Below are 114,946 nucleotides of genomic sequence, written 5' to 3'. Positions count from 1 at the left end.
CTGTCGGCGCTGGAGGTCTCGGGGTCGGTGGGCGAGGGGACGGGCTGGCATCCCTCGCATCTGGTGGCGCGGGCGGCCGGGCAGGTGGTGGGGGTGGCGCCGGCCTATCTGAAAACCCACAGCCAGGGCGAGTATATCTTTGACCACGGCTGGGCCGAGGCGTGGCACCGCGCCGGCGGGCAGTATTACCCCAAGCTGCAATGCGCCGTGCCCTTTACCCCCGTGACCGGCCCGCGGCTGATCGCCCGCGACAGCCGGGTGCAGGGGGCGCTGCTGGCGGCGATGGCGCAGGTGGCGGGGCAGGCGGGGCTGTCCTCGGTCCATGTGACCTTTTGCACGGAGGGGGAACGGGCTTTCGGCGAATCGCAGGGCTGGCTGGGGCGGACCAGCACGCAATACCACTGGCTGAACGCGGGTTACGCCAGCTACGATGATTTTCTGGCCGCGCTGTCCAGCCGCAAGCGCAAGGCGCTGCGCAAGGAACGCGAACGCGCCAATGCGTTCGGCGGCCGGATCCTGTCCCTGACCGGCGACGACCTGCGCCCGGAACACTGGGACGCGATGTGGGCGTTCTATCAGGACACCGGCGGGCGCAAATGGGGCCGGCCCTATCTGACGCGGGCGTTCTTTGACCTGCTGCACCAGACCATGCGCGACGATTGCCTGCTGGTGCTGGCGGAACGCGACGGCCGCCCGGTCGCCGGCGCGCTGAACCTGATCGGGCAGGACGCGCTGTTCGGCCGCTATTGGGGCTGTATCGAGGATCACCCTTGCCTGCATTTCGAGCTGTGCTATCACCGCGCCATCGACTTTGCGATCGCGCAGGGGCTGTCGCGGGTCGAGGCCGGGGCGCAGGGCGAACACAAACTTGCCCGCGGCTATATGCCGGCTGAAACGCACTCGCTGCACTGGATCGCCGATCCGGGGTTCCGCCGCGCGGTCGAGGATTACCTGCGCCGCGAAATCCGGCTGGTCGGCGACGACATCGCGGAAACCGCGGAATTCGGCCCGTTCCGGCGCGGCTGACCCGTGGGCCGGTAAAATCCAAGGTAAAAACCGGGGCGCGGGTCATCCTCTGTTAATCCGAAAGAGGGCAGTATCGGTCCTGATTTCCGGGGGTGATGGGGCTTATGGTCGGTTTCCAGCATGTGGCAACAATAACGCAGGGCTATGTCGAAAACCTGTCCGACCTGACCTTGGGGCAGGTGGGCACGCAGGTCGTGCTGGTCGGCGTGACCTATGGGGGCGGGGGGCTGTCGATCTGGGGCGTGGACGGGGCAGATGCCGCGCTGCGCTGGCTGGGCGATCATGAATATCACCAGCAGCTGACCCATCTGGCCGATCCGCAGGCGGTGCTGATCGACCGGCCGGGCGGGGTGTCGCTGCTGGCGACGGGGCTGCGGCAGGGGGCGGAACATGCGTATTTCCTGACGGAAACCGGGCGCGGCGGCGCGGATTCGGGGCTTGCCGGTGCGGGACTGCCGGCGAACCTGCTGAATGCCGGCAGCTTTACCACCGCCAGCGGGTTGTCGCTGGTCCATGGCACGACCCACGGGCAGGCGGGCGTGACCTTGTGGCACCAGCAGCCGAACGGGCAGTTGCTGCGCGGCGACAGCACCACAATCCCCGCCGGCCTGCCGCCGGGCGCGCAGATCGATTCGGTGCTGGCCTTGCGGGTCGGCGGGCTGGACTTGCTGATCAGCGCCTCGACGCGGGGGAATTTCATCGCCTCGCACCGGGTCCGGCCCGATGGCTCGCTTGAGCCTGCGGAGTTTTTCAGCGCCGACAACGGCACCGGCTTCAACGGGCCGCGCGACATCGCGGCGGTCGAGGTCGCGGGCCGGCATTTTCTGGTGGTCAGCTCGGCGCAAAGCTCGTCGCTGACCACGGTGCGGGTGATGCCCGACGGCGCGCTGATCCCGGTCGATCACGTCATCGACGAACTGACCACGCGGTTCCAGAACGCCACGGTGATGGAGGCCGTGACCATCGACGGCCGCGCTTATATCGTGGCCGGCGGGACCGACGACGGGCTGAGCCTGTTTACCCTGTCGCCCGACGGGCGGCTGATCCACCTTGATACCATCGCGGACCAGCTGGACACCACGCTGATGGACGTCTCGGCCCTGGCGGTGCGCGAGGTGGGCGGCAAGATCGCGGTGTTCGCGGCCTCGCAGGTGGAACAGGGCGTCAGCCAGTTCATCATCGACCCCGGCGTCATCGGCCGGACCGTGCAGGTCGGCGCGGGGGCGCATGACGGCACCGCCGGCAACGACCTGATTCAGGGCGGCAACGGCACCACGCGCATCAACGGCGGCGACGGCGACGACATCCTGATCGCCGGCAACCGTACCGTCTGGCTGTATGGCGGGAACGGAGCGGATACCTTCGTCCCGCTGCCCATCGCCGGAAAGGTGCAGATCGGCGATTATGAACCCGGCATCGACCGTATCGACCTGTCGATGCTGGGGATGATCCGTTCGGTCCAGCAGCTGCGCTTTCAGCCGCTGCCGGACGGTATCAGTATTCGTTTCGGCGAAACCATCATCGATGTCCACACCCGCGACGGCCAGCCGCTGGACGCCAGCCATTTTGACAACTCGCTGTTCCCGATCACCCATTACCAGCCGCCCGACGTGCGCTCGACCATCCACGGCACGGCGATCGGCGACGTGCTGACCGCCTCGCGCGGGGGATCGACGATCTACGGCTACGGGGGCGACGACACCATCTTTGGCAGCGATCTGGACGATTTCCTGCATGGCGGAGAGGGGGCGGACAGTATCCTCGGGGGCGATGGCGATGACACGATCTGGGGCGCGGGCAGCAACGATCTGCTGTATGGCGGGGCGGGTGACGACCTGATCATGGGCGGGGCGGGCAACGACACGATCTGGGGCGGCGACGGCGACGACCTGATCGCGGGCGAGACCGGCAACGACATGATCTATGGCGGCGAGGGCAACGACCGCATCAACGGCGGCGCCGGCGACGACTATATCGACGGCGGGCCGGGCAACGACCGCCTGTTCGGCATGGCCGGCAACGACACCATGGTAGGGGGGCCGGGCGACGACCTGCTGCTGGACCTGAACGGCGACAACGTCTTTATCGACCTTGAAGGCAACAACATGATGTTCGGGGGCGCGGGCAACGACCGCTTCTACGCGGGCGACGGGCACGACACCATCCGCGGCGGCGCGGGCAACGACTGGATTGAGGCCGGCGGCGGCAACGACAATATCCTGGGCGGCCCCGGCAACGACACGATTTACGGCGGTGCCGGCGACGACCTGATCCTGGGCGGGCCGGGGCGCGACGTGATCTATGGTGGCCCCGGCAACGATCTGATCTTTGGCGGCGAGGATGAGGATCTGCTGTATGGCGACGACGGCGACGATTTCATCTATGGCGAGGGCGGCAACGACACGATTTACGGCGGCGCCGGCAATGACACGCTGCGCGGCAACGGCGGTGACGACCTGATCTATGGCGGCACGGGCAACGACCGGCTGTTCGGGGGGATCGGCAACGACACGCTTTACGGGGATGAAGGCAACGACCTGCTCATGGGCGAGGGCGGCAACGACGTGCTTTATGGCGGCGACGGCGATGATACCCTGGACGGCGGCTGGGACGACGACCTGCTTTACGGGGGTGCCGGCAACGACTGGCTGATCGGCGGCCACGGCAATGACACGCTGCACGGCGGGCCCGGCGCCGACACGCTGACCGGCGGGATCGGGGCGGATGTGTTCATCTTTGACGACGCCGGCGATTCGCGCCCGGGGGCCGAGGACCGCATCACCGATTTCATCCCCGGCCAGGATCGGATGCAGTTCACCGGGCTGGGGCTGCATCTGATCGGCGATCAGTCGTTTTCGGGCGCCGCGGGCGAGCTGCGCTGGTTCTTTCACGGCGGTCGCACCATCGTCGAGGCCGATCTGAACGGCGATGGTATCGCCGACATGGCGATCCTGCTGAACAACGCGCCGATCCTGTCCGAAGGGGATTTCATTCTGTAGCCGCTATTTACCTTGTGGTGCGCATTGCCTAGCGTCGCGGCAGAAACAGGGATTCCTTTCCGCATGAGACCGCAGCGCATGGACCGAGACTTCGTCACCACCGCCCGCACCCTGTCCGAGGCCCTGCCCTATATGCAGCGCTATGCCGGTGCGGTCGTCGTCGTGAAATTCGGCGGAAACGCCATGGGCGACGACGACGCCATGTCCGAATTCGCCCGCGACATCGTGTTGATGAAACAGGTCGGCATCCATCCGGTTGTTGTTCATGGCGGCGGGCCGATGATCAACGAACTGCTTGGCCGGCTGGGCATCGAAAGCCATTTCGTCCGCGGCAAGCGCGTCACCACCAAGGAAACCGTCCAGGTGGTCGAGATGGTGCTGGCCGGGCTGGTGAACAAGCGCATCGTCCAGGCCATCAACGACGCCGGAGGCCGCGCCATCGGGATTTCCGGCAAGGACGACGACCTGATGGTGTGCGAAGCCGACGACCCCGAGCTGGGCTTTGTCGGCCGCCCGGTGGAAATGAACGTCCAGATCATCCGCGATCTCTATACCGCCGGGCTGATCCCGGTGATCGCCCCGGTCGCGACCGGCATGGCGGATAACGAAACCTTCAACGTCAACGGCGATACCGCTGCGGGGGCCATCGCCGGCGCGTTGCAGGCCGACCGGCTGCTGCTTTTGACCGATGTGGCGGGGGTCAAGGACGGCTCGGGGCAGGTGTTGACGCAGATCCACCCGGACCAGGTGCGCGCGATGATCGCGGACGGGACCATCGCCGGCGGGATGATCCCCAAGACCGAAACCGCGCTGGAGGCGCTGGCCCAGGGGGTGCGCGCCGTGGTGATTCTGGATGGGCGGGTGCCCCATGCCGCGCTGCTTGAGCTTTTCACCGAACAGGGGGCCGGCAGCCTGATCCGCTCGACCGAGCCGCGGATCAAGCCGCACGGGCTGCGCCAGGGCGGAAGCGAACTTTGACGCCTGTCTTTCGCAGAGCCGCTTGCGGGCGCGATGATCGGGTGGCAGTCTAATTCATTGCCGCAACTACGCAAAGGGACGGATCAGGATGACACCACCCGGACATTGCCGCCTGATCCTGACCCGCCACGCCAAGTCGGATTGGGACGATCCTTCGGTTTCCGACCATGACCGCCCGCTGAACGCACGCGGCCGGCGTTCGGCGCGGGCGTTGGGCGACTGGCTGGCCGGCCGCGGCTATGACCCCGAAGAGGTGCTGTGCTCGTCCTCTCGCCGCACGGCCGAGACCTGGGACTGCGCGGCCGAGGCGGTGTTCGAGACGCTGCCGGTCCTGCGGATCGAGCCTGCCCTGTATCACGCCGATCCTGAAACGATGCTGCGGGTCTTGCGCACGGCGACGGCGCCCACGGTGATGATGATCGGCCACAACCCCGGCATTGCCGCCTTTGCCGCCATGCTGCCGTCGCGGGTGCCGATGGATCCGCAGTTCCGCAGCTATCCGACGGCGGCGACGCTCGTGCTGGATTTCCAGACTGCCAACTGGGCCGAGGTCGGCCCCGGGCTTGGCAGCGTCAGGGATTTCGTGCGGCTGGACGGATGATGCGGCCTGCGCGCCGGTCGCGCCGCTTGTGACCGTGCGACCGCAATGCAGGGGAAATCGGGGCTGATGACACGGGTTTGAGTTGATCTGCACCGCGTCCGGGCTATCTGCTGACAGCAGATCTTCGAGCAATTGCGCCGCAAGAGCCGGAAGGGCCAAGGCAGAAAGGAAAAATCCATGTCCGCGAACCCCTCGTCCGCCTTCAGCCGGCGCCGCTTTCTTGCAGCATCGGCCGCGCTGGGTGCGGCGGGATTGGCCGGCCCCGTTGCCGCTCAGGGCGTCGATCCCTGGACGGGCCAGATGCTGCGGCGAATCCTGCCGGTCGCGCCGGGGGCCGCGCCGGATGCGGGCGTGGTCCAGGTCGATGCGACACAAGACAACCGCCGCAACGTGTCCAGCTTTCGGATGCACGACTGGCGCCCCTATTTCACCACGCTGAAGAACGGCGCGATCCTGGTCGACCTGACCTCTCGGGCGCTCAGCTTCTGGTCCGAGGACGGCAGCGATTTCCGCCTGTTCCCGACGTCGGTCCCGGTCAGCCCCGACCTGACCCGCACCGGCCGGACCGAGATCATCCGAAAGGTCGAGGGCCCCAGCTGGGCGCCGACCCCCGAGATGAAAAAGCGCAACCCCGAATGGCCCGATTTCGTGCCGCCCGGGCCGGACAATCCCATGGGCACGCACGCCCTGTGGTTGAGCTGGCAGTATTACCGCATCCACGGCACGCATGATACGCGCAAGATCGGCCGGAAATCCTCGAACGGCTGTATCGGGCTGTATAACGAACATATCGTGCAGCTTTATAACTTGACCAAAGTGGGGACGCAGGTGCTGATCATGTAGGCGGTTCGGGCGGCGCGTCGTCCGGGCGGGCGCCTGGATGCGGCAGCACGGCCGCGCCGGGCAGGTGTTCGATCAATACTGCCGAGCGGTCGTCGGCCTTGTCGCCGCTGGCAAAGCTTGACACTGACCAGGACATCGATTCCAGCAGCGCATGGCCCGACAGCGGCGCATTCAGTTGCAAAATCGCCCGCAGCCCCTCGGACCCCAGCATGTCCCCCCTTGGGCCCACCGCCTCGGTGATGCCGTCCGATACGATCAGCATCCGGTCGCCGGGGTCCAGCGCGATCTCAAGCTCGTCATAGCGGGCGTCTGCGACCACCCCCACGGGCAATCCGCCATGGCCGACCTGTTCGACGCGGCCATCCGCACGCTGGATCACCGGGTGGGGATGGCCCGCCTGCACCAGACGCACCTGCCCGCGCGCCAGATCCAGCCGGGCATAGACCATCGTCAGATAGGCGTCCGTCTGCGGGCCATCCAGCATCATGTCGTTCAGCGCCGTCACCAGCCCCGAAACCGAGGCCCGCAGGTCATGGGCCATCGTTTCGATCTGCGCGGACAATCGCGCCGTCAGCAGTGCCGCCGCAACGCCCTGTCCCGACACATCAACCGCGTGAATTCCGACGGTATCGTCTGCAAGCCGATGAAATCCGACGAAATCCCCGCCAATCATCCCGGCCGGGCGCATCAGCAGCGTAATCCTGAACGGACCGAAACGCTGCTGGTGTTCACGCAGCATCGCTTGCTGGAACCGCCGGGCCGCGCGAAGGTCGGCATTCATCTGTTCCTGCGTCTGGCTCAGCCGTTCCAGCGCGGTTTGCAGTTCGTGATTCGCGGCGGCAAGGTTGTCTTGCATATCCAGAACCCGCTCGGCCGCGGCGATTCGCGCCAGAAGCTCTGCCCCCGCGACGGGCCGGACCACCAGCTCATCGGCGCCGGCTTGCAGGGCACCGGCAACGTCCACGCGGCGCCTGTCGGGGCTGAGCAGGATGAAATACCCATAGCCTTGCCGCCGCAATGCCCGGTGCGCCCGGCACAGATCCAGCCCCGACAGCCGTTCGAGCGTGAAATCAGCCAGGATCAGGTCGGGTTCCCGTTCGCGGCAAATTTCCAGCGCGACGGTTCCATCGGCGACCTCAAGCACCAGATACCCTGCCTGCGTCAGCTCGCGCGACAGCGCCCGGCGCCGCTTGTGATCGCCGTCGGCCAGCAGCACCAGCCGCCGGCGCGAATCGCGGCCGGAGTTGCGCAAAGTGACGGAAGTGGCCCGATTCGGCAGTCTCATGCGCCGACATTAGCGTGCGATCCTGAACAGCCGGTTAACGCGGCTGTTTATATTTTATCAACGATTACATGGCTATCCATGGGTAAGGATAGGAGTCGCGCCATGATTCGCATGCATTGCGGGGTTGGTCCACGGGGTGGGATCAGATCAGGAATTCCGACAGAACCGGATCGCCGGTGATGTCGCGCCAGTCGAATCCCGCCGCTGCCAGCCGTTCGGACAGCGCCTCAAGATTGGCAGGGCTGCTGGTCTCGATCCCGATCAGCACCGAACCAAAGTTGCGCGCCGATTTCTTGAGATATTCGAACCGCGCCACGTCGTCCTCGGGGCCCAGCAGGTTCAGGAACTCGCGCAACGCCCCCGGCCGCTGCGGCAGGCGCAGGATGAAGTATTTCTTGAGCCCGGCCCAACGCTGCGCCCGCTCGCGCACCTCGGGCAGCCGCTCAAAGTCGAAATTCCCGCCCGAGCAGATGCACACGACCCGCTTGCCCTCAAGCCCGCCCTCGGCGTCCAGGTCGCGCAGCGCATCGACGGCCAGCGCGCCCGCCGGCTCAAGCACGATGCCTTCGATGTTGAGCAACTCGATCATGGTCGCACAGACCCGGTCCTCGGGGGCGACAATGACGTCGCTGGGCGAAAAACGTGACAATTGTTCGAAAGGGAGATCGCCGATTCGGGCCACTGCGGCGCCGTCCACAAAGTTGTCGACAGCCGGCAGCTTGACGGGATGCCCGGCCCCAAGCGCCTCGCGCAGGCTGGCGCCGCCGCGGGGTTCGACGAACACAAACCGCGTCTCGGGATACGACGCCCGCAGCAGCGAGGTCACCCCGGCCGCCAGCCCGCCGCCGCCCACCGGCAGCACGATGATGTCGGGGATACCCTCGATCTGCTCAAGAATCTCGGCGGCGACCGTCGCCTGGCCCTCGATCACATGAGCATTGTCGAACGGCGACAGAAAGGTTGCGCCATGCGCCGCAGTGAAATCTTGCGCGGCCTTGAGGGTCTGGTCGAAATAATCCCCGGTCAGCACGATCTCGACCGCGCCGCCGCCGAACACCCTCGTCTTGTCGATCTTTTGCCGCGGGGTCGTCACGGGCATGAAAATGGTGCCCTCGGCCCCGAAATGGCGGCAGGCAAAGGCCACGCCCTGCGCGTGATTCCCTGCGCTGGCGCAGACGAAATGCGCCCCCGGGGCCGCCCCCGCCCGGCGCATCGCGTTGAAGGCGCCGCGCAGCTTGTAGCTGCGCACCGGCGTCAGATCCTCGCGTTTCAGAAAGATTTCGGCCCCGTAACGGGCGGAAAGAAAGTCGTTGCGTTGCAGCGGCGTCGGCTCGAACAGCGCGCGCAGCGCTGCACTGGCCTGTTGGACAGGGGTGTTCGGTTCGCTCATGTGGCAGGAATAGGGCCGCCTGTCCCGGATTGCCAGCGCCGCGACACGCTTGGCTTCCCCTTGCCGGACCCTGAAAAACCCCATATCCGCAGGGAAAATCTGGACTGAAAGGGCCCGCTGATGACCGAAGCGCCGAAAAAAGTGGTTCTTGCCTATTCGGGTGGGCTGGATACCTCGATCATCCTGAAGTGGTTGCAGACCGAATACGGCTGCGAGGTGATCACCTTTACCGCCGATCTGGGCCAGGGCGAAGAGCTGGAGCCCGCGCGCGCCAAGGCCGAAATGCTGGGGATCCCGGCCGAGAACATCCATATCGAGGATCTGCGCGAAGAATTCGTGCGCGACTATGTGTTCCCGATGTTCCGCGCCAATGCGCTGTATGAGGGGCAGTATCTGCTGGGCACCTCGATCGCGCGGCCGCTGATTTCCAAGCGGCTGGTGGAGCTGGCGCAGGCGCATGGCGCCGATGCCGTGGCCCACGGCGCGACCGGCAAGGGCAACGACCAGGTCCGGTTCGAGCTGTCGGCCTATGCGCTGGACCCCTCGATCAAGGTGATCGCGCCCTGGCGGGAATGGGATCTGACCTCGCGCACGCGGCTGATCGAATTTGCCGAGCAGAACCAGATTCCGATCGCCAAGGACAAGCGCGGCGAGGCTCCGTTCAGCGTTGACGCGAACCTGCTGCACACCTCGTCCGAGGGCAAGGCGCTGGAAAATCCCGCCGAGGAAGCGCCCGAATACGTCTATCAGCGCACCGTGAATCCCGAGGATGCGCCCGACACCCCCGAACATATCGAGGTCAGCTTTGAGCGCGGCGATGCCGTCGCGATCAACGGCCAGCCGATGTCGCCGGCCACGATCCTGACCGCGCTGAACGAATACGGCCGCAAGCACGGCATCGGGCGGCTGGATTTCGTGGAAAACCGCTTTGTCGGCATGAAGTCGCGCGGCATCTACGAAACCCCCGGCGGCACAATCCTGCTCGAGGCGCATCGCGGCATCGAGCAGATCACCCTCGATTCCGGCTCGGGGCATCTCAAGGACAGCCTGATGCCGCGCTATGCCGAGCTGATCTACAACGGCTTCTGGTTCAGCCCGGAACGCGAGATGTTGCAGGCGCTGATCGACAAGTCGCAGGAATATGTCTCGGGCACGGTGCGGCTCAAGCTCTACAAGGGTTCGGTCAGCTGCGTCGGGCGCTGGTCCGAGATGAGCCTGTATTCCGAGGCGCATGTGACCTTCGAGGACGACGCCGGCGCTTACGACCAGAAGGACGCGGCCGGGTTCATCCGCCTGAATGCGCTGCGGCTGAAGCTGATCGGCAACCGCAACGCCCGCGTAAAGTAAACCAACGCGGCGCGGCCCGACCCTGCGCCGGGCCCGCGCCGATATATTCCGCCCCGGCCCGAGGGTCGGGCCGGGCACGACCCGCCGCGCCCGCTGCCGTCGGCGCCGCCGAAGCTGCGGAACGACTTGCAGGGGGGCGTGGTTTCGCTTATCTGTCCCTGACCTCAAGGCGGCGGGTTGGCGGAGAGGTTACGCAGCGGATTGCAAATCCGTGAAGACCGGTTCGATTCCGGTACCCGCCTCCAAGCCTTTTCAGGCAGTTAGATGAAACTTCCCCTTTGGCTGTTCGCATGATGTAGCCATCTTGTAGCCACGCTGGTTAAAAACTACGCGGCGTCATGAGGGTTGGTTCGGGTCGCCCGAGTGCCTGCTTCCTGTGGCCAAGGCGCGGCAGGGTGCAAGCGCCCTTGAAACTCGGCAAGGTTTTCGTATATACAATAACCTATGATCGTGTGGGATGAACCGAAGCGCCAGAGCAACCTTGCCAAGCACGGCTTGGATTTTGCCGATCTGGATGAAGCGTTCTTTCTGGCCGCGCTTGTCGTCCCCGCGAAGAACGGGCGGCACATGGCGATTGGACGGCTGGCAGATGGAACCGTCGCAGTCGTGTTCGCCCTGCTTGGAACCGAAGGTGTATCGGTCATTTCGATGCGCCCGGCCAGCCAGAAGGAAAGGGGTCTGTTATGAGCAAGAAACACCCGACCGAAGAACAGATTCAACGGATGATCGCCAGCGACCCGGACGCGCCCGAAGCCACCGACGAACAACTTGCGCAGGCACGTCCCTTCACCGAAGCATTCCCCGCCCTCGCAGACGCGATGCGGCGGAATATGGGCGGGCGTCCCCGTGCGAAGAATCCGAAGGTGGCCGTCTCGCTGCGGCTCGATCCTGACGTTCTGGAACGCTTTAAGGCGACCGGGCCGGGCTGGCAGTCGCGCATGAACGCGGCGCTGCGAGAAGCGAAGATTTAAGCCGCAGCGCGCTTCGAGGGACTGCCCGACCGCCTGCCGCTGCGGGCATAGGGGTCCAGAACCTCCAGCTTCCCGGCCCGGTGGCGTTCGCGGATAAGATGCCCGTCCAGGCCAGCCAGCGCCGCGACCATCAGCATATCCGGGCCACGGTCAAACCAAGCCGCTGCGGCCCGCTGCGCAGGTCCGGGCTTTCCCTGTAGATCGAGGAGCATGGTGGACAACACGGCCAGCCAAAGGTCACGGCAAGCGCGGGCGTCTATATGATCGAGACGGGGCGGCGCGCTCAATGAATCCTTCCATGCCCGATCCGGTGACGGGCTGCGGCTGCGCGAATACCGTCCCAGCGCGCCGGGTCTGCGGCATAGGCGCGCTTGGCGAAGGCGGTGATTGCCGGGTCGATGCGCAGGCCGCAGGCGGTTGCAATCATGGTTCTCAAGGCTGAATCAGGATTGCCGTAAAACGGTTTCATCACGGTCATGCAGGACGGCAGCTTGCCATCGCGCATTAGGTAAACTTCCGCAATCGCAGCCGTGACCGTGTAAAGGTCGCGCGGCCCGACATGCAGGACGAACGCCACGCCACGCTTCCGGGGATGCTGTTCGCGAGTGATAAACGCAGGGCCGACCTGCCATTCATCGGCTGCGATGAAATCCACCCTCGGAATGCCGTGCCACTCATCATCAAGAATCGCACGACCTGTGGCAATGGAATTGCACGTCTCAACAGTTCGCGCTTCTAGGTCGATCAAGGCTTTTAGTGGCATAAACACAAACCGGCTGACAATCATTTCGCAACCCCTTCCCGTAGCCTCTCGAATAACTGGCGAAGTTCCATCTGCTTTCTGCCGGATTCAATTTCGACGCGATAGGCGTCCTGCATGACCGTTAACAGGTCATTCTTGGAATCTATTTTCAAGGGTTCCCGAGGCAAACCCGGTAGCGGATAGCAATCGTTCACCAGGTCATGGTATTTCCGCTCGGGCGATGCGGTTCTAATATAATTCTCACAGAGGGCGCGCACCTTCGGTGACAGGCCAGCAAGTCTGTCCCCATTCTTCGGCATAATTTCTCTGACGCGCTGTGTAATTTTCGAAACATACCGAATCTTGCGCGCCAGTGTCAAAGCGACGTTCCCTTGAGCAGCCGGGTCAATTCGTCCAGCCGCTCTTCGAGTTGTGCTATCCGTTCGATTCCGGCCAACCGAGAAACAGCCAAGGCCACGTCCTTCGCCTCATCCACGGTTAGGGCACCATCCTGCAAATCCTGTCCGATTGCCTCGGGCGTGACGCCCGATAATTCAACAAATCGGGCGCTTTTTCCTACGATCCGTTCCAGCACCCAACGGGCTGCATCGCCATCCCCGGCAGCGATTCGATTTCTTAGAACCGCAACCGCATCATCCTTCATTGAAACGATTTCTTGCAATGTGGCTTGTGAAAATTTTGTTCTTGCGCCGCGAGGTTTCCCGGGATTTCCCGGCTGAAATCGGCCCGTCTTCGGGTTATTGTAAGCCACCGAATCTGTTAGGTTATTTTCGGCTTTATCGTTCATCTTCATACTACCTCCACGGTCCACCCGTGGCGCCTTGCCCATGCAACCACGCTTGCAGTGTCATAGAGACGGGCTTTCGGTTTTGGAAATCCTTTCTCATTGGACAACCACACGCGATATTGCGGGCTATAACCAAACGCAGCACGGATTTCCTTCATCGTGAGATATGGTTTCGCAGACAGCACGGCGCGCATCGGTGTTTACCTTTCATCACGGTTAGGACGGGGCTGCAAAACCCCGTCCAGATTTTCGATCACACCGGCAGCCCGGCAATCTCCGTTGCGCTCTTGTTACTGACCAGCATCAAGGCTCGAACCAACGCCTGAAAATAATCTTCGGCCAGGTCCAGAAGATCGGATTCGACCTCCCATGCCCGGACTGCCTGTTCGGCGGTCTTGAATGCTGCGGCGTGGTCGGTGCCCGCGCCGGTCAAGTATTCTGTGGTCGAAGGAATGACATGCGAAGAATCGAGACCGGCAATTTTCACATGATTCAGGATCATGAATCGCGTCTCGACCTGATTCCACAGTTCATTCGACAATCCGCTGAAATCCTGTCCTGATTCAATCAGTGCCGAAAGCAGCAGCCAGTCGCCGTCGATAGCCAGTTTCAGCCGTTGCGGGGAATCATGACCGGCCCAGAACCGCCGCAGGTCGCTGCGCAGCGATGCGTTGACCTCTCGGTTGAAATCCAACGTCCGGGCTTTCCGCAGTTGGTGGTTGCTGCGGATTTCACGAACGCCTGCGATTGCAGCCAGCAGCGCGGGCCGGATTCGGGCCAGTTCCGTAGAAACCTCGCGTTCAAGAGCCGGGCCGGTATAGCCGTCCAGATTGCGCGCTGCCAAGCGTTCGAGCGAGGCCGCAACGATTCCGTCAAGCGGTTTGATGATCGGCCCGAATTTCGGATGCTGCGAAAGCGCCGTGCCTGCGAGAAACGATGCGCTGCGCGAACCAACGTTCACGGTGGCAACCGTCCCCCTGTCGATACTGGACAGGCGGAAATGAATTCGATCATCGGGGGCGGGCTGAATGTCTTCTGGCATGGGGCTTTCCTTTATCCGGGGGTTCAACTGCCTTTACGATACTCGCGCCCGACGCCGCCCTGCTAGGCGCTCCATACCGAAGAAAAGGGGTCAAAATCCGACCACATGGCTACGCCTTGGCTACAGGGGCCGCGCGGGAAGCCTCTCGCCCGAATCTATTCCATGTTTTTCACGCATATCTGAAAATTGGCGCAACGGATCATCTGTCCGCTGCGCGCTAAATCACGACAACGAACCGACTGAAAACCTCGCAAAAGCGATGGGGGTCCGTGTGGGGTGCGCGACCAGCAAGCCGCCCGTCTTCACATCCCTGCGCGCCCTGTGCGGGCCGCTGGCGGCATCTCGGCTGTTCGGGTGCCTCGGGTGTCGGATGGCGCGGGTTGCCCGTCCCGCGCGCTGTGCGGGCCGTGTGGCGGCGCTGACCGGCTGGTGCTGATCGTCGGGACGGTGCCGGGATGCTTCGGACTGCCGGGCGGGACGTGTGCAGCCTTGGCGGGGTTCTCTGGTGGCGTCCGGGCGGATCGGGCTGCATCGGGTCGTGTTCGGCGCGGGTTGCCGTCCTTCCGCCTCGGGCAGTTCGTGGGGACGCTGGCCGGCTGGCGCCTCGGTTCTGGTCGTGCCGATCATCAGGACGGTGGAAATTTTCTAGAATTTTTCAACACGGATCGGTTCTGGTTTTCTGGATTTTTTCACTACAATCAACGACTTAACAAACCAGAAAAATCCAGAAAACCAGAACCTAGTTTTGAAAATAAAAAACGGGCCAGCGTGGCCCGTCCTTTCGTCGAAATTTTCAAGATTCTAGCCCATGTAACCCTGATCGGCTGCATAGTGCTGCATCGACCGCCGCTCACCGATGCGGAACAGTTCAGGCGCAATGCTGCCTTCTTGGAAGATTTTTGTCGGGTGCCGACCGACATAATGCGCCCCTAGTTCCTCGGTGATGATCTTGCGAAGCTGCTGCGAGGTTGTTTCCCGTTTCAGCTTGTCGCGAGCAAGGTTTCGGTTGATCCATCCACCCCGGAAGCCCGGTTCCTCGGCCTCTATCGCGTCCATGATCCGAGAGGCAATCGGCCCCAGGCTCACGCTCACAGCCTCGGCTTGGCTGGTCGTGTGGCGGCGCTGACCGGCTGGTGCTGATCGTCGGGACGGTGCCGGGATACTTCGGACTGCTCGGTTCCCGACATGGGGATGCTGGCCGGCTGGTCGGGCTGGTGCGGATCGTCGGGACTGATACCGGGGTGCCCCGGGGTGCCGGGCGGAACGTGTGCAGCCTTGGCGGGGTTCGTGCGTCCTGTGCGCGCTGTATGGGGACGCTGGCCGGCTGGTGCCTCGGTGCTGGTCGTGCCGATCATGGGGACGGTGGTAAATCTTGGAGTTTTGGACTGTGAAAATTTCCTGTCCTGCTTGTCCCGCTAGCCCCCCTTTCAGTGGGACAAGATAAATTACATAAATTCAGTGTGTTGCCCTAGTGTCCCACTATGTCCTACTAGAATCCATAAGAGTATAGAAACGCTATTGGCTAATAATATGTAATAAGAGGTAATAGCTTTTGCGTGGCTTCATAGGAGTCTACCAGACAGGGGTGGACAAGTAGGACAAATGGCGTCCAAACCATGAAAAATCCCGCCGAAGCGGGAAATTTTCTATTTTTTTCGATAAATCCACGGGCGTCCCAGTCCCGATGATCGCGCCTTGCGATAATTTTCCTTGCGCAAAATATCCACGATCCGTCTTGTGGTTCGGCTGTCCGACATGCTCGGGCTGGTTATCTGCAAGCCCTGTTCCATGATCGCTTGCATGGTCACTTCACCCCCGAACATTTCCAGCCGCGCCACGCAGTTCATGACGGCATCGTGCCACACGTCGCGCTCCTGTCGGTCATCCGTCTCGCCTTGAGCCAGGGCGATTTCGGCGTTGCCCTCAAGCCACCAGCGTTCCCCCGCCCGGTAGCGGGCGACCGCCTCCGCGAATAGCTGTTCGCGGTCCCGGCGCAGCCCGTCCAGGTCAATCTGCCCGCAGGCAATCGGCCAGAACCGCCGCGCCCCGGTCGGGTCTTTAAGGTAGGTGTCACTGTTCGTCGTGCCCGCGAACACCACCGTTCGCGGCTGTTCGACCACGTTGCGACCGTAGGCAGGTCGGTATTTATCTATTTTGGCAGCAATGAATCGCTTTACGTCCTCGACTTCGCTTTTACGAAGCGCCGCCAATTCCCCGACCTCGACCAACCACATTCCTTGCAGGTGTTGCATCGCGTCTTTGCCGTGAACATCGGGCATGGTATCAGAAAAGTATTCGTCACCAGCAAGGATATTCAGCGCCGTTGATTTTTTTGCGCCTTGCTCACCTTCGAGAATGGGCATTTCATCGCGCTTGCATCCGGGACCAATTGCACGGGCAACCATGCCGATCAGAAATTTTGCACCGACTATTCGCGCGAATTCTGCGTTCTCCGCCTTGAAGTAATGCGTAAACAGTTCGTCAAGCCGCAAGAAGCCATCCCATTGCAGGCTGTTTAGATATTCGACAACAGGGTTGAATCGATTCCGGTCGGCATACATTCTCAAACCGCTTAGAACATGGTTCATCGCAATCGTCGCCATGCCTGGGCCTTGCTGCATATATGCTTGCAAGAAATCGTCATCTGCATCCGTCCAATTGCGCGGATACTTCCTTGCCGGTTCGATTTTCCACGGCAGCGGCGCGCGGGCAGCAATCTTACCTTTGAAATCATTCCATCCGATAGGCAGGTTGGAATATCGCATTACGCGATAAACTTCTGACGATATTTTCTTGCCGTGTGTGTTTCCCGCAGAGTGGTCCAGAAAGTCCGGGGCCGTCTCTATTTGCGGCACGCCAGCGCCCACCGGGATCGCGACAGCCGACATGCCGCTGAACGCTGCATAAGGGTCGAACCGCCGCAGTTCGGCTTCCAGATACGCGCGCGCATCAGTCGGGACCGCGCGCAAGATCGTCGGAATGCCCGTGCTGGTCCCTTGCTTCTCGGCATTGATCCACACGCCCCGGTTATCGTCCGGGTCGTTTCCGCGCTTGCTGGGGTTTTCGGTCCATTGGCGATTGAATCGGGCGCACCATGCGGCCAGCATCTGCCAGATTTCTTCGCGATAGCAGACCGACCAGCCAGCTTGCATGACCGCCCAATAAACCCGCGTCCATTCGTCCCGCCCCAGGTCGTTCGGGTCGATGGCATCCAGCGCCGCTTGCAGCCATTCCCGCGACGGCGCTTGCATTAGCGTCCCGAGGGGATGCCGGGTGCCGGGTGCCGCCTCCTGTAGCACCTGAACGCCCTGCAAGGCCGCTGCCAGCGCCTCGGGCGTGGTATCCTGCCCGCCCGTGACGGGTTCCCAGCGCACAAGGAACGGCGCGCCCTTCTGGTGCAGGAAGCCCGGCAGGCGCATGATGCGCGCGGGGTTGCTCACCGATGCGTCACCGCCATACTGAATCGCCAGCTTCTGCTGATGAACGCGAAAATGCGCCGGGTCCGCATGATGCGGAAAGCGGAAATAAAGATGATGCTTCCCCGGACTCGACCCCACCCATACCGCCGGGCGCATTTCTGAAATCATACGGCTTGCGGAATCGGTTGCGGTGTCAGGGTTGTCCAGGTCAGCGAAGTTGGCGCGAATGCGAATGACGTTGGAATCGGACGTGCCGCCGGTTCCGTCCAGTTCGTTCACGAAGAAAAAGACAGCATAGCCTTCGCAGTTGTGAAGCGAGATATTCCACCAATCCGCGTCGGTCGGGTTATGAAAGGTGAGAACGGTTTGCCAACCGTCAGGCACAGGGGTTTCGCCCTTCTGCCAGATCAAGCGAATCGAAACCGATGCGTCAGGGCCAAGCAACGCGGCAAGAAACTGCTTCGCGGTCGCAATATCAGGCGTGACGATTTGGCCGGTGGAAACCGGCAAGACATGCGTATTCATTTGGGGAATCCCCTGTTTCATCTGTTAGCGGGAAAGAGGCGTGAACCTCTTATTGATGCGGGGCGTTTGTGCCATCCGGTCACGTCGCGCAATCCTGCCATCGTCCGACTCGCAGGGAATACCTGTTGCAGTGGCGGGGTGGTGGGCAGCAGACCCCGAAGGGAAAGTCACGCCTGCCTCACCGATTCCGCTAACTGACGCACAGGTCCGGGACATAGTGCCCAATTCGGCACGGGCCGTCAATCGCCCGTAACGAGGCTTTCGTTCACATAGGCAATCAGGTCGGTTGCTCGATAGCGCACATGCCGCCCCATCTTCACATAAGGAATCTTCTTCTCGCACCAGCGGTCACGCTCAAGTTTCTGCGGGCTGCACCCGAGATATTCGGCGGCTTGCTCCGGCTTCAAAAGCGCGGGCAGGGGAATCATCTGTTGCATGGTTTCGTTTCCTTTCCGGTCGGGTATGGTTGATACATGCAACATAGGGCTTGTGCGGGATTGGCGGCTAGCCGCTCTGTGCCGAAGAAAAGGGGTCAAAATCCGGCCGCATGGCTACGCTGTGACTACATGGCAAAGCCCGAACCGCCGTAAAGTTATCCGGGCTGTTGATTTTTCTGTAATTTCTTAGAAATTATCGACGGATTATATATCCGTTGCGGCTTCTGCGCGCTGAATCGCGGCCTCGCGTTCCCGCACGACTTTCCGCTTGTGCCGACATGCTATCTTGCGCTTTCTCTTACGTCTGCACTCTCGCTCCTTCCATTCTTCATGCGCTTGCCGGATCGCCGCTTCACGCCCCGCCATCATCGAAAGGTAGTTTTCAACTGTGCGAGACGTGATACCAAATTTTGCTGCGATCATCGTTACGATTCCCACATATCCGGCCCATCTTTCGGCCCGTGCGCGATATTCAGCCGGATTGAACGCACTTGTATGCTTCGGTTTCCGCGCGTTCGGGCGACCTAGGCGGGATTTCAGATATTCAACAGTTTTGGCTATGTCGGGTTGCCGCCGTGCCGCTTTATGTTTGCGCACATGATAATACTGCACCACCGCAACAACCTGTGGATGTCCTGCCCCTATCGGTGGCCTTGCCGTTCCGCGCCGCAATTCGCCCGTGACCAGATCGGCCAGCAACACCCGTTCACCCGGCCCGACCTGCGAAGGCGCGCCGTGCCGGATGCGCTCGACTTCGGCGCGCAGCACGTCCGCTAGCGGTCCCCCCGTGGTCGCAGGGTCCGCACCCTTCCCCGCTCGCCACGCCGCCCCTGCGCGCCGCACCGCATGGGCCAGGATCGATTCCCCGGCGGGCTGGCGCACCTTGCGCAGTTTCCCGGCCACAAGCTGCGCCAGCAATTCCAGCCCATCCGCATCAAGCGCCCTGTCGCTGTGCAGGATCAAGGCAAGGGGCGCGGCCTCTGTCTCGGGGTCAACTTTCGACACTGTGCGCAAGCCGGTTGCCGCCTGCCGAACCGCGTGAGCGAATGCAGTGTCGTAAGGCGCGCTCATGCTGCCCGTCCCCCCGCGCCTTCGGCTGCTTCGCGCAGCATGTAATCTTCGATCCTTTGCATGGGTTCGCGCAGGTCTTTAACCTCAACGGAAACGTAACCGGCTGTTGTATCAGCGATCTCGACGCTTTCGTTTTCCGCAGCCTCACCGTCCACGACGCGAATATGATTTAGCAAGCCTTTCAGCTTTATTTCTGAAATGTCCAAGCGCGCCACGACAGTTGCGAACGTCCGCCGCAGGTCGTGCGGGGTGGCATGAATGCCTGTCAAATCCCTGATGCGGTCATAACCGCCCCGCAGGTTCACAGGAACGCGCCCAGCTTCATCGCTGAAAACCACGTCCGAAACGGAAGCCGCTTTGCGATTTTGCATCATCGCGACCAGCCATTCGCCCATCGGCAACATATGGTCGCTGCGGTTCTTCGTGTCGCGGAAGGTGACCTTCCGGCTTTCAAAGTCCACATCGGCCCATGTCAACGGCGCATAGCCATCTATGGCGCTGCCCATGACCTCGGACACCCGCGCCCCGGTCAGCAGCAGGAACAGCAACGCATCCCGATAGACGCTGCCAAACTCGCGCCCGTCAAGGCCGGTTTTGACTGCTTCCACCCATTCAGGGATTCGCCCGTCCGATATGTTGCGGGTTTTTCGCCGTGGCGTGGTCGGGACAAGGTTGCCAACATGCCCGATGACCTTAGGTCGAATGATAGGCGTGTCGTCATCACTGGATTTATTCACATGGTTCATGGCTGCGCGCAGATACCGCATTGCCAGTTCCGCCTGCGCACTATGGCCGGTCGCCGCCTTGCCTGCCTTGACGCGCGCAGCATCGGCACCGGCCACAATCTCCCTATACCGTTGCCGCACCATGTCCCCGGTGATTTCCGTAACGGGCTTGTCCAGCCAATCCTTGAACCGTTCCGAAGCGGCATGAATATCGCGGATCGTGCGGGGCTTCTTGGGTCGCCCCTTGCCTGCACCCTTCTGCTTGTCTGCGTCGGCGTATCGCTTGAAAGCATCCCGCAGGGTGATCATGGCTTCGGCCTGCCGCGCCGCTTCGGCGGCTGCTTTGCGCGCCTCTGCAACGGGATCGATTCCATTAGTGAAATCACTATCAAGATCGCTGGCCTTCCTCATCGCAACCTTGAGAAACCGGGCGTCAATCTCGCTTGGTAGCTTGCAGACCGTGACCCGGCGCTTCGTCCCGGCAACCCGCTTTTCAAAGATGAAGGATCGGGCGCTTGGCGTCATCCTGATACCGAAGCCACTCCTTTCCTTGAACCAGTAAATTTTCTGCCCGCTCTCCGGGTGCGGCAGATCGTCAATAGCCCCCTTGGTGTATGGCACCTTCATCGCATCCCCCAACTTGTAGCCACCTTGTAGCCGCGCTGGTTAAAACATGTGGCCAGTCACTACGGATTGTTAGGGGTTCAATGCCATGAATACAAGATATTTTATTGGCTACAGTGTTTAGATAGGAGTTCTGATGGATCGTCAACAGCGGATTGCAAATCCGCGAAGACCGGTTCGATTCCGGTACCCGCCTCCATATTCCGGCTGAAAAACCGCCGGATCCGGCAGCCCGTTTCGTATCAGCTTTCCTTTTGCGAGGGCCTCGGTTCGATTGCGATCCGGTCCGCGCCGTCATTGTCGGCTTTGCCGGTGCGGTCGGGGCGGCGGTGCGTGTCAGGGGTCTCGCGCGCCGTCGTTGTGGTCGGTGGCGTGGCCAGTCAGCCGGGGTGCGGTCGGCCCGTCGCAGAGCAGGGTCGTAAAGTTCCGCCGGCATGGTTTTTTGACGCCTGTGCATGTCCGGTCCCTGTGTCGCGCGAACGAAAAGACCCCGGGTGGTATCCGCCCGGGGTTCTGGTGTTGTCGGCAAAGGGTTCAGCGGCCGCGCAGCTGGCCCAGCAGGATCGAGGTGGCGTAGCCGTCGGGCGGCGTGCCGATCGAGCGTTGAAAGGCCGAGATCGCCTCCATCGTGCCGGTGCCGATCTTGCCGTCGATCTCGTCGCGGTAAAAGCCGCGGGCGGCCAGCAGGCGCTGGATCTCGACGCGCTCGGCCTGGGTCAGCGGCCGGTCGGAACGCGGCCAGCCGGCCTTGACGCCGGGGCGTCCTGCGATGGCTTCGGCCAGATAGCTGACCCCCAGCGCATAGCTGTCGGCGTTGTTGTAGCGCAGGATCGCGCGGAAGTTGTCGAGGATCAGGAACGACGGGCCGTTCGCCCCGGCCGGCCGGATGATCGAGCCGGTGCCCGCCGGCAGCGAGCCGCCGTTGATCGGGCGCACGCCCATTGCCGCCAGCTTTGCGGTGCTGGTCCGCGTGCCCTTGCCCACGGCGGTAAAGCCGGCGGGCAGCACGACCTCGGTCCCCCAGGGCTGGCCGCGCACCCAGCCGTTGCGGGCCAGATAGGCGGCGGTCGAGGCCAGCGAATCGGTGGGGTCGTCCGACCAGATGTCACGCCGCCCGTCGCCGGTGAAATCCACCGCATAGGACAGATACGAGGTCGGCATGAACTGCGTGTGGCCCATCGCCCCGGCCCAGGAACCCAGCATGTGCTGCGGGTCGGTGTCGCCGGCCTGAATGATCTTCATCGCCGCGATCAGCTGGTTCTGGAACATCTCGGACCGGCGGCCGTCATAGGCCAGCGTGGCCAGCGACGGGATGATCTGCATCCGCCCGCGGTTGGCGCCAAAGTTGGATTCCATTCCCCAGACCGCCAGCACGACTTCGCTGGGCACGCCATAGCGGGCCTCGATCGCGGCCAGGGTGCGGCCGTGGCGCGCGGCCATCTGCCGCCCGGTGCTGATGCGCTCGGGCGATACGGCGCTGTCGAGATACAGCCAGATCGGGCGCGAGAATTCCGATTGCTTCCGGTCGAGGCGGATCACCTCGGGGTTGTAGCGGGCAATCCGCATCGAGCGGTCGTAGGTCGCGGCCGAAACTCCGGCCGAGATCGCGCGCGGGCGGAAATCCTGCACCCAGCGCTGGAAACTGGCCGCGGTTCCCGCGTCGGCGGCCGGGATGGGCGCGGGGGTGACGGACGATCCGCCGCCGCTGCCGATGCCGATGGCCGGCCCCATGCCGATCCCCATCCCGCAAGAGCCCAGGATGGTGACCGCGGCTGCGGACAGGGCGAGCCTGCCGATGGAAGATCTCATGTCACTGCCTCGTTCTTTGTCGTTTTCGTTGGGTGGAGTCTATCCGTGGGCGCCCGAAACTGGCAACCCGTTCGCAGGGCAGGCCGGCCGATCCTTGCGCAGCGTGCGAGGGGAAGGGGCGCTGAAAAGAGGGGGCGCTGCCCCCGTCCCTTGCGGGACTCCCCCGGGATATTTATGCACAGAAGAAAGGGCGGCGCGGGTCAGCTGTCGGGGAACAGCGGTTCGATCTGCGCGACGATGACGCTGTTTTCGGTCAGGGCGCGGTCCATCAGGGCGCGTTCCTCGGGTGGGATCTCGCCCTCTTGCGCCAGCCGGTCGGCGAGCGTGCCGTAGCCCTGCACTTCGAGCGGGGCGAGTTCGGCCTGTTTGAGGATTGCGACGGTTTCGCGGACGGCCTCGTCCTGGTCCACGCCGGCGGCGTAGCAGACCAGTGCCGCGCCGGTCGCGCCGTCGGGCAGGCCGTCATCCGGTTTGCGGCCGACCTCGACCAGCAGCGTATAGACCTGTTGTGCCATCGCCGTCCCCCCTGTCACGTTTCGCCGCCGGGATGGGGCAAAGCCCGCGGCTTGGCAAGGCTTGGCGGCAAAGGCCGCGGGGCATCATCCGCCGGGCGGGGGGCAGGTGGTTGCTGTCCAGCCCTGATCCCGGTGGCAGTCCGGGCAGGGCAGGTCCGGGCGCGCGGACCGGCCCGCCCGTCGTGCGCCGCAGTTCGTGCAGCATATTTCGGCTTTGGCGCCGGGCTGCGGCGCGGCCGGTGTTTCCACCTCAAGCGGGGGCACGATCGCAAGGCCCGGGATCGCTTGCGCACGCCGGAATACCGACAGGCCGCCGCTTGCTTCCAGATAGGCGGATTCGATCTCGCCCAGATTCGAGATGCCCCGCATCCGCAGCATCGACTTGATTTCCAGCGGGCTGAGGTCGCGCTGGGCCAGTGCCTCGCACAGGATGCGGCTGTCCGAGACCACCGTGATGGTGCGCCCGTCGATCAGTCGCTTGGCGACGTCCGAACGCTCGATCAGCGTGTCGAGCAGCTTGTTCAGCCCCACGATCAGCGTGATGACCAGCATCGCGTGAAACAGCGGCACCTCGGGGTAAAACGTCGCATCGCCCACCGCGGAACCCAGCGCGATGACCAGCAGCAGGTCCACCATCGACAGCTGCGCCACCGAGCGCCCGCCGATCCAGCGGATCAGCGTCAGCGTGTAGCCGTAGACCAGCGCCGTGCGAAAGATGATCTCGGCGTAAAACAGCGCGGGATGATCGCCCAGGAACATCCGTTGCAGGTCAAAGGCGACGATCGGGTCGGCCATGGCGTCATCTCGGACAAATACGGGCAGATGTCCGGGCGACATTGGGGCAGGGCGCGGGCGCCGGCAAGCAGGGTTGCGTGGGCGGGGGGCTAGCTGTCGGCCAGATGCCCTCGGAATGCGGCGAAGATCGCGTCATAGACCTCGCGCTTGAAGGGGACGATGCGGTCGCGGATCTCGGCCGCGGTCATCCACGCCCATGCGTCGAATTCAGGGTGGTCGGTGGTGATGTCGATCTGCGCGTCCGAGCCGTTGAAGCGGACCAGGAACCATTTCTGCACCTGACCGCCGTAGCGCCCGCCCCAGATCCGGCCCAGCAGTTCCGGCGGCAGGTCATAGCGCAGCCAGCCGGGCGCCTCGGCCACGATCTCGCACAGCTCGGGGGGGATGCCGGTTTCCTCGTGCAGTTCGCGCAGGGCGGCGGCGCGGGGATCTTCGCCCGCGTCCAGGCCGCCTTGCGGCATCTGCCAGGCGTCCGAGGGGTTGTCGATGCGGTGGCCGGCAAAGACCCTGCCCTCGGCGTTGATCAGCACCACCCCGGCGCAGGGGCGATAGGGCAGGCCGCCGGGGCCGGGGGGCAGGTCGTGGGGCGAGGCGCTGTTCATCGGCGGCTTATTCCTTGGCGGGGGTGTCGTCGCCGGGGCGGTCCACCGGGCGGTTGCCGTTGTCGGTCGTGCCTTCGCGCGCATCGTTTGTCGTGCCGTCGCGGGCGTCCTCGCTGGTCGCGTCCTTGCCGGTGGCGGCGGGGGTTGCGGCTGCGGCCAGGTCGCGGCTGGAGAAATCCACCGCCGCCAGCCCCTTGAGGATGTCGACCGCATAGGCCAACTGGTAATCCTCTTGCCGCAGCTCGGCGGTCTGTTCGGCCTGCCGCGCCTCTTCCTCGATCTGGCGGCGTTCCTCGTCGCTGATGGAATCGTTGTTCAGCGCGCCCCGCAGGTCGCTTTCCGAGGTCGAGAATCTGGACGCGCTGCGGGGGGATTTCTGTTCGTCGTCCTCGGCCGGGCGGGCGGGCGGCTGCTGCACGATGATGTCGGGGTTGATCCCCAGCGACTGGATCGAGCGCCCCGAGGGCGTGTAATACCGCGCCGTGGTCAGCCGGATGGCGCTGTCCGAGGTCACCGGCATCACCGTCTGGACCGAGCCCTTGCCAAAGGATTTGGTGCCCACCACGATTGCGCGGCGGTGGTCCTGCAAGGCGCCGGTCACGATTTCCGAGGCGCTGGCCGAGCCGCCGTTGATCAGCACCACCATCGGCTTGCCCTGCGCCAGATCGCCCGGCTCGGCGTTCCAGCGCCCGCTTTCCTCGGGCTTGCGGCCGCGGGTGGACACGATCTCGCCCTTGTCGAGGAAAGCGTCGCTGACCCGGACCGCCTGATCCAGCAGCCCGCCGGGGTTGTTGCGCAGGTCCAGCACGAAACCGGTCACCGCGTCGATGCCGCCGGCTTCTTCGACCGCCTTGTCCAGTTCGGATTTCAGCGTGTCATAGGTTTCGTCGTTGAAGGTGGCGACGCGCAGCACCACGGCGTGGCCCTCGATCCTTGTGCGCACCACGGTCAGCTTGATGGTTTCGCGGGTCATCTTGACGTCGAAAGGCTCGGTCTCGCCCTCGCGCAGGATGGTGACGGTGACTTCGGACCCGACCGGGCCGCGCATCTTGTCCACCGCCTCGTCCAGCGACAGCCCCATCACCGATTCGCCGTTCACATGCGAGATGAAGTCGCCCGGCTGGATCCCGGCCGCGTCCGCGGGGGTGCCGTCCATGGGCGAGATCACCTTGACCAGCCCGTCTTCCTGCCCGACCTCGATCCCCAGCCCGCCAAAGCTGCCGCGGGTCTGGGTCTGCATGTCCTGATAGTCATTGGCCGACAGGAACGAGGAATGCGGGTCGAGCGAGGTCAGCATCCCGTTGATCGCGGCCTCGATCAGGGTCTTGGCGTCCACGTCCTCGACGTAATCCTGCCGCACCCGCTCGAACACGTTGCCGAACAGGTCGAGCTGTTCGTAGATCGAGGCGTTCCGTTCGGATTCCTGCGCGATCAGCGGCGCGGCCAGCTGGGTCGTCACCAGAATGCCGGCCAGCGCCCCGCCGATCCCGGCCATCAGATATTGCTTCATTCCGTCGTCCTGACCTGCTCTGCCTGTGCCCCGCCGTCCGGCGTATCCCCGCCGTGGCTCATGACCGGATTCATCACGAACCAGTCGGCGGGGTCCAGTGTTTCCTTGCCCTTGCGCAGCTCGATATACAGTTTCTGCGCGTTTTCCGGGCTGTTTCCGCCGGCTGCGGCCTCGACAAAGGCGGCGCCGAATTCGGCCGCGGGGCCTTCCTGACCGCCCATCAGCCCCATGGGTTCCCCGGCGATCAGCACATCGCCGGTCTCTCCGAACAGCTCGGCCAGACCGGCGGCGACCAGCAGATAGCCCCGCGACGGCTCGACGATCATCACATTGCCGTAATCAAGCAGCGGGCCGCGGTAGCGGATGGTCGCGGGCCAGGGCGTCGTGACCAGCGCGCCCGGCTGGGTGGCGATGGTCAGCCCCGGGCGGCGGATGCCGTTTTCGCCCTCGTCGTTATAGCCGTGCAGCACGCGGCCCAGTGCCGGCAGCGGCAGGCTGCCCTGTGCGGCCTCGAAATCGGCCATGGGCGCGCCGATGTCCTTTTCCATCGCCACGATCCCGTCGGCGAACCCGTCCAGCGTATCGGCCGAGGCCAGCAGCGCGGTCAGTTCCTTGGGATCTTCGCCAAAGCGCACCGGCATGGACGAGCGGTCGGTGACGGCCGAGGCCAGCAGCTGCCGCGCCTCTTGCACGTCGGCCAGCCCCCGCGCCAGCGAATCGGCGGCGGCCTGTTCGATGCGGCGCACGGTGGCGATTTCATCAAGCGAGGCGCCCAGCCGGTCGGCCTCGGCCTGTAGCGCCGGGGCGACGGCGGACAGGATCATCCCCGATTGCGCGGTGCTGGTGGCGCCGGCCGGGTGCAGCAGCAGCAGGGTTTCGGGCGATTGCTGCATCGCCACCATCACGCCGACGATGCGGGCAAGGTCTTCGCGCTGCGCTTCGAAATCCTCGCGCAGCTGCGATTCGCGCAGGGCGGCGCGGCGCAGGCTGTCGCGCAGCGCGGCCTGCCCCTGCTCATAGGCGCGGATGACCTCGGTCAGGGCGATCACCTGGTCGTCGGCGGTCAGCGCCTGGTCCAGCTGGCCGATCGCCTCGCGCAGCGATTGCGCGGCGGCGGCGGCGGCGCGGCCGGCGGCCTCGGCGGGGGTTTCTGCCTCGGCAATGTCGGGTTCGTCGCCGGTGATGGTGGTGACGGCGCCCAGCCCGTTTTCCGACACCAGCGTCTGCGCCAGTCCCGCGCCGGGCGGCGCAAGCCAGCCGGCAGCAAAAGCCGTCAGCGCGACGGCGGCAAGAGGGGACGGCGGGCGGATCACGGGACCAGCAGGCTGCGGCCGGTCATCTGGGGCGGCTGGTCCAGCCCCATCAGCGCCAGCACCGTCGGCGCCACATCGGCCAGCCGCCCGCCGGCGCGCAGGGACGCCCCCGCGGGCCCACCCCGGACGATCACCGGCACCGGGTTGGTAGTGTGGGCGGTGTGCGGCCCGCCGGTGGCGGGATCCACCATGGTTTCGCAGTTGCCGTGATCGGCGATGATCACCGCCGCGCCGCCCGCGCGATCCAGCGCCGCCAGCATCGCGCCAAGGCCGCGGTCCACCGCCTCGCAGGCGCGCACCGCGGCGGGCAGGCTGCCGGTGTGGCCCACCATGTCGGGGTTGGCATAATTCACCACAATCAGGTCGTAGCCCTCGCCGATGGCCTGCACCAGCCGGTCGGTCACCTCGGCCGCCGCCATTTCCGGCGCCAGATCATAGGTCGCGACCTTGGGGCTTGAGGGCATGAAACGGTCCTCGCCCACCTCGGGGGCCTCTTTCCCGCCGTTGAGGAAGAAGGTGACATGAGGGTATTTCTCGGTCTCGGCCAGCCGGAACTGCCGCAGCCCCTTGGCGGCGACCCAGGCGCCCAGCGTGTTCGGCACCTGCCGCTTGGGATAGGCGGCGGTCATGTATTCGTCGTGCCGGGCGGAATAATCCACCATCCCCAGCACCGCCGCCCATTCCGGCCGCAGGCCCACGTCGAATGCGTCGAAACCCGGCTGTGCCACGGCGGCCATGATCTCGCGCGCGCGGTCGGCGCGGAAATTGAGGCAGAAGAACCCGTCCCCGTCCGCCGCGCCCCCATAGCCCGGCAACACGGTGGGCTGGATGAACTCGTCGGTCTCGCCCCGCGCATAGGCGGCGGTGACGGCATGGGGGGCATCCTCGGCCGCCAGCCCGTGCCCGCGCACGATGGCGTCATAGGCGCGCTGCACCCTTTCCCAGCGGTTGTCGCGATCCATGGCGAAATAGCGCCCGCAGACGCTGCCGATGGTCACGCCCTCGGGCAGGTTGCCGGCCAGTTCCGTCACGAACCCCAGCGCCGATTGCGGCGGCACGTCGCGGCCGTCGGTGATGGCGTGCAAAACCACCTTTACCCCCTGCTGCGCCACCGCCCGGCAGGCGGCAACCACATGGGCGATGTGGCCGTGAACCCCGCCGTCCGACACCACGCCCATCAGATGCGCCGTGCCCCCGGATGCCCGCAGCCGCGCGATCAGATCGCCGATGCCGGGGTTCTGGAAAAAACTGCCGTCCTCGATCGCCAGATCGATCTGGCCAAGGTCCATCGCCACCACCCGGCCCGCGCCGATATTGGTGTGCCCGACCTCGGAATTGCCCATCTGCCCCGAGGGCAGCCCCACATCCGGCCCATAGGTGATCAGCGTCGCGTGCGGGCATTCCGCCAGCAGCCGGTCCATGTTCGGCGTCTGCGCCTGAGCGGGGGCGCTGAACTCGGGGCGGTCGGAAATCCCCCAGCCATCAAGGATGCAAAGGACAACGGGACGGGGAAAGCGCATGGATGGCCTCTCGCAGCGGATCGGTGCCGGGTTTCTACGGGGCCGGCCCCGCCTCGGCAAGGCGCGACCGCGTGAGCATGGCGCCACCCCGCGCCCGCTCTGTCTTTGGTGTGGAAATATCCCGGGGGGCGCCCGGCACGGGCGTGGGGGCAGCGCCCCCGGCTGCGGCCCTGCCGGTGCGTGACCTTGGCCCGACGATAGCGTAGAGCGGCGGTGACACCACGAACTGCGGGCTATCCCAATGCCGTCACCTTCTTTAACTGTGGAAATCAAGCTGATCGACCCCCGGCTGCGCGACTGGGGCCTGCCGGCCTATCAGACCCCGATGGCGGCGGCGCTGGACCTGTTCGCCTGTATCGACGCCGATCTGGTGCTGGACCCCGGCGCGCCGGCGCAGCTGATCCCCTCGGGGTTTGCGCTGCACATGGCGGATGCGCATCTGGCGGCGCTGGTGCTGCCGCGGTCGGGGCTGGGGCACCGCAAGGGGCTGGTGCTGGGCAATGCCGTCGGGTTGATCGACGCCGATTTTACCGACCAGCTGCTGATCAGCGCCTGGAACCGCAACCCTCCCGGCGGCCCCTCGATCACCATCCAGCCCGGAGAGCGTATCGCCCAGCTGATGTTCGTCCCCGTCCTGCGCCCGCAACTGACCGAGGTCACCGCGTTTTCCCGCCCCAGCGAGCGGCAGGGCGGCTTCGGCTCGACCGGGGGCTAGGGCGGTGGCGTGGGCGCTGGTGCTGGTCGGGGTGGCGCTGGTCGTGGGCTGGCGCTTTGGCGCGGGCGTGCTGGCCACGGTGCTGGCGGGGGTCTGGATCGCCGGCGTGGCCGGGCTGTGGCAACGCCATGCGGACGGGCGGGCGCTGCTGGCGTCGGACCTGTGGGTGCCCGCGGTGGGGGCCGCGGCGCTGGTGCTGGGCTATATGGCGCTGCTGCGCCGGTTGCGGCGGCGTTCCGCCCCCGTGGCGGGCGAGGGGCAGGGGCTGGTCGCCCCGCGCCCCGCGTCGGCGACCACTGCCCCGGACGGGTGGAAAGATGGCCGCTGCACGTTGCTGACCCAGCCCGAGTCCGAGGCCGCGCCCGCCACGGTCGCTGCCCCTGCAACCACTACCCCCGCCGACCCCCATTCCCCGCTGTCGGATGACGAGCTCGACCGCTACGCCCGCCACATCGTCCTGCGCGAACTTGGCGGGCGCGGGCAGCGGCGGCTGCGGCACTCGCGGGTGCTGGTCGTGGGCGCGGGGGCGCTTGGGTCGCCGGTGCTGCTGTATCTGGCCGCGGCCGGGGTGGGGCGGATTACCGTCGCGGACGATGACACCGTGGGGCTGTCCAACCTGCAACGGCAGGTGATCTTTGCCACCGCCGATCTTGGCCGCCCCAAGGTTCACGCCGCGGCCGAGGCGCTGGCCCGGCTAAACCCGCATGTCGGCGTGACGCCGCAGCCCCGCCGCATCCGCGACGACGACGCGGCGCTGGTCGGCGCGCATGATCTGGTGATCGACGGCACCGACAGCTTTGAATCGCGCCGCGCGATAAATGCGGCCTGCGTGGCGGCGGGGGTGCCGCTGCTGTCCGGTTCCATCGCGCAATGGGAAGGACAGGTCGCGCTGTATGATCCCGCCCGCGGCGGCCCCTGCCTGAACTGTCTGTTCCCGCAGCCGCCCGCGCCCGGGCTTGCGCTGTCCTGCGCCGAGGCCGGGGTGGTCGGGGCGCTGCCCGGCGTGATCGGCAGCACGCTCGCGCTAGAGGCGATCAAACAGCTTGCAGGCATCCCCGACAGCGGGCTGGGCGCGGGGATGCGCGGGCAGATGCTGATTCTCGACGGGCTGTGGGGAGAGACGCGCCGCATCGCCACCTCTGCCCGCCCCGGCTGCGAGATCTGCGGCGGCAAGGGCGCCTGAGCGCCCGCTAACCCTCGCAGCTGCCAGCGAAATTCCCTGATTTTCCCGATAGTGCAAATTTAATTGCTTTTACCCCCAATTTGCGCAAATCTTTTTGCATGGCAGGGTGGTGCGCCGCCCGCCGACAGGGAGGAAGTCATATGAAAAAGCTGTTCGCGCTGGCGGCTGCCGCTGGCCTTGCCATGGGCATCGGGGCTGTTCAGGCCAAGGATCTGGTCGTCGCCACCGACACCGCATTCGTGCCCTTCGAGTTCAAAGAGGGCGACAAATACGTCGGCTTCGACATCGACCTGTGGGACATCATCGCGCAGGACATCGGGGCGTCCTATGAGCTGCGCCCGATGGATTTCGCCGGCATCATCCCGGCGTTGCAGACCGGTCAGGTCGATGTGGCGCTGGCCGGCATCACCATCAACGACGAACGCCGCAAGGCCATCGACTTTTCCGACGGCTATTATGACAGCGGCCTGCTGCTGATGGTGCCCTCTGACAGCGACATCACCGGCATGGGTGATCTGGCGGGCAAGAAACTGTCGGTCAAGACCGGCACCTCGTCCTCGGACTATGCCGAGGAAAACTTCAAGGACACGGAACTGCGCAAGTTCCCCAACATCGACAACGCCTATCTTGAGGTCCGCACCGGCGGCGTCGATGCCGCCATGCACGACACTCCGAACGTGCTTTACTATATCGCCACCGCCGGAAACGGTCAGGTCAAGGCGGTGGGCGAGCCGGTGATGGCGCATGAATACGGCATCGCGTTTCCCAAGGGCAGCGAGCTGGTGGACAGCGTGAACGCGGCGCTGGCCAAGATGAAAGAGGACGGCCGCTACGACGCGATCTACGAAAAGTGGTTCGGCACCAAGCCGGCCAGCTGATCGCGCAGGGCGGGGGCGGCGCGCCCGCCCCCAAGGCCCGCCCTCAATGTTCGTCCTGTGCCGTCCTGAACGGAGGTTCCCTTGGAAATCGACTGGTCCGTCATTCCCGGCTTTCTGCCGCAGCTTGCCGCCGGCGCTCGCGTCACCATCCTGATCGCACTGGCGGGGCTGGTGGGCGGCACCATCCTTGGCCTGATCGCCGGGTTGATGCGCGCCTATGGCGGGCGTGTGCTGAACGCCATCGCATTCATCTATATCGAGCTGATCCGCGGCACCCCCATCGTGGTGCAGGTGATGTTCCTGTATTTCGCCATGCCGGTGCTGACCGGGCTGCGGGTGGACCCGATGACCGCGGCCATCCTGGCAATCGTGGTCAACGCGGGCGCCTATATCGCCGAAATCGTGCGCGGCGCGTTCCTGTCGATCCCGCGCGGCCTGACCGAGGCCGGGCTGGCCATGGGCCTGCCGCAGTGGAAGGTGCTGACCCATATCGTCGGGCCGCTGGCCTTTCGCCGCCTGATCCCGCCCTTGGGCAACCAGTTCATCGTCAGCCTGAAAGATACCTCGCTGTTCATCGTGATCGGGGTGGGCGAGCTGACCCGGACGGGGCAGGAAATCATGGCCTCGAACTTTCGCGCGGTGGAAATCTGGACAGCGGTCGCCGTGATCTACCTGATCCTGACCGGCACGCTGACCGCCATCCTTCGGCTGATCGAAAACCGCATGAGGATCCTGTGAGCATCATCGAGTTTCACCAGACCTCCAAGCACTTCGGCGATCTCAAGGTGCTGGATGAGGTCGATCTGTCGATCGAGCAGGGCGAAGTCGTGGTGCTGATCGGCCCCTCGGGGTCGGGCAAATCCACGCTCTTGCGCTGCATCAACGGGCTGGAACAGATCACCGGCGGCGATCTGATCGTGGACGGGATTTCCGTGCGCGAAGGGGGCCGCCAGCTGCGCCGGATCCGGCAAGAGGCCGGGATGGTGTTCCAGCAGTTCAACCTGTTCCCGCAGATGACCGCGTTGCAGAATGTGGCCTTTGGCCCGCGCAAGGTCCGCGGCCTTGGCCGGGCCGAGGCCGAGGCGCAGGCGCTGGAACTGCTGGACAAGGTCGGGCTGAAGGAACGCGCCCATCATGTGCCCTCGGCCCTGTCAGGCGGCCAGCAGCAGCGCGTGGCCATCGCCCGCGCGCTGGCGGTGCGGCCCAAGGTGATGCTGTTTGACGAACCGACCAGCGCGCTGGACCCGGAACTCAAGCAAGAGGTGCTGACCGTCATGCGCCAGCTTGCGCAAGAGGGCATGACCATGGTCGTGGTCACGCATGAGATGGGCTTTGCCCGGCAGGTCGGCACAAGGCTGATCTTTATGGAACACGGCAAGATCTCGGTCGATGGCAACCCGGTCGAGGTCATCACCAACCCGCCCAGCGACCGACTCAAGGATTTTCTGCAACATGTCGAATGAGTTGCCCGAACTGGGCTGGCACACCCTGTCCGGCCCCGCCCACGACATCGGGCTGGCGCTGGGACGCGCGGGGCGCGATGCGGTGCAGCGGCACCTGCCGGGGCATGCGCTGTGGCGGGAACTGGTCTCGGACCGCCATGCCGCGCGGGTGGCGCGGATGGCGCAGGCGACCCGCGCCCGTTTCCCCGCAATCTGGGCGGAAATCGAGGGGCTGGCTGCGGGGCTGGGCCTGCCGGTCGAACAGGTGTTCGCGTGGAACTGCCGGGGCGATCTGCTGGCCTCGGTCCCCGACGGCTGCACCACGGTGCTGGTCCCGGGCGACACCCCCACGCTGGCCCATAACGAGGACGGGCTGCCGTTCTTTCGCGGCGCCTGTTTCATAGCCAATGTCGCGCCGCAGGGTCAGCCGGGGTTTCGCAGCTTCTGCTATCCCGGCTCGATCCCCGGTCATACATTCGCCTTTACCGACGCCGGGCTGGTGCAGACGGTCAACAACATCCGCCTGACCGGGGTCGAGGCCGAGATTCCCCGCATGGTGCTGGGCCGGGCGGTGCTGGCGGCCGCAACGCTGGCCGAGGCGCTGGCGATCCTGCGCGATGCGCCCTCGGGCGGGTTCCATTTCGGGCTGATGCAGCGGGGCGATGGCCGCATCCTGTCGGTGGAATACGGCGGCGGCGAGTGTTCGGTGCAGGACGTCACCGCGCCCGCGCTGCACGCCAACCACGCGCTGCACCTGCCGCGCGGGCTGGCCGGTCAGATCGTGACCGATTCCTCGGGCGACCGGCAGGCATGGGGCGACCGGCTGGTGGCCGAGGGCCGCGCGCCGCTGGAGATCCTGCGCGACCGATCCGGCCCCGGCCTGCCGATCCGGCGCGACGAGCCGGATGACCCGGACGAAGAAAACACCCTTGGCACCGCCGTCTTTACCCTGACCGGCGCGGGCCTTGACTGGAGCATCCATGACCGCGCAGCCGGCCCCCCACGCTATAGCGGCACCGCCTGAAACACTGGCAGAGCTGCGCGCGCTGGCGCTGGCCGAGGCGCCGGGCGACGGGCTGGGCGTGCGGGCGCGGGCGACGCTGGCGCGGATCCTCGATCTGGGGGGCGATCCGGCGCTGCTGTCGATCACCCGGCTGGCGGAACGGCTGTCGGTCAGCCCCTCGACCCTGACCCGGCTGGCGCGCGCGCTGGGCTATCCGGGGTTTCCGGCGCTACAAAAGGTGCTGCTGTCGGCCTCGCTGCCCGGGACGGGGGCGTTCTATTCGCAGCGCGCCCGCGCCGCGCTGGAAGGGGGCGGCTCGCTGACCGCAGGGGCCGCGCGGCTGTGCCGGGAAAATCAGGACAACATCGGCCGCTTTGCCGATACGCTGGACGAGGCCGCGCTGGCCGCGGCGGTCGGGCTGATCGTGTCGGCGCCGCGCATCGCGGTGCATGGCATCCGCCAGTTCCACGCGGTGGCCTCGTTTCTGGTCTATGGCTTGCGGATGATCCGGGCGGATGTGTCGCTGCTGGACAACAGCGGGCTGGGCGTGGCCGAGGGGCTGGCGCTGCTGGGGCCGGACGGGCTGCTGATCTCGACCAGCTGCGCGCCCTATTCGGCGCAGGTGGTTGCGGTGGCGGCCGAGGCGCGGCGGATGGGGCTGGCGACGATTGCGCTGACCGACCGGGCGGCATCGCCGCTGGCCAAGGGCGCGCGGGCGGCGCTGCTGGTCCCGCACGAGACCAGCTTTCTGTCGAACAGCATCGGCGGCTTTATCGTGGCGGTGGAATGTCTGGTCAACGCCTGCGCCGCCGCCAGCCCCGACACCGCCCGCCATGCGCTGCACCAGCGCGACCTGATGATTGCGCGGCTGGGGATCGAGCAGCCCTGAGGCCCGGCGTTACGACCCCGACAGCCCCGCCGGCGCGCCGCAGAACCCGCCCACCGGCGCCGCACCCGACCCCAGCGCCAGCATCGCGGGCGCGTTGTAGGGGTTGGGGGGCGAGGCGCGCAGGTCCAGCGCCAGCATCGCAGCCAGCAGCGCGCAGGCGGCGAACATGATGTGACGGCGGGTCATCGCTTGCCCTCCATCCCGGCCCAGGGCCGCAGCCGCAATCCAAGCGCCGACCCGGCAAAGGCCGCCGCGAACCACACCCAGCCGTGCAGGCTGCCGGTGGCGATGCCGGAATACAGCGCGCCGACGTTGCAGCCGAATGCAAGCCGCGAGGAATAACCCAGCACCAGCCCCGACAGCGCCGCCGCCACCCAGCCCCGCAAGGGCAGGCGCGGGGCAGGCTGGTCCAGCGACCCGGCGCGGTGGCTGGCGATCCAGGCGGCGCCAAGGATCATCCCGATATTCGTCAACGAGGTATAATCGGTCAGGATGCTGCCCTTGAGCGTCGCGGCATTGATCGGCGCCGCCCAGAAACCGGAACCCGATAAATCCGCCCCCAGCGCCACCGCGCCCTTGGCCGCCCACAGCCCCAGCCCATAGACCACGCCCCAGGGCTGTCCCGCCACGACCAGATTGCCGATGGCCAGACCCGCCAGCAGCACCGCCGCCAGCAGGTGATGGCGCTGGATGCGCCGCGTGCCGGGCGCGGCCAGCGCCACCACCAGCACCGCCACCGCCGCCAGCGCCGCCAGCGTCAGCCCCAGCCCGGCGCCGCCCGACAGCACGATAGGCGGCAGCGCGCCCAATTCCGTCCACCAGTTCAGGTGGATACTGCCCAGCAGGCTGCCCACGCAGAACAGCGGCAGCGCCACCAGCGCCACGGCGTTGCCGGAACCCGCATTCACCAGCGTCCCCGAGCCGCAGCCCAGCACGATCTGCATTGCCGCGCCAAAGACAAAGGCGCCGCCGATCATCGCCCAGCCGATGCGGCCCTGCGCGCCGATCAACTCATCCGGATAGGTCGCCAGCAGCGGCAGCGCCACCGCCGCCACCAGCGCGATGGACAAAAGCTGCGCCAGGATGCCGCCGGGATCGCGGCGCTCGATCATCGCGCGCCACGGCCCGGCAAAGCCAAAGCGCAGCCCTTCGAGCACAAGGCCAAAGCCCAGCCCCAGCGCCAGCACCAGCCCGAAGCGGGCGCCCGCAAACAGCGCGGTTCCGGCCAGCCCGGCCACCAGCAGCAGGGTCAGCGGCAGGGCGCCCAGCCGGCGCCGCGCCTCGGTTGCAGGAATTGCGACGGTGCTGCTCATCTCAGCCTCCGAAGATCTGGCGGGTCAGGTTGCCCAGCAGCGTGGGGGTGTTCTGCATCGGCTGCCGCGCCTGCGACCATTCCACCATCGAGCCGGGGTAAAGCTTGACGTCCTCGATCCCGGCCAGCTCGGACAGCGCGAACCACTCGGTCGCGGCCCAGTGGCCGGTGTTGCAAAACGCCACGACCTCGCGCCCCGGCGCGGCGTCCAGCCCCAGCGCCTGCCGCAGCGGGCCTGCGTCCAGATCCGCCGCGATCACCGGGCCGCCGTTGGGAAAGAACCGCCCATGCGGCAGGTTGGCCGCGCCGGGCAGGGTGCCGGGCTTGACCGCCAGATCATGCTTGCTGCGCCCGGCAAAGAAATCCTCTGGGCGGCTGTCGACCAGCACCGCGTCGCGGCTGCCTGCGACCGTCGCCGCCACGGCATCGGCCGAGGCAAGCCAGCGGTCCGAAAAGCTCAGTTCCAGATCCGAGGCCAGCAGGTTGTTGGTGGTGGTCTCGACCGGGAAACCCGCGGCCGACCACGCCTGCGTGCCGCCGTTCAGGATCGCCAGATCGGTGAAGCCGGTGGATTTCAGCGTCCAGTAGACGCGGGCGGCGGCGCCGAAATCGGTGTCGCTGCGGCCCTCGGGGACGATCACGATGGGCTGGTCCTGTTCCAGCCCGAACTGCTCGAACGCCGCTTCCAGCTTGGCCACGTCGGGCACGGCGCCGGGGTTGTCCGAGGGGCCGCGAAACGTCGCGTAGGGGGTCCAGATCGCCCCGGGGACATGGCCGTCCTCATAGCCGGTGTCGCGGATGTCGATGATGATCGGCTGTTCCTGCGTCTGCGCGGCCAGCGCCGAAGGGGTCAGCAGCGGCCCCGCGCCCGCGACGCCTGCCGCGCCGCCCAGAACAACAACCGCCGCTGCGGCGAAAATGATGCGGGTCATCGGTGCCTCCTTGCCGTTTCCCGCGATCTAGGACCGCCCCGGCCCTGGGGCCAGAGCGGCGGGCGGCTGGGGCCGCGGCCCGTCCCGGCAGGTTTTCCGGCCCCCGCCCGGCGCTGCGGCCGCCATTCCGGGGATTGCTGCAAGGGGGGTGAAACCGTCCCGGCAAAATCCCGCGGTCGCGATGATATTTCTTATTTGAGGCAAAGCGCCCTGCGGCTGCGCGAGGGTGGCCTTGTAACCCTGCCCAAGCCGGACCAATCTCGGTGCGGGCGGGGATTCGGGGCATGATGCGGAATTTTGAACGCTACACGATCTTTGCGCTGATCCTGCTGGGCACGGTGCTGGCGCTGGTGGGGGCGGTGCTGTTCAGCCCGTGGTGGTGGCTGGCCGTCGCCCTGCTGCTGCCGCTGGCGGTTCTTGGCGTCCGCGACCTGATCCAGACCCGCCACGCCATCCTGCGCAACTATCCGGTGATCGGCCATATCCGCTTTCTGGCGGAAAATTTCCGCCCCGAGATCCGGCAATACATGTTCGAGGGCGATCAGGACGAATTGCCCTTCAGCCGGCAGGCCCGCGCGCTGGTCTATCAGCGCGCCAAGGGGGTCGAGGACAAGCGCCCCTTTGGCACCATCGAGAATGTCTATGGCTCGGGCTATTCCTGGCTGACCCATTCGGCCACGCCCGTCCATAACGCCGATTCCGATTTCCGCGTGACCATCGGCGGCAGCGCCTGCCGCCAGCCCTATAGCACCAGTCTTTACAACATCTCGGCCATGAGCTTCGGCGCGCTGTCGGGCAATGCCATCCTCGCGCTGAACCGGGGTGCGAAAAAGGCAGGATTTGCGCAGGACACCGGCGAAGGCGGGATCAGCCGCTATCACCGGCAGGGCGGCGGCGACCTGATCTTTCAGATCGCCTCGGGGTATTTCGGCTGCCGCAACCCGGACGGCAGCTTCTCGCGCGAACGCTTTGTGCAGCTGTCGGCCGATCCGCAGATCAAGATGATCGAGATCAAGCTGAGCCAGGGCGCCAAGCCCGGCCACGGGGGGATGCTGCCCGCGTCCAAGATCTCGGCCGAGATCGCCGAGGCGCGCGGCATCCCGATGGGCGAGGACTGTATCTCTCCGCCCGCGCACAGCACGTTTTCAACGCCCGTCGGGCTGATGGAGTTCGTGGGCGAGCTGCGCGAGCTGTCGCAGGGCAAGCCGGTCGGCTTCAAGCTGTGCATCGGGCATCGGCGCGAATTTCTAAGCATGATCAAGGCGATGCTGAAAACCGGCATCCTGCCGGATTTCATCGTGATCGACGGGGCCGAGGGCGGCACCGGCGCCGCCCCGGTCGAGTTCGCCAACCGCGTGGGGATGCCGATGCTCGAAGGGCTGACCTTTGTGCATAACGCGCTGCGCGGGGCGGGGCTGCGCCACGAGATCCATCTGGGCGCGGCGGGCAAGATCATCTCGGCCTATGACATTGCCCGCGCGCTGGCGCTGGGCGCGGACTGGTGCAATTCCGGCCGCGGCTTCATGTTCGCGATCGGCTGCATTCAGGCGCAGGCGTGCCACACCAACAAATGCCCGGTCGGCATCGCCACGCAAGACCCCGTGCGCCAGCGCGCGCTGGATGTGGGCGACAAAAGCGACCGGGTGGCGCGGTTCCACCGCAACACCATGCACGCGCTGGGCGAGATCGCGGGGGCGGCGGGGCTGACGGACCCCAGCGATTTCATGCCCTATCACTTCATGTTCCGGCAAAGCACCGGGTTCCGGGACGGCAACGAGGTCTATCCCTATCTGCCGCGCGGTTTCCTGCTGGCGGATGAAGAAATCCCGGGGCTTGAGGACTGGTATGACCGCTGGGAACGCGCCACGCCCGACAGCTTCGCGCCCCCCGAAATTCCGTTCGGCCCGTTCGCCTCGCGCCGCAGACGGGGGGTCTAGCCGCCGGCGCGGCTGCGGGCCGCGGCCTCGGCCGCGCGAAAGCCCGCGTCGATCAGCAGCGCCAGCGTCGCGATCACTGCGCCGCCCTGCACGACAAAGGCGGTGTTCGACGACAGCAGCCCGGCGATGATGACCTCGCCCAGCGTATGGGCGGCGACGGTGGAACCGATGGCCGCTGTGGACAGCGCGATCACCGCCGACAGCCGCACCCCCGACAGGATCACCGGCAGCGCCAGCGGCAGCTCGACCCGCCACAGGCGCTGTGCGGGGGTCATGCCCATGCCGCGCGCGGCCTCGACCACCTGCGGCGGCAGCGTGGTCAGACCGGCAAGGGTGTTTTCAAAGATCGGCAGCAGCCCGTATAGAAACAGCGCCAGCAGTGTCGGCCAGTCGCCGAACCCCAGCACCGGCACCGCCAGCGCCAGCACCGCCACAGGCGGAAGCGTCTGCCCGACCGCAGTCACCATTCGCGCCAGCGGCAGGAAATCGCGCCCCGAATCGCGGGTGACCAGCACCCCCAGCCCGACCGCGATCACCGCCGAGGCCGCAACCGCCCCCGCCACCAGCGCCAGATGCGAAACCGTCAGCGACCACAGGCTGGTCTGGGTATAGATCGCGGGCGCGCCGCGCCGGGTCAGCGGCTCCAGCAGCGGCGCGAAGCTGTCGGGCGAGATCAGGAACGCCGCCAGCAGCAGCGCCGCCGCGGCCAGTGCCACCCGGCCGGTCATCGCGGCACCGCGCCGGCCGCCGCGCGCCGCAGCGCCGCCAGCGTCACCACGCCGCCGCCCTTGACGGGCAGGGCGTCTCGCCCGCTCCACAGGCATTGCGCCAGCGCGTCGCGCAGCGAGGTGTCGGGCGTGATCGGCGGTCCCTCGGCGTGGCCGGGCTGCGCCAGATCTGCGACCTGCGACAGCGACAGCAGGTGGAACGGCCGCGCAGTTTCCCCCGCCAGCGCCTGCACCAGCGGTGACGCGGGCCGGGTCAGGATCTCGCGCGCAGGCGCGCATTGCAGCAGCCTGCCGTGGTCCATCACCGCGATGCGATGGGCCAGAAACATCGCCTCGGTCATGTCGTGGGTGACAAGCAGCAGCGTGGTGCCCAGCTCGCGCTGGATGCGGCGCAGGTCTTGCTGTGCCTGCGCCCGGATCACCGGGTCGAGCGCGCCAAAGGGTTCGTCCATCAGCAGCAGTTCCGGCCGGGCGGCGAGCGCCCGGGCGACCCCGACGCGCTGCTGCTGGCCGCCCGACAGCTCTTGCGGGCGGCGATTGCGGAACTCGGCCGGGGGCAGCTGGAACAGGTCCAGCAGCTCGTCCACCCGCGCCTCGATGCGGGCGCGGTCCCAGCCCAGCAGCCGGGGCACGGTGGCGATGTTCTGCGCCACGCTGCGATGCGGGAACAGCCCGTGCCCCTGAATCGCATAGCCGATCCGCCGCCGCAGCTGGTGGGGCGGCAGGGTGGCGGTGTCGGTGCCGCCGATGCGCACCCGGCCGGAACTCGGCTCGATCAGTCGGTTGATCATCCGCAACAACGTGGTCTTGCCCGACCCCGAGGTGCCGACCAGCGCCACGATCTCGCCCTGCTGGACGGTCAGCGACACGTCGTCGACGACGGCGCGGGGGCCATAGCGGCGGGTCAGATGCTCGATCTCGATCATGCGGGGGCGGTCCTTTCCAGCGGCGCGGGGCCGGCCTGCGCGGTCAGCAGCCCCAGTGCCACGCCGGCGACCAGCGCCAAGGCGATGGTCGGCAGCGCCCCCAGCAGCACCAGATCCATCGCGGTCTGGTTCAGCCCCTGAAACACGAATGCGCCAAAACCGCCGCCGCCGATCAGCCCGGCGATCACCGTCAGCCCGATGTTCTGCACCAGCACGATGCGCACCGCTGCCAGCACCACTGGCAGCGCCAGCGGCAGTTCCACCCGCCACAGGCGCTGCGCGCGGGTCATGCCCAGCCCGGCGGCGGCCTCGGCCACCGGCTGGGGGACCGAGGCCAGCCCCACCGCCATGTTCGACACCACCGGCAGCAGCGAATACAGAAACAGCGCCACCAGCGCCGGAAAGGCGCCGATGCCCGCGACACCCGCCGCCGCCGCGCCCGGCACATTCGCCGCGATCCAGCCAAACAGCGGGATCATGATGCCGAACATCGCCAGCGAGGGCACGGTCTGCACCGCGTTCAGCGCCCCCAGCACCGCGCCCCGCAGCCTCGGCGCCTGATGGACCAGCACCCCCAGCGGCAGGCCCAAAGCCAGCGCCAGCCCCAGCGAGCCAAAGGCCAGCAGCAGATGCCGCCCGGCCTCGCGCCAGAACACATCGTGCCGCGACTGGTATTCCCGCATTACCGAGATGTCGCCCAGCACGCCCGAGGACAGGATCGCCGCCCCCGCTAGCACCGTGCCCAGCAGCAAGCCCCAGCGCCACGCCAGCGGCGGTGCCAGCCGTGCCAGCGCATCGGCGGCGGCCAGCGCGAACGCCAGCAGCAGCAGCCAGAACCCCGCGGCGGGCGACACCCGCGCCAGTGGCGCATCGGGCGCGATCAGCGCCGCCCCCGCCCAGCCGAGCGCCAGCACCGACAGCAGCGCGCCCGGCCACGCCAGCGCCAGCCCTGCGCGTGCGGGCAGCCGGGCGGGCAGCAGCGCCAGCAGCGCGGCGGCCAGCAGCAAGGCCAGCGCCCAACCCGGCCACCCCAGCGCCGCGGGCAGCGACAGCGGCTCGCCCGGGACGATGCGGTTGGGGCGCAGCTGCACCAGCGGCAGCGCCAGCCCCGCCAGCCCGATCAGGGCGAACAGCGCCCCCTGCCGGCTGATCCGCGGGGCCGCTTTCACCGAAACGCCGTCACTCGATCAGCCCTTGCCGGGTCAGCCAGTCCTGCGCGACGGCGCCCGCCGGCTCGCCCCCGACCTGGATGCGGGCGTTGAGTTCCTGAAGGGTCTCAAGATCGAGCTGCCGAAAGATCGGGTCCAGCACCTCGGGGATCTGCGGATATTCCGCCAGCACCTCGGCGCGGACCAGCGGCGCGGGCTGGTAATAGGGCTGCACCGACTTGTCGTCCTCCATCACCACCAGCCCCGCCGGCTCGATGCCGCCGTCGGTGCCATAGACCATGGCCGCATTCACCCCGGAGGTCTGCTGCGCCGCCGCCGCGATGGTCGCGGCCGTGTCGCCGCCGGCCAGCTGCACCAGCTGCTCAGACGCCAGCGCGAAGCCATAGGCCGACTGGAACGCCGGCAGCGCCGCGGGCGAGGTCACGAATTCGGTCGAGGCCGCCAGCTTGACTGCGCCGCCCCCCGCCACATAGCGGCCGAAATCGGACATGCTGGCCAGCCCCTTGGCTAGGGCCAGGTCGCGGCGCAGCGCGATGGCCCAGGTGTTGTTGGCGGGCGCGGGCTCAAGCCAGATGATGCCCTGCGGCGCGTCCAGTTCCGCCGCGCGGGCGCGCGATTGCGCCGCGTCCTTCCAGACCGGGCTGTCGGCTTCGTTGTGGAAAAACGCGGCGTTGCCGGTGTATTCGGGGTAAAGGTCGATCTGACCCGAGGCGATGGCGTCGCGCACGATCGGCGTGCCCCCCAGTTGCAGGCGGTTTTCGACCGGCAGCCCGGCGTTCTGCAACGCCAGCAGGATGACGTTGCCAAGCAGCGCGCCCTCGGTGTCGATCTTGGACGACAGCACGATGTCGCGCGCCGCTGCGGGGGCGGCCAGCCCGGTCAGCACGGCCAGCGTGATTGCGGTGATCCTGCGCATGGGTAATCCTTTTGTCGGGTCCGGGTCAGTATGGGGCAGAGCGGGCGGCACGGAAACCTTGTCCGCGCGCCCGGCACGAATTTTCCCAACGCCCACGCCGCGTCCCGGTTCAGCTTAGCGTCACCTTGGAGACCAGATCGGCGGTGTTGCGGGCGTTGACCTTGCGCATGACGGCGGCGCGGTGGGCCTCGACCGTGCGGTGGGAAATGCCCAGCAGCTGCCCGATTTCCTTGCAGCTGCGCCCGTTCACGATGTGGTTGGCGATCTCGCGCTCGCGCTGCGTCAGGCGGTCCACCCGGCTGCGGGCGCCGGCGGATTCGACGAACACCCAGGAAATCAGCGCAAAGGGATCATGCGGGGTCAGGGTCCGGCCATGGGCGTGAACCATGAAGATTTCCCCGTCGCGGCGCTGCATGAAGCGCTGGTCTTCGTGGTCGGCGTGGCTGCGCAGCCAGGCCTCGGCCCGCGCACCGATCGCCTCGTAATCGCTGATCGTGGGGTAGAGCATCCGCACCGAGCGGTCCTGCATCGCCTCGCGGCCATAACCGAACATCGCCATGAAGGCGTCGTTGAACTCGACCATCACGCGGTGGCTGGTCAGCAGCAGCGCCACCGGAGCGGCGAGAAAGGCTTGCTCGATATGCGACATGGCTCTGGCCCCGCTACGTAGTCCACTAGGTAGTACTACGAATAGATGCAGTTCCCCGCCAGCGGCATGATCGCCCCATGGAGGAGCGGACAGCATGACGCAGCACATCTTTATCACCGGCAGCGGGCACACGCGCTTTGGCCGGCTGGCCGATAATCTGGAAACCCTTATCGTCGATGCCGCGCGCGAGGCGATGGCGGATGCGGGCGTCGGTGGGGCCGAGGTCGACGCCGTGTTCCTGGGGCATTTCAATTCCGGGCTGGTGCCGGACGGGTTCGCGTCCTCGCTGGTGCATCAGGCCGATCCGGGGCTGCGCTACAAACCGGCGACGCGTTGTGAAAACGCCTGCGCCTCGGGCGCGGCGGCGATCTTTGCGGGGATGAACGCGATCCTGGCGGGCAAGGCCGACACCGTGCTGGTGGTGGGTGCGGAAAAGATGACCTCGAACTCGACCGAACAGGTCACGCGGGCGCTGGCCGGCGCCGGCTATCAGAACGACGCGGCCGAGGCCGCGCTGAGCTTTCCGCAGCTATTCGGCATCGCCGCGCAGCAGTATCGCGACCGCTACGGCGACCCGCTGCCGGCGATGGCGCGGATCGCGTCCAAGAACCATGGCAACGCCATGGCGAACCCGCTGGCCCAGATGCACCGCCCGATGAGCGTCGAGGATTGCGCCACCGTCTCTGAGCGCAACCCCGAGATCGCGCCGCCGCTGCGGCTGACCGACTGTTCGCTGATCACCGACGGCGCCGCGGCCATCGTGCTGCAATCGGACCGTGCCGCCGCGGATGCCGCGCGGAGGGTGCGCTTTGCCGGCACCGCCCATGTAAGCGACATCATGCCGATGTCCAAGCGCGACTTCCTGTCCTTCGACGGCCCCCGCCGGGCGATTTCGGCAGCCTATGCCGAGGCCGGGATCACCGTTTCCGACCTGGATTTCGCCGAGGTCCACGACTGTTTCACCATCGCCGAGCTGCTGATCTACGAGGCGATGGGCCTGGCCCCCGCCGGGCAGGGCGAACGCGCGCTGGACGAAGGCATCGTGTTCACGGACGGCCGCACCCCGGTGAACCTGTCGGGCGGGCTCAAGGCCAAGGGCCACCCGGTCGGCGCCACCGGCGTGTCCATGCACGCACTGGCCTTTCGCCAGCTGACCGGGCAGGCCGGCGACATGCAGCGCAAGGACGCGGAACACGGGCTGGTGTTCAACATGGGCGGCGCGGCGGTGGCCAACTTCGCCTCGGTCCTTGCGGCGGATCGCGCCTGATGAACATCGCACACTGGCTTTACCAGACCGCGCGGGCGCGCCCCCGGGTCGCCGCCGTCAAGCTGGGCACGGCGCTGGTCTGTGACTATGCCACGCTGGCCCGCCGTGCCCAGGCGCTGTCGCGGCAACTGGGCGCGCGCGGGGTGGGCGCGGGCGACCGGGTGGCGCTGTTCGCGGCGAACTGCCCCGAGTATCTGGAAATCCTTCACGCCTGCTGGTGGCTGGGCGCGACGGTGGTGCCGATCAACTACAAGCTGCACCCGCGAGAGGCCGCCTGGATCATCGAGGATTGCGGCGCGCGGCTGGCTCTGACCGGGGCGGGCGAGATGGGCGGCTTGGGCCTGCTGCCCGAGGGGTGCACGGAAATCGCCATCGACTCGGAGGCCTATCGCGCTGCGGTCACCGAAAAGGCGGCGCTGTCAGCGCCGCCGCCGCAGGATGCGGGCGCGGTGGCGTGGCTGTTCTACACCTCGGGGACCACGGGACGGCCCAAGGGCGTGATGCTGTCCCACGGCAACCTGCTGGCGATGGCCATGGCCTATACCATGGACGTCGACCACATCGCCCCCGGCGACCACAGTCTTTACGCGGCGCCGATGTCGCATGGCGCCGGGCTTTACGCGCTGCCCTTCATCCGGGCGGGCGCGGCGCATGTGATCCCGGCCTCGGGCGGCTTTGACCCGGCCGAGATCATCGCGCTGGCCGGCGATCTGGGCGGGCTGTGCTTCTTTGCGGCGCCGACGATGATCAAGCGGCTGGTAACGGCAGCGAAGGCCGTGGGCTATCGGGGCGAGGGCATCCGCACCATCGTCTATGGCGGCGGCCCGATGTATGGCGCCGACATCGATGAGGCGCTGGCCCAGTTCGGCCCGCGCTTCGTCCAGATCTACGGGCAGGGCGAAACGCCGATGACCATCACCGCGCTGCCCCGCGATCTGGTTGCCGACGACAGCCACCCCGACTGGCGCGCGCGTCGTGATTCCGTGGGCTTTGCGCAGGCCCCGGTCGAGGTCCGTATCCTTGCCGACGACGGCACCCCCCTGCCGCCGGGCAAACCCGGAGAGATCGCCGTGCGCGGTGCCACCGTCATGCTGGGCTACTGGAACCGCCCCGAAGCGACTGCGGAAACTATTGTCGACGGCTGGCTGCGCACCGGCGATCTCGGCTGCCTGGACGCGGACGGGTTCCTGACGCTGACCGACCGCTCCAAGGACGTGATCATCTCGGGCGGGAGCAACATCTATCCGCGCGAGGTCGAAGAGGCGCTGCTGCTGCACCCCTCGGTCCACGAGGTGTCGGTAATCGGCAGCCCGGACCCGGAATGGGGTGAAACCGTCGTGGCCTTCGTCGTGGCCGCACCGGGCGCGTCCTGCGACCAGCCCACGCTGGACGACTGGTGCCGCAGCCATATTGCCGGCTTCAAGCGCCCCAAGCGCTATGTCTTCACCGACGCCCTGCCCAAGAACAGCTACGGCAAGGTGCTCAAGACCGAGCTGCGCCAGCAGCTTGCCCCGGGGCGATAAGCGCCCGGGGACCATGTAATCGAAAAGGGAGGAAACCACATGAAACGTCGCGAATTCATCGCCGCCGGTGCCGGTCTTGCCGCCAGCGGGCTGCTTTTGTCGCGCGGGCGTCCGGCATTCGCCGCCACCTCGCTGAAGTTCGACAGCTATGTGTCGGAAACCGCCGGCCCGTCCTGGGTTGACCGCTGGTTCCTGGAAGAGCTGGAAAAGCGCACCAACGGCGAGGTCTCGATCCGCAGCTACTGGTCGGGCAGCCTCAACAAGGTGGGCGAGCATCTGGCCGCGGTCCGCGACGGCACCTCGGAAATCACCCTGATCTCGCCCGGCTATTACCAGGCCGAGGTGCCGGTGACCCGCGGGCTGGAATGGTATTTCCGCATGAACCGTTCCGATGCGCTGCAACTGGTGTGCCGCGATGTCTATGAACAGTTCCAGCCGCTGCGCGACGAATGGGAACAGCGCCACCGTTCGCACATGCTGTATTGGACGACCTGGAACTATGCGCCGCTGGTCATGCGTGAACCGATCACCTCGTTGGAACAGATCAAGGGCAAGCGCATCCGCGGCTATGGCGTCGCCACCGACGTGATCGAGCGGCTGGGCGGCATCCCGGTCCCAATGACCGCCCCCGAGGTGTATCAGTCGCTGGAACGCGGCGTGCTGGACGGGGTCTACGGCTTCGACTTCATCACCGCGGTCGCCTATAAGCTGCACGAGGTCGCGCCGCATTTCTACGACATCGGCGACGGGCCGCATGGCCCCGCGGCGGTGGTAATGAACAAGCGCGTCCATGAGGGGCTGTCCGAGGACGTGCGCAAGGTCATGGCCGATCTGGCCGACGAGCTTTACGCTGGCAAGTTCGCCGAGCTCTATAACGACGCGCTGACGAAATATGTGGAAACCGCCAAGGCCGAGGGCGTGCAGTTCGCCACCTTCCCGGAAGACGAGCTGGCAGCCGCCCGAGCCAAGGTCCAGCCTGCCGAGGTTCAGGCCTGGATCGACGGGGTGGCCACCCCCGCCGGTATTGATGGGGCCGAAATGCAACGCCTGATCGACGAGGCGATCGCGAAGCACGATCCGAACGGCAAGATGCTGCGCCCTTCGGAAATCGCCGCGGGCGCCTGAGCGCGGATAGCGGCGGCGGCCCTGACTTGGGCCGCCGCCCTGCAACCGCAAAGGAGACGAGATGGATATCCTCAATGCCACCGTCCGCCGTGTTTCAGACGTGCTGGGCCGGATCGCGATGGTCTTCATGGCCATCCTGATGTTCGGGGTCACGGCGGACGTCGCCGCCCGCGCCATCTACGGCCAAAGCGTGCCGGGCCTGTTCGAGATGTCCGAGCTGAGCATGGTCATGGTCGTGTTCCTCGGGCTGGGCTGGACCCTGCGTGACGACGCCCATATTCGCGTGACGATGCTGACCGACCGGCTGGCGCCGCGGCCGCGGCGGCTGGCGGGGTCGCTGGCGTGGCTGTGTGCGGCGCTGGTGTTTCTGCTGCTGGCCTGGCCCTCGACGCAAGAGGCCGCCTATTCCTTTTCGATCCGGGAGTTCCGGTGGGGAGTCGTGCAGATCCCGATCTGGTGGACCAAGATCGCGCTGGCCGCCGGGCTGTGGTTCGCCGCGGTTCAGGCAGTGGTCAAGGCGGTGCTGGTCGCGACCGACCGCGATCTGCCCGAAACCCATCCCGCCCCCGCAGAATACTGAGGCACCCATGGACCCGATTATTGCGGCCTCGGTCGCCGTTGCGCTGATCTTTGTCCTGCTGGCCCTGGGCACCCCGGTGTTCGCGGCGCTGGCCCTGTCCGGCGCGGCCGGAATCGTCATGGTCGAGAATCTGGCGTTCCTGCTGAACCGGCTGAAGTCCTTCAGCTACTCGACCACCGCGACCTCGACCCTGACGGTCATTCCGCTGTTCATCCTGATGGGGGCATTCGCCCATCACGCCCAGATCGGGCGGCGGCTGTTCGAGGTTGCGAACAAATGGGTCGGGCACATGCCGGGCGGGCTGGCCATGGCCGGGATCCTGACCAGCGCCGGTTTCGCGGCGACCTCGGGGTCGTCGGTGGCGACGGCGGCCACCGTGGGTTCGGTCGCGCTGCCGGAAATGCGGCGTGCAGGCTATGATCCGGCGCTGGCTGCGGGCAGCGTTGCCGCGGGGGGTGTGCTGGGGGTGCTGATCCCGCCCAGCGTGCTGCTGATCTTTTACGCTGCCCTGACCGAGGTATCCGCCGGCAAGATGCTGGTCGCGGGTTTCGTGCCTGGCATCCTGACCACCATCATCTTCATGCTGGGAATACGGTTGATCGCGGGGCGGACTATGCAGCGTGCGGTGCTGGCGCCACGGTCCGGTTGGGCCGAGCGGCTGTCGGCCACCACGCGCGCCTGGCAGGTGGTGGTGCTGTTCATGGTTGTGCTGGGCGGCATCTATCTGGGGCTGGTGACTCCGACCGAGGCTGCCGCCGTGGGTGCGGTGGCGGCGCTGCTGATGCTGCTGGCAGAACTGCGGCTGGGGGTGTTGCCCGCCATCGTGGAAAGCTTCCGCTCGACCATTACCACCACGGTAATGATCCTGTTCACCATGCTGGGAGCGGGCATCTTCAGCTATTTCCTGACGCTGGTGCAGCTGCCCCAGCAGATCGCCGGGGCCATCGGCGAATCCGGCATCCCGCCGCATGCGGTCGTCGCGCTGCTGCTGCTGGCCTATATCCCGCTGGGGATGTTCCTCGACGCGTTCTCGATGATGGTCATCACCCTGCCGATCATGTTCCCGACCGTGCAGCACCTGGGATTCGATCCGATCTGGTTCGGCATCCTCTGCGTCAAGATGTGCGAGATCGGGCTGATGACGCCGCCCGTGGGGCTGAACTGCTTTGTCATCGCGGGGATCGACCGCCAGACCCCGCTGACGCAGGTGTTCCGTGGTGCCATGTGGTTCGTCCTGATGGAGATGGTCACCGTCACGTTGCTATTCGCCTTTCCGCAGATCACCACTTTCCTGCCCGACATGATGCTGGGCCGATGATGCTGGACCACAGGAGGGCAGCCGCGATGAACGGACGTGTGCAGGACCGGACCGCGCTGGTGATGGGCGCGGGGTCGATCGGGCCGGGCTGGGGCAATGGCAAGGCCATCGCCGTGACCCTGGCGCGGCAGGGCGCGCGGGTGATGTGCGTGGACCGCAACCCCGCCGCAGCCGAGGAAACTGCCGCGCTGATTGCGGCCGAGGGCGGCACCGCGGTGGCCCATGTCGCCGACGCCACAATATCGGATCAGGTGGCGGCGGTGCGCGATGCCTGCGTGGACCGGTTCGGCAGCATCGACATCTTGGTCAACAATATCGGCATCGCCCCGGTGGGCGGCGTGGTCGAGCTGTCGGTCGAAGAATGGGACCGCGCCTTCGACATCAACCTCAAGACCTGCTTCCTGGGCATGAAACACGTCATTCCGCAGATGCTGCAACAGGGGCGGGGGGCCATCGTCAACATCTCGTCCGTGGCGTCGCTGCGCTGGTCGGGGGTGGCCTATGCAGGGTATTATTCCACCAAGGCGGCGATGAACCACCTGACCCGCACCACTGCGGTGGAATATGCCGCCCGCGGCATCCGCATCAATGCGGTGCTGCCGGGGCTGATGCGCACGCCAATGGTAGAAAATTCGGGTGCGCTGGCGCGGGATTACGGCGATGGCGACGTCGAGATCATGTGGCGCAAGCGCGATGCGCAAGTGCCGATGGGCCATATGGGCGATGCCTGGGACGTGGCGAATGCGACGCTGTTCCTCGCCTCGGACGAGGCGCGTTACATCACGGGGATCGAGTTGCCCGTGGACGGCGGCATCACCCTGAAATTCGCCTGATCCCGCGACGCTTTGGCCGTGGTTGCAGTTGACAACGGCGCAGCGGCGTTGCCTGTTGGCATGAGAAAAAACGACCGGCACGGACAGGCCGGCGCGAACCCGGAGGGAGACTTTGATCAGCATCGTGGACGGCATCAGCGAAGCCGTCGGCAGGGTCGTGTCGCTGGTGGCAGCGATCTTTGCCGGGCTTATCATCTACGACATCTTCATGCGCTACGTCATGGTGTCCCCGACGCCCTGGGGCTTTGACGTGACCAAGATGCTTTATGGGTTCTATTTCATCATGCTGGGCGGCTATGCGCTGCGGCATCAGGCCCATGTCAACGTCGATCTGGTGACCTCGAAACTGGGCCGCGCCACGCGGCGCTGGGTCGAGATCGCCGGCTACATCATCTTTTTCCTGCCCTTTGCGCTGGTGTTCGCCACGCAAAGCTGGGTGTTTGCGCTGCGCTCGCTCGCGCAGGGGGAAAAGACCTATGGCGCGGTGCAACTGCCGGTCTATCCGCTGAAGATCGCGATGGCCGTCGCGGCCGCGCTGCTGCTGCTGCAAGGGCTGGCCGAGCTGTTCAAGCTGATCCTGCGCCGCACCGACCACCTTGAACCGATGGAGCCGATGGATGTTCGCTGAGTTCAACAACAGCGCCATCGCGGCGATCAACTGGGCCGGCAGCTTTCTGGCGGTGCCGGGCATCACCGGGCAGGGCATCGCGCTGGTCATGGCCGGGCTGCTGGTGCTGGGGCTGTTCATGGGGCACCCGCTGGCCTTTGTGCTGGGCGGGACGGCGGTGCTGGGCGCCTTTATCGCCGGCAAGCCGATGGTGCTGGGCATCGTCATCAACCGCATCTTCGGCGACGTGCTGGACAACTTTACCCTGATCGCCATTCCCCTGTTCGTGCTGATGGCGCGGTTCCTGTCCGACAGCGGCGTGACGGACAAGATGTTCGAGGCGCTGCGCCTGCTGATGGCGCGCGTCACCGGCGGCATCGGGCTGGCGGTGGTGTTCATCTCGATCCTGCTGGCTGCGACGACCGGCATCATCGGCGCGTCGATCACCGTGATGGGGGTGATGGCGCTGAAACCGATGCTGCAATACGGCTATCACAAGCAGCTGACCACGGGTCTGATCGCGGCCTCGGGGTGCCTGGGCATCCTGATCCCGCCGTCGATCATGCTGATCCTGATGGCATCCTATGCCCCCGGCCTGTCGGTGGGCGAGCTATTCGCCGGGGCGATGGTCCCGGGCGTGCTGCTGGGGCTGTTCTATGGGGTCTACGTGTTCTTCCTGGCGCTGATCCGCCCTGATCTCGCGCCCAAGGTCAGCCTGGAGGAACGCATCCCCCGCGCCGAGCTGTGGAAGATGCTGCTGCTCGAGGCCGTGCCGCCGCTGGTGCTGATCCTGGGCATCCTCGGCTCGATGCTGTCGGGGGTGGCGACCGCGACCGAGGCGTCGGCCATCGGGGCGGGGCTGGCGCTGCTGATCGTGATCGTGCGCGGCCGCTTTACCCTGAAAAACTTCTATGGGGCATTTCTGGAAACCGGGCGCACCTCGGCGATGATCCTGTTCATCGTGGTCGGCGCGACCGCCTTTACCGGGGTGTTCAACATCACCGGCGGGCTGACCGCCACGCAGGATCTGATCCGCGGCATGGTGGCCGATCCGCATATGCTGGTGCTGGTGATGCTGGTGTCGGTGTTCATCCTGGGGATGTTCCTTGACTGGACCGGCATCGTGCTGCTGTGCTTTCCGATCTTCCTGCCGATCGTGCAGGAAATGGGCATCAACCCGCTGTGGTTCGTGATCCTGATGGCGGTGGTGTTGCAGACCAGTTTCCTGTCGCCGCCATTCGGCTATGCGCTGTTCTACATGCGCGCGATTTCGCCCCCCGGGATCACCATGGGGGACATCATCAAGGGCGTGATTCCGTTCATCCTGCTTATCGTGCTGATGTGCGTGCTGATGATCTTCTTTCCGCCGCTGGTCACCTGGCTGCCGGACACGCTTTACCGCTGACAACAGAGAGGAGAATAATGAAAATGCTGACCAAGACGCTTATGGGGACCGCTGCGGCGCTGGCGATGCTGGCCGCCCCGGCGATGGCGCAGACCAGCTGGACCATGACCTCGACCTGGCCTTCGTCGCTGGAACTGATCGAGATCGACAAGCATTTCGTCGACCTGGCCAACAAGCTTGCGGGCGACGAGCTCAAGATCGACTTCTTCGACGGCGGCAGCCTGGTCCCGGCGGGCGAGGTGTTCGGGGCGGTCGAATCCGGGACCATCCAGGCCGGCGGCGACTGGCCGGGCTATTGGGCCGGGCGCGACGCCGCGTTTTCGCCGCTGTCCACCACCGCCAGCCTGTTCAACGCGGTCGATTATGTGAACTGGATCCGCGGCTGGGGCGGGCAAGAGGAATATGACGAGGCCTATGGCCGCTTTGGCATGGTCTATCTGCCCTATGGCGTGACCAACAACGAATCCGGGTTCCGCACCGTCAGCAAGCCGGTCCGCAGCGCCGAGGATCTCAAGGGCCTGAACCTGCGGGTGTCCGGTCTGGAACAGGGCCGGCTGCTGCAAAAGCTTGGCGGCAACCAGGTCTCGATGGCCGGGGGCGAGATCTATCAGGCGCTCGAGCGCGGGGTGATCGACGGGGCCGAATTCTCGACGCCGAACGTCGATCTGTCGGGCGGTTTCCAGCAGGTCACGAAATACTGGTCCACGCCGGGCTGGCACCAGTCGGCCTCGGTGTTCGGGGTGATGATCAACAAGGGCGCGTGGGACGCGCTGTCGCCCGAGACGCAGGAAAAGCTGCGCATCGCTGCCGACGCCACGCTGCTGTGGTCGCTGGCCAACACCGAAAAACGCGCGACCGAGGCTTATCAGGCGTTCCAGGACGCCGGGGTCGAGATTAATCGGCTGGACGACGAAACGCTGGCCGAAATCCAGCGCCTCGCCAACGAAACCATCGAGGAAGTCGCCTGCGAGAACCCGACCTCGGCCAAGGTCTATACGTCGATGCTGACCTATCTCGAGGATTACGCGAAATGGCGCAACGCCTCGGCGCCCTTCAATCTGGGCCAGACCCCGGACGGGCCGGATCTGGAAAAGATCCGCGGCTGCGCCGGCTGATCGCGGGTTTTCCGGGCAAAACGGGGGGCGGGGCGCAGGCTCCGCCCCTTTTTTCGTTCACGGCAGCCAGCGGTCCAGCCAGTCGATCACCGGGGGCGCGACATGGTGCTGGAACTGCTCGCCCCCGAACAGTGCCAGATGATTGCAGCCCCTGGCCAGCAGCCGGCGGCGGCGTGCGGGATCTGCGTCGGGGCACAGGGCAAGGGCGGCGGCAGTCTGGCCGGGGGCGACGATGCGGTCCTCGGCCCCTTCGACCGCCAGCAGCGCGCAATCGCGGATCGCCGCTGGGTTGACCTCGACCCCCTCGTGGAACAGCCCGCCGGTGACCAGCGCCCGCCGTCGGAACACCGCGTCGATATTTTCCAGAAAATGCCGCGCATCCACGTCCATCATGATCCCGCACAGATCCGACAGCGGCACCTGCCGGTCGATCTCGCCCATGTCGGGAAACGGGGTCCAGCTGAGCCAGCCGGGCATGAAGGCGCGGCGGAATCGCGCCGTGGCATGGACCGATTCCTGCGTATCGGCGGAATAGACCAGCCTCCCGACGCCCGGATAGCCATGCCGCACCGGCGTGATCGCCAGGCTTTGCAGGTGATACGCGCGCGAGCCCGCCAGATGCCGCGACAGGCTGGTCGGGCTTGCTTTTGGATCGATCGGACTGCCCAGCAGTGCCAGCACCGGCGGCGCGGCCGGATCGCCCTGCGCCGCCATCACCGCCGCCGCCGCAACCGAGGGCGTGCCGGACTGGCACAGCGCCACCAGCCCCGCCCCCGGACCCGCCGCGCGCAGCGCGCCGATGATCGCGGCGATATTGGCGTCCAGCCCGAAACTGCCCTTGCGCAGGGGGATGAAGCGGGGATTGATCCAGTCCGGCACCAGCACCCGGAACCGGGGCAGCAGCGCCAGAACGGTCTCGCGCATGATCAGCGGCAACACGCCCGAGATCGGGGGCGGCAGCACCACCGTGCCGCGCGGCCTGCGCCCGGGACAGTCGAACTCGACCAGAACGTGAAAGGCGGACACGGCCAGCTCTGTTTCGCGGACCTCAAGCGCGGGGTCGGAAACACGGGAAATGCCAAAGCCGACCCGCGCCATGTGCCGGCCGTGGCGGGCCGCCGGAACGGCCGGTCCGGCGGTGGACGAATTCGTTGTGCGAGGCTCCTCCATGACGGCCTCCTGTGCAGCGGGGCAGGCGACTTGGTTGCAGTCTAGCCGATTTCGCTGGGACCGGGGCCGGATTTCTTCTTTCTGGCCCAAATACCCATTTCCGGCAGCGCCGCATGAACCAACGCCCCAAGGGGGGCGCGGTTCATTGCCCCGGCGGCAGCACCCGGAACCCGGCGCGGGCGGAACGTCCCTCGGCGTCGATGACGGCCAGCGCGGAAAATCCCGGCTCGGCGGACAGCTCGGTCACCGGCAGGGGCTGCCCGACCGCGACCGGCACCCCGTTCAGCAGCCAGCTGTAGGGGGGCGTGCCGCCGCGGGCGCGCACGGTCAGCGCGTGGCGGGACAGCTCTACCACCGCGCCGTCGGGCGGGAACTGCACGCTTAACGGCTCGGCCGGGCGCTGGCCGGGGCCGGGGGCCTGCAACGCCCCGCGCGGGGCAAAGCGGCGCAGCGGCCGCGGCAGCGCGGCGTTCGGCACCGTCAGCACCGATGCGGGCGGCGGAGGCAGCGCCACCGCCCGCGGCCCCAGCGCGTCGAACAGGTCAAACAGCACCGGCGCCGCATATTCGCCGCCAAAGGCGCCCGGCACCGGGGTGCCGTCGGGCCGCCCCATCCAGACGCCGGCAACGAAACCGCCGTCGAACCCCACCGCCAGCGCATCGCGGTGCCCGTAGCTGGTCCCGGTCTTGTAGGCGACGCGGCCTGCCGCGCGCCCGCCCGGCGGCGCGATCCCGGCCAGCACATGGGCCACCTGCCACGCCGCCGCCCGCCCGAACACCGGCGCGGCCCCGCTGTCCCCCTCGGCCCCCGGCCGGTCGTGCAGCCGCAGCACCCGCCCGCCGCGGGCCAGCGCGCCGTAGCCCTGCACCAGATCGCGCAGGCTGACCCCCGTGCCGCCCAGCACCACCGCCAGCCCGGGCTGGTCGCCCTGCTGCGACAGCTGCATTCCCGCCTGCCGCAGGCTGGCCATGATCCGCGCCGGCCCCAGCGCCTCGGCCAGCCGCACCACCGGGATGTTCAGCGATTCCACCAGCGCCTGCCGCACCGTCACCGTGCCGCGAAACCGGTTGTCAAAGTTCTGCGGCTGCCAGCGGCCGAATGCGGCGGGGCGGTCCTCGATCAGCGTTTCGGGGTGGATCAGCCCCTCGTCCATCCCCAGCGCATAGACCAGTGGCTTCAGTGTCGAGCCGGGCGAGCGCAGCGCCCGCGTCATGTCCACGAACCCGCCCGACGCGCTGTCGGCGAATTGCGCCGCGCCGACCTCGGCCAGGATCTCGCCGCTGCGGTGGTTGGCCAGCAGGATCGCGGCGGAAACCTGCGCCGCCTGACCCGCCACGGCGCGGGTGGCCAGCCGCTCGGCGGCGGCTTGCAGGCGGGCGTCGATGGTGGTCTCGATCCGCGGCGCGCCGGGGTTTTCACGGCGCAGGCGGTCGGCCAGCAGCGCGGCGCGGGCGGGGAATGCGCGGCGGTGGTCGGGCAGGGGGGCGGTGCGGGCGGTCTGGGCCGCCTCGGCGTCGATGATCCCCAGGGCAAGGGCGCGCTCGATCACCCGGTTGCGGGCGGCCAGCGCTGCGGGGCGGGCCGCGGGCAGGTCGGGGCGGCGCGATTCCGGCGCCTGCGGCAGCGCCACCAGCAGCGCCGATTCCGCGGGGGTCAGCCGGCGCGGTTCCTTGCCGAACCACATCAGGCTGGCGGCGCGCACCCCTTCGGTATTGCCGCCATAGGGCGCAAGCCGCAGGTAGAGGTCGAGGATGCGGTCCTTGTCCAGCCGCCGCTCCAGCGCCAGCGCCACCCGCGCCTGCCGCAGCTTGGCGCGCCAGTCGCCGGTGGGGCCGCGTTCCAGCAGCCGCGCGGTCTGCATCGACAGCGTGGATGCCCCCGAGACCACGCGCCCGTGTCGCAGGCTCTGCCACGCGGCGCGCAGGATCGCGCGGCGGTCCACGCCGTCGTGGCTGTAAAAGCGCCGATCCTCCCACCCGACCAGCATCGACAGGAAACGCGGGTCCACCCCCGATTGCGGAGGCGCCAGCCGCCACAGCCCGTCCCCCACCGGAAACGCGCGCAGCAGGGTGCCGTCGCGGGCCAGCACCTCGGTCCCGACCGGGACGGTCAGGGCGGGCAGTTCCGTCGCGTCGATCCAGCGGTCCCAGGCGGCGCGCGCCCGGTCGGCGCCGTGGGCCAGCAGCCCCGCCGCCAGCGCCAGCGCCAGAAGCCGCCGGCCCGTGCGGCGGCCCGGTGGCTGATCGGGCGGCTGGCCCGCCTCAGGGCGTGATCGAGGTCCGGCCACTGTCGGTCCAGCCCCGGCGATCCGGGCGATACATGTCGGACACCACCGCCGCCGGATGCGCGAATTCGCCCGCCGTCACCGCCCGCAGCCGATAGGCCAGCCGGATCGGCTGGTCGCCACTGCTGGTGACGGCGGCGGCGAAACGGTCCTGCCGGAACTCGACCATGTCGGTCCAGTCGGTCAGCTCCAGCCAGTCCAGCCCGGTCAGTTCGCCCTGAGAGATCAGGTTGGGGTTGTCGATCTCGAACCCCGCAGGCAGCGGGTCGGTCAGGATCAGCCGCCCGCCTGCGGAGTCGAACGGCTGGATCTCGATCACCGCCACCAGTCGTGTCGCCCGCGCGACCTGCGCGGGGTCGGCGGGTTCTCCGTCAGGGGTGTAGTAGCTGCGGGTGACCGCGAATGCGGTGCCGCCGGCCTGCAACGGCTCGACCGGCACCGCGGTCGCGCTGAGCGTGACCGGCAGCGCCGCCGCGCCATCGTTGCGCAGCGTGGTGGCGGGCACCACGCCCGCGTCGCCCAGATCGGCGGTGGGCGAGGACAGCGCCGCGCCGTTCAGCGCCAGCCCGCCGCCCGCGCCCGGCCCGGTGGACAGCGCCTGCCCGGCCAGCACGATCCACGCGGCCTCTTGCGTGGACAGCCAGCCGCCGCGCGCGTCCAGCCCGGCCGAGATCGCGGCCACCGTGCCCTCGCGGTCCACCGCCTGGCTGCCTGATTCCGCCGCCAGCGCCAGCATCGCGGCGCGGTCGCGCAGGATGGTGCCGTAATCGCTGCGGAACCCGTTGCTGGGCTCTTTGCCGTCGCGGGACAGCGCTTGCGCGCGGCGGAACATCATGTCCGCGCGGCTTTGATCGCCGACCAGCGCCAGCGCCGCGCCCAGCTGGGCGCTCGCCATGGGGGTGGCGAAACCTTCGGCCCCGGTGTCGGCGTAATAGCGCAGGTCGCTGACCACCGCGGCGCGTTCGCGCGCCAGCACATAGGCGGCATAGGCGGTGGCCGCGTTTTCGTCGGCATCGGCATATTGCGGGTCGGCGGCGGCGTTCAGCCCGTTCTGCAACGCGGCCAGCGCATTGCGGAACGCCTGATCGGGCACCGCGAACCCGGATTCGCGCGCGCGGGACAGGAAGTCGGCGATATAGGCGTCCAGCCAGCGGTCGCCCGATTCCGCGCTCCACAGGCCGAAACCGCCCTCGGGGGTCTGGCGGGTCAGGATCTGGGCGATGGCGCGGTCCACCGCCTGACGGTCACCCGTGCGCGGGGGCGCGCCCTCGGGGGTCAGGCTTTGCGCGTGGATCAGCGGGATCGCGGCCGATGCCAACTGTTCGCTGCACCCGTAGGCCCATTTCGACAGCTGCGCGATCGCCGCCGGCACGTCCAGCGCGGCAAACGCGCCGCTGGACAGCATCAGCCGCCCGGTGCCGGGACGGAAATCGCCCAAGCGGGACAGGTCCAGCGCCTGTGCCTCGCCCGGCGCCAGCGTCAGCCGCAGGGCGCGGGTCACAGCCGGGTCCAGCCGTTCGACCGGGATCGACAGATCCTTGGTGACGCGGCGGCCGTCGGGCAGTTCCGCGGTCAGCCGCAGCTGCGCCAGCCCCTGTTCGTCGGGGGCGGCAAGCGTCAGCGGCAGGGTCACGGACTGGCCCTCGGCCAGCGCGGTCTCGGCCGTGATGCCGGTGGTCAGCGCTACGGCGTCCTCGGCATCCGTGATGTTTTCCAGCGCCAGCCGCACGGTGCCGGCAGGGCCGGTGGCGTGGGTCAGGCGCAGCTCGGCCTGCGCCCGGTCGCCGGGGGCGAGGAATGCGGGGACGGTCGCCACCATCACCACCGGGTCGCGCACCAGCATGGTGGTGTCGGCCTGCCCCAACGCGGTTTCGGTCCACGCCAGCGCCATCACCCGCACCTCGCCGTTGAAATCGGGCAGCGGCACCTCGACCGTGGCGCGGCCTTGGTCGTCCAGCGTCAGCGGGCCGGAAAACCACGCCATCAGCTTTTCCGTGGGCGGAGGCGCCTGTGTCTGCGCCGCGCCCGCATCGCCGCCCGTGCGCAGCGCCCCGTCGGCGGCGCCCGAGGGCAGGATCAGCCGCCCGTAAAGATCGCGCAAGCCCACGCCCAGCCGGCGCTGGCCGAAATAGTGATCAGAGGCCGAGGGCGGCCGATAGCCGGTCAGATTCAGGATACCCTGATCGACGGCCCAGATGGTGGCGTGGACGGTTGCGCCGGGCTGTGCGCCCTCGACCGCCAGCGTCACCTGTGCGGCGCCCCGCGGGTCAGAGGATTCGGGCGCGGTCAGCGTGGTGGTCAGCACGCGGTCGCCGGGATCGACGGCGGCGGGGGCGATGCCCAGCGCGCGCACCGGCGCGTGGCCCGCCTGCGCGTCCAGCGGCCGGATCGCGCTGGCGGCGACATAGACGCCGGCGTCCCAGTCGTCGGTCACCGGCAGCTCGACCGTGTTGCGCCCGGCGGTGACCGGCACGGATTGCAGCGAAATCAGCCGGTTCGACATGACGGACACCAGCGCCACTCCGTCGGCCGCGGCCTCCAGCGTCAGGGTGGCGGTGTCGCCGGGGCGGTAAGCGGGGCGGTCCAGCGTCACCCGCAGCCGGTCGGGGGTATCGCTGCCCGCGCCGGCAGCACCCCAGCCCGCGTCAAAGGTGACCGAGCTTTCGGCGCCGTCGGCCGCGGTCACCACCAGCTCATAGCTGCCCCAGTCCACCGGCACCGCCAGCGGCGCGGGGCCGTCGGCAGTCAGCGCCAGCTGCCCCGAGGCGATGCGGCTGCGGCGGGTCACAGGTTCCCAGCTCCAATCGCCGTCCAAAGCGAACCACTGGTAATCGGTCTGCACCCGGTTCAGCACCCAGTCCACCGTCGCCGAGTCGGGTTGCAGGTCGGCCCCCAGCGCGACGATGCGGAACCCGGCGTCCGAGCCTTCGGCAACGCTGCCGCCCTCGAAATCGGGGCGCAGGCCGATGGCGGTGCGGGCGGGGGCGATGGTGCGGGTCACGCGACGCTCGACCGGGCGGCCGGCGCCCTCGCGCACCGACAGCACCAGCGTTGCCTGCCACGGGCGAGCGGCGGTTTGCAGGGCGGGCGGCAGCTCGGCGCTGGCGGCGAAATGCCCGCTCGCGTCGGTCTGCCCCGAGGGCATCGCCACCACATCCGGGTCCGAGGCATCGTCGTGGCGGCCGAACACATAGCCCTCCCACCCCGGCAGGGTGCTGGCGGGGGTCAGGCGCAATTCGCCGTCCACCGGCAGATCGGCGGCGGGGGCGCCGAACAGCCAGCGCGCGTCGAATGCGACCGCGACGGGCGCGGCGGCGGGCAGTGCGCCTTGCGGCAGGGTCAGGTCAAAGTCGATGCGCTCGGGGCGGAAATCCTCGACCAGCAGCCGGGCCGAGGCCAGCGCCGGGCCGTCCTCTTCCACGCGCAGGTCGATGCGCCAGGCGCCGCGGGGCGCGTTGCCGGGGATGGGGAAATCCAGCACCGCGCCGCCGGCGCCCGCCGGCTGCGGCACCAGCCGCGCGTGTTCGACGCCATCGGGGCGGATCACGCTTGCGTTCAGCGGCAGTCCGTCCAGCGCCTGCGCGCGGCCGTTGCGGGCCAGGATGGTGGCGTGGGCAATTTCTCCGGCGCGGTAGGCGCCGCGGTCAAGGGCCATGAACAGGTCGATGGGCGGGGCAGGGGGCGCGCCCTCGACCCCGCGGTCGGACAGGTCGAATTCCGGGTCGATCAGCGACAGAAAGGCCAGATCGGTGATGCTGTCACCATCGCGGGTGGTCGCGGTGACGATGCCGGGCGCGGCGGCGCCGGTGCCGCGCACCAGCCCCGCGTCGAAACGCGCGATGCCGTCCGCGTCCGTCACCGCGCGGCCCAGCACCGCGTTCCCGCGCGATACCAGTTGCAGCTCGACCCCCGCGCGGGCGGCCGCATCGCCCAGACCTCGCACCGCCACGGTCAGCCCGTCCGTGCCCTGAAACGCGCTCAGCCCCAGAGCCGAGATCATGAACCACTGCGAGGCGCGGGGGCTGCGGTCCGTGGACTGCCCCGGCACGGTCGCGTTCAGCACATAGACGCCGGGCGCCAGCGTCAGCCCCGCCTGCCGCAGGTCGATGCGCGAGGAAACCTCGGCGTTCAGGGGATGTGCGCCGCCGCCTTCGGGCGGGGCCACGTCCAGCTGGCCGCGCCAGACCTCGTCGCCGGTGCGGTCCTCGAAGCGGCCAAGCTTCCAGTCCTCGAGGGGCGCGGCGAACAGGTTGTCGCGCAGCGCCGCGACAAGGTTGCGGTCGGACATGCGGAAAAGCACCAGATCGGCCGCATCGGTGTTGACGGTGTTCAGGGTCAGCCCCTGATCGCCGGTCGCGGGCAGCACATAGGCGCGGCCGGAAAACCGCACCAGGGGCGCACGGTCGCGGACATAGACCGACTGTTCCACCGTGCGGCGCAGCGTGTCGCCGTTTTCGGCCGGCAGCCCGGCGCGCAGGGCAAAGCGCAGCGCCTGCCCGCGCGGGGCGCCGGTGATGCAGATTTCATACCCCTGCGCCTCGACCCCCAGCGCCGGGTCGGGCAGCTGCACAAAGGGGCGCATGTCCACCCCCGGCGCCACGGGTTCGGAAAACCCGACGCAGACGCGGGGGTCGGGGCCGTCGCTGTCGGCGCGGCTGTCGGTGATGCGAAAGCCGTGGCGTTCCTCAAGCTGTTCAAGCCGCGAGGCGATGTCGGGGTTGCCCGGCTCGGCTTCGGCCGCCTGCCGGACCGCGAGCAACGCGGCGCGGCCGCGGCCGTCGTCTTCGGCAAGCCGCGCCCACAGCAGCAGCATGGCGTTGCCGGTGCCGGGGTCGCGCAGCCATGAATTCAGCGCGGCCAGCGCCGCCTGCCGCTGCATCTGGCTGTCGCGGCGCCCGTCGGGATCGCCCGCGGCATCGTCAAGCGCCACCGACAAGGCGGCCCAGTCCGGGGCCGCGTCGGTCAGCGCCGTCAGCGCGCCCAGCCAGTGAACCTTGTCCTCGGCCGAGCCGGCCGCCAGCGCGTGCTGCAACAGCCCACCCGCATCGCTGCCGTCGCCGGGCCAGTTGGCCGACAGCCGCCGGGCCTGTTCGGCCAGCTGCCGGCGGTCGGAATCGCTGATCCAGCCGGCCGCGGCCAGCCGGGTTTCGGCCCGCGCGATCATCTCGGGCGGGGTCGAGGCCACGATTCCCGACTGCGCGCCGACATAGGGCGCAGCCTCGCCGGCGGCGGTTTTCAGGAAACAGGCCCGCGCGCGGCCGTTCCAGGTCAGCGCCTGACAGCCTTGGGTGGCCAGACATGCCTGCACGCAGGCATCCTGCCCGACCTGACGGATCATCGACAGGTCGTTGCCCGGCAGGTCCGTGTCCGTCTGCAACACCACGCGGGCGGGCGGCACGACATCAGCAGGCAGCGTCTGCGCGCCCAGCGGCGCCGCCAGCGCCAGCAGCCCCAGCGCCGCCATGCCGAACGCGGCGCGCGCGCCCCGCCACCCTTGCCGAGTCACCTGCGCCATGGTCATCCCCCGGTTGCAATCGCCCGGCGTCGGACCGCCGTCGCGCCCATCCTGCCACAGGTGAAATCGCCGCTGCAATCGCTGTTGCGGCAGGGTGATTCTGAATCGAATTTCTTTCATGTAGCTGTTAATCAACAGTTTAAATTCGAGATTGACGATATTTTGCTGTTATGGGCATATTGCCTGCAAGGGTATGTCCCATCGATTCGCCGTCTGACGCCGGTTTGCAGTCTGTAACAGATGTCTTCCTGTCGCCGTTCTGGCGGCGAATGCAGCTGCCTGCGCGTCAGTCCCGTCTCGACAGACCTCTGCCCATCGTTCTCTGGGCCCGAGGAGTCTTCAGATGGCTACGAATACCTATACCGTGCTGTATATCGGCAATTTGCCGGATATGGACCCCTACGAGCATAACAATACTGCGGAAAACGCCCAGAGCGTGCTGGGCGGGCAGACCTTTGGCGCGGCCGGCGATCCGCTGTTCGCCAGCAGCCTGCAACTGTCGCTGCACGACGTGCGCAATGACGGCGCGGTGCAGTTCAACCACCAGGGCGGCCCGGACACCATGTCCTATCGGCTGAACGGGCAGGATTATTCGCTCAAGGCGGATTCGGGGGTGCTGGTCTCGAACGTGCAGGTCACGCAGGTTCTTGACGACGGCTCGACCCGCACCATCACCGCCTCGGTCCGGGTCGTGCAGGATGTCAGCGGCAACATGTTCGTGATGCCGCCGGTGCTGGCGGGCGCTGGCGCCAGCGAGCGCGCATTGACGGAATATCGCATCGTCAGCATGACCATGCCGACGCGCGGCAGCAACTACAACAACGGCCCCTTTTCGGGCATCGACAACATGCGCGTGGTGATGCCGTTCCGCGACGGCTATGTCGACGGCACCGACGGCGACGACCTGATCGGGCTGGATTACGTCGATGCCGATGGCGACCGCGTCGATCACGGGGATGCGATCCTGCCGGGGCACGGCCCCGACGACGACCATATCCGCGCCGGTGCCGGCGACGATACCGTCCATGCGGGCGCCGGCAACGACACCGTCGAGGGCGGCGATGGCAACGACATCATCTTTGGCAAAGATGGTGATGACCTGCTTTACGGGGACGCGGGCGACGACCTCATCTTCGGCGGCGAAGGCAACGACACGCTTTATGGCGGCGTGGGCGACGACACCCTGCATGGCGAGGAAGGCGACGACCTTATCCACGGCGGCGATGGCGACGACATCCTGTATGGCGAGGACGGCGACGATACCCTGCACGGCGACGACGGCGACGACACGCTTTACGGCGGCGAGGGCGACGACGTGCTGTTCGGCGGTGCCGGCAACGACTATCTGGATGGCGGCGCGGGCGCCGACACGCTGACCGGGGGCGAGGGTTTTGACACCTTTGTGGCCGGCCACGGCGACCTGATCACCGATTTCAACGACGGGATCGCGGCCGGGGCGCTGGACGACGGCGATCCGTCCAACAATGATTTCGTGGACCTGTCGGGCTATTACAACCACGAAAACCTTGCCATCATCAACGCCCAGCGCGAGGCGGCCGGAGAGGCGCCCTACAAAACCCCGCTGCAATGGATGCGCGCCGACCAGCAGGACGACGGCGTCCTGAACGACATCAGCAGCGGCAACGGCTTTGAACAGGACTTCACCCTGACCATCCAGAACGGCGGCGCGGCGGTGGGGGGCGAATCGCTGACCCTCGAGACCACGCATGTCGTCTGCTTTGGCGCCGATGCGCTGATCGAGACCGACCGCGGCCCGGTTTCTGCCGGCGATCTGGCGGTGGGCGACATGGTGCGCACTCGCGATGCAGGGATGCAGGCGATCCGCTGGATCGGCGGCAACAGCCTGACCGCCGCGCAACTGGTCGCGAACCCGAACCTGCGCCCGATCCGCATCCGCGCGGGCGCGCTGGGGGAAGGGCTGCCCTTGGCCGATCTGGTGGTGTCGCCGCAGCACCGGGTGCTGGTGCGTTCGCGCATCGCGCAGAAGATGTTCGGCACCGACGAGGTTCTGGTCGCCGCCAAGCAGCTGTGCCTGCTGGACGGGATCGACATTGCCGAGGATCTGGACTGCGTGACCTATGTCCACTTCCTGTTCGATGACCACCAGATCGTGTTCTCGAACGGGGCAGAGACGGAATCGCTGTTCACCGGCGATGTGGCGCTGAACTCGGTCGGCCCCGCCGCGCTGGAAGAAATCCTGACGCTGTTCCCGCAGCTGCGCGCGGGCGTGGCGCCGGTGCCGGCGCGGGTGCTGGCATCGGGGCGGATGGGGCGCAAGATGGCGACCCGTCACCGGCAGAACGGCCGCGTTCTGGTCAACTGACCTGTTTCGGCGGACCCGGCCAGACCGGGTCCGTCACCTGCGCGGCGGGATATAGCCGCCGAAATCGCGGACCCGGGCCTCGTGTTCAGCCACCCGCCGCGCGGCCTCGGGCGAACGCGAGGCCATCACCGCCAGCAACGATTCCAGCGCCGACAGTGCCGCGGTCAGCGAGGGCATGATATGCGGCCCCCCCATCGGCAGGAACAGCGCCTCGGCCGCGCCGCGCGCGATGGGCGAGGACGGCCGGTCGGTCAGCGCGACAAAGGGCACGTCGCGGTCGCGGGCGATGTCGCAGGCCAGCACCACCTCGGACGAGTAATGCTCATAGGCGATGGCGACCACCACATCGTCGGTCGCGGCGGTGGCCATCTGGTCAACCAGCATCCCCGGCAGCGATGGCGGCGGGCTGAAATTGCCGAACGCGATCCCGCCCAGATAGGCAAAGTGATGGGCGATGCCGAAACAGCTGCGCGCGCCCACCGTATGAACGCAGCGCGCCGCCAGTAGCCGCGCGGCGCAGCGTTCCAGCACCTCGATGCCCTGCGGCTGGTAAAGCGCCGCGATATTGTCCAGATCGGCGCGCGCGGCGATGTCCCACAGCGCGGCGCCGGGGTGCTGGCGCAGCTCGCGCGTCCGTTCGGCGTAGATGTCGGTGGCGCTGCGCAGATCGAGCCGCAGTGATTCGCGCAGCTCGCCATAGCCGCCGAACCCCAGCGCCTGCGCCAGCCGCATCACCGTGTTCGGGCTGGCCCCCGCCGCCTCTGCCAGCTGCCGCACCGAACTGAAGGCGACCAGCGGCAGATTATCCTGCAACCACAGCGCCAGCTGCCGCAGCGCCGGCGGCGCGCTCAGCGCGATTTCGGCCAGTTGCCGGGCGATCTGCGCGGTGGCGGTGGCCTGCGCCTGGGGTGTGTGCGTCATGCTGGACCTTGCGTGGCGGCTGCCCGGATGGGGGCGATGATACATCCGTAATATGGAATGACAAAGCTGGTTCATCTGTGCTATCCGTGATGCATCCGGCGGCGGCGCCGGCCTTGCGCAGGACAGGCACATGACAGGACATATCTTCGGTCGCTCGACCCGGACCTCGCCCCCCGTCGCGGTGGCGGGCGATGGTTGCTATCTGATCGACGCGGACGGCAAGCGTTATCTGGACGGCTCGGGGGGCGCGGCGGTGTCGTGCCTGGGCCATTCCAACCAGCGGCTGCGTCAGGCGCTGCACGCGCAGCTGGACCGGCTGGCCTATGCGCATACCGGGTTTTTTACCTCGGAACCGGCCGAGGAACTGGCCGACCGCCTGATCGCGAAAGCGCCCAAGGGGCTTGAGCGGGTCTATCTGGTCTCTGGCGGGTCCGAGGCGGTCGAGGCCGCGATCAAGCTGGCGCGGCAGTATTTCGTGGAAATCGGCCAGAGCCAGCGCCACCGGGTGATCGCCCGGCGGCAAAGCTATCACGGCAACACCCTGGGCGCGCTGGCCGCGGGCGGCAACGAATGGCGCCGGGTGCAGTTCGGCCCGCTGCTGGTGGAAACCAGCCACATCGCCCCGTGCTACGAATACCGCGACCGGCAGACGGGCGAGAGTCTTGAGGCTTACGGCCAGCGCGTCGCCGACGAGCTGGAAACCGAATTGCAGCGGCTGGGGCCGGAAACCGTCATGGCCTTTATCTGCGAACCGGTGGTCGGCGCGACCTCGGGGGCGGTGCCGGCGGTGCCGGGCTATCTGCGGCGGATCCGCGAAATCTGCGACCGCCACGGCGTGCTGCTGATCTTTGACGAGGTGATGTGCGGCATGGGTCGCACCGGCCATCTGTTCGCCTGTGACGAGGACGGGGTAGCGCCCGACATGCTGACCATCGCCAAGGGGCTGGGCGCGGGCTATCAGCCCATCGGGGCGCTGCTGGTCTCGGGCGCGATCTATGACGCCATCGCGCAGGGCAGCGGGTTTTTCCAGCACGGCCACACCTATATGGGCCACCCCATGGCCGCCGCTGCCGCCAATGCGGTGCTGTCCGAAATCGAGGACCGCGACCTGCTGGCGGCCGTGCGGCAGCAGGGCGATCTGCTGGACCGCAGCCTGCGCGAGCGGCTGGGCCAGCATCCCCATGTCGGCGACATCCGCGGCCGCGGGCTGTTTCGCGGCGTCGAACTGGTCGAGGACCGCGAAACCAAGCGCCCCTTTGACCCCTCGCTGCGGCTGCATGCGCGGATCAAGGCGCTGGCGTTCGAGGCCGGGCTGATCTGCTATCCGATGGGCGGCACCATCGACGGGCGGCTGGGGGACCATGTGCTGCTGGCGCCGCCCTATATCATCTCGGACGCCGAGATCGCGGAACTGGTGGACAAGCTGGCCGGCGCCATCGACGGCGCCATCGCCGGGGCGCAGGCGGCATGACCGCGCTGCCTCGCATCATGCTGGCCCCCAACGGGGCGCGGCTGACCTCCGCCGACCACCCCGCGTTGCCCGTGACCATCCCGCAGGTGGTGCAGGCGGCGCTGGACGCGCAGGCGGCGGGTGCGGACGGGCTGCACGCCCATGTCCGCGACGCCGAACAGCGCCACGTGCTGGACGCCGGGCTTTACGCCGAGCTGCTGGCGGAACTGGCCGCAAAAGCCCCGGGACTTTACGTCCAGATCACCACCGAGGCCGTGGGCCGCTATACCCCTGCCGAGCAGCGGGCGCTGGTCGAAACCCTGCGCCCCGCCGCCGTTTCCATCGCGCTGCGCGAGATCATGGCGGATAAAGAGACCGATCTGAACCGCCGCTTTTTCGCCGGCTGCGCCGAGGCGGGCTGTCATGTGCAGCATATCCTCTATGACGCGGCGGACATAAGATGGCTGGGGGAACTCGTCGATTTGGGCGTGATCCCGCGCGAAGGGCTGGCGGCGCTGATCGTGCTGGGCCGCTATGTCGAGGGGCAGCGATCCTCGCCCGCCGATCTGCATGAACCGGCGCAGCTGCTGCTGGACCTGCTGCCGGGCGTGGACTGGGCGGTCTGCGCCTTTGGCCCGGCCGAGACCGACTGCCTGGTCGAGGCGCGGCGGCTGGGCGGCAAGGCCCGTATCGGGTTTGAAAACAACCGCCTGAACCGCGACGGCCGCCCCGCCCGTGACAATGCAGGGCGCGTGGCCGAGCTGGTCGCCGAACTGGCACGGCTGGGGCTGTAGCCCCGCACCGCGGCCGCTCGGCTCCGCACAGCAAAGGGCCGGGCTTTCGGGTCCGGCTCTGCCGCCGGGTCACTTTTTCGTTGCAGCAGCGCGCCGGGCTGACTAGGTTCCCGGGCCATGGCCGATTTGCTGCAATGCGGCAAGACGCACCACGCATATGGACCGGAGGAGGCCAAGTGCTGGATGTGACAGCGATGCGCGACGAGCTGCGCGCCCATTACGATCTTGCCCCGTCGATGGAACTGGCCCAGGCGATGGCCGATACCCATGCGCGGATGGACCGGGTCGTCACTATGCTCGACTGGGCCGTCCACGCCCCCTATGTCGCCGCGATCAACCGGCTGAAACGCGAACGCAACGCGGTGGTGCTGGCGCATAACTACATGCCGCCGCAGATCTATCACGGCATCGCCGATTTCGTCGGCGACAGCCTGCAACTGGCCATCCGCGCGACCGAGGTCGAGGCACCGGTGATCGTGCAATGCGGCGTGCATTTCATGGCCGAGACGTCAAAGATCCTCAACCCGGCGAAAACCGTGCTGATGCCCGACATGGGCGCGGGCTGTTCGCTGGCCGAAAGCATCACCGCCGAGGGCATCGCCCAGATGCGCGCGCAATACCCCGGCGCCCCGGTGGTCAGCTACGTCAACACCACCGCCGAGGTGAAGGCCGCGTCCGACATCTGCTGCACCTCGTCCAACGCCGCGCAGATCGTGGCGGCGATGGACAGCGACACCGTCATCATGACGCCCGACAAATGGCTGGCGCAGAACGTCGCCGCGCAGGTGCCGCAGAAACGCGTGGTCTGGTGGGACGGCGCCTGTATCGTGCATGAACAGTTCACCCCGCAGGATCTGCGCGATTTCCGCAGCTGGCACCCGGGGCTCAAGATCATCGCCCACCCGGAATGCCCCCCCGACGTGGTGGCCGAGGCGGATTTCACCGGCTCGACCAGCGGTATCCAGGCGTGGGTGGAACGCGAGCGCCCGGAACAGGTGATGCTGGTGACGGAATGCTCGATGGCCTCGAACATCTCGGATTCGCTGCCCGAGGTCGAGTTCCTGGGCCCGTGCAACATGTGCCCCTATATGCAGATGATCACCCTGGAAAAGGTGCTGTGGTCGCTGCACAGCATGACCGGCGCGGTCGAGGTGGACCCTGCCGTGGCCGAGCCCGCGCGCCGTGCGGTGCAGCGGATGATCGACCTGTCGCGGCAGCTGGCGGCCTGAGGCGGATGCAGCGGGCAGCAGGCGGCGAGCGTCGGGCGTTTGGCGCTGCCGGAGCGGGGGTTTCACACCCCCGCGCCCCCGTGGGATATTTGCATGATGAAGAACGGTGGCCGGTGCAGGAAACCGGCCGCGTCGTCATCGTGGGGGCGGGGCTGGCGGCGCTGACGGCGGCGCTGCGGCTGGCGCCGCGGGCGGTGCTGGTGATCTCGCCCGAGGCTTTGGGCAGCGGCGCCAGTTCCGCTTGGGCGCAGGGTGGCATCGCCGCCGCGATGGACCCGGCGGATGCACCGGAAAACCACGCTGCCGACACCATCCGCGCCGGGGCCGGGCTGGTCGATGCGGCGGTGGCGGATTTCGTGACTGCGCAGGCGCCGGGGCAGATCCGCGCGCTGGCCGGGATCGGCGCGCCCTTCGACCGCTCGGAGGGCGGCGGCTATGTGCTGTCGCGCGAGGCCGCGCACGGGTTTGCCCGGGTGGTGCGGGTGCGCGGCGATCAGGCGGGGGCCGAGATCACCCGCACGCTGATCGCGGCGGTGCGGGCGGCGCCCTCGGTTCAGGTGCTGGAAGGGGTGATCGCCACCGGGCTGGCGGTCAAGGACGGTCGCGTCACCGGCGTGCGGCTGATGGGGGCCGGGGGCTCGGCGCCTGTGCTGCTGCGCGCGCCGGCGGTGCTGCTGGCGGCGGGGGGTGCGGCGGGGCTTTATGCGTGCACCACCAACCCGGCGCGGATCTGCGGGCAGGCGCTGGGCATGGCGGCGCGGGCGGGAGCGGTAGTCGCGGATGCCGAGTTCGTGCAGTTCCACCCCACCGCCATCGACTGCACTGATGACCCCGCGCCGCTGGCGACCGAGGCGCTGCGGGGCGAAGGCGCGCAGCTGGTCAACCGGCTGGGCGAACGCTTCATGCCGGGGCTGCATCCCGACGCCGAGCTTGCGGCCCGCGACGTGGTGGCGCGCGCGATCTTTGCACAGACGCAGGCGGGGCTGCGTCCGGCGCTGGACGCGCGCAAGGCGCCGGGCGCGCGCATCCTGACGGATTTTCCCGCTGTGGCCGGCGCCTGTCGCCGCAACTCCATCGACCCGCTGCGCGAACCGATTCCGGTGGTGGCGGCAGCGCATTACCACATGGGCGGCGTCGCCTGCGACCGGCAGGGGCGCAGTTCGCTGCCCGGGCTGTGGGTCGCCGGAGAGGCGGCCTCGACCGGGCTGCATGGGGCGAACCGGCTGGCCTCGAACGGGCTGCTGGAAGCGGTGGTGTTCGGCACGGCTGCGGCGGATTCGATTGCAGCGGCGGTGACGCAGCCGCAGGACGCGCCGCCGGTGGAACTGCCGATCACCGGCGCGGCCGAACTGCCCGACCCGCAGCTGGTCGCCCGGCTGCGCGCGGCGATGACCGCCGGCGCCGGCGTGATCCGCGATGCCGAGGGGCTGACCCGCACCCTGCGCGAAATCGCCGCCGTGGAATCCGCGCAGCCCGGTTGCGAGCCGCTGCTGAACATGACCGCCACCGCCTCGCTGATCGCTGCCGCCGCGCTGGCCCGGCGCGAAAGCCGGGGCGCGCATTGCCGCCGCGATTTTCCCGACATCGACGGCGCCACCGGCCGCCGCAGCCGCATGACGCTGGCCGAGGCGCTGGCCCTGCGCCCCCTGCCCGAGGAGACATGATGACCACCGACCAACCCGTCCTGATGCCGCCCCTGCCCGACATGGTGATCGAGCCGCTGGTCCGCGCCGCGCTGGCCGAGGATCTGGGCACTTACGGCGACATCACCACCCGCACGGTGATCCCCGCCGGCACGCGCTATCAGGCCAGCATCCGCGCGCGCGAGGCCGGCGTTGCCTCGGGGCTGCAACTGGCGGCGATTGCGTTCCGGCTGATCGACCCGGACCTGCGGCTGCGGGTGCTGATCCCCGACGGCAGCGCCTTTGCCGTGGGCGACGTGCTGGCCGAGATCGAGGGCGAGGCGGCCTCGATCCTGTCGGCCGAGCGGGTGGCGCTGAACTTTGCCGGGCGGCTGTCCGGGATCGCGACCCAGACCGCGGCTTTCGTCGCCGAAACCCGCGGCACCAGCACAAGGATCACCTGCACCCGCAAGACCACCCCCGGGCTGCGGATCGTGGAAAAACAGGCGGTGCTGCATGGCGGCGGCTTCAACCACCGCTTCAGCCTGTCCGACGCGATCCTGATCAAGGACAACCACATCGCCGCGGCGGGCGGCATCCGCGCGGTGCTGCGGGCGGTCAAGGCCCGCGCCTCGCACATGATCCGCACCGAGATCGAGGTCGACCGGCTTGACCAGCTGGCCGAAGTGTTGGACGAAGGCGGCGCCGATGTCGTGCTGCTGGACAACATGACCACGCCCATGCTGCGCGATGCCGTCGCCATGGCTATGGGGCGCATCGTGCTGGAGGCCTCGGGGACCATGCGGCTGGACCGCATCGCCGAGGTGGCCGCGACCGGGGTCGATTATATCTCGGTGGGCGCACTGACCCATTCCAGCCGGACGCTGGATCTTGGCCTTGATTTCTGACTGTTGGAGGAAAGTGACATGAGTGCCACGCCCGACCGCAAGCCCCGCCTGACCGCTGCCGACATCCGCGCCCGCAAGGGGGGCGAGCCGGTGGTCTGTCTGACCGCCTATACCACCCCCATCGCCGAAATCGTGGACCGCCACTGCGATCTTGTGCTGGTCGGCGACAGCGTGGGGATGGTGCTGCACGGGCTGCCCTCGACCCTGGGCGTCACCATGGAGATGATGATCCTGCACGGGCAGGCGGTGGGGCGCGGGCTGTCGCGGGCCTGCATGGTGGTGGACCTGCCCTTTGGCGCGTTCGAGGAAAGCCCCGAACAGGCGTTCCGCAATGCCGCAAGGCTGATGGCCGAGACCGGCTGTCAGGCCGTCAAGCTTGAGGGCGGGGTCCATATCGCCGACACCGTGCGCTTTCTGGTCGCCCGCGGCATCCCGGTGATGGCCCATGTCGGGCTGACGCCGCAGTCGGTCAACACGCTGGGCGGCTACAAGGTGCAGGGCCGCGGCGCCGAGGGCGATCAGGTGCTGGCCGATGCGCAGGCCGTGACCGACGCCGGCGCCTTTGCGGTGGTGCTGGAAAAACTGCCCGCCGAGCTGGGCGCGCGGATCTCGCGCGAGATCGCGGTGCCGACCATCGGCATCGGCGCGGGGCCTGATTGCGACGGGCAGGTGCTGGTCATCGACGACATGCTGGGCATGTTCACCGCCTTTCGCCCGAAATTCGTCAAGCGCTATGCGCAGCTGGGGCAGGACGCGGACAAGGCGATCGAGGCTTATGCCGCCGAGGTCCGCGCCCGCAGCTTTCCCGGCCCCGAACACAGCTTTGCCGCCGAGCTGAAAAACGGCTGAACAAGCGTCGTATTGCCCCGGCAGCGGGCGGGTGATCGCCGCAGCCGGGGCGTGGACGCCAGCCCGCCGGGCCGGGCGGCTTTGCCTGCATGGCTGCAAGATCGCCCTTGCGCGGAATCCGCATCGCGGCCAGCATCGCTGTCGTGGCTGGACCCGTGCCGGGGCCGGACAGGCGCAGGGCGCGCAACCACGCCCGAGGCCGCGCGCGGCCGCCCTTGCCCCGCGCGCCGGCGATGGCTTGCGCCGGGCCAGTGGCCATCCGCTTGCCTGCCGGCACGGCGTGGGCGCGTAAGCGGCCGGGGTCGTTCCGGTCCGCCTGCAAAGCCGCAGGCCCTGCGTTCATGAAGTCGTTTCATCTATTCGCGATTCCCGCCCCAGCGCCAATACCCTCTGCATAAGCGCGTGATTTTGTCATCGGACCCATCCCGTTTGAAATAGGTGCTTGACATGAGTAAATGAACTGACCTTTCATAGCGGGACATCCACGAACTTCAGGGGAGGGAGAGCGTGGCCGGAACCGATTTTCAGACCGCGGTGCCCGTGACGACAGCGGCCGCCGCCTCGGCCGGGGCGCGGCCGGTCATCCTGCGCTGCACCGGGATCGAGCGGTCCTTTGGCGGGCTCAAGGCGCTGAAAGGTGTCGATGTCGAGGTGCATGAGGGCGAGATCTTCGGCCTTGTCGGACCGAACGGCTCGGGCAAGACCACCATGGTTAACGTGATGACCGGGTTCTATCCGCCGAACGCCGGCCGGGTCGAGCTGTTCGGCCGCGACATCACCGGCACCGCGCCGCATCGGGTGGCGAAACAGGGCGTCGCCCGCACCTTCCAGAACCTTGCGCTGTTCAAGGGGATGAGCGTGCTGGACAACATCCTTGTCGGGCGCCACACCCACATGCGCCCGTCCTCGCTGGCGACGCTGTTCTATTGGGTCTGGGCGCAGCGCGAGGAACTTGCCCACCGCTGCGTGGTCGAGGAAATCATCGACTTCATGCAGTTGCAGGACATCCGCGACGAGCCCGTGGACGTGATCCCGATGGGGTTGCAAAAGCGGGTGGAACTGGCCCGCGCGCTGGTGGCCGAGCCGCGGTTCCTGATCCTCGACGAACCCATGGCCGGGATGAACCAGGAAGAAAAGGAATATATCGCCCGCTTCATCCTTGATGCGCGGGATGAGCGCGGCGTGACCATCCTGCTGATCGAACATCACATGGACGTGGTGACGGCGCTGTGCGACCGGGTGGCGGTGCTGTCCTATGGCGAGGTCATCGCCGAGGGCGAGCCCCATGCCACTATCGCCGACCCCGCGGTGGTCACCGCCTATCTGGGCGCCCGCGCCGCCGCCCGCCACGCCGGGATCACCGTGCAGCAGGCAGGTCAGCACACGGGGGCAGGGGCATGAGCATCCAGGGCAAGATCACCGGCTGGCCCGTCACCGACGGCGGCGCCCCCGCGACGCTGGTCGCGGCACTGGCTGCCAATGCCGCGCAGCCGGGCAGCCGCCCGGGGTTCCGCGAACGCGACTTTGGCATCTGGCGGGAATGGAGCTGGCCGCAGGTGCTGGACGAGGTGCTTTCCATCGCCGCGGGGCTGGAGACGCTGGGGCTTGGCCCGGGCCGGGCGCTGACCGTGGTCGGCGACAACCGCGCCGCGATCTATTTCACCATGCTGGCGGCGAATGCGCTGCGGGCCTTCCCCTCGCCGGTCTATCCCGATGTGCCGGTGGACGAGTTCAAGACCTTCGTGCGCTTCGGCGAGCCCGACATCGCGCTGGCCGAGGATCAGGAACAGGTCGACAAGCTGCTGGACCTGCGCGGCCGCATCGGCCGCCCCTCGACCATCATCTACGACGATCCGCGCGGGCTTGCCGGCTATGTCGAGCCGGGGCTGATCGCGCTGTCCGAGGTTGCGGACCGCGGGCGGGCGCGGCTGGCGGCGGAACCGGGGCTGGCCGCCGATCTGGTGGCGCGGGCGCGGCCCGACGATCCGGCGGTGCTGCTGTATTCGTCCGGGACCACGGGCACGCCCAAGGGCATCCCGCTGCTGCATTCCAACATCGTCGGCGGCATCGCCAACGCCGAGGCCGGCGGGTATTTCCAGCGCGGAGAGACCCTGTTCGCCTATCTGCCCACCGCATGGGTCGGGGATTTCGTCTTTACGCTGGGCGCGGGCGTGCTGTTGCAGGCCACGATCAACATCCCCGAACGGGCGGAAACCGCGCTGCACGACCTGCGCGAGGTCGCGCCGACCTTCTATCTGGCCGCGCCGCGGGCGTGGGACGCAATGCTGACCCGGATTCAGGTCGGCATGGCCGATTCCACCCCGCTGAAACGCCGGCTTTACGACTGGTTCATCCCCCGCGCGATCGAGTTGGAGCGCAAGCGCCTGAAAGGCTATCGCCCCAGCGCGGTTGAACGCCTGCGCGAGGCGGTGGGCAGCTTTGTGATGTATGGTCCGCTCAAGGATTATCTGGGGCTGTCGCGGGCCGAGCGCGCCTTTACCGGCGGCGAGGCGATGGGCGAGGATACGTTCCTGTTCTTTCGCGCGCTCGGCATCAAGCTCAAGCAGTTCTACGGCCAGACCGAGACCTGCGCCCTGTCGGCCGCGCAGGTCGAGGGCAGCGTGCGTATCGACACTGTGGGCCGCGCCATGCCGGGGGTCGAGGTCCGCATCGAGGATTCGGGCGAAATCCTGATCCGCTCGGCCTCGGTGTTCCACGGCTATGCCGACAACCCCGAGGCCACGGCCGAGGCGCTGACCCCGGACGGGTTCCTGCGCACGGGCGACGCCGGCCATATTCAGGACAGCGGCGATCTGGTGGTGTTGGGTCGGGTCAGCGAGCTGGTGGAAACCGCGCAGGGGCAGCGCTTTATCCCTACCTTCATCGAGAACCGGCTGAAATTTTCGCCCTATATCCGCAACGTCGCCATTCTTGGCGCCGGGCTTGAGGAACTGACCGCCATCGTCTGCATCGACTACGAGGCGGCGGGGCACTGGGCGGAGCAGCGCTCGATTTCCTATTCCTCCTATGCCGAGCTGTCGCAGAAACCCGAGATGCTGGAGCTGGTCGCGGGCGAGATCGCGCGGATGAACGAATTGCAGCCCGACGGGCTGAAGATCCGCCGCTTCGTCAACCTGCACAAGGATTTCGATGCCGACGACGGCGAGATCACCCGCACCCGCAAGCTGCGCCGCAAGGTGATCGAACAGACCTATGCGGCGCTGGTCGCCGCGCTTTACGACGGGTCGGACGAGGTCATCTTCGACGCGAAAATCACCTATGAGGACGGGCGCGAGGGCACGCTGCGCCGCAACCTCGTGATCCGGAGGGTCTGAAGATGGACATGATCCTGCTGCTGGAACTGGCCCTGAACGGCGTGTTCGTCGGGCTGATGTATGCGCTGCTGTCTGCGGGCATCGTGCTGATCTACAAGACCTCGGGCATCGCCAATCTGGCGCAGGGCGCGCTGGCGATGATGGGGGCCTATACGGTCGTCGTGCTGGCCAACAGTTTTGGCCTGTCGATGTGGGTGGCGATCCCGCTGGCGCTGGCGGTGATGTTCGCGTTCGGCGTCGCGCTGGAACGTGTGGCGCTGCGGCGGATGATCGGGCAGCCGGTGATCATGGTCATCATGCTGACCATCGGGCTTGAGATTTTCCTGCGCGGGGTGATCCCCGGCTTTTTCGGCGCCGCGGTCAAGCGGCTGGATCTGGGCATCTCGAACGCGCCGATCTTTGTGGGCGAGCTGCTGCTGAACCGCGCCATTCTGATCGGGGGCGGCGTGTCGCTGGGCCTGATCCTGCTGTCGATCCTGTTCTTCAATTCCCGCTTCGGCATCATCATGCGCGCGGTCAGCGACAACCAGACCGCCAGCTGGTCGGTGGGGATCCGCGTTGAACGCGCCATCGCGGTGGCGTGGGGGCTGTCGGCCTGCATGGCCACGACCTCGGGCGTGCTTTGGGGCGCCACGCAGGGGGTGGACTGGTCGCTGTCGCTGCTGCTGATCAAGGCGCTGGCCATCGCCATTCTGGGCGGGCTGGATTCCATCGTCGGCGTGCTGATCGCGGGGATCATCGTCGGGCTGGCCGAAAGCCTTGCGACCGGCATCCTCGACCCCATCGTGGGCGGAGGCACCCGCGATGTCGTCGCCTCGGCCATCATCCTGCTGACACTGCTGTTCCGCCCGCACGGGCTGTTCGGCCGCGAACATATCGAGAGGGTCTGAGCGATGATCTACAGACGCGCCGGCATCAGCTTTACCCGCTATCAGGACGAGCGGCGGCTGTGGAAACTGCCGACCGACCGCTGGGCGGTGATCGTGATCTTTGCCCTGCTGCTGGTGGCGCCGTTCCTGGTCGACCGGCTGTTCGTGGTGGGCTATCTGCTGCCGCTGATCATCTGGTCGATGGCTGCGATGGGGCTGAACCTGCTGATGGGCGGCGCCGGGCAGATCCACCTGGGCTATGGCGCGGTGATCGGGATTGGCGCCTATGCCTCGGTCCACGCGATGCGGGCCGGGCTGCCGTTCGAGCTGGCGATGATCGTGGGCGGGCTGGCCTCGGCCGCGATCGGGGTGGTGTTCGGGGCGGCCGCCTTGCGGGTCAAGGGGCTGTATCTGGCGATGGCGACGCTGGCGATGCAGTATATCGTCGATTTCGTCATCGTGCAGGTGCCGGCGATCTCTGGCGGCACACAGGCGGCGCTGTCGGTGCCGCGCACCAGCTTTCTGGGTATCGCCATCCAGGGCGACCGCGCGCCCTATTATGTGGCGCTGGCGCTGTGCGCGGTGCTGACCCTGTTCATGCTGAACGTGCGGCGCACCTCGTTCGGGCGCGCGCTCGCGGCGGTGCGGGAAAAGGACTATGCCGCCTCGATCATCGGGGTTGACCCGTTCCGCTACAAGCTGCTGGCGTTCTGGGTATCGTCGTTCATCGGCGGCATGACCGGGGCGGTGCTGGCGGTCTGCTATTATCGCACCATCTCGCCCGACCAGTTCCATCTGGACCTGTCGATCCAGTTGGTCGCCATGGTGATCGTGGGGGGGCTTGGCTCGGTGCTGGGCGGGTTCCTGGGGGTGGGGCTGATCCTGTTCGCGCCCATCGTGCTGAACCAGCTGATCGGGCTGGCCGCCGACCAGTTCGGCGTGGCCATCCCCACCGACCTGCGCGCCCATCTGCCGCTGATGCTTTATGGCGGACTGATCATGGGGTTCCTGCTGCTGGAGCCGCTGGGGCTGGCGAAAATCTACAGCAATATCCGCAATTACCTGCTGGTCTGGCCGTTCCGCCACGCAAGGCAGTGACAAGAGACGACAACCAAGGGGAGGAAATACCAGATGAGCCTGACACGTCGGAATATCCTGACCGGGGCGGCGGTCGCCGCGCTGGCCTCGCAGCTGCCCTTGCGGGTGGCGCTGGCGCAGGGCGGCGACAAGGTGGTCCGCATCGCGATGCCGATGGACTTTACCAAGGTCTACACCTTCGTGACCGCCGAATATAACCAGGGCCAGCGCGACTATATCACCATGATGAACCAGCGCGGCGGCATGGGCGGCTATACGATCGCCGTCGACATCAGCGACCACGCCAACGACCAGCCCCGCGCCATCGAGGCGTATGAGCGCGCCAAGTCGCAGGGCGCGGTGCTGGTCGATCCGCTGTCCACCCCGGTCGCGCGGGCGCTGACTCCGCGGGCGCTTGAGGACAAGCTCAACATGGTCACGGCGTTCTCGGGCCGCTCGGACGCGGCGGACGGGACGGTGTTTCCCTATGTGTTCCCGCTGTCGCCGAACTACTGGACCCAGGCCGGGCTGCTGATCGAGTATTTCAAGCAGCAGGACGGCGGTTCGCTGGACGGCAAGACCATCTGCTTTGTCCATATCGACACGCCCTTTGGCAAGGAACCGCTGCCGGTGCTGGAAGCGCTGGCCGCCAAGGAAGGCTTCAAGTTGCAGGCTTTCCCCTATACCCCGCCGGGCAACGACCAGTCGGCGATCTGGCCGCAGGTGCGCCGCGCGCGTCCTGACTGGACGATGTTCTGGGGCGCAGGCGTCGGCCAGACCGTGGCGCTGACCGAGGCCGCGCGCAACGGGCTGGACATGGGCCGGGTGTGCAGCAGCGTCTGGCTGTCGGAATCCGACATGGACGTGGTGGGGCGCGACCAGACCGTCGGCGTGCTCAAGTTCGAGCCCTGCGTGTCCGGGCGTGAACCCAAGGTCATTCAGGACATCCTGACCGAGGTGGTCGGCGCCGGCAAAGGCGCGGGCCCCGAGGACAAGGTCGGGACCAGCTATTACAACTATGGCGTAATGCTGGCCGCCCTGATGCTTGAGGGCGTGCGCCGCGCCGCCGAGATCGCCCCCGACGGGCCGGTCACCGGCGAATGGCTGAACGCCGGGCTGAACTCGATCACCGAGTTTACCGCCGAGGGGCTGATCCCGCCCACCACCATCACCCCCGAGGACCATCAGGGCGGCGGCATGGGCCGGGTGGCGCGCTGGAACGGCGAGGTGTTCGAGCCGATGACCGACTGGTTCAGCGCCAACCAGGACGTGGTGTGGGACGAGGTGCGCAAGTATTCCTCGGAATTCGCCAAGACCGGGCAGTGATGCCGCGCCCCTGTCCCGTGCGCTGCGGGGCGGGGGCGTCAACATGAAGGGATGACCGCATGGCCCTGCTATCCGTCAACAGTGTCGAGGTCGTGTATGATCAGGTCTCGCTGGCCGTCAAAGGCGCCTCGCTTGAGGTGCCGCAGGCCGGGCTGGTCGCGCTGCTGGGTGCCAACGGCGCGGGCAAAAGCACGATCCTGAAATCCATCAGCGGGTTGCTGGCCCCCGAACGCGGCGCCGTCACCCGCGGCACCATCACCTTTGAGGGCGAGGATATTCTGGCGCTGGACCCGCCGACCCGGGTGCGCCGCGGCATCGTCCACGTGCTGGAAGGCCGCAAGGTGTTCGAGCATCTGACGCCGCTGGAAAACCTGCTGGCCGCCACGACGATGTATTCCGACCGGGCCAGGATCGACGAAATGGCCGAACAGATGTTCGAGCTGTTCCCCCGGCTGAAAACCCGGGCCAAGGCCAAGGCGGGCTATCTGTCGGGCGGCGAACAGCAGATGCTGGCCATCGCCCGCGCGCTGATGACGCGGCCCAAGCTGCTGATGATGGACGAACCCAGCCTCGGCCTTGCGCCGCTGCTGGTGGACGAGATCTTCGACATCATCACCCGCATCAACCGCGAAGAAGGCGTGGCGGTGCTGCTGGTCGAACAGAACGCGGTGGCGGCGCTGGACGTGGTGCAACACGCCTATCTGATCGAACAGGGCCGCATCGTGATGAGCGGCCCGGCCGAGGTGCTGCGCGAAAACCCCGACATCAAGGAAGCCTATCTGGGCAGCGGCGCCGTCGCCGTCGATTACCACGCGGTCAAGCATTACCGCCGGCGCAAGCGGTGGCTGGCGTGACGCAAGCCGCGAAAACCCAGGCCCCGGCCCTTGATCCGCGCGAAATCGCGGCGGCGCTGGAACGGCTGCTGAAACTGCGCAGCCTGCCCTTTGGGATGAAGCTGTTTGCCGACCGCGCCGAGATGCAGGCGATTCCCCGCATCCGCCGCCCGCAGCATATCCACACGCTGGATCAGGTGGTGGCGCAGGCGGCGCGGCTGGGCTGGACCGTGGGCGCCACCGCCGAGGATCTGGCCGGCGCGCAATGCCGCGCCGTGGTGGGTCTGGGGAACGCCAAGACCCCCGACTGGGCCGCCGGCAACCGCATGGACGGGGTGTGGTTTCAGGACCAGCCCGGCGCGGCCGCCCATCAGGCCGCCATGCACTGCGTCCCCGACGGGCAATATGACGCGCTGGTGGTGTCGCCGCTGGCCTCGGGGCGGCTGGACCCGCCGGATATTGCGCTGTTCTATGCCACCCCCGGCGCGATGATGTATTTCATCAACGGCCTGCAATGGCAGGGCTACAAGCGCTTTGACTGGTCGGTGGTGGGCGAAAGCTCCTGCGCGGACAGCTGGGGGCGGGCGCTGGTGAAGCGCGAGCCCTCGCTGTCGATCCCCTGTTTCGCGGAACGCCGCTACGGGGGCGTGCTGGACGACGAAATGCTGATGGCCGCGCCGCTTGACGACATGGCCCGCGCCGTCATGGGGATGGAGGCGCTGGCCAAGAACGGTTTCCGCTATCCCTTCCCGCAATACGGCATCCAGCAGGATGTGCGCGCCGGGCTGGGCTTCAGCTACGGCACCGGGTAAGCCCGCGTCCGTCCAGGGGGATGATCGTCATGGCGCAGCGCGCAACCAAACGTCAGGTGAACCGGCTGCCGCCCGAACAGCGCATCGCCGACATCATGCGCTCGGCGCGCGAGGTGTTCACTGAAAAAGGCTATTCCGAATCGCTGATTTCCGACATTGCCGAACGCGCCGGGGTGGTCGAGGGCACCATCTACCGCTTTTTCGAGAACAAGCGCGACCTGCTGCAACGCGTGGCCGAAGCCTGGTATATCGAGATGATGGAGGCGTCCGAGCCGGGCTTTGGCGCGGTGCAGGGCGAATGGAACCGCATCCATTATGTCGTCTACAGCCATCTTGACGCGATGCAGCGCGATCCCGGGCTGGCGCGGCTGGTGTTCCATGAGCTGCGCCCCGACCCGCATTACCGCTCGACAAGGCTGTTCGAGCTGAACCGCGCCTATACCCGCCGCATCCCCGAGATCGTGCGCGAGGGCGTGGCGCGGGGCGTGTTTCGCGCCGATGTGTCGTCCTCGCTGGTGCGCGACATGGTTTACGGGGCGATCGAGCATCGCACCTGGGCCTATCTGCGCAACGAGGGCGAATTTGACCTTGAAACCACCGCGCGCGAGATCACCGACGTGGTTTACGGGGGTATGCTGCTGCCCCGCGCCCCGGCCGAGGCACCGCGCGACGAAATCCTGGCGCGGCTGGACCTGCTGACCCAGCGGGTGGACGCGGTGGCGCGGCAGTTGGGCAGCTGAGCTGAGCCGGGTTTTTCCGGTGCCGCGCCGTGCCGGTGTTCGCGGTTGATTCGTCCCGCATATTCGGGTTTCATCGGCAGTGAACGACATTCATCAGCGGGGCAGTGACATGGACAGCGCAACCGGATGGGAAGACGTGCGGCTTGAGCTTTCGGGCGGTGTCGCGCGCATCACCCTGTGCCGCCCGGCCCGGCGCAACGCCATGCGCAACCGCTCGGCCGACGAGCTGCTGGCGGCGCTGCGCGCGGCCGAGACGGGGGATGCCCGCGCGGTGCTGCTGACCGGCGAGGGCGCGGCATTCGGCGCCGGCTATGATCTTTCGACGCTGGACCCCGGCGCGGTGCCGGATCTGGCGCAGGTGCTGGACGATCACTTCAACCCGCTGATCCGCGCCCTGCGGGAATCGCCGCTGCCCGTTGTCGCGGCGGTGCAGGGGGCCTGCGCGGGGGCCTCGGTCGGGGTGGCGCTGGCGGCGGATATCGTGATCGCGGGCCGCTCGGCGTTCTTTTATGAACCCTTTGTCGGCATCGCGCTGGTGCCGGACGCCGGCAACACGCTGTTCCTGCCGCGCGTGGCGGGGCGCATCCGCGCATCCGCCGCGATGCTGCTGGGCGACCGCATCCCCGCGGCCGAGGCCGAGCGCTGGGGCCTCGTCTGGCGCGTAGTTGACGATGACGCCCTGCTGCCCGAGGCCGAGTCGATCTGCGCCCGTCTGGCCGAACGCCCCGCCGCCGCGCTGGCCGCGACCAAGCGGCTGATCGCGCGCGCGGCCGAGCCGGATCTTGACGCCATGCTGGACATGGAACGCGACCTGCAAGGCGAGGCCGGGCGCGGCCCGGAAATGCGCGCCGCCATCGACGCATTTTTCGCCTCGCGCAAGGGGGCGCGGTGATGGCCGACCCGACGCTTTCCCCCACCCGCTTCATCGACAGCGACCACCCCGACATCGTGGCTTTTGCGCGCGAACATGCGGGGACGGGCGACATCCGCGCCCGTGCGGTCGCGCTGGCGCGGGCGGTGCGCGACGCGGTGCCCTATAGCCTGTGGGCGTTCCGGGTCGAGCCGGAATATTTCGTCGCCTCGCAGGTGCTGCGGCAGGATTCGGCGTTCTGCGTGCCCAAGGCGGTGCTGCTGGCCGCGGTGGCGCGGGCGGCGGGGATTCCGTCGCGGATCGGCTTTGCCGATGTCCGCAACCACCTGACCTCGCCGCGGTTTTCCGCGATAATGGACAGCCCGGATTTCCACTGGCACGCCTATACGGCGCTGCTGATTGATGGCCGCTGGCTCAAGGCGACGCCTGCGTTCGACATCGGGCTGTGCGAACGCAGCGGGGTTGCGCCGCTGGAATTCGACGGCACGCAGGATTCCATCTTTCAGCCCTTTGACAGCCAGGGGCGCAAGTCCATGGAATATATCGGCTTTCATGGCGAATTCGACGACATGCCGCACGAACGCTTCAGCGCCGAGATGCAGCGGATCTATCCGCGCCTGCTGGCGGGCGTCGCCGCCGAGCGCGCGCGGCGCGCGGCGGCGGGGTGACCCCGGTCAGAACCGGAACACCCCGTAGCCCGGTTCCGCCAGCGGCGCGTTCAGCGCCGCTGAAATCGCGATTCCCAGCGCGTTGCGGGTGTCCGCCGGGTCGATGATCCCGTCGTCCCAGATTTCCGAGGTCGCGTGCCAGGCCGACAGCTGGTCCTCATACGCCAGCCGGGTTTCCTGCCACAGCGCCTTGATCTCGGCCTCGTCCACGGTGCCGCCGTTGCGGCGCATCTGGTTGGCCTTGACCTCGGCCAGGGTGTTGGCGGCCTGATCGCCGCCCATCACCCCGATCTGGTGGTTCGGCCAGGTGAACATGAAGCGGCCGTCGAACGCCCGCCCGCACATGCCGTAATTCCCCGCCCCGAACGAGCCGTTGCACATCACGGTGAACTTGGGGACATGCGAACAGCTGAGCGCCATGATCATCTTGGCGCCGTCCTTGGTGATGCCGCGGCGTTCGTATTCCTGCCCGATCATATAGCCGGTGATGTTCTGCAAAAACACCAGCGGGGTGTTGTTCTGGTTGCACAGCTCGATGAAATGCCCGCCCTTGAGCGCGCTGTCGTTGAACAGCACCCCGTTGTTGGCCAGGATCCCGACCTTGAACCCCCAGATATTGGCGAAACCGCAGACCAGCGTCTGCCCGTAGTTGGGCTGGTATTCGTGAAACCGCGAGCCGTCGACGATGCGGGCGATGACCTCGCGCATGTCAAAGGATTTCTTGATGTCGTCGGGGATGATCCCGTAAAGCTCGGCCGGGTCATAGGCCGGCGGCTCGGGGGGTTCCTGCTGCGCGGGCCATTTGCGCGGATGTTCCCACTGGGCCACGATCTCGCGGCCGATGCGGATGGCGTCCAGTTCGTCATTGGCCGGATAGTCGCAGGTGCCGGAAACCGAGGTGTGCATCTCGGCCCCGCCCAGATCCTCGACGCTGACCTCTTCCCCCGTCGCGGCCTTGACCAGCGGCGGGCCGCCCAGAAACACCGCGCCGGTGCCGCGCACGATCACCGAATAATCCGACAGCGCCGGGATATAGGCGCCGCCCGCCGTGCAGTGGCCGAACACCAGCGCCAGCTGCTTGACGCCCATTTTCGACAGGATCGACTGGTTGCGAAAGATGCGCCCGCCCATGTAGCGGTCGGGGAACAGCTCGGATTGCAACTTGAGGTTGCCGCCGGCTGAATCGCACAGATGGATCACCGGCAGGTGGTTTTCGATGGCGATGTCCATGGCGCGGACGATCTTTTTCACCGTCAGCGGATACCACGCGCCGCCCTTGACGCTGGGGTCGTCGGCGCGGATCAGCACCTCGCGCCCCGACACCACCCCGATGCCGACGATGGAACTGGCCGAGGGGCTTTCGCCGTCATAGGCGCGGTTTGCCGCCAGCGAGGACAGTTCCAGAAACGGGGTGCCGGGGTCCAGCAGCCGCTCGATCCGCTGGCGGGGCAGCATCTTGCCCTGTTTTTCCAGCCGGTCGAGATCGCGCTGCGGGCGGGCGTGGCGGGCCTGTTCCTGACGCTCGCGGAACGCCTGCACCAGCGCGCGGTTATGGGCGGCGTTGTGGCGAAATTCGGGGGTTGAGGTGTTCAGGCGGGACTGGATCTTACGCATCGCTTTCGTCCTCGGGGGTCAGGCGGGCAAGGATCTGGTCCTTGCCAAAGGTTTCGTCCTGCGCCACGGCGATTTCCGCCACGGTGCCGTCGCGCGGCGCGGCCAGCACGGTTTGCAGCTTCATGCTTTCGATGGTCAGCAGCGGATCGCCGCGGGCTATGCGCTGGCCGGGGGCGGCGTGGATCTCGATCACCGCGCCGGGCATGGGGGCGCGCAGTTCCGACAGCCCGCCATCGGCGCCGGCGCCGCCGCCGTCGTCGGCCAGCTGCACGACGTGGGTTCGGCCGTCGCAGCGCAGGCTTTGGGCGTCGTCGCCCGCCGCGCGCAGGGCGGTGACGTGGCGCCCGTCGATGGTCAGCGCCAGTTCGCCGTCGCCTGCGGGCCCGGGGTCTTGCACGGTGTAATCGCGCCCGTCGATGCGCAGCAGCAGATGCGGGCGGCGGCGGATGATCTCGATTTCGTGGCGGGTGCCGTTCAGCAGCAGGGCAAAGGACATCTCAGTTCCTCCATGGCCCGATGGCGGCGTGCAGCGCGGGCACGTCGAACACCGCCTGCCGGAACTCGCGGAACCCCAGCGCCGCGGCGATCAGCACCGGGGCCAGCGCGTCATCCGCCATGGGGGCGGGGGCCAGCGCCTGCGCGTGCTGGGCGACAAAGCCGGTGTGCAGATCGCCCGCGCGGAACGCCGGGCTGTCGATCACCCGCGCCAGATAGTCGATGTTGGTCGTCACCCCCAGCAGGGTCAGCTCGCGCAGCGCGTCCAGCGTGCGCTCGATCGCCTGTTCGCGGCTGGCGCCGTGGACCACCAGCTTGGCCAGCATCGGGTCAAAGTCCGCGGTCACCGCCTCGCCCTCGGTCAGGCCGGATTCGAACCGCAGCCACGGCGCCTGCGGCACCCGCAACAGGCGGATAGCGCCGGTTTCGGGCATGAAGTCACGTTCCGGGTCTTCGGCGCAGATGCGGCATTCGATGGCGTGGCCGTCGCGGCGCAGCTGGTCCTGGCGGATCGGCAGGCCGCGGCCGGCGGCGATGTTGATCTGCGCCGCGACCAGATCAAGCCCGGAAATCATTTCCGTGACCGGGTGTTCGACCTGTAGCCGCGTGTTCATTTCAAGGAAATAGAACCGCCCGTCCGGGGCAAGGATGAATTCCACCGTGCCGGCGTTGCGATAGCTGGCGGCTTGGGCCAGCCGCACGGCGGCGGCGCAGATTTCGGCAGCCAGCTCGGGCGGCAGCGCGGCCGAGGGCGCCTCTTCCACGATCTTCTGAAAGCGGCGCTGGATCGAGCATTCGCGTTCATGCAGGTGGATGGCGCCGTTTTCGCCGTCGCCGAGGATCTGCACCTCGATATGGCGCGGGCGCTCGACGTAAAGCTCGGCGTAGATGCGGCCGTCGTTGAAATAGCGCTGCGCCTCGCTGGCGGCCAGCCGGGCGGCCGGGATCAGCCCGTCGGCGTCGCGCACGATGCTCATCCCCTTGCCGCCGCCGCCGGCCGAGGCCTTGATCAGCAGCGGGAACCCGATCTGCGCGGCCTGCCGTGCGAACTCGTCCAGGTCGTCGGTCGGCATCACCGAGGGCGCGACCGGCACCCCATGCGCCTGCGCGAACTCGCGCGAGGAAATCTTGTCGCCCATCAGCGCGATGCTGTCGGCCGAGGGGCCGATGAAGATCAGTCCGGCATCCGCGACCGCCCGGGCGAAATCAGCGTTTTCCGACAGGAAGCCGTAGCCGGGGTGGATGGCGTCGGCGCCGGTGGTCGTTGCTGCGGCGATGATCTGGGCGGTGTCCAGATGCGCGGCGACGGGGGTGTCGCCGAACAGCTCGACCGCCTGATCGGCCATGCGGACATGCAGCGCGCCGGCCTCGGCCGCGTGGTGGACGGCGACCGAGCCCAGCCCCATCGCCCGCAGGCTGCGGATGATGCGGCAGGCGATCTCGCCCCGGTTGGCGATCAGCACCTTGCGGATGGGAAAGTCGGGATCAACGGTCATGGGGTCTGCCTTCGGTCGCGAAATCTTCCAGCCTGCCGCCGGGGGCGGTCCAGACGGCAGGAACCGGCACCGGCAGATCCAGCAGGATCTGCGCCAGCGCCTTGCCCTGCGCGTCATGGCGCAATGACGCCGTGCCGCCGCCCCCCAGCGCCCGGTCCAGCACAAGGTTGAAGCCGTCGAGCCCTGGCCAGTCATGGCGCCGCACTTCGCCCTGCACGAAATGCGCAAGCCAATGGCGCACGGCGTCCGGTGTCACCGCCGCGGCGATCCATGGCAGGAACGCGGGGTCGCGGGACAGCACCCCGATATTGGCGCGGTCGCCCTTGTCGCCGCTGCGGGCGCGGGCCAGCGCGATCAGCGGCACGGTCCGCAGCGGGCCGTCATGGTCGGGCGCAGGGGCCGCTGCGTCGGGGCGGGCAGGGGGCTGCGGGCCGGGCTCGACATGGGGCACCTCGTGGCTGCGCCCCTCGAACGACACGCGCATCGGCACTTGCGCCTTGGGGACCAGGCAGGAAAACAGCCGCACCACCGGCTGCGGCGCGGGGCGACCGCCGGCAAAGCCGGTCAGCCCCTGCGCCATGGCAGTGGCGGCGTGGAAAATCTCGCGCCCGAGGATTTCCAGCGCGGCGCGGTCGGGGTGGCTGGCGGCAAGCCTTAGCACCACCTCGCGCGTGTTCTGCGCGCGGGCCTGCGTGCCGTAGTTGCTTTCCGCGCCCAGCAGCTCGACCAGTGTGGCGGTAAAGGGGGCAAACCCGTCCCGCGCCAGCAGCCGCGCGACCCGGGCCAGGATCGCCTTGGCGGTGGCCTGCGCGCGGGCGGCGGCCTCGCGCCCGGCGACCATCATCGTGGCGGCGACGCGCCAGCCGTCGGCCCATGTGGCGCTGACCTTGAGGCTGTCGGTCGGCGCCACGCCGCGCGCGCCGGTGACGCGCACAAGGTCGGGGCCGGTCTGTTCCAGCCGCACCTGCGACCAGTCGCAGGTCACGTCGGGCAGCAGATAGGCGGCGGGGTCGCCGACCTCGTAGCACAGCTGCTCAGCGACCGTTGCGGTTGAAATCAGCCCGCCGGTGCCCTCGGGCTTGGTGATCTCGAAACTGCCGTCCGGGTGGCAGATGGCGATGGGAAAGCCCATGTCGTCCCAGCCGGCGACGGTATCGCGCCAGTCGGTGATGATGCCGCCGGTCACCTGCGTGCCGCATTCCAGCAGATGCCCGGCAAGGCTGCCGGCAGACAGCAGGTCGTGGTCGCCCTCGAACCAGCCGAATTCGTGGATCAGCGGCCCCAGCACCAGCGCGGAATCGACCACGCGCCCGGTCAGCACCACATCCGCGCCCATCCCCAGCGCCCGGGCGATGCCGAACGCGCCCAGATAGGCGTTGATGCTGAGCAGGCGTTCCGGCATCGGCGCGGCGGTGAACATTTCAGTGGTGCCCGCGGCGCGCAGATCATCCGCGATGGGCGACAGGTCGTCGCCCTCGACCACCGCCACCCGCAGGGGCAGCCCCTGTTCGGCGAACAGCGCCTGCAACGCGTCGCGGCAGGCGTGCAGGTTCACGCCGCCCGCGTTGACCACGACGCGGATGCGCCGCGCTGCGATCTCGACGGCCAGCGGGCGCATCACCTGGGTGATGAAATCGCCTGCGAAACCGGCGTCGGGCGCGCGCGATTTCATCCGCGACAGGATCGCCATGGTGACCTCGGCCAGATAGTCCATCACCAGGTAATCGACGTTACCCTGCCGGACGATCTGGGCCGCGCCCTCGGGGCTGTCGCCCCAGAAGGCGCCGCCGCAGCCGATGCGGATCGCGTGGTCCATCGCCTAGCGCCCCGTCCAGTTCGGCGGGCGCTTTTCGACGAAAGCGGCAAAGCCTTCGCGGGCGTCCTCGGTCTGGGCCATGTTGGCCAGCATGAAGGGGGCGTATTCCAGCGCCGCGTCCAGCGACATCTCTCGGATCTTGGCCAGCGACTGCTTGCCCAGCCTTATGCCGGTGGGGGTCTTGTCGGTGATGCGCGCCAGCAGCCAGCCCAGTTTCGCGTCCAATTCCGCGGCGGGCACGGCGTGGTTGACGATGCCATGCGGCTTGGCCTCGGCCGCGGTGATCGGCTCGCCGGTCAGGCACATCTCCATCAGCACGCGGTTGGGGGTGTTGCGCAGCAGGAAGGGCAGGATCATCATCGGGAACAGCCCCACCTTGACCTCGGTCACGCCCAGCAGCGCATCCTCGCGCGCCACCACGAGATCGCAGGCGCAGACAAGGCCAAAGCCCCCCGCCAGCGCGTGCCCGTTCACCCGCGCGATCAGCGGCAGGCGGCAGTCGTTCATCCGGCGCAGCAGCGCGGCCACATAGTGGCGGGGATCGGCCGCGTCGATGCTGAACGGCGCGCCGTCCGCCGCGGGTTGCAGGTCGCCGCCGGCGCAAAAGGCGCGCTCGCCCGCGCCGGTCAGCACCACGGCGCGGATGCCGCCGTCCGATTCGGCCCGATCCAGCGCCGCCATGATCGCCGCCGCCACATCCGCATTCAGCGCATTGCGCCGCGATTCGCGCGCGATGGTAATCGTCAGCGTGGCGTCGTCGCGGGCGGTCGTGACCGGATCGGACATGGCGCTGATCCTCCTTCAGCCTGTGTCCTGTAATTAATGAGGCTGCTTCATCGTCTGTGTCAATCGCGTTCTTTGGGTCAATCAAAACTCTTGACCCGTTCGGTTTAAGTAGTGATGAATATTGTTCATCAACAGGCGCCGACGCGCCCCCGGCCAAGGAGCTGTGCCCGATGACCTCCAACCACCCGGACCTGTTCGAACTGGACCCCGATCGCGCTGCGGTCCTCGACCACGCCGACCGTTTCGCGCGAGGCGAGCTTTACCCGCTGTCCGAGCGGATGGACGCCGAGGAATGGTGGCCCGAAAACGGGATGCGCCTGGTGGGCGAGGCTGGGTTCCTGGGCGCCACCATCCCCGAGGAATACGGCGGCGCCGGCATGGACCTGCTGTCGGCAGGGCTGGTGATGCAGGCGTTTTCACGCTGGAATCACGCCATGGCGCTGTCGGTGGTGGCCCATGACAACCTGTGCGCCAACAACATCTGGCGTAACGGCAACGACGCGCAGCGCCGCAAATACCTGCCCGACCTGTGTTCGGGCAAAAAGATCGGGGCGCTGGGGCTGACCGAGCCGGGGGCGGGGTCGGACGCGCTGGGCTCGATGCGCACCACCGCGCGGCGCGACGGCGATCATTACGTGCTGAACGGGTCCAAGATCTTCATCACCAACGGGCCGGTGGCCGATGTGGTGCTGGTCTATGCCAAGACCGCGCCCGATCAGGGCACGCGGGGCATTTCCGCGTTCATCGTGGAGACCAAAACTCCCAGCTTCAAGGTCGCGCAGAAGCTGGTCAAGATGGGCTATCGCGGCAGCCAGACGGCCGAGCTGGTGTTCGACGAATGCCGGGTGCCCGCGGAAAACCTGGTCGGCGCGGAAAACCGCGGCGTCGGCATCGTGATGAGCGGGCTGGACCTTGAACGCGCCATGGTCGCGCCGCTGTGCCTGGGCATCGCGGAACGGGCGCTGGACCTGTCGCTGGACTATGCCAGGACCCGCCGCCAGTTCGGCAAGCCCATCGGCAGCTTCCAGATGGTGCAGTCGATGCTGGCCGAGATGTATGTCCAGACCGAGGCGATGCGCACGCTGGTCTGGCGAGTGCTGGGTGCGGCCTCGCATGTCGAGGCGGGCGAGGGCGGGCGCGGCGACATCCACCGGCTGACCGCGGCCTCGGTGATGTTCGCGGCCAATGCGGTGAACAAGGTGCTGGATCTTGCGGTGCAGATCCACGGCGGCTCGGGTTATATCTGGGAATCGGAAATCAACCGGCTGTATCGTTCCACCAAGCTGCTGGAAATCGGCGCCGGCACCACCGAGGTGCGCAAGCTGATCATCGCCGGCGACTTGCTCAAGGACATGCCCCGTGACTGACGCCGTGACATCGTTTGGCCTGACCGACGCCCAGCTTGCGACGCAGCGCATGGTGTTCGCGCCGGATGCGCTGGCGGGGCAGGTGGCGGTGGTTTCGGGCGGCGCGGGCGGGATCGGGCGGGCAGTGGCCTGGCTTTACGCCCGCATGGGGGCCGAGGTGATCGTCACCGGCCGCAAGCAGGACAAGATCGATGCGCTGGTCGCGGCGCTGCGCGACGCCGGCCACCGCGCCAGCGGCGACGTGCTGAACGTGCGCGACCGCGAATCGGTCGATGCGTTCTGGGACCGGGTCTGGGCCGGGCGCCCGGTGGATATCCTGGTCAACAGCGCCGGCGGCCAGTTCCCGCAGGCGGCCATCGACATCAGCCCCGGCGGGTGGAACGCGGTGATCGACACCAACCTGAACGGCAGCTGGCACATGATGCAGGCGGCGGCGCGGAAATGGCGCGACGGGGGCCGCCCCGGCAACATCATCAATATCGTGGTGGTGACCACCGGCGGGCTGCACGGCATCGCCCATTCCATCGCCGCGCGGTCCGGGGTGATCGGGCTGACCCGCGCGGTGGCGGTGGAATGGGCAGAATACGGGCTGCGGGTGAACTGCGTCGCCCCCGGCGCGGTCGAGACCGAGGGTTGGAACGTCTACACCCCCGAGGTCCGCGCCACCTATGCCAACTCGAACCCGATGATGCGGGTCGGCACCGCCTGGGACATCGCCGAGGCCTGCGCCTATCTGGGCAGCCCGTCAGGCAACTTCGTCACCGGCGAGGTGCTGACCGTGGACGGCGGCGGCCAGCATTGGGGCGAGACCTGGACCACCGGCAAACCGGATTACTTCAAGGGCTGAAGCCTGTACCGCAGGGATCGGCTCCATCCCGTTCGGGCGGTCCTAAATATCCTCGGGGGCCCGGGGGCAGACAGCCCCCGGCCCGGCCGCGCAACCAAAGCTCAGCCCGCCAGCCCCACCCGCTCGCGCATCCGCGCCAGCATCTGCATCTGCTCGGCGCTGAGTTCGATGCCCTCGGCCTCGGCCTGCGCACGGGCGGCAAAGCGGCGTTGCGAGGGCAGGCGGGCGCCCTGGCCGACGATGGCCTCAAGCAGGGTTTCGGCGCGGGCAAAGGGGTCGGCGCGGCCGGCGGCGAAACGCTCGGGGCAAAAGGCCAGCAGCAGCTCGCCGTGTTTCGGCGCCAGCGTGGTGGTGCCCAGATAATCCAGCGCCTCGGCACTGGTCATGTCGCCGATCATGGCGCCCGCCATCAGCTCGATCATCGTCGAGATGGCCGAACCCTTGTGCCCGCCAAAGGGCAGCATCGCGCCGTCCAGCGCCGCCTGCGGGTCGGTGGTGGGGTTGCCGTCGCGGTCCACGGCGCAGCCCTCGGGCAGGGGCTTGCCGGCGATGCGGTGCAGTTCCACGTCGCCCCGCGCCATGAACGAGGTCGCGAAATCGAACACATAGGGCCGCCCGCCCGGGCGCGGCCAGCCAAAGGCCAGGGGGTTGGTGCCCAGCAGCGGCTTGGATCCCCCCGCAGGCGCCACCGTCGCATAGCTGGGGCACATGGCGATGCCCGCCAGCCCCAGCGCGGTGATCTGTTCCACCTCGGGCCACAGCGCCGAGAAATGCGTGCAGTCGTTGATGACCAGCGCCGCCAGCCCCAGCGCGCGCGCGCGTTCGGCCAGCGCTGGCAGCCCGACGGCCAGCCCGGCCACCGAATAGGCGCCGTTCGCGCGCACCCGGATCACCGCGCTGCCGTCGTCGTCCAGCTCGGGCATCGCCTTGACGTCGACCTTGCCGGCCTCGATGGTGCGCAGGCAGCCCTCGATCCGGTAGATCCCGTGCGAGGCGCAGCCGTCGCGCTCGCCCGCGACGATCACCTCGGCGACGGTGCGCGCCTGCAACTCGGACGCGCCCGCGGCCTGAAAGATCCGCTCGACCTCGGCGGTCAGCTGGTCGATGGTCATGGTGCCGGTCATCTTGTCCCCCCGCAGTTCTGTCGTTGTGCGAACTGCATACATTATGTATGCAGGGGCGACAACGCGCATGTTACGGAAAGGCTCCGGCAGATGTCCTCGAACCCGCATGGAAAACACCTGATCGCCGGCGAATGGGTCGGCACGGACCGCAGCTTCCGGTCCGACCCCGCGCACGGGCCATCCCATGAATTCAGCTGCGGCAGCCCCGATCTGGTGGACCGCGCCTGCCGTGCGGCCGAGGATGCGTTCTGGACCTATGGCTATTCCCCGCGCGAGGACCGCGCCCGGTTTCTTGACGCCATCGCCGAGGAAATCGAGGCCCGCGCCGACGCGATCACCGAAATCGCCACGCAGGAATCCGGCCTGCCCGAGGCACGGTTGCAGGGCGAACGCGGCCGCACCACCGGCCAGCTGCGCCTGTTTGCCGACCATATCCGCAAGGGCGACTATCTGGACCGCCGCGTTGATCCGGCGCTGCCCGACCGCCAGCCGCTGCCGCGTCCCGATATCCGGCTGATGCAGCGCCCGATCGGGCCGGTGGCGGTGTTCGGTGCCTCGAACTTTCCGCTGGCGTTCTCGGTCGCGGGCGGGGACAGCGCGGCGGCGCTGGCCGCGGGCTGCCCGGTGGTGGTCAAGGGCCACCCCGCCCACCCCGGCACCAGCGAGATCGTGGCGCAGGCGGTGGACGCCGCCCGCCAGCGGCTGGGGCTGCATCCGGGCGTGTTCAGCATGGTCCACGACGGCGGGCTTGAGGTCGGGCAGGCGCTGGTCCAGCACCCGCTGATCCGCGCCGTGGGCTTTACCGGCAGCCTTGTCGGGGGCCGGGCACTGTTCGACCTGTGCGCGCAGCGCCCCGACCCGATCCCGTTCTTCGGCGAGCTGGGCAGCGTGAACCCGATGTTCCTGCTGCCGCAGGCGGTCGCCGCGCGCGGTGCCGAGATCGCCCGCGGCTGGGCCGGGTCGCTGACCATGGGCGCCGGGCAGTTCTGCACCAACCCCGGCATCGCCGTGGTGCTGCAAGAACAGGCCGACACCATCCTTGCCCCCATGCGCGATGCGCTGGCCCAGATCGGCGCGCAGGTCATGCTGACCCAGGGCATCGCCGCGGCCTATCGCCGCGGCCGCGAACGCATCGCCGCCGCCCAGGGCGTGCGCGAGGCGCTGACCTCGATGTGCGACCAGCGCAACGCCACCCCGAACCTGTTCGTGGTCTCGGGTCAGGACTGGCTGGGCAACCACGATCTGGGCGAAGAGGTGTTCGGCCCGCTGGGGCTGCTGGTCACCGCAAGGGACGCGGACGAGATGCTGCGCATCGCCCGCAGCCTGAACGGGCAGCTGACCGCAACGCTGCACATGGACGCGGGCGACGCCACGCTGGCGCAGCAGCTGCTGCCGGTGCTGGAACGCAAGGCCGGGCGGGTGCTGGCCAACGGCTTCCCGACCGGGGTCGAGGTCTGCGACGCCATGGTCCACGGCGGCCCCTATCCGGCATCAACCAATTTCGGCGCGACCTCGGTCGGCACCATGGCGATCCGCCGCTTCCTGCGCCCGGTCAGCTATCAGAACCTGCCCGAGGCGATCCTGCCCCGCGATCTGGCCTGAGCCACGCGCCCACCCTTGCAGCCCGGTGTCCGCGTCGCGGCCGCAGGGGTATTTGGACCAGAAAGAAATCCCGAGGCTGTCCGAAAGATGCTTCTTTCTGGTATAAATACCCCTGCGGCGCTGCCGCCTGCGCTGCGTCCTGGGGGTGGTGCGGCGCCGGACGCTGCGGAAGTTTTGCATACAGAGTGTATTCACGATTGATTTATGGCCATGCAGGGGCAATAAAAACTTATGGATTCGGCAGATGGAGAACCGGATCCCGAAAGGGAGTGGAGAACGACATGAAACTTGCCTCTGTCATCACGGCCGCGGTTGCGGCGGCCTCGATCGCGGCGCCGGCGCTGGCCGACAAGCTTGACGACATCATCGCCTCGGGCAAGCTGCGCTGTGCGGTGGTGCTGGATTTTCCGCCGATGGGTATGCGTGATGCTGACAACAAGCCGGTCGGATTCGATGTGGACTATTGCAACGATCTGGCCGCCGCGCTGGGCGTGACCGCCGAAATCGTGGAAACCACCTTTCCCGAGCGTATCCCCGCGCTGGTATCGGGGCAGGTGGATATCGGCGTCGCCTCGACCTCGGACACGCTTGAGCGCGCCAAGACCGTTGGCTTTTCGATCCCCTATTACGCCTTTGAAAACGCGGTCGTCGTCAACGACAAGGTCGAGATGGCCGACTGGGAGGGCATGAAGGGCAAGACCGTCGGCGCCACCGCCGGCACCTATGAGGCGATCTGGCTGGAAGGCAAGATCAAGGAATGGGGCGAGGGCCAGTTCCGCCCCTATCAGAACCAGGCCGACGTGTTCCTGGCGCTGAGCCAGGGGCAGTTGGACGCCACCGTCTCGACCATGGAGGTGGCCGAGGCCAACGTGAAATCCGGCAACTTCCCCGGCATCCGCATCGTGGACAAGGCGCCGATGGTGCCCGACTATGTGGCGCTGATCGCGCTGCGCAGCGAACACGGGCTGATCGACTATCTGAACCTGTTCATCAACCAGCAGGTCCGCACCGGCCGCTATGCCGAGCTTTACGCCAAATGGGTGGGCGAGGGCGAGCCGGCCGGTCTGACCATTCCCGGCGTCTACCGCTAAGCTTACCCGCCTGATCCGGCGGCGCGGCAGGATCGCGCCGCCGCACCCTCATCCAAGGCATGGCGGTCATGTTCAATTATACCTTCCAGTGGAAGCAGGCGCTGGCGCGGCTTCCGCAGATGCTAGACGGCGCGGTGGTCACCATGCAGGTGGCGCTGCTGTCGATGGCGATCGGGATCGCGCTGGCGGTGGTGCTGACGCTGTTTCGGCTGTCGCGCAGCCGCATCCTGTCGGGGATTGCCACCAGCTGGGTGGAAATCGCCCGCAACACCCCGGCGCTGTTCCAGATCTACATGGCGCATTTCGGCGTCGCGAGTTTCGGCATCCACTTCAGCCCCTGGACCTCGCTGCTGCTGGGGATCACCTTCAACAACGCGGGCTATCTGGCGGAAAACTTTCGCGGCGCGCTAAAGGCGATTCCCGATACCCAGGCGCGGGCCGGGCGCTCGCTGGGGCTGTCCGAATTGCAGGCGTTCCGGTTCATCGTGATGCCGCAGATGCTGCGGATTTCCTTTCTGCCGATGACCAACCAGATGGTCTGGGCGATCCTGATGACCTCGCTTGGGGTCACGGTCGGCATGAACACCGATCTTTACGGGGTCACGCAGGATCTGAACGCGCTGACCTTCCGCACGTTCGAGCTGTTCGCCGTCGCCGCCGTGATCTTTTACCTGATCACCAAGATCATCCAGCTTGGCGCGCGGCTGCTCGCGCGCCGCATGTTCCGTTATTGAGAGGGGGCAGGGATGTTCGATACCGCATTGTCGGCCAACGACCTGATCTTTCTTGCCAAGGGCGCCGGGATGACGATTTTCGTCACCCTGATCGCGGTGTTCTGCGGCACGGTGCTGGGGATCGTGTTCGGCATCTTCCGCTATCAGGTCGGGCCGGTGATCGCTGCGCCGCTGACCTTTGTGCTGGACGTGTTCCGCTCGATCCCGCTGCTGATCCAGCTGGTGCTGGCCAATGCCTTTCTGGGGATGGTGTTGCGGCTGGGAATGTCGGGGCTGACCGTCGCCTGCATCGTGCTGACGCTGTATACCTCGGCCTATTGCGCGGAAATCGTGCGGGGCGCGATCGAATCGGTGCCGCAGCCGGTGCGCCGTGCCGCGCGCTCGCTGGGGCTGAGCTGGCGGCAGGACATGACCAATATCGTGCTGCCGCTGGCGGTCCGGGTGGGGCTGCCGTCCTGGATCGGCCTGTCGCTGGGGGTGATGAAGGATTCGGCGCTGGTCTATGTGGTGCAGGTGACCGAGCTGCTGAAATCCACGCAGATCCTGATCACGCGCCTGCAAGAGCCGCTGCTGCTGCTGATGATCTGCGGCGCCTTTTATTTCCTTATCAGCTTTCCCGTCGCGCGGCTGGGCGGATACCTAGAAAAACGGTGGACCCATGATTGAGATCCAGAATGTCCGCAAATCCTTTGGCGCGCTCGAGGTGCTCAAGGGCATCGACCTGACCGTGCACAACGGCGAGGTGCTGACCATCATCGGGGGTTCGGGGTCGGGCAAATCCACGCTGCTGACCTGCATCAACGGGTTGGAGCCGATCGATTCCGGCCGCATCCTGGTGGACGGGACCGAGGTTCACGCGCGTTCCACCGACCTCAACAAGCTGCGCCAGAAGATCGGGATCGTGTTCCAGCAATGGAACGCTTTTCCGCATCTGACGGTGCTGGAAAACGTCATGCTCGCCCCCCGCAAGGTCAAGGGGATGAGCAAGCCTGATGCCGAGGCGATGGCCGTCAAGCAGCTGGAACACGTCGGCTTGGGCGACAAGCTGTCGGTCTATCCCTCGCGGCTGTCGGGCGGCCAGCAGCAGCGCATGGCGATTGCCCGGGCGCTGGCGATGTCGCCCAAATACATGCTGTTCGACGAGGTGACCTCGGCCCTTGACCCGATGCTGGTGGGCGAGGTGCTGGACACGCTGCGGCTGCTGGCCTCGGACGGGATGACAATGATCTGCGTCACGCATGAGATGAAATTCGCGCGCGAGGTGTCGGACCGGGTGGCGTTCTTCCATCAAGGCGTGATGGCGGAAATCGCCCCGCCGGCAGAACTGTTCGGCGCCCCGAAAAGCCCGGACCTGCAAAAATTCCTGGCGGCGACGGCGTAAGATGGCGCGGGCGGATGTGATCGTCGTCGGGGCGGGGGTCGTCGGGCTGTCCGCGGCGCTGGCCTTGCAGATGCGGGGGCTTTCCGTGGTGGTGCTGGACCGCGAGGGGCCGGCGGCCGGTGCCTCGGCCGGCAATGCCGGGGCGTTCGCGTTCACCGACATCCTGCCGCTGGCCTCGCCCGGGATCCTGCACAAGGCGCCGCGCTGGCTTTTGGACCCGCTGGGACCGCTAAGCGTGCCGCCCCTTTATGCGCTGAAGATCGCGCCGTGGATGTTCCGTTTCTGGCGGGCCTGTTCGCCGGCGCGGGTAGCGGCCTCGACCACGGCACAGACGGCGCTGATGGACCTGTCCAAGGCCGAGTTGGAACCGTTCCTTGCGGCCACCGGCACAATGCCGATGCTGCGCCGCGACGGCAACTTGCAGGTTTACGAATCCGAGGCCGAGTTCCGCGCCTCATTGCCCGGATGGGAGGCCCGCACCCGCCACGGCATCGCATTCCGCCACATGGACGCGGACGAGATGGCCGGGCTGCAACCGGGCCTGTCGCCGCGTTTCGTCAAGGGGACGTTTACCCCCGAGTGGTATTCGATCAGCGACCCCAAGCTTTACACGCTGGCGCTGGCGGATCGTTTCCGCGCCGGCGGCGGCAGGATCGAGCGGGCCGAGATCGCCACGCTGACCCCCGGCGCCGATAGTGTCGATCTGGGGCATGGCTGGCGCGCGGCGCATGTGGTGCTGGCGGCGGGCGCCCATTCCCACCGCATCGCGCGGTCCTTGGGTGAGAAGATCCCGCTGGAGACCGAGCGCGGCTATAACACCACGCTGCCGGTGGGGGCCTTCGATCTGCGCACGCAGGTGACCTTTGGCGGCCACGGTTTCGTGGTGTCGCGCCTGTCCAGCGGCATCCGCGTCGGCGGCGCGGTGGAACTGGGAGGGCTGGAGCTGGCGCCCAATTTCCGCCGGGCCGAGGCGATGCTGAAAAAGGCCCAGACCTTCCTGCCCGGGCTGGACCCGCAGGGCGGCGTGCAATGGATGGGGTTCCGCCCCTCGCTGCCCGACAGCCTGCCGGTGATCGGCCCCTCGCGCGCCAGCCCGCGCGTTACCTATGCCTTTGGCCACGGCCATCTGGGGCTGACGCAATCACCCGGCACCGCGCGGCTGGTTGCCGATCTGGTGACCGGCGCCGCCCCGCCGATCCCGCTGGCCCCGTTTTCATCGACAAGGTTCTGACCATGGCAAACCACATGTTTTCCTGCATCGACGGGCATACCTGCGGCAATCCCGTGCGGCTGGTTGCGGGCGGCGGGCCGCGGCTGATCGGCGCGGACATGCTGGAAAAGCGGGCGCATTTCCTGCGCGAATTCGACTGGATCCGCACCGGGCTGATGTATGAGCCGCGCGGCCATGACATGATGTCGGGCTCTATCCTTTACCCGCCCACGCGCGCCGATTGCGACGTGGCGGTGCTGTTCATCGAGACCTCGGGCTGCCTGCCGATGTGCGGCCACGGCACCATCGGCACCATCACCATGGGGATCGAGAACGGCCTCATCACCCCGCGCGAGCCCGGGCGCCTGTCGATCGAAACCCCCGCCGGCAAGGTCGACATCACCTATGTGCAGGACGGCCGCTTCGTCGAAGAGGTCCGCCTGACCAACGTCCCCGGCTTTCTTTACGCCGAGGGGCTGACCGCAACGGTCGAGGGCCTGGGCGAGATCGTCGTCGATGTGGCCTATGGCGGCAATTTCTATGCCATCGTCGATCCGCAAAAGAATTTCCGCGACATGGCCGACCATACCGCGGGCCAACTGGTCGGCTGGTCGCCCAAGCTGCGCACGGCGCTGAACGCGAAATACGAGTTCACCCACCCCGAGGATGCCCGCATCAACGGGCTGTCGCATATCCTGTGGACCGGCGCGCCGACCGTGCCGGGGGCGCACGCCCGCAACGCGGTGTTCTATGGCGAAAAGGCCATCGACCGCTCGCCCTGCGGCACCGGCACCTCGGCCCGTATGGCGCAATGGGCGGCCAAGGGGCGGCTGGCGGTGGGGGATGAATTCCACCATGAATCCATCATCGGCTCGATCTTCAAGGGCAGGGTCGAGGCGGCAACCACCGTCGCCGGCCGCCCGGCCATCATCCCCTCGATCGGCGGCTGGGCGCGTCAGACCGGCATCAACACCATCTTCATCGACGACCGCGACCCCTATGCGCATGGATTCGTGGTGAAATGACCGCGACCCGCATCCTGCCGGGCGTGGCCTCGGGTCCGGTGCTGGCGATGGACCAGGGGCTCAGCTTCTGGGGTGGGGTCGATCCGGCCACCGCGAGGGTGATCGACGCGCATCACCCGGCGCATGGGGCCGATCTGGCAGGCGCCGTGGTGCTGATGCCGACCAGCCGCGGGTCGTGCTCGGGGTCGGGGGTGATGCTGGACCTGATGCTGAACGGGCGCGCCCCCGCCGCGCTGATCTTTTCCGAACCCGAGGACATCCTGACCCTCGGCGCGCTGATCGGGGCCGAGATGTTCGCCCGCTCGCTGCCGGTGCTGCGGGTCTCGGTCGCCGATTTTGCCCGGATCGCCACCCAGCCCCACCTGCGGATCACGGACGACGCGATCACGGGCGACGGGCTGCACATCCCCATCGACGATCCGCCCGACCACGCGCTGGCGCTGACCGACAACGACCGCGCCATCCTTGCCGGGCGCGACGGCGCGGCGGCGGCGCTGGCGATGCGCATCATCTGCGCCATGGCCCGCCAGCAGGGGGCGGCGGCGCTGACCGACATCACCCGAGGCCATATCGACGGCTGCATCCTCGCCCATCCAGCGAACCTGATCTTTGCCGAAAAAATGGCCGATCTGGGCGCGCAGGTCCGGGTGCCGACCACGATCAACGCGATCTCGGTGGACCGCGAACACTGGCAAGCGCAGGGGGTGGACCCTGATTTCGGCGCCCGCGCCTCGCGCCTCGCGGATGCCTATGTGCGCATGGGCTGCCGGCCCAGCTTTACCTGCGCGCCCTATCTGCTGACCGACCGCCCGCAGCCGGGCGAGGACATCGCCTGGGCGGAATCGAACGCGGTGGTCTATGCCAATTCGGTGCTGGGGGCGCGGACCCCGAAACACCCCGATTATCTGGACCTGTGCATGGCGGTCACCGGCCGCGCGCCGCTGGCCGGGGTCTATCTGGACGATTCCCGCCGCCCCGAGATCCTGCTGAAGGTGGACCCGCCTGCGGGCGCCGACGATTCCTTCTGGCCGCTCTTGGGCCATGTGGCGGGCTCGGCCGCGCCCGCCGCGATCCCGCTGATCGGGGGCGTCGGGGGGCTGAACCCGTCGCCCGACGACCTCAAGGCGCTCTGCGCCGCCTTCGGCACCACCTCTGCCGCCCCCATGCTGCATGTCGAGGGCGTGACCCCCGAGGCGACAAACCCGCCGCGCCCCCACGCCCCCCGCCACCGCATCACCCCCACCGACCTTTCTGCGGCGTGGGATGATCTCAACCAGCAGCTTCTTCATCATGAAAATATCCCGGGGTCCGGGGCAGCGCCCCGGTCCGGCGCCGACACGGGCACGCCCGTCGATCTTGTCGCCATCGGCAGCCCCCATATCTCGCCCGCCGAGGGCCGCAAGCTGGCCGCACTGCTCGACAACCGCCCCGTCGCAGTGCCGCTGATCGTGACCGCCGGCCGCGCTGTGATCGCTGAACTGAACCGCGACGGGACGCTGGCGCAGCTCAAGGCCAGCGGGGTGCAGGTGATCCCCGATCTCTGCTGGTGCTCGATCACTGAACCGGTGTTTCCGCCGCAGGCGACGGCGGTGATGACCAATTCCGGCAAATACGCCCATTACGGCCCCGGCCTGTCCGGCCGCCCGCTGCGTTTCGGCAGCATGGGCGATTGCGTCGCCGCGGCGCTGACCGGACAGGCCCCCGGCAGACCCTCTTGGCTAGGATAGATCCATGCGCAGCACCCGCACCATCCACGTGATTTCCGCCCATGCCGAGGGCGAGGTCGGCGATGTCATCGTCGGCGGCGTGCTGCCGCCCCCCGGCGACACGATCTGGGACCAGTCCCGCTGGATCGCCCGCGACGGCAGCTTGCGCAATTTCGTGCTGAACGAACCCCGCGGCGGGGTATTCCGCCATGTCAACCTGCTGGTGCCGCCCAAACACCCCGAGGCCGACGCCGCCTTCATCATCATGGAGCCCGAGGACACGCCCCCCATGTCGGGATCAAACTCGATCTGTGTGGCGACCGTGTTGCTGGACGGCGGGCTGGTAGAAATGCAGGAACCCGAAACAAGCCTGGTGCTGGAAGCCCCCGGCGGCCTCGTCCGGGTCCGCGCCGAATGCCGGGACGGCAAGGCCGAACGCATCTTTGTCCAGAACCTGCCCAGTTTCGCCGGTGAACTCGACCGCAGGCTCGAGGTCGAGGGGCTGGGCACGCTGACCGTCGACACCGCTTTCGGCGGCGACAGTTTCGTGGTGGTGGACGCCGCCGCCATGGGCCTGCGGCTGGACGCGTCCGAGGCCCATGACATCGCGCGGCTGGGCGTGCGCATCACCAACGCCGCCAATGCCGCCATGCAGTTCCGCCACCCGACGCTGCCCGACTGGCGGCATTTTTCCTTTTGCCTGTTCGCCGGGCCGGTCACCCGCGACGAAAACGGCCTGCGGGCGGGCGCGGCGGTGGCGATCCAGCCGGGCAAGGTGGACCGCTCGCCCACCGGCACGGCCTTGTCGGCGCGCATGGCGCTGCTGCACGCGCGCGGGCAGATGGGGCTGGATGACCGGCTGACCACGGTGTCGGTGATCGGCTCGACCTTTGCCGGGCGCATCCTCGGCACCGCCGATCTGGCCGGAACGCCTGCGATCCTGCCCGAAATTTCGGGGCGGGGCTGGATCACCGGCATCCACCAGCACATGTTGGACCCTTCGGACCCGTGGCCGCAGGGCTATCGGCTGACCGACAGCTGGGGCGCAAGATAGGCGGCAAGATGGCAAAGGACATGACAGTCAGGACCGAACGAAAACGCGGCGAAGGCGTGCAATTCGTCTATCGGGTGCTGCGCGACGACATTCTCAACCTGGTGCTGCCGCCGGGCAGCCCGATCGACGAGAACCAGCTGGCCGAGCGGCTGTCGATGTCGCGCACCCCCATCCGCGAGGCGCTGGTGCGGCTGGCCGGCGAGGGGCTGGTGACGACGCTGCCCAACCGCTCGACCGTGGTGTCCAACATCGACTTTCTGGACCTGCCCAGCTATTTCGACGCGCTGACGCTGATGTATCGGGTGACGACGCGGCTGGCTGCGGAAAACCGCACTCCGCAGGATCTGACGCAGATCCGCGCGTTGCAGGATGAATATGCGCGGGCGGTCGAGGCGCAGGACGCCGCGGCGATGATCGCGGTCAACCGCGATTTCCACGCCGCCATCGCCGAGGCCGGGCGCAACAGCTATTACACCGGCATGTTCAGCCGCCTGCTGGACGAAGGGCGGCGGTTGCTGCGCATCTATTATTCCTCGTTCAACGACCAGCTGCCGCGGCGCTATGTCGAGGAACACGAAGACATCATCGCCGCCATCGAGGCCCGCGACATCCCCCGCGCCGACCGGCTGGCGACGCAGCATGCCGACCAGATCGTAAAGAAATTGCAAAGGCTGATCGCGCAGGACCGGCGCCGCCATATCGAGCTTTAGGTCGCGCATGGATTTTGTCGACAAGCAAAATACAAACTGTATAATCAAACTCGGCGCCAGCGATTCGCGCGCCCTCGCACCCAAATCTCCATCCCGGCCAAGGAGTCCACGATGAACGCCCAGATCTTCACCGGCTGCATTCCCGCGCTGATGACCCCCTGCACCCCTGACCGCAGCCCCGATTACGATGCGCTGGTGCGCACCGGGCAGCGGCTGATCGACGCCGGCATGTCGGGCGTGGTCTATTGCGGCTCGATGGGCGACTGGCCGCTGCTCACCGACGAGCAGCGGACCGAAGGCGTGGCCCGGCTGGTCGCGGCGGGCGTGCCGGTCGTGGTCGGCACCGGCGCGGTGAACACCGCCACCGCGGTGGCGCACGCGGCCCATGCGCAAAAGGTTGGCGCGCAGGGGCTGATGGTGATCCCGCGGCTGCTGTCGCGCAGCACTTCGGTCGATGCGCAGCGCAACCATTTCAAGGCGATCCTCGCCGCCGCCCCGGACCTGCCGGCGGTGATCTACAACAGCCCGTGGTATGGGTATTCCACCGGGGCCGAGCTGTTCTTTGCGCTGCGCCGCGAACACCCGAATCTGGTCGGCTTCAAGGAATTCGGCGGCGAGGCGGCGATGGATTATGCCGCCGAGCACATCACCAGCCGCGATGACGACGCCATGCTGGTGGTGGGCGTCGATACCTGCACCTTCCACGGTTTCATCCGCTGCGGCGCCGCGGGCGCGATCACCGGCATCGGCTGCGTCCTGCCCGAGGCCTCGCTGCATCTGGTCAAGCTGTGCAAGCAGGCCGCCGCCGGCGACGTGGTGGCCCGCCGTCGCGCGCAGGAACTGGACGAGGCGATGAAGGTGCTGTCGCGCTTCGACGAAGGCTCTGATCTGGTGCTGTTCTACAAATACCTGATGGTGCTCAAGGGCCACCCCGAGTTCGAGCTGCATTTCAACGAAACCGACGCGCTGTCGGACAGTCAGAAAGGCTTTGCCAAGGCGCAGCTGGAACTGTTCGAGACCTGGTATCAGAACTGGTCGCGCGAGGCGTAGGCCGACCCTGCCGGAACCGGGGGCCAGCCCCCCGGTCACTGCCGCGGCCTTCGTCGCTGAAAATGGGCCGCTGGACCGTTTCCCGCGCTCGGAAGCCCGCGGATATTTGGGGCAAGATGAAAAGAACCCTGCCAAGCAGGGCTGTGGTCTCGCCGCTTCTTCATCATGAAAATATCCCGGGGTCCGGGGCAGCGCCCCGGTCCGGCGCGGGCCTCGGGCCCAGGGGCGGCCTTGCGGGGCGGGGGATGCAGGTTAAGACTGCGGCCATCTCGTGCAACAAGGATGGTGCCATGGCGTTGGAAACCGCTCTCGCCCCGCTGTTCCCCTTTCCGCAGCTGCCGGCGATTCCGCTGGTGGATGGATCGGGGCTGTTTCCGGTGCGCCGGATTTTCTGCGTCGGGCGCAACTATGCCGCCCATGCGGCCGAGATGGGGGATGAGGTCGACCGCGAGGCGCCGTTCTATTTCACCAAATCGGTGTTTGCGCTGCATCCGGGCGGGGGCATGTTGCCCTATGCCTGCGGCACCGGCGATTATCACCACGAGGTCGAGCTGGTGGTGGCGCTGGGGCGTGCGGGGTTCCGCGTGCCCGTCGCGCAGGCCGGGGCGCTGGTCTGCGGCCATGCGGTGGGGCTGGACATGACCAGGCGCGACCTTCAGGCCCTCGCCAAGGACCGGCGCAGGCCGTGGGACGTCGCCAAGGATGTCGAGCATTCCGCCGTCATCGGGCCGATCACCCCGGCCGGCGACTGGGCGGGGCCGGAAAATCGTCGCATCTCGCTGTCGGTCAACGGGGTGGTGCGACAGGCTGCGCCTTTGTCGGACATGGTGTGGAGCATCCCCGAGCTGATCGCCGACCTGTCGCGCTATTACCACCTGCAACCGGGCGACCTGATCTATACCGGCACCCCCGCCGGGGTCGGTGCGGTCCAGCCCGGCGACCGGCTGCGGGCCGAGGTCGAGGGGCTTGAGCCGCTGGAACTGGTGATCGGCCCGCTTCCCGAATAAGCGGGCCGGAGGGCGGCGGACGTTCCCCATGGCTGCAACGGGGGCAGCGCGCCCCCGGCCGAGGATCAGTCGCGCAGCAGCTCGTTGATCGAGGTCTTGGACCGGGTTTTCGCGTCCACCCGCTTGACGATCACCGCGCAATACAGATGCACGCCGTTCTTCGACGGCATCGAGCCGGCGACGACCACCGACCCCGCGGGCACCTCGCCATACATCACCTCGCCGGTCTCGCGGTCGAGGATCTTGGTGGACTGGCCGATGAACACGCCCATGCCCAGCACCGAGCCTTCGCGCACGATCACGCCCTCGACCACCTCGGACCGGGCGCCGATGAAGCAGTCGTCCTCGATGATGGTGGGGCCGGCCTGCATCGGTTCCAGCACGCCGCCGATGCCGACGCCGCCCGACAGATGCACGCGCTTGCCGATCTGCGCGCAGGATCCGACGGTGGCCCAGGTATCGACCATGGTGCCCTCGTCCACATAGGCGCCCAGATTGACGAAGGACGGCATCAGCACCGCGCCGGGCGCGATATAGGCCGAGCGGCGCACCACGCAGTTCGGCACCGCGCGGAAACCGGCCTGCGCCCAGCGGGCGGCGTCCCAGCCGGCGAACTTGCTGTCCACCTTGTCCCACCAGCCGCCGCCCTGCGGGCCGCCGGACTGGAACTCCATGTCCTTGAGCCGAAAGCCCAGCAGCACGGCCTTTTTCGCCCATTGGTTCACATGCCAGTCGGCGCCGCGCTTTTCGGCGACCCGCAGTTCGCCCCGGTCCAGCGCGTCCAGCGTGGTCTCGATCGCGTCGCGGGTTTCGCCGGTGGTGGCGGGGGAAATCGAATCGCGCGCGTCCCAGGCGGCCTCGATGGCGGTCTCTAATGCTGCATAGGACATGGCGGCTCCTTCATCCTCGGGTGGAAACTGTCAGCTTCGGGCTATAAGCGGGGGGGCAAGAGGGCGCAATCTCGCCGCGCCGGTGATGAGGATCCGATGACGCCAGAAGACGATCGCAGCCACGCATTCCGCGACAGCTATCAGGACGTGCGCGTGACCAGCCGCACCCCGGACACCGCGCAGACCCGCGCGCCCGCCTATCGGCTGGCGTTCACCGACACCGATTTCCTGCTGCGCGAGGAGCTGCGCCCGGTGCGGCTGCAGCTGGAACTGCTCAAGCCGCAGATGGTGCTGGACGAGCGCGGCGTGCAGTCCACGGTGGTGATGTTCGGCGGCGCCCGCATTCCCACGCCGCAGGATGCCGATACCGCCGCCACCCCCACGCTGGGCGCGCTGTCGTGCTATTACACCGAGGCCGAGCGTTTCGCCTGCCTGATGACCCAGCGCAGCCTGGCCACCTATGGGCGCGAATGGGTGATCTGCACCGGCGGCGGCCCCGGCGTGATGGAGGCCGGCAACAAGGGCGCGCATGAGGCGGGCGGCCATTCCATCGGCCTGTCCATCGTGCTGCCCCATGAACAGGCGCCGAACACCTATGTGACCCCGGACCTGTGCTTCAACTTTCACTATTTCGCCATCCGCAAGATGCATTTCCTGATGCGGGCCAAGGTCATCACCATCTTCCCCGGCGGCTTCGGCACGCTGGACGAGATGTTCGAGGCGCTGACCCTGATCCAGACCGGCCGGATGCGGCGGGTGCCGTTCCTGCTGTTCGGCGGCGCGTTCTGGAAAGAGATCGTCAACTGGCAGGCGCTGGTCGAGGCCGGGACCATCAGTCCCGACGATCTTGACCTGATCCGATTCGTCGAAACCGCGGACGAGGCGGTCGAGATCATCGACGCGTTCGATTTTTCCGAGTGCTGAACGCGCGTCAGGCGCGGTGATAGGGCAGGCCGGCCAGGATGGTGGCGGCACGGTAAAGCTGTTCGGCCAGCATCACCCGCACCAGCATATGCGGCCAGACCATTGCGCCGAAAGACAGGCTGTGCGCGGCGCGGTTGCGCAGTTCCGGGTCCAGCCCGTCGGCGCCGCCGATCAGGAACACCGCGTCCGACTGTCCGTCGTCGCGCAGCCGCGCCAGCAGGGCGGCGAACTCGGGCGAGGTGAACTGCCGGCCGCGTTCGTCCAGTGCGATCACCGCCGCGCCCGTGGGGATCTGGCGGGACAGCAGCGCGGCCTCGGCGGCCTTGCCGCCACCGCGCCGGTCCTCGACCTCGGCGATGTCGGCCGGGCCCAGCCCCAGCGGGCGGCCGGTTTGCGCAAAACGGGTCAGGTAATCCGCGATCAGCGGCGTTTCGGGGGCGCGGGCCGGCAGCCGGCCCACCGCAGCGATACGGACCCGCAGCATCCCGCGGGGCTTACTGCGCCAGCGTGTGGCCCGCCCCGTCGCGGGCTGCCCCGTCGCGCCCGGCGTCATCGCGGGCAGCATCGGCGCGCAGGCTGGCCAGCGCATCGGCCGGCATCCACATCTTTTCCAGCTGGTAGAACTCGCGCACTTCGGGGCGGAACACGTGGACGATCACGTCGTCGGTGTCGATCAGCACCCAGTCGCCGGTGTCCTTGCCCTCGATCCGGGCGCCGTGGCCGGTCTGGGCCTTCAGCCGCTCGACCAGCTTGTCGGCGATGGATGCCACCTGCCGCGAGCTGCGCCCCGAGGCAATGACCATATGGTCCGCCATTGCGGAACGCCCGCGCAGGTCGATGGTGACGATATCCTCGGCCTTGTCGTCCTCAAGCGATGCAAGAATGCGGGCAAGCAGCTGGTCGCTGCCTTCCGAGGCGGTCGCGGCCGGCGTGTCGGCCCGCGGGTGGGTGGTGGACAGGGGACTTCCTCCGGTCAGCGCGCCGCATGTCCCCGGCGCCGGGATGGGACAAAGATAGCACGGGAACGCCCGTTCTCAACCACCGCGACGCAGATTCCTGCCGGCGGCGGGGAAAATATCGGGCAGGACGGGCAGGACCCGCCCCGATAGGGGGCTGCGCAGGGGTCAACCCCTTGCAGGACGGGGCGTCAAGGGGGTATCTAGACGGAATGATCCGGTTTTTCGACATCTCCGATCGCGCCCGCCTGCCCGGCCGGTTCTACGGCCTTTGCCGGACGGTGACCGCGCGACTGTGAACGACCGTGCCTGCGCGCCGCCCGACGTGGCGCGCCCAGACGTGTTTTCCGTGTTCCCGCGCCCTATGCCATCTTTCCGAAAGAGACAGCCATGACCGGCACCCCAACCCAAAGCGGTCCCCGCACGCTTTACGACAAGATCTTCGACGCCCATATCGTCGACCGCCAGCCCGACGGCACCTGCCTGCTGTATATCGACCGCCACCTTGTGCACGAGGTCACCAGCCCGCAGGCGTTCGAGGGGCTGCGCATGACCGGCCGCAAGGTGCGCGCGCCGGAAAAGACCATCGCCGTGCCCGACCACAACGTGCCGACCACCGCCGACCGCGTGGACGGGATCGAGAACCCCGAGGGTCGCGCCCAGGTCGCCGAGCTTGACAAGAACGCCCGCGAATTCGGGGTGAACTATTACCCGATGAACGACATCCGTCAGGGCATCGTCCATATCGTCGGCCCGGAACAAGGCTGGACCCTGCCCGGCATGACCGTGGTCTGCGGCGACAGCCACACCGCCACCCATGGCGCATTCGGCGCGCTGGCGCACGGCATCGGCACCTCCGAGGTGGAACATGTTCTGGCCACCCAGACGCTGATCCAGAAGAAATCGAAAAACATGAAGGTGGAGATCACTGGCAGCCTGCGCCCCGGCGTGACCGCCAAGGACATCACCCTTGCGGTGATCGGCAAGACCGGCACCGCCGGCGGCACCGGCCATGTCATCGAATACTGCGGCCAGGCGATCCGCGAGCTGTCGATGGAAGGCCGCATGACCGTCTGCAACATGGCGATCGAGGGCGGCGCCCGCGCCGGGCTGATCGCGCCCGACGAAAAGACCTTTGACTATGTCAAGGGCCGCCCGCACGCCCCGAAAGGCGCCGCGTGGGAAGCCGCGGTGACGTGGTGGAAGACCCTGTTTTCCGACGACGACGCGCAGTGGGACAAGGTGGTCACCATCCGCGGCGAGGATATCGAGCCGGTGGTGACCTGGGGCACCTCGCCCGAGGATGTGCTGCCCATCGGCGGCACCGTCCCCGCGCCCGAAGATTTCGAGGGCGGCAAGGTCGAGGCCGCGCGCCGGTCGCTTGACTACATGGGGCTGACCCCCGGCATGAAGCTGACCGACATCAAGATCGATTCGGTGTTCATCGGATCCTGCACCAACGGCCGTATCGAGGATCTGCGCGCCGCCGCCGGAGTGCTGCGCGGCAAGCATCTGGCGCCGGGCGTGCGCGGGATGGTGGTTCCGGGTTCGGGCCTCGTGCGGATGCAGGCCGAGGAAGAGGGGCTGGACCGCGTCTTCATCGACGCGGGTTTCGACTGGCGGCTGGCGGGCTGTTCCATGTGTCTGGGCATGAACCCCGACCAGCTGGCGCCGGGCGAGCGCTGCGCCGCCACCTCGAACCGCAACTTCGAGGGCCGGATGGGCCGCGGCGGGCGCACGCATCTGATGTCGCCGGTCATGGCCGCCGCCGCCGGCGTCGCCGGGCATCTGGTCGATGTGCGCGAGGTGATGGCCGAGGCCCCGGCCACCGCATAAGCCCTGGTTCCCGCCCGCGCGGCCACGGGGCCGCCGGGCCCCAACCCGAAAGGATGGCGCCATGAAAGGCAGCACGGCACTGATCATCGCGGGCGTCGTGGCCCTGATCGGGGGCATCATCGCCCTTGCGTTTCCGCTGCCGGCCTCGCTGGCGGTGGCGATTTTCGTCGGCTGGGCCTTTGTGTTCAGCGGCACGCTGGGGCTGTGGGCTGCGTTTTCCGACGGCACCCTGCCCAACCGCGGCTGGTTCGGGCTGCTCAGCCTGCTGAACCTGGTGCTGGGGGTCTGGATGCTGGCCCGCCCGCTCGAAGGGATGATCTCGCTGACCATCGTGGTGGGGGTGCTGTTCCTGCTTTCGGGGGGATCGCGGCTGTATCTGGCGGCGACCGAGTATCGCGGCAGCCAGATGATGTGGACCATGGTGCTGTCGGCGCTGATCTCGGTCGGGCTGGGGCTGTATATCCTGTTCCGCCTGCCGCAGGCCAGCGCGGTGGCGCTGGGGGTGCTGCTGGCGGTCGAGCTGATCGTGGTCGGCACCGCGCTGCTGATGGCGGGAATGGCGACGCGCCGCATCGGGCGGCCCTGACGGCCGTCACAACCGAAAACACCGGCCCGCGGCCCCGCCGCCGGCCACCCTGCCGCCGGGCAAGCCGCGGCAGTCGATTTTTCCGGAGCGAAGACATGGACAAGTTCACCACCCTGACCGGCATCGCGGCGCCCATGCCGCTGGTCAACATCGACACCGACATGATCATTCCCAAGCAGTTCCTGAAGACGATCCATCGTTCCGGGCTGGGCAAGAACCTGTTCGACGAGATGCGCTATCACCCCGACGGCAGTGAAAACCCCGATTTCGTGCTGAACAAGCCGGCATGGCGCGAATCGCAGATCATCGTGGCGGGCGACAACTTTGGCTGCGGCTCGTCGCGCGAACATGCGCCCTGGGCGCTGCTGGACTATGGAATCCGGGCGGTGATCTCGACCAGCTTTGCCGACATTTTCTATAATAACTGCTTCAAGAACGGCATCCTGCCCATCATGCTGCCGGCCGAGGCGGTCGAGGCGCTGATGAAGGACGCCGAAAACGGCGCCAATGCCCGGCTGACCGTGGATCTGGAATCGCAGACCGTGACCGGCGCGGATGGCACCGCCTATCATTTCGACATCGACCCGCACCGCAAGCACTGCCTGCTGAACGGGCTGGACGACATCGGGCTGACCATGGAAAAGGCGCGCGCGATCGCGGCTTACGAGACCCGCATCGCGCAAGCGCAGCCCTGGGTCTGACCTTGCGCCTTGGGGCTGCGCTGGCCCTGTGGCTGGCGCTGGCCGCCGGGCCCGCGCTGGCCGAGCGGCTGCGGGTGGCCACGTTTTCCCCCGACCTCTCGCGCGAGGGGCCGGGGCTTTTGCTGCGCGACATCGCCTCGGGCAAGGATGCGCAGGTTGCGGCGGCGGTGCAGGTGATCGCCGCGGTTGCGCCCGATGTGCTGCTGCTGACCGGTTTCGACTGGGACCACGAGGGGCGGGCGCTGTCCGGTTTTGCCGCGCTGCTGGAGGATGCGGGGGTGGACTATCCCCACCGCCACGCCAGCCGTCCCAACCGCGGCATGGCCACGGGGTTGGACATGGATGGCGACGGCCGGCTGGGCACCGCCGACGACGCGCAGGGGTTCGGGCAGTTTTCCGGGCAAAAGGGCATGGCGCTGCTATCGCGGCTGCCTCTGGGTGAGGTCACGGACCATTCCGTCCTGCTGTGGCGCGACCTGCCGGGGAACCTGATGCCTTCGGCCCCGGCAGAGGTCGCGGCGGCACAGCGCCTGTCCACCACCGCGCATTGGCAGGTGCCGGTGCTGGCGGGCGAACAGCCGCTGACGCTGCTGGCCTGGGCCGCGACGCCGCCGGTGTTCGGTCGCGGCGACCGCAACGCCCGGCGCAACCATGACGAGGCCGCGTTCTGGCTGGACCGCCTGCCTGACGCGCGTTTCGTGCTGATCGGGAATACCAATCTCGACCCCGTGGACGGCGAGGGGCGGCGTCAGGCGATGGCGGCGCTGCTGTCGCGCGTGCAGGATCCGCGCCCCGCCAGCGAAGGCGGGCGGCTGGCGCCCCAGGTCGGCGCCAATGCCGCGCAGCGGGGCGACCCGGCGCTGGACACCGCCGAATGGGGGGACGAGCCGGGCCGGCCGGGCAACATGCGGGTGGATGTGGTGCTGCCCTCGGCCGATCTTGCCGTGCTGGATGCGGGGGTGTTCTGGCCTGCGCCCGGGGATCCCATGGCCGAGATCGCGCGCGCGGCCTCGCGTCACCGGCTGGTGTGGGTCGATCTGGCGCTGGACTAAGCCTTACTGCGGGTGGTCGGTCGGCGTGGTTCCGCCGCCCATCTGTTTCAGCCGCGCAATCAGCGGCCCCGCGGTCGGGCCGATGCGGTCACAGGCGCCGGGGTCGTCCAGCAGCTGAAAGGCCGGGCCGTAATATTCGCGGTCGTAGTCCTGCGCGCTCAGCCCCAGCTGTGCGGCCAGTTGGTCGCCGGTGGCGGTGATCAGCGTCCATTCCGCGTCCGAGATCGCATGGTCGGGGCAGTTCGAGGTGATCACGTTCACCTGCGCCAGCTCGGCAATCAGCGCCTGCGCCTGCGCCTGCGACAGGCTGGATGTATCGGGCAGCGGCACCGTCATTCCCCGTTCGGCCAGCCCGGCCCCGGCGGCGGTCATCCAAAGGGCAGCGGCTGCCACGGCAAGCATGGGTTTCATCGTCCGACTCCTTCATCCATTCCGGGCGGCGGGACCATTCCCACCGGACCGGCGGCCGGACTGCAAGCCAAATGCCCGTGAACTTGACGCAAAGGCGGGGCGGGGCTAGGCGGAAACGATCCGCGAAACCCGAAACGCAAAGGCGCAAGATGACCGACAGCTATTCCCTTCTGATCCTGCCGGGCGACGGCATCGGCCCCGAAGTCATGGCCGAGGTGCGCAAGGTCATCGACTGGTTCCAGGCCAACCGCGGGATGCGGTTCGACGTGTCCGAGGGGCTGGTCGGCGGCGCCGCCTATGACGCCCACGGTGCGCCGCTGTCGGACGAAACCATGGCGCAGGCGCAGGCGGTCGATGCGGTGCTGCTGGGCGCGGTCGGCGGGCCGAAATACGACAACCTCGATTTCAGCGTGAAACCGGAACGGGGGCTGTTGCGCCTGCGCAAGGAAATGGACCTGTTCGCCAACCTGCGCCCGGCGCAGTGTTTCGACGCGCTGGCGGATTTTTCCAGCCTCAAGCGCGATGTGGTGGCGGGGCTGGATATCCTGATCGTGCGCGAACTGACCTCGGGCGTCTATTTCGGCGAGCCGCGCGGCATCTTTACCGAAAACGGCGAGCGGGTGGGCATCAACACCCAGCGCTATACGGAATCGGAAATCGCCCGCGTCGCCCGCGCGGCGTTCGATCTGGCGCGCAAGCGGGCGGGCCGCGTCTGCTCGATGGAAAAGGCCAATGTGATGGAATCGGGGATCCTGTGGCGCGAAGTCGTCCAGAAGATCCACGACGAGGAATATGCGGATGTCGAGCTGTCGCACATGTATGCCGACAACGGCGCCATGCAGTTGGTGCGCAACCCGCGCCAGTTCGACGTGATCGTGACCGACAATTTGTTCGGCGACATCCTGTCGGACGCGGCGGCGATGTTGACCGGCAGCCTTGGGATGCTGCCCTCGGCGTCGTTGGGCGCCCCGGCGGCGAACGGCCGCCCCAAGGCGCTGTATGAACCGGTGCATGGCTCGGCCCCCGACATCGCGGGGCAGGGCAAGGCCAATCCGATCGCCTGCATCCTCAGCTTTGCCATGGCGCTGCGCTATTCCTTTGCCGAGGCGCAGGCCGCCGACGATCTGGAAGCCGCGGTGGAAAAGGTGCTGGCCGAGGGTGCCCGCACCGCCGATCTGATGGGCCCCGAGGGCGGCACCCCGATCTCGACCTCGGCCATGGGCGACCGCATCATCGCGGCGCTGGCCGGCTGATACTGCCGGCGCGGCCGCCCTTGGGCCGGCCGCGCCGCAACCGCAAGTTTGCGCGCCATCCCCCCTTGCATTCGCCCGCGCCACGGGATACCTGCCGCGTCACGGTCGGAGCGTAGCGCAGCCTGGTAGCGCACCTGCTTCGGGAGCAGGGGGTCGGAGGTTCGAATCCTCTCGCTCCGACCAGTTTTCCCGCCTCGCTGTTCAGGAAATCCAGTCCTCAAGGGGCGGGTTTTGTTGCCGGCCCGCGTTGTCGGGCGTATTTTCTGTCTTGCAACTGCTCTGCCCTGCCGCCTTGTGGCATCCGGCCCCGCCAGCGTGGCGTTTCAGCAAGCGGTCCTTGGGTGCGGCTCCGGGGTTTGCGGCTGAGCTGGTGTGGCCGGTCCTGTGCATGGCGTCGCCGGATGATGCCCCGCGCAATGGTCAGCAGGGCCTGCCGCCTTGGGCCAGATGCTGATCGCAGCGCGGACGGCCCCCTGGCAATCAGATCGTGCGACCACGCCGGAACGATATATCGCCGAAAGACTGGGGGCTGATCCGTGGGTGCCGTAGCGGCGATGCGGTGCGTGGGCTGATCGGCGACGGGCTGCTGGTCCCGACGGCCGATTCAGCGACAGGATGGCGGGTTTTTCGGCAGCAACACCTCAATATCCGAAATATTTGTGCCTGTTTCTAGCCGATTAGTCCGCATGTGCTTGGCTTTGCCCCTGGGCTTGGGCATACTCACGGAATATTTTCTTGATTTGATTTTATCGGGGGCCATTTATGAACGCCTCTCTTCGGCAATCTGGCCGGCTTGGTCGCCTGACGACGGATCTTGGGCCGGATGTTCTGGCGCTTTTGCGCTTTGAGGGCAGCGACCACCTCAACGACCTGTTTGATTACCGTGTCGAGGCGCTGGCCACGCGCGGGGATCTTGATTTTGATGCGCTGATCGGCACCCACGCCACGGTCGAGATCGAGACCCGCTATGGCGGCCAATCCTTTGACGGCATCGTGACGCAGGCGCGTTGGGCGGGGGTGGGCGAGAACGGGCATCGTTACGAGCTGACCCTGCGGCCGTGGTTCTGGCTTGCCTCACGGCGCCGCAACCAGCGGATTTTCCACGATAAGACCGTGGTGCAGATCTTGCAGGAACTGCTGTCGGACTATGCCCGGCTTGGCGATCCGGCGGTCGAGTTCCAATTGTCGCAGGCTTACCCGACCCTTGAATACACCGTGCAATACCGCGAATCCGACCTCGATTTCGCCCGCCGGCA

Annotated in this window: 103 protein-coding genes and 2 tRNA genes (1 of these 105 cut by a window edge); 65 read left to right on the top strand and 40 right to left on the bottom strand. The window is 67.5% G+C overall.

Annotated elements, in window-relative coordinates; all coding sequences use genetic code 11:
* The 5 genes from BLW83_RS10995 to BLW83_RS10975 all read left to right on the top strand — a co-directional run.
* A protein-coding gene (locus BLW83_RS10995) for a GNAT family N-acetyltransferase (protein WP_090848493.1) crosses the window boundary here: on the top strand, nt 1-1,026 show its 3' portion. It extends 105 nt beyond the left edge of the window; 1,026 of the gene's 1,131 nt are visible here — the last part of the coding sequence; its start codon lies beyond the left edge, outside the window; its stop codon occupies nt 1,024-1,026.
* A 95-nt stretch (nt 1,027-1,121) separates the two neighbouring features.
* On the top strand, nt 1,122-4,025 hold the full coding sequence (locus BLW83_RS10990; RefSeq protein ID WP_245728811.1) for a calcium-binding protein: 2,904 nt from the start codon (nt 1,122-1,124) through the stop codon (nt 4,023-4,025).
* 78 nt (nt 4,026-4,103) lie between these two features.
* Nucleotides 4,104-5,003, top strand: coding sequence for an acetylglutamate kinase (gene argB, locus BLW83_RS10985; RefSeq protein WP_090848277.1), 900 nt, complete (start codon nt 4,104-4,106; stop codon nt 5,001-5,003).
* A gap of 88 nt (nt 5,004-5,091) precedes the next feature.
* On the top strand, nt 5,092-5,604 hold the full coding sequence (locus BLW83_RS10980) for a SixA phosphatase family protein (RefSeq protein ID WP_090848276.1): 513 nt from the start codon (nt 5,092-5,094) through the stop codon (nt 5,602-5,604).
* Between the two features lie 177 nt (nt 5,605-5,781).
* Complete coding sequence (locus BLW83_RS10975) at nt 5,782-6,447, top strand: L,D-transpeptidase (protein WP_090848275.1); 666 nt, start codon at nt 5,782-5,784, stop codon at nt 6,445-6,447.
* Here the strand turns inward: BLW83_RS10975 and BLW83_RS10970 are convergent.
* Both BLW83_RS10970 and ilvA read right to left on the bottom strand, forming a co-directional pair.
* On the bottom strand, nt 6,440-7,732 hold the full coding sequence (locus tag BLW83_RS10970; RefSeq protein ID WP_090848274.1) for a PP2C family protein-serine/threonine phosphatase: 1,293 nt from the start codon (nt 7,730-7,732) through the stop codon (nt 6,440-6,442). The genes BLW83_RS10975 and BLW83_RS10970 overlap by 8 nt on opposite strands.
* Nucleotides 7,733-7,874: 142 nt before the next feature.
* Entirely contained in the window at nt 7,875-9,122 is a 1,248-nt protein-coding gene (gene ilvA, locus BLW83_RS10965) for a threonine ammonia-lyase IlvA (protein WP_090848273.1), read from the bottom strand.
* Nucleotides 9,123-9,242: 120 nt separating this feature from the next.
* Between ilvA and BLW83_RS10960 the strand changes: the two genes are divergently transcribed.
* The 4 genes from BLW83_RS10960 to BLW83_RS10945 all read left to right on the top strand — a co-directional run bounded on the left by BLW83_RS10960 (nt 9,243) and on the right by BLW83_RS10945 (nt 11,440).
* Nucleotides 9,243-10,469 (top strand): argininosuccinate synthase, encoded by a 1,227-nt coding sequence (locus tag BLW83_RS10960; protein WP_090848272.1) that lies wholly within the window; start codon nt 9,243-9,245, stop codon nt 10,467-10,469.
* Nucleotides 10,470-10,640: 171 nt separating this feature from the next.
* Nucleotides 10,641-10,714: transfer RNA gene (locus BLW83_RS10955), tRNA-Cys, on the top strand.
* 199 nt (nt 10,715-10,913) lie between these two features.
* Nucleotides 10,914-11,156: a BrnT family toxin gene (locus BLW83_RS10950; protein WP_090848271.1), complete on the top strand. Its 243-nt coding sequence runs from the start codon at nt 10,914-10,916 to the stop codon at nt 11,154-11,156.
* A complete protein-coding gene (locus tag BLW83_RS10945; protein ID WP_090848270.1) occupies nt 11,153-11,440 on the top strand; it encodes a BrnA antitoxin family protein in 288 nt (95 codons plus the stop codon). Before BLW83_RS10950 ends, BLW83_RS10945 begins: the two co-directional genes overlap by 4 nt.
* 283 nt (nt 11,441-11,723) lie before the next feature.
* Here BLW83_RS10945 and BLW83_RS10940 read toward each other — a convergent pair whose 3' ends face one another.
* From BLW83_RS10940 to gpmI, 16 genes are all read right to left on the bottom strand, one after another.
* Nucleotides 11,724-12,227 carry a hypothetical protein gene (locus tag BLW83_RS10940; RefSeq protein ID WP_090848269.1) on the bottom strand — a complete coding sequence of 168 codons (504 nt, stop codon included), beginning with the start codon at nt 12,225-12,227 and terminating at the stop codon, nt 11,724-11,726.
* The gene (locus tag BLW83_RS15490) at nt 12,224-12,562 is read right to left on the bottom strand and encodes a hypothetical protein (RefSeq protein WP_143042828.1); all 339 of its coding nucleotides are present in this window, start codon (nt 12,560-12,562) and stop codon (nt 12,224-12,226) included. Before BLW83_RS15490 ends, BLW83_RS10940 begins: the two co-directional genes overlap by 4 nt.
* Nucleotides 12,559-12,990 carry a hypothetical protein gene (locus BLW83_RS15485; RefSeq protein ID WP_143042827.1) on the bottom strand — a complete coding sequence of 144 codons (432 nt, stop codon included), beginning with the start codon at nt 12,988-12,990 and terminating at the stop codon, nt 12,559-12,561. The genes BLW83_RS15490 and BLW83_RS15485 overlap by 4 nt, the downstream gene beginning before the upstream one ends.
* Nucleotides 12,991-13,243: 253 nt before the next feature.
* Nucleotides 13,244-14,032, bottom strand: coding sequence for a hypothetical protein (locus tag BLW83_RS10935; RefSeq protein ID WP_090848268.1), 789 nt, complete (start codon nt 14,030-14,032; stop codon nt 13,244-13,246).
* Nucleotides 14,033-14,833: 801 nt separating this feature from the next.
* The gene (locus tag BLW83_RS15740; RefSeq protein ID WP_090848267.1) at nt 14,834-15,088 is read right to left on the bottom strand and encodes a hypothetical protein; all 255 of its coding nucleotides are present in this window, start codon (nt 15,086-15,088) and stop codon (nt 14,834-14,836) included.
* A 590-nt stretch (nt 15,089-15,678) separates the two neighbouring features.
* On the bottom strand, nt 15,679-17,976 hold the full coding sequence (locus BLW83_RS10925; RefSeq protein WP_177172553.1) for a VapE domain-containing protein: 2,298 nt from the start codon (nt 17,974-17,976) through the stop codon (nt 15,679-15,681).
* 239 nt (nt 17,977-18,215) lie between these two features.
* Nucleotides 18,216-18,413 (bottom strand): helix-turn-helix domain-containing protein, encoded by a 198-nt coding sequence (locus BLW83_RS10920; RefSeq protein WP_218139122.1) that lies wholly within the window; start codon nt 18,411-18,413, stop codon nt 18,216-18,218.
* 204 nt (nt 18,414-18,617) lie between these two features.
* Nucleotides 18,618-19,484 carry a hypothetical protein gene (locus BLW83_RS15475; RefSeq protein ID WP_143042825.1) on the bottom strand — a complete coding sequence of 289 codons (867 nt, stop codon included), beginning with the start codon at nt 19,482-19,484 and terminating at the stop codon, nt 18,618-18,620.
* A complete protein-coding gene (locus tag BLW83_RS10910; protein WP_090848264.1) occupies nt 19,481-20,836 on the bottom strand; it encodes a tyrosine-type recombinase/integrase in 1,356 nt (451 codons plus the stop codon). The genes BLW83_RS15475 and BLW83_RS10910 overlap by 4 nt, the downstream gene beginning before the upstream one ends.
* A gap of 531 nt (nt 20,837-21,367) precedes the next feature.
* The gene (locus tag BLW83_RS10905) at nt 21,368-22,642 is read right to left on the bottom strand and encodes a lytic murein transglycosylase (RefSeq protein WP_090848263.1); all 1,275 of its coding nucleotides are present in this window, start codon (nt 22,640-22,642) and stop codon (nt 21,368-21,370) included.
* A 200-nt stretch (nt 22,643-22,842) separates the two neighbouring features.
* Complete coding sequence (locus BLW83_RS10900; protein ID WP_090848262.1) at nt 22,843-23,157, bottom strand: hypothetical protein; 315 nt, start codon at nt 23,155-23,157, stop codon at nt 22,843-22,845.
* Between the two features lie 84 nt (nt 23,158-23,241).
* On the bottom strand, nt 23,242-23,952 hold the full coding sequence (locus tag BLW83_RS10895; RefSeq protein ID WP_177172552.1) for a DUF421 domain-containing protein: 711 nt from the start codon (nt 23,950-23,952) through the stop codon (nt 23,242-23,244).
* An 89-nt stretch (nt 23,953-24,041) separates the two neighbouring features.
* Nucleotides 24,042-24,554, bottom strand: coding sequence for an RNA pyrophosphohydrolase (locus BLW83_RS10890; protein WP_090848260.1), 513 nt, complete (start codon nt 24,552-24,554; stop codon nt 24,042-24,044).
* 7 nt (nt 24,555-24,561) lie between these two features.
* Nucleotides 24,562-26,064: a S41 family peptidase gene (locus BLW83_RS10885; protein ID WP_090848259.1), complete on the bottom strand. Its 1,503-nt coding sequence runs from the start codon at nt 26,062-26,064 to the stop codon at nt 24,562-24,564.
* Nucleotides 26,061-27,377, bottom strand: coding sequence for a murein hydrolase activator EnvC family protein (locus BLW83_RS10880; RefSeq protein WP_177172551.1), 1,317 nt, complete (start codon nt 27,375-27,377; stop codon nt 26,061-26,063). Before BLW83_RS10880 ends, BLW83_RS10885 begins: the two co-directional genes overlap by 4 nt.
* Complete coding sequence (gene gpmI, locus BLW83_RS10875; RefSeq protein ID WP_090848258.1) at nt 27,374-28,897, bottom strand: 2,3-bisphosphoglycerate-independent phosphoglycerate mutase; 1,524 nt, start codon at nt 28,895-28,897, stop codon at nt 27,374-27,376. The genes BLW83_RS10880 and gpmI overlap by 4 nt, the downstream gene beginning before the upstream one ends.
* A gap of 241 nt (nt 28,898-29,138) precedes the next feature.
* Between gpmI and dut the strand changes: the two genes are divergently transcribed.
* From dut to BLW83_RS10840, 7 genes are all read left to right on the top strand, one after another.
* Nucleotides 29,139-29,612: a dUTP diphosphatase gene (dut, locus tag BLW83_RS10870; protein WP_090848257.1), complete on the top strand. Its 474-nt coding sequence runs from the start codon at nt 29,139-29,141 to the stop codon at nt 29,610-29,612.
* 4 nt (nt 29,613-29,616) lie between these two features.
* Nucleotides 29,617-30,795 (top strand): HesA/MoeB/ThiF family protein, encoded by a 1,179-nt coding sequence (locus BLW83_RS10865; RefSeq protein WP_245728810.1) that lies wholly within the window; start codon nt 29,617-29,619, stop codon nt 30,793-30,795.
* Between the two features lie 140 nt (nt 30,796-30,935).
* Nucleotides 30,936-31,673, top strand: coding sequence for a glutamine ABC transporter substrate-binding protein GlnH (gene glnH / locus BLW83_RS10860; RefSeq protein WP_090848256.1), 738 nt, complete (start codon nt 30,936-30,938; stop codon nt 31,671-31,673).
* An 81-nt stretch (nt 31,674-31,754) separates the two neighbouring features.
* Nucleotides 31,755-32,411, top strand: coding sequence for a glutamine ABC transporter permease GlnP (gene glnP / locus BLW83_RS10855; RefSeq protein WP_090848255.1), 657 nt, complete (start codon nt 31,755-31,757; stop codon nt 32,409-32,411).
* Complete coding sequence (glnQ, locus tag BLW83_RS10850) at nt 32,408-33,136, top strand: glutamine ABC transporter ATP-binding protein GlnQ (RefSeq protein ID WP_090848254.1); 729 nt, start codon at nt 32,408-32,410, stop codon at nt 33,134-33,136. Before glnP ends, glnQ begins: the two co-directional genes overlap by 4 nt.
* The gene (locus BLW83_RS10845; protein ID WP_177172550.1) at nt 33,126-34,139 is read left to right on the top strand and encodes a C45 family autoproteolytic acyltransferase/hydrolase; all 1,014 of its coding nucleotides are present in this window, start codon (nt 33,126-33,128) and stop codon (nt 34,137-34,139) included. The genes glnQ and BLW83_RS10845 overlap by 11 nt, the downstream gene beginning before the upstream one ends.
* A complete protein-coding gene (locus BLW83_RS10840; RefSeq protein WP_090848252.1) occupies nt 34,096-35,007 on the top strand; it encodes a MurR/RpiR family transcriptional regulator in 912 nt (303 codons plus the stop codon). The genes BLW83_RS10845 and BLW83_RS10840 overlap by 44 nt, the downstream gene beginning before the upstream one ends.
* 9 nt (nt 35,008-35,016) lie before the next feature.
* Here BLW83_RS10840 and BLW83_RS15735 read toward each other — a convergent pair whose 3' ends face one another.
* The 3 genes from BLW83_RS15735 to BLW83_RS10830 are packed head-to-tail and all read right to left on the bottom strand — an operon-like array spanning nt 35,017 to nt 37,251.
* Nucleotides 35,017-35,193 carry a hypothetical protein gene (locus BLW83_RS15735; protein ID WP_177172549.1) on the bottom strand — a complete coding sequence of 59 codons (177 nt, stop codon included), beginning with the start codon at nt 35,191-35,193 and terminating at the stop codon, nt 35,017-35,019.
* Nucleotides 35,190-36,320 carry a YeeE/YedE thiosulfate transporter family protein gene (locus BLW83_RS10835; protein ID WP_090848251.1) on the bottom strand — a complete coding sequence of 377 codons (1,131 nt, stop codon included), beginning with the start codon at nt 36,318-36,320 and terminating at the stop codon, nt 35,190-35,192. Before BLW83_RS10835 ends, BLW83_RS15735 begins: the two co-directional genes overlap by 4 nt.
* A 1-nt stretch (nt 36,321) precedes the next feature.
* Nucleotides 36,322-37,251 carry a sulfurtransferase gene (locus BLW83_RS10830; protein ID WP_090848250.1) on the bottom strand — a complete coding sequence of 310 codons (930 nt, stop codon included), beginning with the start codon at nt 37,249-37,251 and terminating at the stop codon, nt 36,322-36,324.
* A 284-nt stretch (nt 37,252-37,535) separates the two neighbouring features.
* Between BLW83_RS10830 and BLW83_RS10825 the strand changes: the two genes are divergently transcribed.
* Nucleotides 37,536-39,188 carry an FMN-binding glutamate synthase family protein gene (locus BLW83_RS10825; protein WP_090848249.1) on the top strand — a complete coding sequence of 551 codons (1,653 nt, stop codon included), beginning with the start codon at nt 37,536-37,538 and terminating at the stop codon, nt 39,186-39,188.
* On the opposite strand, the gene BLW83_RS10820 is transcribed toward BLW83_RS10825, so the two are convergent.
* From BLW83_RS10820 to BLW83_RS10800, 5 genes are all read right to left on the bottom strand, one after another.
* Nucleotides 39,185-39,916, bottom strand: a complete 732-nt coding sequence (locus BLW83_RS10820; protein WP_090848248.1) for an ABC transporter permease — start codon at nt 39,914-39,916, stop codon at nt 39,185-39,187. The two genes, BLW83_RS10825 and BLW83_RS10820, sit on opposite strands and share 4 nt — an antisense overlap.
* On the bottom strand, nt 39,913-40,842 hold the full coding sequence (locus BLW83_RS10815; protein ID WP_090848247.1) for an ABC transporter ATP-binding protein: 930 nt from the start codon (nt 40,840-40,842) through the stop codon (nt 39,913-39,915). The genes BLW83_RS10820 and BLW83_RS10815 overlap by 4 nt, the downstream gene beginning before the upstream one ends.
* Complete coding sequence (locus BLW83_RS10810; protein ID WP_245728809.1) at nt 40,839-42,011, bottom strand: ABC transporter permease; 1,173 nt, start codon at nt 42,009-42,011, stop codon at nt 40,839-40,841. The genes BLW83_RS10815 and BLW83_RS10810 overlap by 4 nt, the downstream gene beginning before the upstream one ends.
* 10 nt (nt 42,012-42,021) lie before the next feature.
* Nucleotides 42,022-42,927 carry a glycine betaine ABC transporter substrate-binding protein OsmF gene (gene osmF / locus BLW83_RS10805; RefSeq protein WP_090848246.1) on the bottom strand — a complete coding sequence of 302 codons (906 nt, stop codon included), beginning with the start codon at nt 42,925-42,927 and terminating at the stop codon, nt 42,022-42,024.
* A gap of 109 nt (nt 42,928-43,036) precedes the next feature.
* Entirely contained in the window at nt 43,037-43,576 is a 540-nt protein-coding gene (locus BLW83_RS10800) for a LuxR C-terminal-related transcriptional regulator (protein WP_090848245.1), read from the bottom strand.
* Between the two features lie 94 nt (nt 43,577-43,670).
* On the opposite strand from BLW83_RS10800, the gene BLW83_RS10795 reads away from it, so the two are divergent.
* From BLW83_RS10795 to dctP, 9 genes are all read left to right on the top strand, one after another.
* Complete coding sequence (locus BLW83_RS10795) at nt 43,671-44,843, top strand: thiolase domain-containing protein (protein WP_090848244.1); 1,173 nt, start codon at nt 43,671-43,673, stop codon at nt 44,841-44,843.
* Nucleotides 44,843-46,366 carry a class I adenylate-forming enzyme family protein gene (locus BLW83_RS10790; RefSeq protein WP_090848243.1) on the top strand — a complete coding sequence of 508 codons (1,524 nt, stop codon included), beginning with the start codon at nt 44,843-44,845 and terminating at the stop codon, nt 46,364-46,366. Before BLW83_RS10795 ends, BLW83_RS10790 begins: the two co-directional genes overlap by 1 nt.
* A 39-nt stretch (nt 46,367-46,405) precedes the next feature.
* On the top strand, nt 46,406-47,491 hold the full coding sequence (locus BLW83_RS10785) for a C4-dicarboxylate TRAP transporter substrate-binding protein (protein ID WP_090848242.1): 1,086 nt from the start codon (nt 46,406-46,408) through the stop codon (nt 47,489-47,491).
* 61 nt (nt 47,492-47,552) lie between these two features.
* Nucleotides 47,553-48,071, top strand: coding sequence for a TRAP transporter small permease subunit (locus tag BLW83_RS10780; RefSeq protein ID WP_090848241.1), 519 nt, complete (start codon nt 47,553-47,555; stop codon nt 48,069-48,071).
* A 7-nt stretch (nt 48,072-48,078) separates the two neighbouring features.
* Nucleotides 48,079-49,389 (top strand): TRAP transporter large permease, encoded by a 1,311-nt coding sequence (locus BLW83_RS10775; protein ID WP_090848240.1) that lies wholly within the window; start codon nt 48,079-48,081, stop codon nt 49,387-49,389.
* A gap of 26 nt (nt 49,390-49,415) precedes the next feature.
* The gene (locus BLW83_RS10770) at nt 49,416-50,222 is read left to right on the top strand and encodes an SDR family NAD(P)-dependent oxidoreductase (protein WP_090848488.1); all 807 of its coding nucleotides are present in this window, start codon (nt 49,416-49,418) and stop codon (nt 50,220-50,222) included.
* Nucleotides 50,223-50,346: 124 nt separating this feature from the next.
* Nucleotides 50,347-50,850, top strand: coding sequence for a TRAP transporter small permease subunit (locus BLW83_RS10765; protein WP_245728806.1), 504 nt, complete (start codon nt 50,347-50,349; stop codon nt 50,848-50,850).
* A gap of 88 nt (nt 50,851-50,938) precedes the next feature.
* Nucleotides 50,939-52,234, top strand: a complete 1,296-nt coding sequence (locus BLW83_RS10760) for a TRAP transporter large permease (protein ID WP_090848487.1) — start codon at nt 50,939-50,941, stop codon at nt 52,232-52,234.
* A gap of 23 nt (nt 52,235-52,257) precedes the next feature.
* Nucleotides 52,258-53,349 carry a TRAP transporter substrate-binding protein DctP gene (gene dctP / locus BLW83_RS10755; RefSeq protein WP_218139128.1) on the top strand — a complete coding sequence of 364 codons (1,092 nt, stop codon included), beginning with the start codon at nt 52,258-52,260 and terminating at the stop codon, nt 53,347-53,349.
* A 57-nt stretch (nt 53,350-53,406) separates the two neighbouring features.
* Here dctP and BLW83_RS10750 read toward each other — a convergent pair whose 3' ends face one another.
* The 3 genes from BLW83_RS10750 to BLW83_RS10740 all read right to left on the bottom strand — a co-directional run bounded on the left by BLW83_RS10750 (nt 53,407) and on the right by BLW83_RS10740 (nt 62,318).
* Nucleotides 53,407-54,519, bottom strand: a complete 1,113-nt coding sequence (locus BLW83_RS10750; protein ID WP_143042824.1) for a polyhydroxyalkanoate depolymerase — start codon at nt 54,517-54,519, stop codon at nt 53,407-53,409.
* 142 nt (nt 54,520-54,661) lie between these two features.
* A complete protein-coding gene (pbpC, locus tag BLW83_RS10745) occupies nt 54,662-56,728 on the bottom strand; it encodes a penicillin-binding protein 1C (RefSeq protein ID WP_090848486.1) in 2,067 nt (688 codons plus the stop codon).
* A gap of 52 nt (nt 56,729-56,780) precedes the next feature.
* Nucleotides 56,781-62,318 (bottom strand): alpha-2-macroglobulin family protein, encoded by a 5,538-nt coding sequence (locus tag BLW83_RS10740; protein WP_218139121.1) that lies wholly within the window; start codon nt 62,316-62,318, stop codon nt 56,781-56,783.
* A gap of 343 nt (nt 62,319-62,661) precedes the next feature.
* On the opposite strand from BLW83_RS10740, the gene BLW83_RS16015 reads away from it, so the two are divergent.
* Nucleotides 62,662-64,662: a Hint domain-containing protein gene (locus BLW83_RS16015; protein WP_090848235.1), complete on the top strand. Its 2,001-nt coding sequence runs from the start codon at nt 62,662-62,664 to the stop codon at nt 64,660-64,662.
* A gap of 33 nt (nt 64,663-64,695) precedes the next feature.
* On the opposite strand, the gene BLW83_RS10730 is transcribed toward BLW83_RS16015, so the two are convergent.
* Nucleotides 64,696-65,583: a MurR/RpiR family transcriptional regulator gene (locus BLW83_RS10730; RefSeq protein ID WP_090848234.1), complete on the bottom strand. Its 888-nt coding sequence runs from the start codon at nt 65,581-65,583 to the stop codon at nt 64,696-64,698.
* Between the two features lie 130 nt (nt 65,584-65,713).
* Between BLW83_RS10730 and BLW83_RS10725 the strand changes: the two genes are divergently transcribed.
* The 16 genes from BLW83_RS10725 to BLW83_RS10650 all read left to right on the top strand — a co-directional run bounded on the left by BLW83_RS10725 (nt 65,714) and on the right by BLW83_RS10650 (nt 82,966).
* A complete protein-coding gene (locus BLW83_RS10725; RefSeq protein WP_090848233.1) occupies nt 65,714-67,054 on the top strand; it encodes an aspartate aminotransferase family protein in 1,341 nt (446 codons plus the stop codon).
* Entirely contained in the window at nt 67,051-67,827 is a 777-nt protein-coding gene (locus BLW83_RS10720) for a beta-keto acid cleavage family enzyme (protein WP_090848232.1), read from the top strand. The genes BLW83_RS10725 and BLW83_RS10720 overlap by 4 nt, the downstream gene beginning before the upstream one ends.
* Before the next feature lie 176 nt (nt 67,828-68,003).
* Nucleotides 68,004-69,056, top strand: coding sequence for a quinolinate synthase NadA (gene nadA, locus BLW83_RS10715; RefSeq protein ID WP_090848231.1), 1,053 nt, complete (start codon nt 68,004-68,006; stop codon nt 69,054-69,056).
* Between the two features lie 113 nt (nt 69,057-69,169).
* Entirely contained in the window at nt 69,170-70,720 is a 1,551-nt protein-coding gene (locus BLW83_RS10710) for an L-aspartate oxidase (RefSeq protein WP_090848485.1), read from the top strand.
* Nucleotides 70,720-71,586 carry a carboxylating nicotinate-nucleotide diphosphorylase gene (gene nadC / locus BLW83_RS10705; protein ID WP_090848230.1) on the top strand — a complete coding sequence of 289 codons (867 nt, stop codon included), beginning with the start codon at nt 70,720-70,722 and terminating at the stop codon, nt 71,584-71,586. Before BLW83_RS10710 ends, nadC begins: the two co-directional genes overlap by 1 nt.
* Nucleotides 71,587-71,604: 18 nt before the next feature.
* Complete coding sequence (gene panB / locus BLW83_RS10700; protein WP_090848229.1) at nt 71,605-72,435, top strand: 3-methyl-2-oxobutanoate hydroxymethyltransferase; 831 nt, start codon at nt 71,605-71,607, stop codon at nt 72,433-72,435.
* Between the two features lie 507 nt (nt 72,436-72,942).
* Nucleotides 72,943-73,836: an ABC transporter ATP-binding protein gene (locus BLW83_RS10695; RefSeq protein WP_245728804.1), complete on the top strand. Its 894-nt coding sequence runs from the start codon at nt 72,943-72,945 to the stop codon at nt 73,834-73,836.
* On the top strand, nt 73,833-75,770 hold the full coding sequence (locus tag BLW83_RS10690) for an AMP-binding protein (RefSeq protein ID WP_090848228.1): 1,938 nt from the start codon (nt 73,833-73,835) through the stop codon (nt 75,768-75,770). Before BLW83_RS10695 ends, BLW83_RS10690 begins: the two co-directional genes overlap by 4 nt.
* A 2-nt stretch (nt 75,771-75,772) precedes the next feature.
* Nucleotides 75,773-76,660 (top strand): branched-chain amino acid ABC transporter permease, encoded by an 888-nt coding sequence (locus BLW83_RS10685; protein ID WP_090848227.1) that lies wholly within the window; start codon nt 75,773-75,775, stop codon nt 76,658-76,660.
* Nucleotides 76,661-76,663: 3 nt separating this feature from the next.
* On the top strand, nt 76,664-77,737 hold the full coding sequence (locus tag BLW83_RS10680; protein WP_090848226.1) for a branched-chain amino acid ABC transporter permease: 1,074 nt from the start codon (nt 76,664-76,666) through the stop codon (nt 77,735-77,737).
* A gap of 33 nt (nt 77,738-77,770) precedes the next feature.
* Nucleotides 77,771-79,042, top strand: coding sequence for an ABC transporter substrate-binding protein (locus tag BLW83_RS10675; protein WP_090848225.1), 1,272 nt, complete (start codon nt 77,771-77,773; stop codon nt 79,040-79,042).
* A 59-nt stretch (nt 79,043-79,101) separates the two neighbouring features.
* A complete protein-coding gene (locus BLW83_RS10670) occupies nt 79,102-79,896 on the top strand; it encodes an ABC transporter ATP-binding protein (RefSeq protein WP_090848224.1) in 795 nt (264 codons plus the stop codon).
* Nucleotides 79,884-80,687, top strand: a complete 804-nt coding sequence (locus tag BLW83_RS10665) for a DUF169 domain-containing protein (RefSeq protein WP_218139120.1) — start codon at nt 79,884-79,886, stop codon at nt 80,685-80,687. The genes BLW83_RS10670 and BLW83_RS10665 overlap by 13 nt, the downstream gene beginning before the upstream one ends.
* A gap of 29 nt (nt 80,688-80,716) precedes the next feature.
* Nucleotides 80,717-81,427: a TetR/AcrR family transcriptional regulator gene (locus BLW83_RS10660; RefSeq protein ID WP_090848482.1), complete on the top strand. Its 711-nt coding sequence runs from the start codon at nt 80,717-80,719 to the stop codon at nt 81,425-81,427.
* A gap of 109 nt (nt 81,428-81,536) precedes the next feature.
* Nucleotides 81,537-82,319 (top strand): enoyl-CoA hydratase-related protein, encoded by a 783-nt coding sequence (locus BLW83_RS10655; protein WP_090848223.1) that lies wholly within the window; start codon nt 81,537-81,539, stop codon nt 82,317-82,319.
* Nucleotides 82,319-82,966 carry a transglutaminase domain-containing protein gene (locus tag BLW83_RS10650; protein WP_090848222.1) on the top strand — a complete coding sequence of 216 codons (648 nt, stop codon included), beginning with the start codon at nt 82,319-82,321 and terminating at the stop codon, nt 82,964-82,966. The genes BLW83_RS10655 and BLW83_RS10650 overlap by 1 nt, the downstream gene beginning before the upstream one ends.
* 6 nt (nt 82,967-82,972) lie before the next feature.
* Here the strand turns inward: BLW83_RS10650 and BLW83_RS10645 are convergent, their stop codons facing one another.
* From BLW83_RS10645 to BLW83_RS10625, 5 genes are read right to left on the bottom strand one after another with little or no spacing between them, the layout of a single operon-like run.
* A complete protein-coding gene (locus BLW83_RS10645) occupies nt 82,973-84,580 on the bottom strand; it encodes an acyl-CoA carboxylase subunit beta (RefSeq protein ID WP_090848221.1) in 1,608 nt (535 codons plus the stop codon).
* The gene (locus BLW83_RS10640; RefSeq protein WP_090848220.1) at nt 84,573-85,076 is read right to left on the bottom strand and encodes an acyl-CoA carboxylase biotin carboxyl carrier protein subunit; all 504 of its coding nucleotides are present in this window, start codon (nt 85,074-85,076) and stop codon (nt 84,573-84,575) included. Before BLW83_RS10640 ends, BLW83_RS10645 begins: the two co-directional genes overlap by 8 nt.
* Nucleotide 85,077: 1 nt before the next feature.
* A complete protein-coding gene (locus BLW83_RS10635) occupies nt 85,078-86,571 on the bottom strand; it encodes an acetyl-CoA carboxylase biotin carboxylase subunit (RefSeq protein WP_090848219.1) in 1,494 nt (497 codons plus the stop codon).
* A complete protein-coding gene (locus BLW83_RS10630) occupies nt 86,561-88,387 on the bottom strand; it encodes an acyclic terpene utilization AtuA family protein (protein ID WP_090848218.1) in 1,827 nt (608 codons plus the stop codon). Before BLW83_RS10630 ends, BLW83_RS10635 begins: the two co-directional genes overlap by 11 nt.
* Before the next feature lie 3 nt (nt 88,388-88,390).
* The gene (locus tag BLW83_RS10625) at nt 88,391-89,173 is read right to left on the bottom strand and encodes an enoyl-CoA hydratase-related protein (RefSeq protein WP_090848217.1); all 783 of its coding nucleotides are present in this window, start codon (nt 89,171-89,173) and stop codon (nt 88,391-88,393) included.
* Nucleotides 89,174-89,343: 170 nt separating this feature from the next.
* Here BLW83_RS10625 and BLW83_RS10620 point away from each other — a divergent pair, with 170 nt between their 5' ends.
* Nucleotides 89,344-90,540 (top strand): acyl-CoA dehydrogenase family protein, encoded by a 1,197-nt coding sequence (locus BLW83_RS10620; protein ID WP_090848216.1) that lies wholly within the window; start codon nt 89,344-89,346, stop codon nt 90,538-90,540.
* Nucleotides 90,533-91,387 carry an SDR family oxidoreductase gene (locus tag BLW83_RS10615; protein ID WP_245728802.1) on the top strand — a complete coding sequence of 285 codons (855 nt, stop codon included), beginning with the start codon at nt 90,533-90,535 and terminating at the stop codon, nt 91,385-91,387. Before BLW83_RS10620 ends, BLW83_RS10615 begins: the two co-directional genes overlap by 8 nt.
* A gap of 101 nt (nt 91,388-91,488) precedes the next feature.
* Here BLW83_RS10615 and BLW83_RS10610 read toward each other — a convergent pair whose 3' ends face one another.
* On the bottom strand, nt 91,489-92,511 hold the full coding sequence (locus tag BLW83_RS10610) for an Ldh family oxidoreductase (RefSeq protein WP_090848215.1): 1,023 nt from the start codon (nt 92,509-92,511) through the stop codon (nt 91,489-91,491).
* Nucleotides 92,512-92,601: 90 nt separating this feature from the next.
* Here BLW83_RS10610 and BLW83_RS10605 point away from each other — a divergent pair, with 90 nt between their 5' ends.
* The 12 genes from BLW83_RS10605 (at nt 92,602) to BLW83_RS10550 (ending at nt 105,081) form a co-directional block, all read left to right on the top strand.
* Nucleotides 92,602-94,113, top strand: a complete 1,512-nt coding sequence (locus BLW83_RS10605; protein WP_090848214.1) for an aldehyde dehydrogenase (NADP(+)) — start codon at nt 92,602-92,604, stop codon at nt 94,111-94,113.
* A 281-nt stretch (nt 94,114-94,394) separates the two neighbouring features.
* Nucleotides 94,395-95,204, top strand: a complete 810-nt coding sequence (locus BLW83_RS10600) for an ABC transporter substrate-binding protein (protein WP_090848213.1) — start codon at nt 94,395-94,397, stop codon at nt 95,202-95,204.
* 68 nt (nt 95,205-95,272) lie between these two features.
* Nucleotides 95,273-95,938, top strand: a complete 666-nt coding sequence (locus tag BLW83_RS10595; protein WP_090848480.1) for an amino acid ABC transporter permease — start codon at nt 95,273-95,275, stop codon at nt 95,936-95,938.
* 12 nt (nt 95,939-95,950) lie between these two features.
* Nucleotides 95,951-96,604 (top strand): amino acid ABC transporter permease, encoded by a 654-nt coding sequence (locus tag BLW83_RS10590; RefSeq protein WP_090848212.1) that lies wholly within the window; start codon nt 95,951-95,953, stop codon nt 96,602-96,604.
* On the top strand, nt 96,597-97,319 hold the full coding sequence (locus tag BLW83_RS10585; RefSeq protein WP_090848211.1) for an amino acid ABC transporter ATP-binding protein: 723 nt from the start codon (nt 96,597-96,599) through the stop codon (nt 97,317-97,319). Before BLW83_RS10590 ends, BLW83_RS10585 begins: the two co-directional genes overlap by 8 nt.
* A gap of 1 nt (nt 97,320) precedes the next feature.
* The gene (locus BLW83_RS10580; RefSeq protein ID WP_090848210.1) at nt 97,321-98,550 is read left to right on the top strand and encodes an NAD(P)/FAD-dependent oxidoreductase; all 1,230 of its coding nucleotides are present in this window, start codon (nt 97,321-97,323) and stop codon (nt 98,548-98,550) included.
* Nucleotides 98,551-98,552: 2 nt separating this feature from the next.
* A complete protein-coding gene (locus BLW83_RS10575; protein ID WP_090848209.1) occupies nt 98,553-99,554 on the top strand; it encodes a 4-hydroxyproline epimerase in 1,002 nt (333 codons plus the stop codon).
* The gene (gene lhpI, locus BLW83_RS10570) at nt 99,551-101,281 is read left to right on the top strand and encodes a cis-3-hydroxy-L-proline dehydratase (RefSeq protein ID WP_090848208.1); all 1,731 of its coding nucleotides are present in this window, start codon (nt 99,551-99,553) and stop codon (nt 101,279-101,281) included. The genes BLW83_RS10575 and lhpI overlap by 4 nt, the downstream gene beginning before the upstream one ends.
* A 4-nt stretch (nt 101,282-101,285) precedes the next feature.
* Nucleotides 101,286-102,314, top strand: coding sequence for a trans-3-hydroxy-L-proline dehydratase (locus BLW83_RS10565; protein WP_090848207.1), 1,029 nt, complete (start codon nt 101,286-101,288; stop codon nt 102,312-102,314).
* A gap of 20 nt (nt 102,315-102,334) precedes the next feature.
* Entirely contained in the window at nt 102,335-103,024 is a 690-nt protein-coding gene (locus tag BLW83_RS10560) for a GntR family transcriptional regulator (protein ID WP_218139119.1), read from the top strand.
* 111 nt (nt 103,025-103,135) lie between these two features.
* Entirely contained in the window at nt 103,136-104,074 is a 939-nt protein-coding gene (locus tag BLW83_RS10555) for a dihydrodipicolinate synthase family protein (RefSeq protein WP_090848205.1), read from the top strand.
* Nucleotides 104,075-104,319: 245 nt separating this feature from the next.
* Nucleotides 104,320-105,081: a fumarylacetoacetate hydrolase family protein gene (locus BLW83_RS10550; protein ID WP_342707519.1), complete on the top strand. Its 762-nt coding sequence runs from the start codon at nt 104,320-104,322 to the stop codon at nt 105,079-105,081.
* Between the two features lie 65 nt (nt 105,082-105,146).
* On the opposite strand, the gene dapD is transcribed toward BLW83_RS10550, so the two are convergent.
* Nucleotides 105,147-105,971, bottom strand: a complete 825-nt coding sequence (dapD, locus tag BLW83_RS10545) for a 2,3,4,5-tetrahydropyridine-2,6-dicarboxylate N-succinyltransferase (protein WP_090848203.1) — start codon at nt 105,969-105,971, stop codon at nt 105,147-105,149.
* 96 nt (nt 105,972-106,067) lie between these two features.
* Here dapD and BLW83_RS10540 point away from each other — a divergent pair, with 96 nt between their 5' ends.
* A complete protein-coding gene (locus BLW83_RS10540; protein WP_090848202.1) occupies nt 106,068-106,895 on the top strand; it encodes an LOG family protein in 828 nt (275 codons plus the stop codon).
* A gap of 7 nt (nt 106,896-106,902) precedes the next feature.
* Here the strand turns inward: BLW83_RS10540 and rlmH are convergent, their stop codons facing one another.
* Nucleotides 106,903-107,379 (bottom strand): 23S rRNA (pseudouridine(1915)-N(3))-methyltransferase RlmH, encoded by a 477-nt coding sequence (gene rlmH / locus BLW83_RS10535; RefSeq protein ID WP_425433950.1) that lies wholly within the window; start codon nt 107,377-107,379, stop codon nt 106,903-106,905.
* 10 nt (nt 107,380-107,389) lie between these two features.
* A complete protein-coding gene (gene rsfS / locus BLW83_RS10530; RefSeq protein ID WP_090848201.1) occupies nt 107,390-107,854 on the bottom strand; it encodes a ribosome silencing factor in 465 nt (154 codons plus the stop codon).
* A gap of 387 nt (nt 107,855-108,241) precedes the next feature.
* On the opposite strand from rsfS, the gene leuC reads away from it, so the two are divergent.
* The 4 genes from leuC to BLW83_RS10505 all read left to right on the top strand — a co-directional run bounded on the left by leuC (nt 108,242) and on the right by BLW83_RS10505 (nt 112,026).
* Nucleotides 108,242-109,687: a 3-isopropylmalate dehydratase large subunit gene (leuC, locus tag BLW83_RS10520; RefSeq protein WP_090848199.1), complete on the top strand. Its 1,446-nt coding sequence runs from the start codon at nt 108,242-108,244 to the stop codon at nt 109,685-109,687.
* Nucleotides 109,688-109,748: 61 nt separating this feature from the next.
* Nucleotides 109,749-110,273, top strand: coding sequence for an HdeD family acid-resistance protein (locus BLW83_RS10515; RefSeq protein ID WP_090848198.1), 525 nt, complete (start codon nt 109,749-109,751; stop codon nt 110,271-110,273).
* Between the two features lie 95 nt (nt 110,274-110,368).
* The gene (gene leuD, locus BLW83_RS10510) at nt 110,369-110,974 is read left to right on the top strand and encodes a 3-isopropylmalate dehydratase small subunit (RefSeq protein ID WP_090848197.1); all 606 of its coding nucleotides are present in this window, start codon (nt 110,369-110,371) and stop codon (nt 110,972-110,974) included.
* A gap of 2 nt (nt 110,975-110,976) precedes the next feature.
* Entirely contained in the window at nt 110,977-112,026 is a 1,050-nt protein-coding gene (locus tag BLW83_RS10505; protein ID WP_245728800.1) for an endonuclease/exonuclease/phosphatase family protein, read from the top strand.
* Nucleotides 112,027-112,029: 3 nt separating this feature from the next.
* On the opposite strand, the gene BLW83_RS10500 is transcribed toward BLW83_RS10505, so the two are convergent.
* Entirely contained in the window at nt 112,030-112,437 is a 408-nt protein-coding gene (locus BLW83_RS10500) for a hypothetical protein (RefSeq protein WP_090848196.1), read from the bottom strand.
* Between the two features lie 149 nt (nt 112,438-112,586).
* Here BLW83_RS10500 and leuB point away from each other — a divergent pair, with 149 nt between their 5' ends.
* The 3 genes from leuB to BLW83_RS10485 form a co-directional block, all read left to right on the top strand.
* Nucleotides 112,587-113,690: a 3-isopropylmalate dehydrogenase gene (leuB, locus tag BLW83_RS10495; protein ID WP_090848195.1), complete on the top strand. Its 1,104-nt coding sequence runs from the start codon at nt 112,587-112,589 to the stop codon at nt 113,688-113,690.
* Nucleotides 113,691-113,796: 106 nt separating this feature from the next.
* A tRNA-Pro gene (locus tag BLW83_RS10490) sits at nt 113,797-113,873 on the top strand.
* A 579-nt stretch (nt 113,874-114,452) separates the two neighbouring features.
* Nucleotides 114,453-114,946: contractile injection system protein, VgrG/Pvc8 family (locus BLW83_RS10485; protein ID WP_281245536.1), on the top strand; the 494-nt coding region annotated here is incomplete at its 3' end.

It is taken from the genome of Paracoccus alkenifer, from assembly GCF_900108405.1.
Lineage (GTDB): Bacteria > Pseudomonadota > Alphaproteobacteria > Rhodobacterales > Rhodobacteraceae > Paracoccus > Paracoccus alkenifer.
This window is presented reverse-complemented; position numbering and strand designations above follow the sequence as displayed.

Coding starts and splice junctions, on each gene's coding strand:
- BLW83_RS10990 (WP_245728811.1), top strand. CDS start 1,122: ATGGGGCTTATGGTCGGTTTCCAGCATGTGGCAACAATAACGCAGGGC.
- argB (WP_090848277.1), top strand. CDS start 4,104: ATGGACCGAGACTTCGTCACCACCGCCCGCACCCTGTCCGAGGCCCTG.
- BLW83_RS10980 (WP_090848276.1), top strand. CDS start 5,092: ATGACACCACCCGGACATTGCCGCCTGATCCTGACCCGCCACGCCAAG.
- BLW83_RS10975 (WP_090848275.1), top strand. CDS start 5,782: ATGTCCGCGAACCCCTCGTCCGCCTTCAGCCGGCGCCGCTTTCTTGCA.
- BLW83_RS10970 (WP_090848274.1), bottom strand. CDS start 7,732: ATGAGACTGCCGAATCGGGCCACTTCCGTCACTTTGCGCAACTCCGGC.
- ilvA (WP_090848273.1), bottom strand. CDS start 9,122: ATGAGCGAACCGAACACCCCTGTCCAACAGGCCAGTGCAGCGCTGCGC.
- BLW83_RS10960 (WP_090848272.1), top strand. CDS start 9,243: ATGACCGAAGCGCCGAAAAAAGTGGTTCTTGCCTATTCGGGTGGGCTG.
- BLW83_RS10950 (WP_090848271.1), top strand. CDS start 10,914: ATGATCGTGTGGGATGAACCGAAGCGCCAGAGCAACCTTGCCAAGCAC.
- BLW83_RS10945 (WP_090848270.1), top strand. CDS start 11,153: ATGAGCAAGAAACACCCGACCGAAGAACAGATTCAACGGATGATCGCC.
- BLW83_RS10940 (WP_090848269.1), bottom strand. CDS start 12,227: ATGATTGTCAGCCGGTTTGTGTTTATGCCACTAAAAGCCTTGATCGAC.
- BLW83_RS15485 (WP_143042827.1), bottom strand. CDS start 12,990: ATGAACGATAAAGCCGAAAATAACCTAACAGATTCGGTGGCTTACAAT.
- BLW83_RS10935 (WP_090848268.1), bottom strand. CDS start 14,032: ATGCCAGAAGACATTCAGCCCGCCCCCGATGATCGAATTCATTTCCGC.
- BLW83_RS15740 (WP_090848267.1), bottom strand. CDS start 15,088: ATGGACGCGATAGAGGCCGAGGAACCGGGCTTCCGGGGTGGATGGATC.
- BLW83_RS10925 (WP_177172553.1), bottom strand. CDS start 17,976: ATGAATACGCATGTCTTGCCGGTTTCCACCGGCCAAATCGTCACGCCT.
- BLW83_RS10920 (WP_218139122.1), bottom strand. CDS start 18,413: ATGCAACAGATGATTCCCCTGCCCGCGCTTTTGAAGCCGGAGCAAGCC.
- BLW83_RS15475 (WP_143042825.1), bottom strand. CDS start 19,484: ATGAGCGCGCCTTACGACACTGCATTCGCTCACGCGGTTCGGCAGGCG.
- BLW83_RS10910 (WP_090848264.1), bottom strand. CDS start 20,836: ATGAAGGTGCCATACACCAAGGGGGCTATTGACGATCTGCCGCACCCG.
- BLW83_RS10905 (WP_090848263.1), bottom strand. CDS start 22,642: ATGAGATCTTCCATCGGCAGGCTCGCCCTGTCCGCAGCCGCGGTCACC.
- BLW83_RS10900 (WP_090848262.1), bottom strand. CDS start 23,157: ATGGCACAACAGGTCTATACGCTGCTGGTCGAGGTCGGCCGCAAACCG.
- BLW83_RS10895 (WP_177172552.1), bottom strand. CDS start 23,952: ATGGCCGACCCGATCGTCGCCTTTGACCTGCAACGGATGTTCCTGGGC.
- BLW83_RS10890 (WP_090848260.1), bottom strand. CDS start 24,554: ATGAACAGCGCCTCGCCCCACGACCTGCCCCCCGGCCCCGGCGGCCTG.
- BLW83_RS10885 (WP_090848259.1), bottom strand. CDS start 26,064: ATGAAGCAATATCTGATGGCCGGGATCGGCGGGGCGCTGGCCGGCATT.
- gpmI (WP_090848258.1), bottom strand. CDS start 28,897: ATGCGCTTTCCCCGTCCCGTTGTCCTTTGCATCCTTGATGGCTGGGGG.
- dut (WP_090848257.1), top strand. CDS start 29,139: ATGCCGTCACCTTCTTTAACTGTGGAAATCAAGCTGATCGACCCCCGG.
- glnH (WP_090848256.1), top strand. CDS start 30,936: ATGAAAAAGCTGTTCGCGCTGGCGGCTGCCGCTGGCCTTGCCATGGGC.
- BLW83_RS10845 (WP_177172550.1), top strand. CDS start 33,126: ATGTCGAATGAGTTGCCCGAACTGGGCTGGCACACCCTGTCCGGCCCC.
- BLW83_RS10840 (WP_090848252.1), top strand. CDS start 34,096: ATGACCGCGCAGCCGGCCCCCCACGCTATAGCGGCACCGCCTGAAACA.
- BLW83_RS15735 (WP_177172549.1), bottom strand. CDS start 35,193: ATGACCCGCCGTCACATCATGTTCGCCGCCTGCGCGCTGCTGGCTGCG.
- BLW83_RS10835 (WP_090848251.1), bottom strand. CDS start 36,320: ATGAGCAGCACCGTCGCAATTCCTGCAACCGAGGCGCGGCGCCGGCTG.
- BLW83_RS10830 (WP_090848250.1), bottom strand. CDS start 37,251: ATGACCCGCATCATTTTCGCCGCAGCGGCGGTTGTTGTTCTGGGCGGC.
- BLW83_RS10825 (WP_090848249.1), top strand. CDS start 37,536: ATGATGCGGAATTTTGAACGCTACACGATCTTTGCGCTGATCCTGCTG.
- BLW83_RS10820 (WP_090848248.1), bottom strand. CDS start 39,916: ATGACCGGCCGGGTGGCACTGGCCGCGGCGGCGCTGCTGCTGGCGGCG.
- BLW83_RS10815 (WP_090848247.1), bottom strand. CDS start 40,842: ATGATCGAGATCGAGCATCTGACCCGCCGCTATGGCCCCCGCGCCGTC.
- osmF (WP_090848246.1), bottom strand. CDS start 42,927: ATGCGCAGGATCACCGCAATCACGCTGGCCGTGCTGACCGGGCTGGCC.
- BLW83_RS10800 (WP_090848245.1), bottom strand. CDS start 43,576: ATGTCGCATATCGAGCAAGCCTTTCTCGCCGCTCCGGTGGCGCTGCTG.
- BLW83_RS10795 (WP_090848244.1), top strand. CDS start 43,671: ATGACGCAGCACATCTTTATCACCGGCAGCGGGCACACGCGCTTTGGC.
- BLW83_RS10790 (WP_090848243.1), top strand. CDS start 44,843: ATGAACATCGCACACTGGCTTTACCAGACCGCGCGGGCGCGCCCCCGG.
- BLW83_RS10785 (WP_090848242.1), top strand. CDS start 46,406: ATGAAACGTCGCGAATTCATCGCCGCCGGTGCCGGTCTTGCCGCCAGC.
- BLW83_RS10780 (WP_090848241.1), top strand. CDS start 47,553: ATGGATATCCTCAATGCCACCGTCCGCCGTGTTTCAGACGTGCTGGGC.
- BLW83_RS10775 (WP_090848240.1), top strand. CDS start 48,079: ATGGACCCGATTATTGCGGCCTCGGTCGCCGTTGCGCTGATCTTTGTC.
- BLW83_RS10770 (WP_090848488.1), top strand. CDS start 49,416: ATGAACGGACGTGTGCAGGACCGGACCGCGCTGGTGATGGGCGCGGGG.
- BLW83_RS10760 (WP_090848487.1), top strand. CDS start 50,939: ATGGCCGGGCTGCTGGTGCTGGGGCTGTTCATGGGGCACCCGCTGGCC.
- dctP (WP_218139128.1), top strand. CDS start 52,258: ATGCTGACCAAGACGCTTATGGGGACCGCTGCGGCGCTGGCGATGCTG.
- BLW83_RS10750 (WP_143042824.1), bottom strand. CDS start 54,519: ATGGAGGAGCCTCGCACAACGAATTCGTCCACCGCCGGACCGGCCGTT.
- BLW83_RS10740 (WP_218139121.1), bottom strand. CDS start 62,318: ATGGCGCAGGTGACTCGGCAAGGGTGGCGGGGCGCGCGCGCCGCGTTC.
- BLW83_RS16015 (WP_090848235.1), top strand. CDS start 62,662: ATGGCTACGAATACCTATACCGTGCTGTATATCGGCAATTTGCCGGAT.
- BLW83_RS10730 (WP_090848234.1), bottom strand. CDS start 65,583: ATGACGCACACACCCCAGGCGCAGGCCACCGCCACCGCGCAGATCGCC.
- BLW83_RS10725 (WP_090848233.1), top strand. CDS start 65,714: ATGACAGGACATATCTTCGGTCGCTCGACCCGGACCTCGCCCCCCGTC.
- BLW83_RS10720 (WP_090848232.1), top strand. CDS start 67,051: ATGACCGCGCTGCCTCGCATCATGCTGGCCCCCAACGGGGCGCGGCTG.
- nadC (WP_090848230.1), top strand. CDS start 70,720: ATGACCACCGACCAACCCGTCCTGATGCCGCCCCTGCCCGACATGGTG.
- panB (WP_090848229.1), top strand. CDS start 71,605: ATGAGTGCCACGCCCGACCGCAAGCCCCGCCTGACCGCTGCCGACATC.
- BLW83_RS10690 (WP_090848228.1), top strand. CDS start 73,833: ATGAGCATCCAGGGCAAGATCACCGGCTGGCCCGTCACCGACGGCGGC.
- BLW83_RS10685 (WP_090848227.1), top strand. CDS start 75,773: ATGGACATGATCCTGCTGCTGGAACTGGCCCTGAACGGCGTGTTCGTC.
- BLW83_RS10680 (WP_090848226.1), top strand. CDS start 76,664: ATGATCTACAGACGCGCCGGCATCAGCTTTACCCGCTATCAGGACGAG.
- BLW83_RS10675 (WP_090848225.1), top strand. CDS start 77,771: ATGAGCCTGACACGTCGGAATATCCTGACCGGGGCGGCGGTCGCCGCG.
- BLW83_RS10670 (WP_090848224.1), top strand. CDS start 79,102: ATGGCCCTGCTATCCGTCAACAGTGTCGAGGTCGTGTATGATCAGGTC.
- BLW83_RS10660 (WP_090848482.1), top strand. CDS start 80,717: ATGGCGCAGCGCGCAACCAAACGTCAGGTGAACCGGCTGCCGCCCGAA.
- BLW83_RS10655 (WP_090848223.1), top strand. CDS start 81,537: ATGGACAGCGCAACCGGATGGGAAGACGTGCGGCTTGAGCTTTCGGGC.
- BLW83_RS10650 (WP_090848222.1), top strand. CDS start 82,319: ATGGCCGACCCGACGCTTTCCCCCACCCGCTTCATCGACAGCGACCAC.
- BLW83_RS10645 (WP_090848221.1), bottom strand. CDS start 84,580: ATGCGTAAGATCCAGTCCCGCCTGAACACCTCAACCCCCGAATTTCGC.
- BLW83_RS10640 (WP_090848220.1), bottom strand. CDS start 85,076: ATGTCCTTTGCCCTGCTGCTGAACGGCACCCGCCACGAAATCGAGATC.
- BLW83_RS10635 (WP_090848219.1), bottom strand. CDS start 86,571: ATGACCGTTGATCCCGACTTTCCCATCCGCAAGGTGCTGATCGCCAAC.
- BLW83_RS10630 (WP_090848218.1), bottom strand. CDS start 88,387: ATGGACCACGCGATCCGCATCGGCTGCGGCGGCGCCTTCTGGGGCGAC.
- BLW83_RS10625 (WP_090848217.1), bottom strand. CDS start 89,173: ATGTCCGATCCGGTCACGACCGCCCGCGACGACGCCACGCTGACGATT.
- BLW83_RS10620 (WP_090848216.1), top strand. CDS start 89,344: ATGACCTCCAACCACCCGGACCTGTTCGAACTGGACCCCGATCGCGCT.
- BLW83_RS10610 (WP_090848215.1), bottom strand. CDS start 92,511: ATGACCGGCACCATGACCATCGACCAGCTGACCGCCGAGGTCGAGCGG.
- BLW83_RS10605 (WP_090848214.1), top strand. CDS start 92,602: ATGTCCTCGAACCCGCATGGAAAACACCTGATCGCCGGCGAATGGGTC.
- BLW83_RS10600 (WP_090848213.1), top strand. CDS start 94,395: ATGAAACTTGCCTCTGTCATCACGGCCGCGGTTGCGGCGGCCTCGATC.
- BLW83_RS10595 (WP_090848480.1), top strand. CDS start 95,273: ATGTTCAATTATACCTTCCAGTGGAAGCAGGCGCTGGCGCGGCTTCCG.
- BLW83_RS10590 (WP_090848212.1), top strand. CDS start 95,951: ATGTTCGATACCGCATTGTCGGCCAACGACCTGATCTTTCTTGCCAAG.
- BLW83_RS10585 (WP_090848211.1), top strand. CDS start 96,597: ATGATTGAGATCCAGAATGTCCGCAAATCCTTTGGCGCGCTCGAGGTG.
- BLW83_RS10580 (WP_090848210.1), top strand. CDS start 97,321: ATGGCGCGGGCGGATGTGATCGTCGTCGGGGCGGGGGTCGTCGGGCTG.
- BLW83_RS10575 (WP_090848209.1), top strand. CDS start 98,553: ATGGCAAACCACATGTTTTCCTGCATCGACGGGCATACCTGCGGCAAT.
- lhpI (WP_090848208.1), top strand. CDS start 99,551: ATGACCGCGACCCGCATCCTGCCGGGCGTGGCCTCGGGTCCGGTGCTG.
- BLW83_RS10565 (WP_090848207.1), top strand. CDS start 101,286: ATGCGCAGCACCCGCACCATCCACGTGATTTCCGCCCATGCCGAGGGC.
- BLW83_RS10560 (WP_218139119.1), top strand. CDS start 102,335: ATGACAGTCAGGACCGAACGAAAACGCGGCGAAGGCGTGCAATTCGTC.
- BLW83_RS10555 (WP_090848205.1), top strand. CDS start 103,136: ATGAACGCCCAGATCTTCACCGGCTGCATTCCCGCGCTGATGACCCCC.
- BLW83_RS10550 (WP_342707519.1), top strand. CDS start 104,320: ATGCAGGTTAAGACTGCGGCCATCTCGTGCAACAAGGATGGTGCCATG.
- dapD (WP_090848203.1), bottom strand. CDS start 105,971: ATGTCCTATGCAGCATTAGAGACCGCCATCGAGGCCGCCTGGGACGCG.
- BLW83_RS10540 (WP_090848202.1), top strand. CDS start 106,068: ATGACGCCAGAAGACGATCGCAGCCACGCATTCCGCGACAGCTATCAG.
- rlmH (WP_425433950.1), bottom strand. CDS start 107,379: ATGCTGCGGGTCCGTATCGCTGCGGTGGGCCGGCTGCCGGCCCGCGCC.
- leuC (WP_090848199.1), top strand. CDS start 108,242: ATGACCGGCACCCCAACCCAAAGCGGTCCCCGCACGCTTTACGACAAG.
- BLW83_RS10515 (WP_090848198.1), top strand. CDS start 109,749: ATGAAAGGCAGCACGGCACTGATCATCGCGGGCGTCGTGGCCCTGATC.
- leuD (WP_090848197.1), top strand. CDS start 110,369: ATGGACAAGTTCACCACCCTGACCGGCATCGCGGCGCCCATGCCGCTG.
- BLW83_RS10500 (WP_090848196.1), bottom strand. CDS start 112,437: ATGAAACCCATGCTTGCCGTGGCAGCCGCTGCCCTTTGGATGACCGCC.
- leuB (WP_090848195.1), top strand. CDS start 112,587: ATGACCGACAGCTATTCCCTTCTGATCCTGCCGGGCGACGGCATCGGC.